Source organism: Phenylobacterium sp. (assembly GCF_035569475.1).
Taxonomy (GTDB): Bacteria; Pseudomonadota; Alphaproteobacteria; order Caulobacterales; family Caulobacteraceae; genus Phenylobacterium.
The window spans coordinates 1-100,861 of the sequence record NZ_DATMNA010000033.1 but is presented as its reverse complement, the minus strand read 5'-3'; the positions used below and the strand labels follow the sequence as shown (position 1 = coordinate 100,861).

The 100,861-nt window shown below is 70.4% G+C and carries 96 protein-coding genes; 49 read left to right on the top strand and 47 right to left on the bottom strand.

Features of this window, described 5'->3' with window-relative positions:
- On the bottom strand, nt 1–830 hold an 830-nt coding region (locus tag VNW53_RS04880), incomplete at its 3' end, for an outer membrane protein (protein WP_325553968.1).
- A gap of 632 nt (nt 831–1,462) precedes the next feature.
- Between VNW53_RS04880 and VNW53_RS04875 the strand changes: the two genes are divergently transcribed.
- From VNW53_RS04875 to VNW53_RS04855, 5 genes are all read left to right on the top strand, one after another.
- Nucleotides 1,463–1,855 (top strand): DUF2946 family protein, encoded by a 393-nt coding sequence (locus VNW53_RS04875; RefSeq protein WP_325553967.1) that lies wholly within the window; start codon nt 1,463–1,465, stop codon nt 1,853–1,855.
- Nucleotides 1,856–1,929: 74 nt separating this feature from the next.
- A complete protein-coding gene (locus tag VNW53_RS04870; RefSeq protein WP_325553966.1) occupies nt 1,930–4,215 on the top strand; it encodes a TonB-dependent receptor in 2,286 nt (761 codons plus the stop codon).
- 60 nt (nt 4,216–4,275) lie between these two features.
- Nucleotides 4,276–5,079, top strand: coding sequence for a DUF1775 domain-containing protein (locus VNW53_RS04865; protein ID WP_325553965.1), 804 nt, complete (start codon nt 4,276–4,278; stop codon nt 5,077–5,079).
- A gap of 106 nt (nt 5,080–5,185) precedes the next feature.
- A complete protein-coding gene (locus tag VNW53_RS04860; protein ID WP_325553964.1) occupies nt 5,186–5,644 on the top strand; it encodes a copper chaperone PCu(A)C in 459 nt (152 codons plus the stop codon).
- Nucleotides 5,645–5,781: 137 nt separating this feature from the next.
- A complete protein-coding gene (locus VNW53_RS04855; protein WP_325553963.1) occupies nt 5,782–7,926 on the top strand; it encodes a M13 family metallopeptidase in 2,145 nt (714 codons plus the stop codon).
- 426 nt (nt 7,927–8,352) lie between these two features.
- Here the strand turns inward: VNW53_RS04855 and hisG are convergent, their stop codons facing one another.
- From hisG to VNW53_RS04825, 6 genes are all read right to left on the bottom strand, one after another.
- Nucleotides 8,353–9,303, bottom strand: a complete 951-nt coding sequence (hisG, locus tag VNW53_RS04850) for an ATP phosphoribosyltransferase (RefSeq protein WP_325553962.1) — start codon at nt 9,301–9,303, stop codon at nt 8,353–8,355.
- Nucleotides 9,300–10,430, bottom strand: a complete 1,131-nt coding sequence (locus tag VNW53_RS04845) for an ATP phosphoribosyltransferase regulatory subunit (RefSeq protein ID WP_325553961.1) — start codon at nt 10,428–10,430, stop codon at nt 9,300–9,302. The genes hisG and VNW53_RS04845 overlap by 4 nt, the downstream gene beginning before the upstream one ends.
- Nucleotides 10,427–11,959 (bottom strand): histidine--tRNA ligase, encoded by a 1,533-nt coding sequence (gene hisS, locus VNW53_RS04840; protein WP_325553960.1) that lies wholly within the window; start codon nt 11,957–11,959, stop codon nt 10,427–10,429. The genes VNW53_RS04845 and hisS overlap by 4 nt, the downstream gene beginning before the upstream one ends.
- Before the next feature lie 258 nt (nt 11,960–12,217).
- A complete protein-coding gene (gene pgi, locus VNW53_RS04835) occupies nt 12,218–13,834 on the bottom strand; it encodes a glucose-6-phosphate isomerase (RefSeq protein ID WP_325553959.1) in 1,617 nt (538 codons plus the stop codon).
- A gap of 25 nt (nt 13,835–13,859) precedes the next feature.
- Nucleotides 13,860–14,477: a redoxin domain-containing protein gene (locus VNW53_RS04830; protein WP_325553958.1), complete on the bottom strand. Its 618-nt coding sequence runs from the start codon at nt 14,475–14,477 to the stop codon at nt 13,860–13,862.
- A gap of 15 nt (nt 14,478–14,492) precedes the next feature.
- Complete coding sequence (locus tag VNW53_RS04825; RefSeq protein ID WP_325553957.1) at nt 14,493–16,586, bottom strand: protein-disulfide reductase DsbD family protein; 2,094 nt, start codon at nt 16,584–16,586, stop codon at nt 14,493–14,495.
- Nucleotides 16,587–16,729: 143 nt separating this feature from the next.
- On the opposite strand from VNW53_RS04825, the gene VNW53_RS04820 reads away from it, so the two are divergent.
- The gene (locus VNW53_RS04820) at nt 16,730–17,122 is read left to right on the top strand and encodes an acyl dehydratase (protein ID WP_325553956.1); all 393 of its coding nucleotides are present in this window, start codon (nt 16,730–16,732) and stop codon (nt 17,120–17,122) included.
- 154 nt (nt 17,123–17,276) lie between these two features.
- Here the strand turns inward: VNW53_RS04820 and VNW53_RS04815 are convergent, their stop codons facing one another.
- Nucleotides 17,277–18,068, bottom strand: coding sequence for a SapC family protein (locus VNW53_RS04815; RefSeq protein WP_325553955.1), 792 nt, complete (start codon nt 18,066–18,068; stop codon nt 17,277–17,279).
- 215 nt (nt 18,069–18,283) lie between these two features.
- Here VNW53_RS04815 and VNW53_RS04810 point away from each other — a divergent pair, with 215 nt between their 5' ends.
- A complete protein-coding gene (locus tag VNW53_RS04810; protein ID WP_325553954.1) occupies nt 18,284–19,159 on the top strand; it encodes a MaoC/PaaZ C-terminal domain-containing protein in 876 nt (291 codons plus the stop codon).
- A 10-nt stretch (nt 19,160–19,169) separates the two neighbouring features.
- Here VNW53_RS04810 and VNW53_RS04805 read toward each other — a convergent pair whose 3' ends face one another.
- From VNW53_RS04805 to VNW53_RS04775, 7 genes are all read right to left on the bottom strand, one after another.
- Nucleotides 19,170–19,700 (bottom strand): GNAT family N-acetyltransferase, encoded by a 531-nt coding sequence (locus VNW53_RS04805; protein WP_325553953.1) that lies wholly within the window; start codon nt 19,698–19,700, stop codon nt 19,170–19,172.
- A 10-nt stretch (nt 19,701–19,710) separates the two neighbouring features.
- On the bottom strand, nt 19,711–20,589 hold the full coding sequence (gene aguB / locus VNW53_RS04800) for an N-carbamoylputrescine amidase (protein ID WP_325553952.1): 879 nt from the start codon (nt 20,587–20,589) through the stop codon (nt 19,711–19,713).
- The gene (locus VNW53_RS04795) at nt 20,589–21,593 is read right to left on the bottom strand and encodes an agmatine deiminase family protein (protein WP_325553951.1); all 1,005 of its coding nucleotides are present in this window, start codon (nt 21,591–21,593) and stop codon (nt 20,589–20,591) included. Before VNW53_RS04795 ends, aguB begins: the two co-directional genes overlap by 1 nt.
- A 163-nt stretch (nt 21,594–21,756) precedes the next feature.
- Nucleotides 21,757–24,291 carry a TonB-dependent receptor gene (locus VNW53_RS04790; protein WP_325553950.1) on the bottom strand — a complete coding sequence of 845 codons (2,535 nt, stop codon included), beginning with the start codon at nt 24,289–24,291 and terminating at the stop codon, nt 21,757–21,759.
- A 430-nt stretch (nt 24,292–24,721) separates the two neighbouring features.
- A complete protein-coding gene (msrA, locus tag VNW53_RS04785; protein ID WP_325553949.1) occupies nt 24,722–25,306 on the bottom strand; it encodes a peptide-methionine (S)-S-oxide reductase MsrA in 585 nt (194 codons plus the stop codon).
- Nucleotides 25,307–25,410: 104 nt separating this feature from the next.
- A complete protein-coding gene (locus VNW53_RS04780; RefSeq protein ID WP_325553948.1) occupies nt 25,411–26,049 on the bottom strand; it encodes a 3-oxoacid CoA-transferase subunit B in 639 nt (212 codons plus the stop codon).
- Entirely contained in the window at nt 26,049–26,768 is a 720-nt protein-coding gene (locus tag VNW53_RS04775) for a CoA transferase subunit A (RefSeq protein ID WP_325553947.1), read from the bottom strand. The genes VNW53_RS04780 and VNW53_RS04775 overlap by 1 nt, the downstream gene beginning before the upstream one ends.
- Before the next feature lie 123 nt (nt 26,769–26,891).
- Between VNW53_RS04775 and VNW53_RS04770 the strand changes: the two genes are divergently transcribed.
- Together VNW53_RS04770 and VNW53_RS04765 are read left to right on the top strand one after the other, a co-directional pair.
- Nucleotides 26,892–28,778 carry a monovalent cation:proton antiporter-2 (CPA2) family protein gene (locus VNW53_RS04770; protein WP_325553946.1) on the top strand — a complete coding sequence of 629 codons (1,887 nt, stop codon included), beginning with the start codon at nt 26,892–26,894 and terminating at the stop codon, nt 28,776–28,778.
- 10 nt (nt 28,779–28,788) lie between these two features.
- Nucleotides 28,789–29,742, top strand: coding sequence for an isopenicillin N synthase family dioxygenase (locus VNW53_RS04765; protein ID WP_325553945.1), 954 nt, complete (start codon nt 28,789–28,791; stop codon nt 29,740–29,742).
- 78 nt (nt 29,743–29,820) lie between these two features.
- On the opposite strand, the gene VNW53_RS04760 is transcribed toward VNW53_RS04765, so the two are convergent.
- The 4 genes from VNW53_RS04760 to VNW53_RS04745 form a co-directional block, all read right to left on the bottom strand.
- Nucleotides 29,821–31,176, bottom strand: coding sequence for a pilus assembly protein (locus VNW53_RS04760; protein WP_325553944.1), 1,356 nt, complete (start codon nt 31,174–31,176; stop codon nt 29,821–29,823).
- Between the two features lie 168 nt (nt 31,177–31,344).
- Nucleotides 31,345–31,974, bottom strand: a complete 630-nt coding sequence (locus tag VNW53_RS04755) for a carbonic anhydrase (RefSeq protein ID WP_325553943.1) — start codon at nt 31,972–31,974, stop codon at nt 31,345–31,347.
- The gene (gene maiA, locus VNW53_RS04750; RefSeq protein ID WP_325553942.1) at nt 31,975–32,619 is read right to left on the bottom strand and encodes a maleylacetoacetate isomerase; all 645 of its coding nucleotides are present in this window, start codon (nt 32,617–32,619) and stop codon (nt 31,975–31,977) included. It lies immediately after the preceding gene.
- 11 nt (nt 32,620–32,630) lie between these two features.
- Nucleotides 32,631–33,311, bottom strand: a complete 681-nt coding sequence (locus VNW53_RS04745) for a fumarylacetoacetate hydrolase family protein (protein ID WP_325553941.1) — start codon at nt 33,309–33,311, stop codon at nt 32,631–32,633.
- Between the two features lie 172 nt (nt 33,312–33,483).
- Between VNW53_RS04745 and VNW53_RS04740 the strand changes: the two genes are divergently transcribed.
- Entirely contained in the window at nt 33,484–34,686 is a 1,203-nt protein-coding gene (locus VNW53_RS04740) for a CaiB/BaiF CoA-transferase family protein (RefSeq protein ID WP_325553940.1), read from the top strand.
- 173 nt (nt 34,687–34,859) lie between these two features.
- On the opposite strand, the gene VNW53_RS04735 is transcribed toward VNW53_RS04740, so the two are convergent.
- Nucleotides 34,860–36,215, bottom strand: a complete 1,356-nt coding sequence (locus VNW53_RS04735; protein WP_325553939.1) for an HWE histidine kinase domain-containing protein — start codon at nt 36,213–36,215, stop codon at nt 34,860–34,862.
- 235 nt (nt 36,216–36,450) lie between these two features.
- Here VNW53_RS04735 and VNW53_RS04730 point away from each other — a divergent pair, with 235 nt between their 5' ends.
- From VNW53_RS04730 to VNW53_RS04720, 3 genes are all read left to right on the top strand, one after another.
- Nucleotides 36,451–36,780: a DUF883 C-terminal domain-containing protein gene (locus VNW53_RS04730; protein WP_325553938.1), complete on the top strand. Its 330-nt coding sequence runs from the start codon at nt 36,451–36,453 to the stop codon at nt 36,778–36,780.
- Nucleotides 36,781–36,805: 25 nt separating this feature from the next.
- Nucleotides 36,806–37,195, top strand: a complete 390-nt coding sequence (locus tag VNW53_RS04725) for a hypothetical protein (RefSeq protein WP_325553937.1) — start codon at nt 36,806–36,808, stop codon at nt 37,193–37,195.
- Between the two features lie 107 nt (nt 37,196–37,302).
- Nucleotides 37,303–37,479, top strand: coding sequence for a DUF1328 domain-containing protein (locus VNW53_RS04720; protein ID WP_324944986.1), 177 nt, complete (start codon nt 37,303–37,305; stop codon nt 37,477–37,479).
- Between the two features lie 55 nt (nt 37,480–37,534).
- Here the strand turns inward: VNW53_RS04720 and VNW53_RS04715 are convergent, their stop codons facing one another.
- From VNW53_RS04715 to VNW53_RS04705, 3 genes are read right to left on the bottom strand one after another with little or no spacing between them, the layout of a single operon-like run.
- Nucleotides 37,535–38,341, bottom strand: coding sequence for a metallophosphoesterase (locus VNW53_RS04715; protein ID WP_325553936.1), 807 nt, complete (start codon nt 38,339–38,341; stop codon nt 37,535–37,537).
- A gap of 3 nt (nt 38,342–38,344) precedes the next feature.
- Nucleotides 38,345–39,214, bottom strand: coding sequence for a diacylglycerol/lipid kinase family protein (locus VNW53_RS04710; RefSeq protein ID WP_325553935.1), 870 nt, complete (start codon nt 39,212–39,214; stop codon nt 38,345–38,347).
- Between the two features lie 10 nt (nt 39,215–39,224).
- Nucleotides 39,225–39,593 carry a hypothetical protein gene (locus VNW53_RS04705; protein WP_325553934.1) on the bottom strand — a complete coding sequence of 123 codons (369 nt, stop codon included), beginning with the start codon at nt 39,591–39,593 and terminating at the stop codon, nt 39,225–39,227.
- A 192-nt stretch (nt 39,594–39,785) separates the two neighbouring features.
- Here VNW53_RS04705 and VNW53_RS04700 point away from each other — a divergent pair, with 192 nt between their 5' ends.
- The 3 genes from VNW53_RS04700 (at nt 39,786) to VNW53_RS04690 (ending at nt 41,100) form a co-directional block, all read left to right on the top strand.
- The gene (locus VNW53_RS04700; protein WP_325553933.1) at nt 39,786–40,250 is read left to right on the top strand and encodes an OmpA family protein; all 465 of its coding nucleotides are present in this window, start codon (nt 39,786–39,788) and stop codon (nt 40,248–40,250) included.
- Nucleotides 40,251–40,600: 350 nt separating this feature from the next.
- Nucleotides 40,601–40,810, top strand: a complete 210-nt coding sequence (locus tag VNW53_RS04695; protein WP_325553932.1) for a hypothetical protein — start codon at nt 40,601–40,603, stop codon at nt 40,808–40,810.
- Nucleotides 40,811–40,821: 11 nt separating this feature from the next.
- Nucleotides 40,822–41,100 (top strand): hypothetical protein, encoded by a 279-nt coding sequence (locus VNW53_RS04690; protein ID WP_325553931.1) that lies wholly within the window; start codon nt 40,822–40,824, stop codon nt 41,098–41,100.
- A 98-nt stretch (nt 41,101–41,198) separates the two neighbouring features.
- Here VNW53_RS04690 and VNW53_RS04685 read toward each other — a convergent pair whose 3' ends face one another.
- Together VNW53_RS04685 and VNW53_RS04680 are read right to left on the bottom strand one after the other, a co-directional pair.
- Complete coding sequence (locus VNW53_RS04685; protein ID WP_325553929.1) at nt 41,199–41,372, bottom strand: DUF1328 domain-containing protein; 174 nt, start codon at nt 41,370–41,372, stop codon at nt 41,199–41,201.
- A gap of 142 nt (nt 41,373–41,514) precedes the next feature.
- Nucleotides 41,515–42,318, bottom strand: a complete 804-nt coding sequence (locus tag VNW53_RS04680) for a response regulator (protein WP_325553928.1) — start codon at nt 42,316–42,318, stop codon at nt 41,515–41,517.
- 236 nt (nt 42,319–42,554) lie between these two features.
- Here VNW53_RS04680 and VNW53_RS04675 point away from each other — a divergent pair, with 236 nt between their 5' ends.
- The 4 genes from VNW53_RS04675 to VNW53_RS04660 are packed head-to-tail and all read left to right on the top strand — an operon-like array spanning nt 42,555 to nt 45,272.
- Complete coding sequence (locus tag VNW53_RS04675) at nt 42,555–42,743, top strand: NepR family anti-sigma factor (protein ID WP_325553927.1); 189 nt, start codon at nt 42,555–42,557, stop codon at nt 42,741–42,743.
- A complete protein-coding gene (locus VNW53_RS04670) occupies nt 42,743–43,348 on the top strand; it encodes a sigma-70 family RNA polymerase sigma factor (RefSeq protein ID WP_325553926.1) in 606 nt (201 codons plus the stop codon). Before VNW53_RS04675 ends, VNW53_RS04670 begins: the two co-directional genes overlap by 1 nt.
- A 19-nt stretch (nt 43,349–43,367) precedes the next feature.
- Complete coding sequence (locus VNW53_RS04665) at nt 43,368–45,092, top strand: sensor histidine kinase (RefSeq protein ID WP_325553925.1); 1,725 nt, start codon at nt 43,368–43,370, stop codon at nt 45,090–45,092.
- A 42-nt stretch (nt 45,093–45,134) separates the two neighbouring features.
- Nucleotides 45,135–45,272, top strand: coding sequence for an entericidin A/B family lipoprotein (locus VNW53_RS04660; protein ID WP_325553924.1), 138 nt, complete (start codon nt 45,135–45,137; stop codon nt 45,270–45,272).
- A 67-nt stretch (nt 45,273–45,339) separates the two neighbouring features.
- On the opposite strand, the gene VNW53_RS04655 is transcribed toward VNW53_RS04660, so the two are convergent.
- Together VNW53_RS04655 and VNW53_RS04650 are read right to left on the bottom strand one after the other, a co-directional pair.
- Nucleotides 45,340–46,149: a protein-glutamate O-methyltransferase CheR gene (locus VNW53_RS04655; RefSeq protein ID WP_325553923.1), complete on the bottom strand. Its 810-nt coding sequence runs from the start codon at nt 46,147–46,149 to the stop codon at nt 45,340–45,342.
- The gene (locus VNW53_RS04650) at nt 46,146–46,511 is read right to left on the bottom strand and encodes a response regulator (RefSeq protein WP_325553969.1); all 366 of its coding nucleotides are present in this window, start codon (nt 46,509–46,511) and stop codon (nt 46,146–46,148) included. Before VNW53_RS04650 ends, VNW53_RS04655 begins: the two co-directional genes overlap by 4 nt.
- 178 nt (nt 46,512–46,689) lie before the next feature.
- On the opposite strand from VNW53_RS04650, the gene VNW53_RS04645 reads away from it, so the two are divergent.
- From VNW53_RS04645 to VNW53_RS04635, 3 genes are all read left to right on the top strand, one after another.
- Nucleotides 46,690–47,604, top strand: a complete 915-nt coding sequence (locus VNW53_RS04645; RefSeq protein WP_325553922.1) for a hypothetical protein — start codon at nt 46,690–46,692, stop codon at nt 47,602–47,604.
- Nucleotides 47,605–48,582 carry a hypothetical protein gene (locus tag VNW53_RS04640; RefSeq protein WP_325553921.1) on the top strand — a complete coding sequence of 326 codons (978 nt, stop codon included), beginning with the start codon at nt 47,605–47,607 and terminating at the stop codon, nt 48,580–48,582.
- A gap of 181 nt (nt 48,583–48,763) precedes the next feature.
- Entirely contained in the window at nt 48,764–49,279 is a 516-nt protein-coding gene (locus VNW53_RS04635) for a hypothetical protein (RefSeq protein ID WP_325553920.1), read from the top strand.
- Between the two features lie 191 nt (nt 49,280–49,470).
- On the opposite strand, the gene chpT is transcribed toward VNW53_RS04635, so the two are convergent.
- Nucleotides 49,471–50,127, bottom strand: coding sequence for a histidine phosphotransferase ChpT (chpT, locus tag VNW53_RS04630; RefSeq protein WP_325553919.1), 657 nt, complete (start codon nt 50,125–50,127; stop codon nt 49,471–49,473).
- A gap of 62 nt (nt 50,128–50,189) precedes the next feature.
- Between chpT and cysQ the strand changes: the two genes are divergently transcribed.
- On the top strand, nt 50,190–50,948 hold the full coding sequence (cysQ, locus tag VNW53_RS04625; protein ID WP_325553918.1) for a 3'(2'),5'-bisphosphate nucleotidase CysQ: 759 nt from the start codon (nt 50,190–50,192) through the stop codon (nt 50,946–50,948).
- Nucleotides 50,949–50,955: 7 nt separating this feature from the next.
- Here the strand turns inward: cysQ and VNW53_RS04620 are convergent, their stop codons facing one another.
- The 3 genes from VNW53_RS04620 to VNW53_RS04610 all read right to left on the bottom strand — a co-directional run bounded on the left by VNW53_RS04620 (nt 50,956) and on the right by VNW53_RS04610 (nt 54,449).
- Nucleotides 50,956–51,195, bottom strand: coding sequence for a hypothetical protein (locus VNW53_RS04620; protein WP_325553917.1), 240 nt, complete (start codon nt 51,193–51,195; stop codon nt 50,956–50,958).
- 84 nt (nt 51,196–51,279) lie between these two features.
- Nucleotides 51,280–51,957: a Fe2+-dependent dioxygenase gene (locus VNW53_RS04615; protein WP_325553916.1), complete on the bottom strand. Its 678-nt coding sequence runs from the start codon at nt 51,955–51,957 to the stop codon at nt 51,280–51,282.
- A gap of 2 nt (nt 51,958–51,959) precedes the next feature.
- Nucleotides 51,960–54,449 (bottom strand): TonB-dependent receptor, encoded by a 2,490-nt coding sequence (locus VNW53_RS04610; RefSeq protein WP_325553915.1) that lies wholly within the window; start codon nt 54,447–54,449, stop codon nt 51,960–51,962.
- Nucleotides 54,450–54,515: 66 nt separating this feature from the next.
- On the opposite strand from VNW53_RS04610, the gene VNW53_RS04605 reads away from it, so the two are divergent.
- From VNW53_RS04605 to VNW53_RS04570, 8 genes are all read left to right on the top strand, one after another.
- A complete protein-coding gene (locus VNW53_RS04605) occupies nt 54,516–55,454 on the top strand; it encodes an enoyl-CoA hydratase/isomerase family protein (RefSeq protein WP_325553914.1) in 939 nt (312 codons plus the stop codon).
- Nucleotides 55,455–55,495: 41 nt separating this feature from the next.
- Entirely contained in the window at nt 55,496–56,686 is a 1,191-nt protein-coding gene (locus VNW53_RS04600; protein ID WP_325553913.1) for an acyl-CoA dehydrogenase, read from the top strand.
- A gap of 87 nt (nt 56,687–56,773) precedes the next feature.
- Nucleotides 56,774–59,137, top strand: a complete 2,364-nt coding sequence (locus VNW53_RS04595) for a PAS domain-containing protein (RefSeq protein ID WP_325553912.1) — start codon at nt 56,774–56,776, stop codon at nt 59,135–59,137.
- 70 nt (nt 59,138–59,207) lie between these two features.
- Complete coding sequence (locus tag VNW53_RS04590; RefSeq protein WP_325553911.1) at nt 59,208–59,585, top strand: c-type cytochrome; 378 nt, start codon at nt 59,208–59,210, stop codon at nt 59,583–59,585.
- Between the two features lie 345 nt (nt 59,586–59,930).
- A complete protein-coding gene (locus VNW53_RS04585; protein WP_325553910.1) occupies nt 59,931–60,389 on the top strand; it encodes a cytochrome c in 459 nt (152 codons plus the stop codon).
- Nucleotides 60,390–60,446: 57 nt separating this feature from the next.
- Complete coding sequence (locus tag VNW53_RS04580) at nt 60,447–61,373, top strand: cytochrome c (RefSeq protein ID WP_325553909.1); 927 nt, start codon at nt 60,447–60,449, stop codon at nt 61,371–61,373.
- A 122-nt stretch (nt 61,374–61,495) separates the two neighbouring features.
- Nucleotides 61,496–61,909, top strand: coding sequence for an endonuclease domain-containing protein (locus VNW53_RS04575; RefSeq protein ID WP_325553908.1), 414 nt, complete (start codon nt 61,496–61,498; stop codon nt 61,907–61,909).
- A 130-nt stretch (nt 61,910–62,039) separates the two neighbouring features.
- Nucleotides 62,040–63,716 carry an MFS transporter gene (locus tag VNW53_RS04570; protein WP_325553907.1) on the top strand — a complete coding sequence of 559 codons (1,677 nt, stop codon included), beginning with the start codon at nt 62,040–62,042 and terminating at the stop codon, nt 63,714–63,716.
- On the opposite strand, the gene VNW53_RS04565 is transcribed toward VNW53_RS04570, so the two are convergent.
- Both VNW53_RS04565 and VNW53_RS04560 read right to left on the bottom strand, forming a co-directional pair.
- Nucleotides 63,713–65,047: a dipeptidase gene (locus VNW53_RS04565; protein ID WP_325553906.1), complete on the bottom strand. Its 1,335-nt coding sequence runs from the start codon at nt 65,045–65,047 to the stop codon at nt 63,713–63,715. The genes VNW53_RS04570 and VNW53_RS04565 overlap by 4 nt on opposite strands.
- Before the next feature lie 61 nt (nt 65,048–65,108).
- The gene (locus VNW53_RS04560; RefSeq protein ID WP_325553905.1) at nt 65,109–65,993 is read right to left on the bottom strand and encodes an NAD(P)-dependent oxidoreductase; all 885 of its coding nucleotides are present in this window, start codon (nt 65,991–65,993) and stop codon (nt 65,109–65,111) included.
- Nucleotides 65,994–66,106: 113 nt separating this feature from the next.
- Here VNW53_RS04560 and VNW53_RS04555 point away from each other — a divergent pair, with 113 nt between their 5' ends.
- The 8 genes from VNW53_RS04555 to VNW53_RS04520 all read left to right on the top strand — a co-directional run bounded on the left by VNW53_RS04555 (nt 66,107) and on the right by VNW53_RS04520 (nt 73,303).
- Nucleotides 66,107–66,583: a (2Fe-2S)-binding protein gene (locus VNW53_RS04555; protein ID WP_325553904.1), complete on the top strand. Its 477-nt coding sequence runs from the start codon at nt 66,107–66,109 to the stop codon at nt 66,581–66,583.
- An 11-nt stretch (nt 66,584–66,594) separates the two neighbouring features.
- Nucleotides 66,595–68,802 carry a xanthine dehydrogenase family protein molybdopterin-binding subunit gene (locus tag VNW53_RS04550; protein WP_325553903.1) on the top strand — a complete coding sequence of 736 codons (2,208 nt, stop codon included), beginning with the start codon at nt 66,595–66,597 and terminating at the stop codon, nt 68,800–68,802.
- Nucleotides 68,803–69,035: 233 nt separating this feature from the next.
- Entirely contained in the window at nt 69,036–70,310 is a 1,275-nt protein-coding gene (locus VNW53_RS04545) for a glutamate-5-semialdehyde dehydrogenase (protein ID WP_325553902.1), read from the top strand.
- Complete coding sequence (locus VNW53_RS04540) at nt 70,276–70,935, top strand: nicotinate-nucleotide adenylyltransferase (RefSeq protein WP_325553901.1); 660 nt, start codon at nt 70,276–70,278, stop codon at nt 70,933–70,935. The genes VNW53_RS04545 and VNW53_RS04540 overlap by 35 nt, the downstream gene beginning before the upstream one ends.
- 68 nt (nt 70,936–71,003) lie before the next feature.
- A complete protein-coding gene (gene rsfS / locus VNW53_RS04535; RefSeq protein ID WP_414693242.1) occupies nt 71,004–71,435 on the top strand; it encodes a ribosome silencing factor in 432 nt (143 codons plus the stop codon).
- 251 nt (nt 71,436–71,686) lie between these two features.
- Entirely contained in the window at nt 71,687–71,908 is a 222-nt protein-coding gene (locus tag VNW53_RS04530; protein ID WP_325553899.1) for a hypothetical protein, read from the top strand.
- Nucleotides 71,909–71,956: 48 nt separating this feature from the next.
- The gene (locus tag VNW53_RS04525; RefSeq protein ID WP_325553898.1) at nt 71,957–72,805 is read left to right on the top strand and encodes a Ku protein; all 849 of its coding nucleotides are present in this window, start codon (nt 71,957–71,959) and stop codon (nt 72,803–72,805) included.
- A gap of 207 nt (nt 72,806–73,012) precedes the next feature.
- Nucleotides 73,013–73,303, top strand: a complete 291-nt coding sequence (locus tag VNW53_RS04520; protein WP_325553897.1) for a DUF1330 domain-containing protein — start codon at nt 73,013–73,015, stop codon at nt 73,301–73,303.
- Between the two features lie 4 nt (nt 73,304–73,307).
- On the opposite strand, the gene VNW53_RS04515 is transcribed toward VNW53_RS04520, so the two are convergent.
- The 6 genes from VNW53_RS04515 to otsB form a co-directional block, all read right to left on the bottom strand.
- Nucleotides 73,308–74,834, bottom strand: coding sequence for a carboxylesterase/lipase family protein (locus VNW53_RS04515; protein WP_325553896.1), 1,527 nt, complete (start codon nt 74,832–74,834; stop codon nt 73,308–73,310).
- Nucleotides 74,835–74,974: 140 nt separating this feature from the next.
- Nucleotides 74,975–75,436 (bottom strand): chemotaxis protein CheW, encoded by a 462-nt coding sequence (locus tag VNW53_RS04510; RefSeq protein ID WP_325553895.1) that lies wholly within the window; start codon nt 75,434–75,436, stop codon nt 74,975–74,977.
- 2 nt (nt 75,437–75,438) lie between these two features.
- Complete coding sequence (locus VNW53_RS04505) at nt 75,439–77,337, bottom strand: methyl-accepting chemotaxis protein (RefSeq protein ID WP_325553894.1); 1,899 nt, start codon at nt 77,335–77,337, stop codon at nt 75,439–75,441.
- Between the two features lie 122 nt (nt 77,338–77,459).
- Entirely contained in the window at nt 77,460–80,129 is a 2,670-nt protein-coding gene (gene ligD, locus VNW53_RS04500; RefSeq protein WP_325553893.1) for a DNA ligase D, read from the bottom strand.
- A gap of 10 nt (nt 80,130–80,139) precedes the next feature.
- On the bottom strand, nt 80,140–81,540 hold the full coding sequence (locus VNW53_RS04495; protein WP_325553892.1) for an alpha,alpha-trehalose-phosphate synthase (UDP-forming): 1,401 nt from the start codon (nt 81,538–81,540) through the stop codon (nt 80,140–80,142).
- Entirely contained in the window at nt 81,537–82,289 is a 753-nt protein-coding gene (otsB, locus tag VNW53_RS04490; protein ID WP_325553891.1) for a trehalose-phosphatase, read from the bottom strand. Before otsB ends, VNW53_RS04495 begins: the two co-directional genes overlap by 4 nt.
- A gap of 149 nt (nt 82,290–82,438) precedes the next feature.
- On the opposite strand from otsB, the gene zwf reads away from it, so the two are divergent.
- Entirely contained in the window at nt 82,439–83,908 is a 1,470-nt protein-coding gene (gene zwf, locus VNW53_RS04485) for a glucose-6-phosphate dehydrogenase (RefSeq protein ID WP_325553890.1), read from the top strand.
- Between the two features lie 119 nt (nt 83,909–84,027).
- On the opposite strand, the gene VNW53_RS04480 is transcribed toward zwf, so the two are convergent.
- The 4 genes from VNW53_RS04480 to VNW53_RS04465 all read right to left on the bottom strand — a co-directional run bounded on the left by VNW53_RS04480 (nt 84,028) and on the right by VNW53_RS04465 (nt 87,593).
- Nucleotides 84,028–84,225: a hypothetical protein gene (locus tag VNW53_RS04480; protein ID WP_325553889.1), complete on the bottom strand. Its 198-nt coding sequence runs from the start codon at nt 84,223–84,225 to the stop codon at nt 84,028–84,030.
- 20 nt (nt 84,226–84,245) lie between these two features.
- Nucleotides 84,246–85,268, bottom strand: a complete 1,023-nt coding sequence (locus VNW53_RS04475) for a sensor histidine kinase (protein ID WP_325553888.1) — start codon at nt 85,266–85,268, stop codon at nt 84,246–84,248.
- A gap of 214 nt (nt 85,269–85,482) precedes the next feature.
- A complete protein-coding gene (locus VNW53_RS04470) occupies nt 85,483–85,683 on the bottom strand; it encodes a hypothetical protein (RefSeq protein WP_325553887.1) in 201 nt (66 codons plus the stop codon).
- A 98-nt stretch (nt 85,684–85,781) separates the two neighbouring features.
- Entirely contained in the window at nt 85,782–87,593 is a 1,812-nt protein-coding gene (locus tag VNW53_RS04465; RefSeq protein WP_325553886.1) for a glycoside hydrolase family 15 protein, read from the bottom strand.
- Between the two features lie 116 nt (nt 87,594–87,709).
- On the opposite strand from VNW53_RS04465, the gene pyk reads away from it, so the two are divergent.
- Nucleotides 87,710–89,131 (top strand): pyruvate kinase, encoded by a 1,422-nt coding sequence (gene pyk, locus VNW53_RS04460; RefSeq protein ID WP_325553885.1) that lies wholly within the window; start codon nt 87,710–87,712, stop codon nt 89,129–89,131.
- 60 nt (nt 89,132–89,191) lie between these two features.
- Here pyk and VNW53_RS04455 read toward each other — a convergent pair whose 3' ends face one another.
- The gene (locus VNW53_RS04455) at nt 89,192–91,330 is read right to left on the bottom strand and encodes a glycogen debranching N-terminal domain-containing protein (RefSeq protein WP_325553884.1); all 2,139 of its coding nucleotides are present in this window, start codon (nt 91,328–91,330) and stop codon (nt 89,192–89,194) included.
- Between the two features lie 8 nt (nt 91,331–91,338).
- Nucleotides 91,339–92,397, bottom strand: coding sequence for a glycosyltransferase family 4 protein (locus tag VNW53_RS04450; RefSeq protein ID WP_325553883.1), 1,059 nt, complete (start codon nt 92,395–92,397; stop codon nt 91,339–91,341).
- 174 nt (nt 92,398–92,571) lie between these two features.
- Here VNW53_RS04450 and pgl point away from each other — a divergent pair, with 174 nt between their 5' ends.
- Genes pgl through VNW53_RS04425 form a run of 5 tightly spaced genes read left to right on the top strand, consistent with a single transcriptional unit; the run spans nt 92,572 to nt 96,917 of the window.
- A complete protein-coding gene (gene pgl / locus VNW53_RS04445) occupies nt 92,572–93,240 on the top strand; it encodes a 6-phosphogluconolactonase (RefSeq protein WP_325553882.1) in 669 nt (222 codons plus the stop codon).
- A gap of 14 nt (nt 93,241–93,254) precedes the next feature.
- Complete coding sequence (gene edd / locus VNW53_RS04440) at nt 93,255–95,066, top strand: phosphogluconate dehydratase (protein WP_325553881.1); 1,812 nt, start codon at nt 93,255–93,257, stop codon at nt 95,064–95,066.
- Nucleotides 95,066–96,034, top strand: coding sequence for a glucokinase (gene glk, locus VNW53_RS04435; RefSeq protein ID WP_325553880.1), 969 nt, complete (start codon nt 95,066–95,068; stop codon nt 96,032–96,034). Before edd ends, glk begins: the two co-directional genes overlap by 1 nt.
- On the top strand, nt 96,031–96,654 hold the full coding sequence (gene eda, locus VNW53_RS04430; RefSeq protein WP_325553879.1) for a bifunctional 4-hydroxy-2-oxoglutarate aldolase/2-dehydro-3-deoxy-phosphogluconate aldolase: 624 nt from the start codon (nt 96,031–96,033) through the stop codon (nt 96,652–96,654). Before glk ends, eda begins: the two co-directional genes overlap by 4 nt.
- Before the next feature lie 5 nt (nt 96,655–96,659).
- Nucleotides 96,660–96,917 (top strand): hypothetical protein, encoded by a 258-nt coding sequence (locus VNW53_RS04425; RefSeq protein ID WP_325553878.1) that lies wholly within the window; start codon nt 96,660–96,662, stop codon nt 96,915–96,917.
- Nucleotides 96,918–97,081: 164 nt separating this feature from the next.
- Here the strand turns inward: VNW53_RS04425 and VNW53_RS04420 are convergent, their stop codons facing one another.
- Together VNW53_RS04420 and VNW53_RS04415 are read right to left on the bottom strand one after the other, a co-directional pair.
- Complete coding sequence (locus VNW53_RS04420) at nt 97,082–97,858, bottom strand: enoyl-CoA hydratase/isomerase family protein (RefSeq protein WP_325553877.1); 777 nt, start codon at nt 97,856–97,858, stop codon at nt 97,082–97,084.
- 14 nt (nt 97,859–97,872) lie between these two features.
- The gene (locus tag VNW53_RS04415) at nt 97,873–99,039 is read right to left on the bottom strand and encodes an acyl-CoA dehydrogenase family protein (RefSeq protein ID WP_325553876.1); all 1,167 of its coding nucleotides are present in this window, start codon (nt 99,037–99,039) and stop codon (nt 97,873–97,875) included.
- Between the two features lie 83 nt (nt 99,040–99,122).
- Here VNW53_RS04415 and VNW53_RS04410 point away from each other — a divergent pair, with 83 nt between their 5' ends.
- Together VNW53_RS04410 and VNW53_RS04405 are read left to right on the top strand one after the other, a co-directional pair.
- Complete coding sequence (locus VNW53_RS04410; RefSeq protein WP_325553875.1) at nt 99,123–100,343, top strand: CoA transferase; 1,221 nt, start codon at nt 99,123–99,125, stop codon at nt 100,341–100,343.
- Nucleotides 100,344–100,437: 94 nt separating this feature from the next.
- Nucleotides 100,438–100,861, top strand: a 424-nt coding sequence (locus tag VNW53_RS04405) for a squalene/phytoene synthase family protein (protein WP_325553874.1), incomplete at its 3' end; no start/stop codon positions are given.

Sequence of the window (100,861 nt, the reverse complement as noted above, 5' to 3'; positions counted from 1 at the left end):
GGCGGCGGCGGGGGAGGCGGCGGCGGCGGGGGAGGCGGCGGCGGCGGCGGGGGAGCCGCGAACGAATACCGCAGACCCAGGGTCACCGAGCTGTCGCGATACTTGCCCTGGAAGGTCCCGGGCTGCAGCGCGTTGGTGCCCACCGAGACGAAGTTCGCCGGCGAGGTGCCGTGGAAACGGTAGGTCAGGTCGACGTTCAGACGATCCGTGGCCTTCCAGGCCGCGCCCGCGATCAACTGATAGGCGAACACCGTCTGGCTGTCGTCGATGTGCAGGTTCTGGATCGCCGGGTTCAGGCCGCTTTGCGGAGTGACCACGCCGGTGACGTTCGAGAACTGACCATCGGTCGTCAGGGCCAGGTGGTTCGCGCCGAGGCCGGCGCCGAAGAACGGATTGATGATCCAATCCGGGCCGATGTCGTAGAGGACATTGGCCATAACGCTCCACGACTCGATCTTGCCGTTCGGAGCGCCGCAGTTCGGGGCGGCGGCGGTGCGCAGCACGCCGGGCGTGCAGAGGCCGATGACGGCCTGGTTGCTGCCGCCCGCAACGCTCTTGATGTCACCGGGACGATAGCCGGCTTCCAGTTCGACGCGCCAGTGGTCGGCGACCTGGTAACCCAGGCGAGCGAAGCCCGTGTAGTCGTCCTTTTGATTGAAGTTCCAGATATAATTCTGCCCGTTGGCGGCAAAATTGCTGGATTCGAGCTTGGTGCCTTCCGGCATGTGGTAGCCGAGATCGACGGCGCCGTACCAACCGGTTTCCGCAGAAGCGGCCGACGCGGCGAACACCGCCGCCAGCGCGGCTCCTGCCAGGAGTTTGAACTTCATAATCAGAGCCCTCTCATTGCCCTAGCGCTGCGGCCTATTGACCCAGCTTTTCTTATAACAAGCCCCGGAGATTAGGTAAGTGTCACCGAAGCCACACTCGAACCTCAATCTCTTGGACCAGCGAGCCTTAACCGGACGCTATACGACTACCGCCGTGGGGATCAACATCGGCTCGCGGCCGATCCACAGCTTCGCCGGAAAACTGGCGCGTCCGGCGCGGTCCCCAGTTCTTTCCGGAGTTGATCTCGATCGACAGGGAGGCGCGCGAAGCCTTAACAGCTCCGCCTTGGACCCCGTCGAACGCTTTGGAATAACTTGTAAATCCGTTTCGTCGCCGCAGACGGGCCGCGGGCATGCCGACAGGGCGCTCGGCCTGCGCCAACCGCTCCCGACTCCCCGCCCAACCGGCGTCATCCACGCCCCCTAAATGACCGGCGCCCCAATGCGCTGACCCTGCAACGCCGACGGCGCCGCTTTGTTCCCGCCAAGAGGCGAACACGGACCAATTTCCGGCGCCTTCCCGGCGCCGTTGGCGCCATAGGATTTGCCCGAAACCCGACAGTAGAAATCGCCTCGATTCGGCAAAGCCGGCCGGGCCTTGAGAAATCGCCGGTTTAGCCTAAGACGACGCCATGCCGCCGGCCCCTCACGCCCCGCACGACCGAAGAGCGATCGTCGCGCTGTTCGTGATGTTCGCACTGATGGTGCAGGCGCTGATCCCGACGTCGGCCATGGCCGCGTCGGGCGACGGCCATGTGACCATCTGCACGGCCGAAGGAACCCAGACTTTCGCGCCTGACGGCAAGCCGGACTCGCCGGCGCACCATCACGGTTCGGCCTGCGCGGACTGCCTGGCCGCCGCCCTGGTCACCGCCACGCCGCCGCCGGCCCTGGACATCCAGCCGGTCGCCTACACGGTGAGCCGGGTCGAGCACGCCACGCCGACCGATCGAATCGTCCCCCGCGCCCGCGCGCCGCCACGCCCGCCCGGCCAGGGCCCGCCCATTTCCCTCCAGACCGCCTGATCCGCCGCGCCGCCTTCGGCCGCGCGAACTGACGTCTGGGCCGCCGAACACACGCGGCTCTCGGGGAACCCACAATGAAACTTCTGCTGCTCGCCGGCGTCTGCGCCCTCGCGACCGCCAACGCCGCCTGCGCCGATGAGGCGCCGGCCAACTCCACCGTCTCGCAGGTGACCGTCACCGCGCCGTCGTCGATCTCCGACCTGCGCGACCTGCCGACCACCACCGAAAGCATCACCGCCGACGAGATCGCCAAGACCATCAACGTCCTCACGCCGGAGGACGTGCTGCGCTACCTGCCGGACGTCCTGATCCGGCAGCGGCACATCGGCGACACCCAGGCGCCGGTCACGACGCGGACCTCCGGCGTCGGGGCCTCGGCCCGCAGCCTGATCTATGTCGACGGCGTGCTGATCTCGGCCCTGATCGGCAACAACAACTCCACCGCCTCGCCGAAGTGGGGCCTGGTCGCTCCGGACGCCATCGAGCGGGTCGACGTGCTCTACGGGCCGTTCGCCGCGCAGTACGCCGGCAATTCCATCGGCAGCGTCATCGCCTTCACGACACGCATGCCGCGCGGCTTCGAAGCGACGGCCGAGGTCCAGGGCGCGGTCCAGTCGTTCTCCAAATACGGCGACGACAAAAGCTACGGCACGGGCCGCTTCGCGGCGGATCTCGGCGACCGGTTCGGCGATCTGGCGTTCCGACTGAGCTACAACCACCTCGACAGCCACGCCCAGCCGCTGACCTACGCCACGGCGCTCGCGCCCGCCACGACCAGCGCCGCCGGGATTCCGGTGACGGGCGCCTTCAGCGATTCCAACCGCACCGGCGCGCCGATCCAGGTGCTGGGCTCCATGGGCATCGAGCACCAGATGCAGGACAACCTGTCGGGGCGCATGACCTGGGACCTGACGCCCGAGATCACCGCGGCCTACACCTTCGGCCTGTTCCACAACGGCGACGACGCCACGGTGAACAGCTACCTGCGCGATGGGAGCGGCCAGCCGGTCTACGCCGGGACGGTCAACATCGGCGGGCGCGCCTACACCCTCGCCAACAGCGCCTTCTCTAACGGGGTCTACAACCTCGAGGAGCTCGAGGTGGCGCAGGGGCTGTCGCTGGCCTCGCACACCGACGGCGTCTTCGACTTCGAGCTGGTGGCGACCAGGTTCGACTATCTGAGGGACCGCCAGCGGATCCCGAGCGGCGCCCTGCCGGCGGCGTTCTCAGGCGGGGCCGGCACGACCACCTCGCTCGATGGCACGGGATGGCACACCCTCGACGCCAAGGGGACCTGGCGGCCGGCCGGCAGCCCCAATGTGGTGACCTTCGGGGCCCACGAGGACGGCTTCAAGCTGAACAATCCGAAGTACGCCCTCACCAACTGGATCGACGGCTCGGCCGGAGCGACCCTGACCTTCAGCCGCGGGCGCACCCAGACGCAGGCGTTCTGGCTGCAGGACGTCTGGTCGCCCACGCCGGAGTTGAAGGCCACGCTGGGCGGGCGCTATGAGCATTGGCGGGCCTATGACGGCCTGAACTTCTCGGTGGCGCCGGCGCTGAACGTCAACCAGCCGTCGCTGAAGAAGGACGCCTTCTCCCCGAAGGCCAGCCTTGCCTACGTCCCGTCGATGGACTGGACCTTCAAGGCCTCGGCCGGCGTGGCCTACCGCTTCCCCACCGTGACCGAGCTCTACCAGGCGATCACCACCGGCGCGCTGCTGTCGGTTCCCAACCCCCGGCTGAAGCCGGAGCGGGCGCTTTCCAGCGAACTGTCGGCGGAGCGCACCTGGGCCGGCGGCAGCCTGCGGGTCTCGCTGTTCGACGAGCGCATCACCAACGCGCTGCTCTCGCAGACCGCGCCGCTGCTTCCCGGTTCGACCAGCCTGTTCAGCTTCGTGCAGAACATCGACCGCACCCACGCCACCGGCGTCGAGGTGGTCGCCGACCAGAGGGACGCCTTGGTGTCCGGCCTCGAGCTCTCCGGCTGGGTGACCTACGTGGAGGCCAAGACGGATCGCGACGCCGCCTTCCCCGCCGCCGTCGGCAAGGACCTGCCGCAGCTGCCCCGACTGCGCGGCGCCGTGGTGGCCACCTATGCCGCGACGCCGAAGCTCGCCCTGACCCTGGCGGCCCGCTACAGCGACCGGTCCTTCGCCACGATCGACAACAGCGACCCCTACGCCAACACCTACCAGGGCTTCGGCGGCTATTTCGTCGCCGACGCCCATGCGCTCTACCGGCTCACGCCGCACCTGCAGGCCGGGCTGGGCGTCGATAACCTGGGCGGACGGTCGTACTTCCTGTTCCACCCCTTCCCGCAACGCACCTTCGTCGCGGACCTGAAGTACACGTTCTGAACCCCCTGCCGCCGCGGCGCGCAGGCGTGCGCCGCGGCGGCGAACCCGGAGCTTTTCCCGATGAAGACCTTCTTGAGGTCGGCCTGCGTGCTAGCGGCGGCGGCCGCATCCGGCGCCGCGACGGCCCATGTGTCCCTGCAACCCGCGACCGCCGTGGCCGGCGCCGAGGAAACCTTGCGCTTCGTCGTCGGCCACGGCTGCGATGGCAAGCCCACGACCGCCTTGCGCGTCGAACTTCCGGCTAGTCTGTCGGCTGTCGAGCCGCCGGCGAAGGACGGCTGGACCGTCTCGCTGGAGCGCCTGGGCGACGGCGGGGTCGCCGTCACCTGGCGCGGCGAGCTTGCGCCGCATCAGGCGGACGGCTTTCCGGTCCACGCCCGGCTGCCCGCCAAGGCGGGGCCGCTGGCCTTCGCCGCGGCCCAGACCTGCGGGGCGACGACGGTGCGCTGGGACGAGGCCACGCCCGCGGGCGGACCGCGTCCCGCCCACCCAGCGCCCAGCCTGACGCTGACGCTTGCGGGTGAGCCGGCCGCCGCCGCGCCGCCGCCGGGCGAGCGCCTTCCGGCGGGGGTTCAGCGACTGCCGGACGGAGGCCTGGCCGATGCGGCCGGCCGGCCGCTCTACACCTTCAACTACGACACCATGGTGGGCATGTCGCACTGCGGGGACGATTGCGCGCGCATGTGGCCGCCGCTCGCCGCGCCCGGGACCGCGCAGGCCTTCGGCGATTGGAGCCTGATCCCTCGCGCCGAGGGCGGCGTGCAGTGGGCGTATCGGGGCAAGCCTCTCTATGCCTACTCGCAGGACCGGCCCGGCGAACCGGCTCGCGGAGCCGAGGCCCCGAACTGGAAGCGGGCAAAGTAGCCGTCTGACCGCCGGGCCGCAGGATCTGGTATCACAGCCGGACCCTGCGGCCCGCGCAGGCGGAGGCGCCCGATGGCGGCCATCATCGTTGCGTAGGGAAGCGCCCATGAAGCAGATGTTCGCCGCCGCCGCCCTCGCCGTCGCCGCGGCCACGCCGCTCACCGCCCTCAGCGCGGGAACAGTGGAGGTCCTGCAGCCCTGGAGCCGGCCCGCCGTCGCCGGGACGACCGGCATCGGCTACATGGTGCTGGCCAACCATGGCCCCGCCGACGCCCTGGAGAAGGTCGAAAGCCCGCTCGCCGCGCGCGTGGAGATGCACTCCTCATCCATGTCCGGCGGGGTCATGACCATGCGGCGGGAAGACCGCGTCCCGGTGCCCGCGGGCGGCCGGACCACCTTCGGCCCGGGCGCCTATCACCTGATGCTGATCGGCCTGACACGGACGCTTAAGGCCGGGGACCAGGCGCCGGCGACGCTCAGCTTCGCCAGCGGCGCCAAGGTCAAGGTCGTCTTCCAGGTGACCGACGGCCGCGCGCCGGCGCCGATGGCCGGCATGGCCCGCTAAGGCCCATCCTGGCCTGCCTCGGGTCAGCCCGGACAGGCCCTGGCGCAGGCGTCCGGTTTCTGACCAAAAAGTAACCCCCGCCCGCGGGCCTGCGAGGGCATGGTCGGGCCACGTCCACCTTCGAGAGCCGTCCCACCATGAAGATCCACTGGCTCGGCGCCGCCGCGGCGGCCGCCCTCCTCGCCGCCGGCTCCACGCTGGCGCATGCGGAAGACACGACGCCCGCGCCGGCGCACGCCAAGGCCAGGCCCAAGGCCAAGGCGAAGGCCAAACCGCCCGCCGCGCCGGCCCCGGCCGCGCCCGCCGGCCCCGCGCCCGACATCGCCAAGGCGCCGCGCATGGGGGCCTGGGGCTTCGACCTGGCCGGCCGGGACCCCGCGACCCCGCCGGGTCAGGATTTCTTCCAGTACGCCAACGGCGGCTATGAAAAGTCCCTGGTGATCCCGGCGGACCGGGCGAGCTTCGGCGCCTTCGACGCCCTGAACGAGCTGTCGCAGAGCCGGCTGCACGCGCTGCTGGACAAGGCCGCGGCGGACGGGTCCGCCACCGGCGAGCAGGCCAAGGTGGGCGCGCTCTACCGCAGCTTCATGGACGAGGCGAAGGTCAGTGCGCTGGGCGCCAAGCCGATGGCCGCCGACCTGGCCGCGATCAAGGCCGAGAAGACCAAGGCAGATGTGGCCCGCGCCATGGGCCGCGCCCAGCATACTTTCGGCGGCTCGCTGTTCGCCGCGGCCGTGCAGGTCGACGGCAAGGACCCCGACCGTTACGCCGTCTACCTGAACCAGGCGGGCCTCGCCCTGCCCGACCGCGATTACTACCTTGAAAAGGGCTTCGCCAAGCAGAAGGCGGCCTACGAAGCCTATGTGGCCAGGATGCTGACCCTGGCGAAGTGGCCGAACGCGGCGGCCAACGCCAAGGCGATCGTGGCGCTGGAGACCGAGATCGCCCGGGACTCCTGGACCCGCGCCGAGCAGCGCGACGACGACAGGATGTACAACGCCTACGAGACGGCCAAGCTGGCGGAGATGGCGCCCGGCTTCGACTGGAGCGCCTTCATGGCCGGCGCGGGCCTGGGCCAGGCGACGCGGGTGGTCGCCCAGGAGAACACCGCCTTCCCGAAGCTGGCCGCGATCTACGCCAGGACGCCGGTCGAGACGCTGAAGGCCTGGCAGGCGTTCAACCTCGTGGACCAGGCCGCGCCCTATCTGTCGCAGGCCTTCGTCGACGCGCGCTTCGATTTCCGCGGCAAGGGCCTGAACGGCCAGCCGGCGCAGCGGCCCCGCTGGAAACGCGGCGTGCAACTGGTCGATGGCCAGATCGGCGAGGCGCTCGGCAAGGTCTATGTCGCCGCCTACTTTCCGCCGGAGAGCAAGGCCAAGATGCTGGCCCTGGTGGGCGACATCCGCACCGCCATGAAGGGCCGGATCGAGCGGCTGGACTGGATGAGCCAGCCCACCAAGACCAAGGCGCTGGAGAAGCTCGCGGCCTTCACCGTCAAGATCGGCTATCCGGACAAGTGGCGCGACTATTCCGGCCTGACGATCAGGGACGACGACCTCTACGGCAACGTCCAGCGCGCCACGACCTTCGACTGGGATTTCCGCGTGGGCCGGCTGGGCGGGCCGGTGGACCGCGCCGAGTGGGGCATGACCCCGCCGACCATCAACGCCTACTACAATCCCAACGGCAACGAGATCGTCTTCCCGGCCGCGATCCTCGCCCCGCCGTTCTTCGATCCCGAGGGCGACATGGCGGTCAACTATGGGGCCATCGGCGGGGTGATCGGCCACGAGACTACCCACGGTTTCGACGACCAGGGCCGCCACTACGACGGCAGCGGCCGCCTCACCGACTGGTGGACGCCGGAAGACGCGGCCAAGTTCCAGGCCGAGACCGTGAAGCTCGGCAAGCAGTACGGCGCCTTCGAGGTGCTGCCCGGCGCCAGGATCAATGGCGACCTGACCATGGGTGAGAACATCGCCGACCTGGGCGGACTGCTGCTGGCGCTGGACGCCTACCATACGTCCCTGCACGGACAGCCGGCCCCGATCGTCGACGGCCTGACCGGCGATCAGCGGGTGTTCCTCGGCTGGGCGCAGGTCTGGCGGGGCAAGACCCGCGACGACGCGCTGCGCCAGCAACTGGTCAGCGATCCGCACTCGCCGGAACGCGCGCGGGTGGACGTGCCGATGCGCAATGTCGACGCCTTCTACGCCGCCTTCGGGCTCAAGCCCGGCGACGCCATGTACGTGGCCCCGGCCGACCGGGTGAGGATCTGGTGAGCTTATCCCGCCCCTCGATGGGGAAGGTGGCCGAGGCGAAGCCGAGGTCGGGTGGGGAAGTCGCGTTCAAGCGCTGACTCAACATTCCGGCCGACACTTCCCCACCCGTCTCGCTGGCGCTCGCCACCCTCCCCAAGATGGGGAGGGATAATTTTGACTCATGCGTCAAAAATGGTTCCGGGCAAAAATTTGGCCCGCTGCGGGGGATAATCGCAGCGGGCCGTTTTTTGAGCAGTCGCTCTTATTAGAGCGGGCGTTTCCTCCCCGAAACGCCGGAGATCGAAGGTCTTGCGCCTTCGTGTCTCTCGCGAAGTGAAGAAACGGCAATTTTTGACCCGAGTCAACGCCTTCAAGGCCATTGCAGGGCACGACAGCATCAGATTTTCGCGAGGCCCGGGAAATATAGGTCTCGTTTTGACGGGATCGTCAAAGAACGCGGTGTTTCAAGGCCGCAAATGGCGGGCACTCGACTTCGAAGACGAAGTCGGGCTGCGAGACGGTCACCGGTCCCAGGCCTGCGGCGGTCAGCGCCGCGGCGGCCTCCGCCGCCCGGCCGGTCTCGACCATGAGGCCGTTCGGCCGGCGCTGGGCGCCCGCGGCGGCGAGACTATCGACGACGGCGGCCTCGGCGGCGCTTCCCGCCGCCGGCCAGATCAGGGTCGCGCTGGTCCGGGCCGCGGCCCGCGCCTCCACCGCCCGCAACAGCCGCTCGGCCGCGGCCAGTTGCAGCGCCTCCCAGCTCACCTTGAGGCTCGCGGCGAGCTGCGCCTGGCTGCGCAGGATCAGGCCATCGGAGAGGATCTTCAGGCCGTTGGCGGCGAGCGTCGCGCCGGTCGTGGTGATGTCGACGATCAGCTCGGCCGCGCCGGAGGCGGGCGCGCCCTCGGTGGCTCCGCCCGATTCGGTGATCCGGTAGTCGACCACCCCGTGGCGGGCGAAGAAGGCGCGGGTCTGGCCCAGGTATTTGGTCGCCACCCGCATGCGCCGCCCGGTGCGCGCCACGAAATCGTGCGCCACCTCCTCCAGGTCGGCCATGGTGTCGACGTCGAGCCAGCTCTTCGGGGCGGCTACGACCAGGTCGGCCCGGCCGAAACCCAGGGGCCGCAGCAGCAACACCCGGCTCTCCAGGTCGCCGCGCTCGCGCAGCAGGTCCTCGCCGGTGACGCCCAGGTGCGCCTCGCCGGCCCCGAGCGCATCGGCGATATCGCCCGCCGACAGCAGGCGCACCTGCGCCCCGGGCAGCCCCTTCAGGCTGGCCAGGTAGCCGCGGGCGCCGCCGCTGACCGACAAGGGAAGGCCGCAGTCGGCCAGCCATTCCTCGACCTGCTCCTTCAGCCGGCCCTTGGACGGGATGGCGATGATCAGCTCACGGCTCATGCCTCGCCTCCGGCAAAGGCCCGCCAGGGCCGCACGACGCAGCCCACGGCCCGTGCGCCGGACGCACCGCCCAGCCGCGCCAGCAGGCCGTCATAGCGCCCGCCCGCAGCCACCGGCCGATCGGCGCCGAGGGCGGCGCTGCGCACCTCGAAGGTCAGGCCGTCGTAGTAGTCGAAGGCGTGCCCCAGGGCCGGCGCGAAACTCATGCGCCCCGGGGGAATGTCGGACAGCGCCGCCAGGCGGGCGTCCCAGTCGTCCAGCGCCGCGTCGAGGCCGGCGCCCCGACCCGCCAGGGACCGGACCTGCTTCAACCCCGCCGACGGGGCCTCGGAGATGGCCATGAAGGCGCGGATGGCGCCGGCCTGGGCGTCCGTCAGGGCCGGAGCGGCGGCGGCCTCGGCCCTGCGCACGAGTCGGGCCGCGATCTCGCCGGCCCCTCGGCCGCCCACCGGCTCCACGCCGGCCAGCGCCCAGACCTCTTCCAGCATGGCCGCGGCCTGCGGCTGCGAGAGGCCGGACAGCATGGCCGCGAGTTGCCCGCCATCGGCCGTCGAAGCCACCGCCTCGCCGGCCCGCGCCAGTTCCGCCTGCAGCAGCCGTGGTCGGCCCGCCACCCGCTTCAGCCGCGCGGCCAAGGCCTCGGGCAGGCCGAGCGATTCGATGAAGGCGGCGAACAGGCCCACGTCGCCCAGCCACAGCGTCAGGTCCTCGCGCCCACCGGCCATGGCGGCGCGCCAGGCGAGGCCCGCGACCTCGGCGTCGGCCGGCGCAGCCGAGCCTCCGGCCGGCGCGAACAGCTCGACCCCGAGCTGCAGGAACTCCTCCGGGCGGTCGCCCTCAGGCTCCGAGCGGAAGGCTGGCCCCTCGTAGATGTAACGTCCGGCGACCGCCCCGCTTTCGATGTGCCGGCGGGCCACCGCGGCGGTGAAGTCGGGCCGCAGGCAGGCTTCTGCGCCGCCCTCCGCCTGGACCACGAACAGCCGAGCGCGCATGGCCTCGCCGGCCAGGTCGAGCAGCAGGCCGAGCGGCTGCAGGATCGGAGCATCCACGGCCTCGGCTCCCGCGGCGGCAAGCGCCGCGCGGATCGCCGCCAGGGCCTCGGGCGGAACCGGCGGCTCGACCCTCACGCCGAACCCTCGCTCTTCGGCGCGTCCACGATGCGGCGCACGGCCGCCACAAGCTCCGCGCGCGGAACCGTCATCTGGCCGGGCCGTTCGGCGCGCCAGGCGGCGTTGTCGGTCACCCCGGACGCCAGCTCGCGACCAAGGTCGAGGTCCTTCAGCGTCACGGTCCCTGCGGCGAACTCGTCGCCGCCGATGATCACCGCGGCGGGCGAGAGCCGGCGATCCGCATACTTCATCTGCGGACGCATGCCCGAGGTCCCCAGATAGACCTCGGCGGCGATCCCCGCGGCCCGCAGCTCGCCGGCCACGGCCATGTAATCGGCCATCCGGTCCTGATCGAGCACCAGCACCACGACCGGCCCGCGCGCGTCGGCCGCCAGGTCGCGCCCCGCCGCCTTCAGCGCCGCCGCCAGGCGGGTCACCCCGAAGGAGAAGCCGGTGGCCGGGGTGCGCTCGCCGGTGAACCGCGCCACCAGGTCGTCATAGCGCCCGCCCCCGCCGATCGAGCCGAACCGCATCGGCTGGCCCTTGTCGTCCGTCGTCTGAAGAAGCAGCTCCGCCTCGAACACCGCGCCCGTGTAATATTCAAGGCCGCGAACGATCGATGAATCGAAATTGGCTCTCGCCGGACTGACACCCATGCCGGTGAGCGCTTGATCGATCTTGGCGAGCTCTTCCAAACCTTCTTCGCCTAAGGCGGACCCTGACAAGACGGATGACATTCGATTGAGTACGGCAGATCGGTCGGCGACAAATTGGATCGGTTGGCCGCCGGCACCGGTGAATTGAAGAGGCGCTCCATCCGCACCGATGAACTTCAGTACGCTATCGATGCCGTGGTGGCTAAGTTCAGCCCCAGTTGTGTACGCTCCGGATTCATCAAGGCGACCCTTACCCAACAGCATACTCACGCCTTCGGGCCCAAGCCGATCAAGTTTGTCGACGGCTCTTAACACCACGAGCTTTTGACGCTCATCCATCACTCCGACGGATGCGAGGAGCCCATCTAGCAGCTTCCTATTGTTGATCTTCACGATCGCCGAGCCGGACGGCAGGCCCGCGGCTTCCAGGCCCGCCACCGCCATGGCGATGATCTCGGCGTCGGCTTCCGGCCGCGCCGAGCCCACGGTGTCGGCGTCGCACTGGACGAACTCGCGGTAGCGGCCGGGGCCCGGCTTCTCGTTGCGCCACACCGGCCCGAAGGCATAGCGGCGGAAGGGCTTTGGCAGGGTCTCCCAGTTCTGGGCCGCGAACCGGGCCAGGGGCGCGGTCAGGTCGTAGCGCAGCGCCATCCACTGCTCGTCGTCGTCCTGTAGCGCGAACACGCCCTCGTTGGGCCGGTCGGCGTCCGGCAGGAACTTGCCGAGCGCGTCGGCGTATTCGAACGCCCCGGTCTCCAGGGCCTCGAAGCCGTAGCGCTCATAGACCTCCGCCACCGCGGCCAGGATCTTCCGCTCGGCGGTCAGGTCACGGGCTCGGCGGTCGACGAAGCCGCGGGGACTGCGGGCTTCGGGTCGGGCGGTATCGGTCATGGGCTCGCGCTTAGCCGTTGCGGGGCGCTCGCTCAAGGAAGGAAGGTTTTCCATCGTCTTGTCCTTGAAGAAGGGAGGCGACGGACGGAGCTGAAGATCGTCGAGCCCCGTCCGCGGATGCGGGGCTCGGAGAGGGTCGCTTCAGGCCAAGCGGTCCCAGGCCGAACCCTGCCGGGTCGGATGGTGGGGATGGCCGTGGTGGTGCGCGAAACCGCTCATGGGGACGCGCCTATAGCCGAGGATCGTGAACAAGGCGAGTCAGCCGCCGAGCCTGGCGATCAGCCGGGTGGTCGACGGATCGTGCTGTCCGGGCGCTCCGCCCTGCAGTTCGCCCAGCACCCGCGTGGCCAGCGTCTTGCCCAGTTCCACGCCCCACTGGTCGAAGCTGTTGATCCCCCAGAGCACGCCTTCGACGAAGGTCTTGTGCTCGTAGAGCGCCAGCAGCGCGCCCAGCCGCTCCGGGTCCAGGCGCTCCAGCAGGATCATCGTCGAGGGCCGGTCGCCGGGGAAGGCGCGTTGCGGCGCGAGGGTCTCGATCTCGGCGGCGCTCACGCCCTTGGCGGCCAGCTCGCCGCGGACGTCAGCCTCGGAGCGGCCCACCATCAGGGCCTCGGCCTGGGCGATGACGTTGGAGTTGAGGATCCGCTGGGCCGCCGGATCGCCCTCGCGGGCCTCGCGCACGGCGATGAAGTCCACCGGGATCACGTCGGAACCCTGGTGGATAAGCTGGAAGAAGGCGTGCTGGACGTTGGTGCCGGCGTCGCCGAATACCGCCGCGGCGGTGGCCTGGGCCACCGGGCGGCCCTGGGCGTCGACCCGCTTGCCGTTGGATTCCATCTCCAACTGCTGCAGGAAGTTCGGCAGCAGGTGCAGACGCTGGGCGTAGGGCACGACGGCGCGGACCGGCCGGCCCATCCCGTTGCGGTTGAAGATGTGGGCCAGCGCCAGCAGCACTGGGGCGTTCGCCGTCAGCGGCGCGGACTGGAAGTGGTTGTCCATCGCCGCGGCGCCGGCCAGCAGGGCCTCGAACACCTGCGGCCCGAGGCCGATCACGCAGGACAGGCCCACCGAGGACCAGACCGAATAGCGGCCGCCCACCCAGTCGCGGAAGCCGAACACCTGGGCGCCCGGCACGCCGAAGGCCTGGGCGGCGTCCGGGGCGGCGGAGACGGCGACCATCTGGATGTCGCCGGCCGGGCCCAGCGTGGCGCGCAGCCAGTCCCGCGCCGCCTGGGCGTTGGTCATGGTCTCCTGGGTGGTGAAGGTCTTGGAGACCACCACCACCAGAGTCTGGGCGGGATCCAGCCCGGCGAGGGCAAAGGTCAGCTCGGCCGGGTCGACGTTGGCCACGAAGCGCAGCTCGATCTGCGGGTCCACGGGCCGCAGGGCCTCCCAGACCAGCCGCGGCCCGAAATCCGAGCCGCCGATGCCGATGTGGACCACGGCGCGGTAAGGCTTGCCCGCCGCGCTCCTCAGGTCCCCGGCGCGGACGCGGTTGGCGAAGTCGGCCATCCGCACGCGCATGGCCTCCACTTCCATCGAGACCGGCACGCTCTGCGCCCGGAAGGCCGCGCCCTTGGGCGCACGCAGCGCCATGTGCAGGGCCGCGCGCTTCTCCGATGCGTTCACCGCCTCGCCGGCGAAGAACCGGCGGCGCGCCCCCTCGACGTCGGCCGCGCGGGCCAGCGCCAGGGCCAGGTCCACGTCGCCCAGCGACCACGGCTGTTTGGAGAGGTCCAGCTCCAGGCCCGCGGCGCTCACCGACAGGCGGTCCAGCCGGCCGGGCTCGGCATCGAACAGCGAGACGATGCGCCGCGCGCCCGCGGCGGCGGCGGCTCGGGTCAGTCGCCCCCAGGCGTCGGTCAGGTCGGACAAGCGTTTCAGCCCCTCGGGTTCCGGCCTAGTCGGCGGAGTTGTACTTCACGCTGCAGCCATAGGGCTGGGACACCGGCGTGGCCACCGGCCGCCCGGCTTTCAGGTCGGCAAGGGCCATGGCCACGTAGGGCTTGGCGCCCTTCAGGCTCTCCGGGTCGGCATAGGGCCGGTCGTCGATGCCGCCCATGTAGGCGATGCGCCCGGCCCGATCGATGACGAACATGTGCGGGGTGTTCTTGGCCCCGTATTCGCGGCCGATCCTACCGGCGCTGTCGAGCAGGATGGCGGTGCCGGCCCAGTGCTGCCGGGCGGCCCAGGCCTGGGCCGTCTTGCCCGTGAAATAGCCCTGCATGTCCGGGGCCGAGGACGAGACGGTGAGCCACACCACGCCGTCGGCCGTCTCCTTCTTCTGCAGGGCCTGCATGGTCCCGGAGCCGTAGTGCTTGCCCACATAGGGACAGCCGGAGTTGGTCCACTCCAGGACCACGGTCTTTCCGGCGAAGTCGGACAGCGAACGCTCGTGGCCCAGGGCGTCCATGGCCTTGAAGGCGGGCGCGGGCTGGCCGAGCTGCGGTTCGGCGAAGGCGGGCGCCGCCAAGCCCAGGCAGGCGACGGCGGCGAGAAGCGTGCGGCGGGCGATCATCGCAGGGCTCCCTGGCTAGTGCGCGTCGGCGGCCTCCACCGCCTTGACCACGATGTCCGGCGTCAGGATCGAGGGCAGGATAGCGCCGTCGCCGCCGCCTGTCCCGTACACCAAGTAGAGCGGCACCCCGGCCCGGCCGTGGCTGGCCAGTTCGGCGGCGATCGCGCCATCGCGCTTCGTCCAATCGGCCTTCAAATAGGCGACCTTATGGCGGGCGAAGGCCTCGGCGACCTGATGGGTGGAGAGCGCCACCTTGTCGTTGACCTGGCAGGAGACGCACCAGGCGGCGGTGTAGTTGACGAACACCGGCCGGCCCTCGGTCCGCAGGGCCGCCAGCCGCTCGGGGCTATAGGGCTCCGGCTTGAGCTCGCCGGCCTTGTCTTGCGGCCAGGCGACGGCGGTCACGGCCAGCGCAGCCACCACGCCCGCCGCGGCGCCGAGGACGAGCGGCCTGCCGCCCTGGGCGGCGCGGCGCTGGGCGAGGCCCGCGAGCCAGGCGGCCAAGCCGATGGCCACCGCGGCGGCGAACAGTTGGGCGAGGGCTTCGGGCCCCGCCTGCTGCGACAGCACCCAGGCGAGCCAGGCGGCCGCGCCGTACATCGGGAAAGCCAGGGCCTTGCGGAAGATCTCCATCCAGGCGCCGGGCCTCGGCAGGCGCGAGAGCACGCCCGGCGCATAGGCCACCAGGACGAAGGGCGCGGCGAACCCCAGGCCCAGCGCCAGGAAGACGGCGAGCGCGGCGACCGGCGTCTGGGTGAGCGCCCAGCCGAGCGCCGGGCCCATGAAGGGCGCCGTGCAGGGCGCGGCGACGACCACGGCCAGCGCGCCGGTGAAGAAGGCGCCCAGGGCTCCGCCGCGGCCGGCCAGGCCCGAGCCTGCGCCCTGCAGCGAGGTCCCCACCTCGAACAGGCCGGAGAGGTTCAGCGCCACCGCCAGCATCAGCAGCGCCAGCACCGCCACCACCGGCGGCGATTGGAGTTGGAAGCCCCAGCCGATGGCCGAGCCCGCCGCCTTCAGCGCGATCAGCGCGCCCGCGAGCGCCAGGAAGGTCAGCACCGCCCCGCCTCCGAAGGCCAGGCCCTGCCGCCGCGCGGCGGCGTTCTCCGCGCCCCCATGGCCCGCCAGGGAAGCCGCCTTCATCGCCAGGATCGGGAACACGCAGGGCATCAGGTTGAGGATCAGCCCGCCGAGAAAGGCGAACAGGGCCGCAGCCGCCAGGCCCAGGTCCGCGCCGCCCGCGCCCCTGGCCGCCGGCGCGCCGAGGCCGGAAGCGCCGGCGGGCGGGACGCCCGGGACGGCCGCCACCTCATAGGCCTTGCCGCCCGCCTCCAGGACCCCGCCCATGCCGGCCGGGGTCCTGCCGCCCTGGAAGCCGTAGCCGGGGGCCAGCGTCAGGGTCAGGCCGTCCGGGCCGCGCTCGATGGCCTGCGGCTTGGCGTGGTCGATGGCCGTGGACTCGAAGGGGAAGAAATAGGCGCCCGCCGCGTCCGAACCCTTCAGCGCCGGCCCGGTGATGGCCAGGGCCACGCCGCCGGGGCGGGCCTGATAGACGGCGTTGAGGCCCGCGGGCTTCGGCGACGCGGCCACCGCGGCCATCACCTCGGCGCCCGCCGCGCCGCCGCCTGCCGTGGGGGTCGCCACGACCGGCAGGGTCAGGCTGAGCGCATCGTCTTCCGGCACGCACACCTCGGCGCAGACCAGCAGCGAGACCTGCGCCTTCAAGGTGACCTTGTCGCCGGGTTTGGCTCCGGCCGGCGCGGTGACCGGAACCGGCAGCAGGACCTCGTCCTCGTAGCCGTAGTTCATCAGCGGGCCGACCGGGATCTTCTTCGGGGCGGGCCAGACGATGTCGCCGGCGCGCCAGCCGGCCGGCAGGTCCCATTTGATCCGCGTGGGCTCGCCGCTGTCGCCCGAGTTGCGCCAGTAGGTGTGCCAGTGGGCCTCGATCTTCTGGCGCAGGGCGACATAGACCGTTTCGCCCGGCGCGACGGCGTCCTTCGAGGCGACGAGCGATGCGGCCACGTGGTGGGTCGTCCCCGGCCCCTGGGCCAGGGTTGTGGTCGGCAGGGCCATCGCCAAAGCCAGGAGCACGCCTGCCAGGAACCGCATCATCGCCTCGTTGCGCACCGTCAATCGGGCGCTATATGGCCCGGCTGGGCCCGTCACGCAAAGCGAGGCTCGACTTGGGCGCCGGGGCCAGCCCATCATCGGCGGACCCCGGCTATCCGAATCGCGTTTTGCAGGACCCGCCCGTGCCAGCTTCCTTCGACGACATCCAGATCGGCCAGGTGGTGTCGCTCGGCGCGGCCGCGGTCGAGGCCGAGGCGCTGCAGAGCTTCATCGGCGCCTTCACCCCCGGCTGGGCCCCTGAACGCGGGGCGCCGGACGCCATGGTCTATGCGATCTGGGCCCGCCTCGACGCGGTGGCCCACACCGACTGGCCGCAGACCAAGCGGCTGGGGGTCGACGCGCTCCGCTGGGTGCGCAACCCGCCGGCCGGCGAGCTGCTGCGCGGGCGCATGACCATCATGGCCAAGGACCCGGTGGGCGACGGCAAGGGCATCGTCATCGCCCAGCACGACCTGCTCGACGAGGCCGGCCGGCTGGTCTTCTCGTGCCTGACGCGGAGCGTCTTCGCCAGGTGAGCATCCCTCCTCTTTAGGGGAGGGTGGCCGAGGCGAAGCCGAGGTCGGGTGGGGGTGTGCGGGCCAAGCTGAGAGCCAGCCGCCTGAACGCGACTGCCCCACCCTGGCCGCTGGCGCGGCCTGTCCCTCCCCTAAAGAGGAGGGATGAGCGGGCTTAGGCGTTGGCGGCTTGCGGCTGCTGCATCTGGCGCGACAGGGTGATCGCCACCAGCCGGTCCCAGCCGAGCAGGGAAACCAGGTGGGCGTGGATCTGCGGCAGGGCGCCGTTGTCGCGCAGCTCTATGTACTTCTCGGTGGGCAGCTTGGAGAGCTTCTCTTCCGATACGCCGAAATAGTCGGCGATCTTCTGCGGCTCGCCGGGCGTGCCGTCCGGGTTCATCGGGTTGTAGGTGGAGGTCTTGGTTTCCAGCAGGTCCAGGTCCTTCAGGATCTGCACGAAGTTGGCGGTGCGCTGCCGCTCCAGCTCGAAGTTGTTGCAGAACTCGATGCAATTCTTGGTGTAGGCGCTGGGCTGGCTGTCGGGCTCGAAGAAAGGCATGTCCCAGCCGCTCTCGACGATGAACTCCGCCGCGCGGTCGATGCACAGCACCATCTGCTTGGCCGCGTCGTCGTTGGCGAAGATGAACGGATAGCGGCGGACGTAGGCCGGGATGTAGACGCCCGGCTCGAACAGGCCGTCGGGACGCACGAAGAGGTTCTCCCCGGCGTTCAGGCCCATGACCGAGATCGGCAGCTTCTCGTCGCCCACGAAGATGATCGGACCTGTCGAGGCTGCGGCGGGAAATTCGCCGACCGTCAGCGGCACGGCGTGGCCGGCCTTCGCGAAGCCGAACGGGCCGTCCATGTTCTTGACGCCCATCTTGCCGTGCATCTCCGGGGAGAGCGGTTCGGGCTGGGAGTAGAAGAGGACGTTGCCGGTGATGCCGGGCTGGGCGGTGGTCGTCATGAAGCGCCTTCGAGGTCGAGGAGAACCGTGGACGGCTGGAAGCGGCCCGCCCGCCGGAAGTCGCCGCTTCTAGCCGATCAGGCCCTGCCCCGCAAATGCGCCCCTCGGGCGCCTGCGCGCGCCCTGCCGGCTTGCGCCCCTCGGGTCCAGGCGCTTTGATCTTCGCCATAGTTCAGCGGCCCTCAGAGCCAGCCCATAAATTCGGAGGAATAGTCGTGCCCATCTATTACCCGGACGTCCTTGAGCAGGGGACCAAGCCCCGCACCTTCACCTATGGCGACAAGGACGTGATGCTCTACGCGCTGGGCGTCGGCCTGGGCGCCGACCCGATGAACGAGACGGAACTGGCCTTCGTCTACGAGAAGGGCCTGAAGGTGGTGCCGACCGCGGCCACGGTGCTGGCCGGGCGGGGCCAGACCGAAGCCCTGCCGACCAAGCCCGGGCACCGGCCCAGCCAGCCCAACTACCTGATGCTGGTGCACGGTGAGCAGAAGGTCGAGCTGCACAAGCCCCTGCCGTCCAGCGGGACCTTCACCACCGAAAGCCGCACCATCGGCGCCTTCGACAAGGGCAAGGACAAGGGCGCGGTGCTGCTGAACGAGACCATCTGGAAGGACGAGGCCGGCGAGCTGGTGGCGACCCTGACGGGCTCCAGCTTCTGCCGCGCGGACGGCGGCTTCGGCGGCCCCTCCGAAGGCCAGCCCGAGCCGCACGAGATCCCCGCGCGCAAGGCCGACCTTTCCGTCGATATCTCGACCCGCGAGGACCAGGCCCTGCTCTACCGCCTGAACGGCGACCGCAATCCGCTGCATTCCGATCCGGAGAGCGCCCGGCGATCGGGCTTCCCGCGGCCGATCCTGCACGGGCTGTGCACCTACGGCATCACCTGCCGCGCCGTACTGCAGGCGATCACCGGCTACGACCCCGACCAGATCCTGTCGCACCAGGCGCGGTTCTCGGCCCCTGTCTTCCCCGGCGACACCATCACCGTCGACCTCTGGAAGGACGGCAAGGTCATCTCCTTCGAGGCCCGCGTCGCAGCCCGCGGCGCGACGGTCATCAAGAACGGCAAGACCGTGCTGCGGTCCTGACGGCGGGGCCTTAGGGCCGCGGCGCGACGTAGACGATGTGCCGGCGCAGGGGATGCTCCGCGGCCAGCAGCGGGTGGTCGAAGTCACGCTCGGCGGCGCGCAGCATGCCCAGCCGCCGCATCACCGCCTGGGAGCGCAGGTTGGCGGTTCCCGTGAAGGCCAGGATCTCGGCGGCGTCGGTGCGGGCGAAGCCGTCGGCGATCACCGCGCGGGCGGCCTCGACCGCATAGCCGGAGCCCCAGGCGTCGGGCGCCAGCGCCCAGCCGATCTCCAGGCCCTGCGGCACGGGCTTGGTGTCCGGCGCGTGGGCCAGGCCGCAGTGGCCGATCAGGCGGCCGTCGGCCTTGCGCTCGATGGCCAGCCGCCCGAGGCCGGTCTCGGCCAGGCTCGCCGTGAAACGCTCCACGCGTTCGTAGGCCTGCTGGCGCGTGAACGGCCCGCCCAGCCAGGGGCCGACCTCAGCGTCGATCATGATGTCGGCGTAGGGTTCGCGATCCGACTCGCGCCAGGCCCGCAGGATCAGGCGCTCGGTCTCGATCACGCCCCTCGCCTCATTGCGGCCGGCCCTGGGTCAGCGCGCCGTAGAGGTCCGGCCGGCGGTCGCGGAAGAAGCCCCAGGCGGCGCGGTGGGTGCTGAGGAAATCGAGGTCGAACTCCGCCACCAGGGCGCCCTCGTCCTCCCGCCCGAAGGCCTGGACCAGGTCGCCGCGATGGTCGGCGACGAAGCTGGAGCCGTAGAAGAGCTGCCCGCCGCCCGGATAGTTCTCCCAGGGCTCGAAGCCGGTGCGGTTGGCGCCCACGACCGGGATCACGTTGGAGACGGCGTGGCCCTGCATCGCCCTGCGCCAGGGCGCGGCGGTGTCCAGGCTGGGATCGTGCGGCTCGGAGCCGATGGCGGTGGGATAGAGCAGCACCTCGGCGCCCATCAGGGCCATGGCGCGGGCGGCCTCCGGATACCACTGGTCCCAGCAGATGCCGACGCCCAGCCGCCCGAAGCGGCTGTCCCAGACCTTGAAGCCGGTGTCGCCGGGGCGGAAGTAGTACTTCTCCATATAGCCCGGTCCGTCGGGGATATGGCTCTTGCGGTAGACGCCCATCAGCGAGCCGTCGGCGTCGGCCATCACCAGGCTGTTGAAATAGTGCGGGCCCTCGCGCTCGAAGATCGAGATCGGCAGCACCACGCCGAGCTCGCCCGCCAGCGGCGCCAGCGCCCTGACGCAAGGGTGCTCGCGCCAGGGATGGGCCGCCTTGAACCAGCGCTCCTCCTGGGCGACGCAGAAGTAGGGCCCCTGGAACAGCTCCGGCGGCAGGATCACCTGGGCGCCGCGGAGCGCCGCCTCGCGGATCAGCTCGGCGGTGCGGGCGATATTGGCGTCGAGGTCCAGGCCGAAGCTCGCCTGCAGGGCCGCCACCTTGATCGTGCGGGTCATCAGGCGGGCTCCTGCTGGCTGATGCAGTGGAACGAGCCGCCGCCGGTGAGGATGGCTTGCGAGGGCAGGCCGATCACCTGGCGTCCGGGGAACAGGTGCTCCAGGGCCTGGACGGCGAAGCGCCCCGCCTGGTCCTCGTAGAGAGGCACGATCACCGCCCCGTTGGCGATCAGGAAGTTCATGTGGCTGGCCGGCGCGGCCTTGCCGTCCGCTCCGTCGATCCAGCCGGGCGAGGGGATGCGCATGACCGTGAGCCTGCGGCCCGTTGCGTCGGTCATGCCGGCCAGCCGCCGGGCCGCGTCGTCATAGGCCTTGGCGTTGGGGTCGCCGCGCCCGAAGGCCACCGGGCAGGCGACGACGCCGGGCGCGACGAACCGCGCCAGGTTGTCCACGTGGCCGTCGGTGTGGTCGTTGGCCAGGCCCTCACCGAGCCACAGCACCTTCCGCGCGCCCAGGGCCTGGGCGAAGGCGGCCTCGGCGGCGGCTTGCGTCCAGCCGGGGTTGCGGTTGGGGTTGAGGACGCACTGGCCCGTGGTCAGCACCGTGCCCTCGCCGTCGTGGTCCACCGCCCCGCCCTCCAGGATGAAGTCGTGGGTGACCCGGGGCGTGGCCGAGGCCGCGGCGATCTGGGCCGCCACCTCGTCGTCGTGCGCCAGGTCGTACTTGCCGCCCCAGCCGTTGAAGCGGAAAGCCAGCGCCCGCGGCCCCGCCGGCCCTTGCGCGAAGATCGGGCCGGTGTCGCGCAGCCAGATGTCGCCGAAGGCGCCCGGAACGATCTCGATCCCGTCGACGCCGCCCAGCAGGGCGCGGGCGTCGGCCTCGCCCGCCGCCGAGCCGGTCATCAGCCGCACCCGCTCGCCGCCCGGGCCGGCCAGCGCCCGCGCCAGGGCCGCGACCTCGGCCTGGGCCGGCGCCAGGTCGTCCTCCCACAGCTCCGCGTGACTGGGGAAACCCAGCCACATGGCCTTGTGCGGCGCCCATTCGGCGGGGACGGTTAAATTCATCCGAGAGCTCGAACCCCCTGAACCAAGGCCCAACGAACCGAGGTGTTGAGAACGCGCGCAGATGGGCCGTGCGGCCCCGGTCGTCAAGCCGCGACCCCGCGCCAAACGAAAGGGGCGGCCCGTCGCCGGGCCGCCCCCTCGATCTCGAACCCGATCCTTGGGCTTAGAACTGCGCGTGCAGGGTGACCGACAGGGTCCGCGGCGCGTTGTAGAAGTAGAAGTAGGGCCTCGCTGAGATCGGCGTGCCGCCGACGGTCAGCGCGGTGGCGTTGGACACCGAGGAGACACGGTAGGGCTGGCGGGTGTTGGTCAGGTTGGCGACGTTGAGCTGCAGATAGGTGTTCTGCGCCCCCCACCAGGTTACCGGCATGCGTGCGTCGAAGTTGACGATCGTGGTGTCGGGCATGCCGATCGTGTTCGTGTCGTCGAGCCAGCGCTTGCCGGTGTACTTCACCGACATGCCGGTATCGATCCAGCCGAAGTCGTAGCGGGCGTTGGCCGAGAAGGTCCGGTCGGGCGTCAGCACCAGCTCCTTGCCTTTGGTCGGCAGGGCCAGGGCCACGGCGCCGGCGGCGGCGACGATCTCGTTGCTCTTCACGTCGCTCTTGGTGAACTCGGCGCTGGCGTAGATCGTGAAGTGCTCGAACGGATGTGCGCCGGCTTCGAGGTCGAGGCCGTAGATCTGCACCTCGCCGATGTTGCGGTCGATCGACAGGGTCGGGTCGTTCGGGTCGAACGACTGCACGATGCGGTTCTTGTAGTCCACGTCCCAGGCGCTGAACGAGGTGGTCAGCAGGGCCGACTGGTAGCGCCAGCCGACCGCGTAGCTGTCCGAGGTCTCGGGCTGCACGATGGCCGTGGTCGACGAGTAGAGGTCGTCGGTCTTCGGCGCGGAGAAGCCCTGGGCGTAGGTCGCGTAGACCAACTGGTCGTCGTTGATGCGGTAGGTGACGCCGGCGTTCGGCAGGACCTTGTTGAAGTTGAAGGTCTGCTGGAACGGGAAGCGGAAGTTCGGGGTCTTGGTCACCGCGTTGAAGGAGATCGCGCCGTTCCGGCCGAACAGCAGGGTCGAGAGCGCGTTGGTGTTCCCCGCCGCGACGCCAGCGTTGTAGGCCGCAAGGACCTGGCTCTGGTCGATGGTGTCGCAATAGGCGCTGGTGCCGTTGAAGGTGTAGCAGAACTGGTTCAGGTCGCGCTTGAAGAAGGGCGCCCGCACGCCGATGTTCACGTGCAGCCTGTCGTCCATGAACTTGCCGATGTAGTTCCCGGCGACCTGGTTCAGCTCGGCGATCGAGTGGCGGTCGCGGCCGCGCATGATGCTGCCGTCAGCGGTGACGATCGGGGTCGAACCCATCATGCCGTTGCCGCCGAAGACCGAGCCCGGCATGCCGGTCATCGGGTCGATGTAACCGTACTCCTGGGTCTGCCGGTGCATCGCGTAGTCGAAGGTGTAGCCGAGCGCGAAGTGGTTGTGCTCGTCCAGATCGTAGAGCAGCGACGTCAGCAGGCCGTAGCGGTGGGTGTTGGTGTTGTTGGGGCTGTAGACATCGACGGTGTCCAGCCTGTCGCCGTCGCCGTTCAGGTCGACGCCCGGCGAGCCGGCCTTGTTGCCCTTCAGGCGCGGGTCGGTTTCGCTGAGCGCGGTCACGCCGCCGCCGTTGGCCAGGGTGTAGAAGAACGACGGGTCGAAGGTGAAGGTCAGCTTGTCGGTCAGCGAGAACTTCGAGGCGCCGCGGATCGTGCCGAAGACCACCGGGTTCGGGTGCGTGGCCCAGAAGTTGCCGTCGTAGCCGCTGGCCCCGGCGCTGCCTTGCAGCTGGCCGGGCGAGATCGCGGGACTTCCCGCGGCGCTGCCCGCCGGCGTGTCGATCTGGCCGTTGACCGCGGTCGGAACGATCCATTGGGTGTTGTAGTCGATGTGGCTTTTGCCGAACTGCGCGAACTGCGCCGGCGACGACGACTGGTAGAAATAGCTGTGCTCGAGGGTATAGCTGGCCGAAAGGCTGATGAAGTCGCTTCCCTTCAGCGGCTGATAGATCCGCGCGTCGAGGCCTTCCTTCATCTCGGTGCCGGATCCGACCCACTTGTCGGAGTTGTCGTAGTTGCCGGCCAGGTAGAAGCGGGTGCCCCAGGGGCCGAACTCGCCGCTTTCGCCCTCGACATAGTAGCGGGTGAAGTTGTTGCTGCCGACGGTGGGCTGGATGATCAGCTGGCGGTCCTTGGTCGGGACCTTGGACACCAGGTCGACGGTGCCGCCGACGGCCGAGGCCGTGGGGCTGTCCACCGAGGTCGCGCCCATGTTGACGGTGATGTGGTCGGTCAGTTCCTCGGTGAGGTATTCGCCCGGGAACACCGCGTAGTTGCCGCTGTCGTTGACCGGCACGCCGTCGATCGTGACGCCGATGTGGGCGCCGTCGAAGCCGTGGATGCGAATGTCGCCGCTGAGGTTACCGGTCGGGTCCTCGGAGGTGTAGTTGACCCCCGGAAGCAGATTGATCAGTTGCGCGAAGTTCTGGCCTGCCGGCTGGCGCTCGAAGAACTGGTGATTGACGATCGACTCGTCCTTGGCCTCCTGGACCTGGGTGATCACACCCGCGACGGTCGGTTGGCCATGGGCGCCGGTGACGACGAGCTCCTGGACCTGGGTGGCGGTCGACTGCGCCAGGGCGTTCGACGCCAGCAGCAGGCCAGTGGCCAAGGCGGTGCTCGCGCACAAGGCGCGATTGAGTTTCAGATGCATAGTACCCCCTCTTAGGATGCCCCGAAGCCGTCACCCCGGACGACTTCGCTGCCTTGATTTAGCCGTATAGCGCGGAAATCGCACCCGTTGGTGACGGTTTTGCTACGGTGGCAGTCGGTCGCGCCAAGAAGCCGCCATCTGTGGCGCCGGCGCCCCTCGTGCGGGCGCCGGGTCGCGGGCGGGATCAGCTCGATGATTGGTCCACGGATTTCGGCGGCGCGGCGGTCGACGGACCTGGACGCGGACGGCCGCGGGGGCTGCGGCGCGTCGCCGGGCTGGGCCGGCTTCGGGCCATCCGGATCTTCCGTACACCTCTCGGGCGCTATCCGGGCGAGCTATCCCGCTCCGACATGGACCTGGGCGGGCGGCGCCTGCCCCAAGTCCGGATCTAGCCGGGGGCCTTCGCCCACACCGCCTTGAGCGTGCGGTCGCGCCGGCAGCCGATGCGGTAGGTCATGTAGGCGACCGGGTTCTTCTCGGCGTAGTGCTGGTGATAGCCCTCGCCCATCCAGAAGGTGGTGGGCCCCAGGATCATGGTCTTGATCGGCAGCCCCAGCTCCTTGCCGACCTCGGCCTTCACCTGCTCTGCGGCGGCCTTTTCGGTGGCGTCCGTGGCGAAGACGGCGGTGCGGTAGGACGGGCCCTGGTCGCAGATCTGGCCGTTGGGGTCGGTCGGGTCGATGTGGTGGAAGAAGGCGTTGACCAGTTGCGGATAGCTGATGACCGCCGGGTCGTAGGTGACCTTGATCGATTCCAGGAAACCTTCGTGGTTCTCGTAGGTCGGGTTCTTGCCCGAACCCCCCGCGTAGCCGACGACCACGTCCTTGATCCCGGGCGTATGCTCGATGTCGTGCTCGGCCGACCAGAAGCAGCCGCCGGCGAAGACCGCGGTCTTCAGGGCGCCCGCGGCGGGCGCGACGTTGGCGAACATCAGGGTCGTGGCGGCGATGGCCGCGAACAGACGGGTCTTCATGGGATCAGCATGCCATTCGTAAGCGCTAGGGTCGCCTGAGTATACGCGATCACGCCGGCATTGGTTACAGGGGCGCTCTTCCCTCCGCGTCACGGGGAGGAAAACTAAGCGACCTCGAACGCCGCCTCGGTCTTGGCCCTGACCTCGTCCGCCGTCACGCCGGGCGCCAGCTCCGTCAGAGTGAGCGGGCCCTTGCCGCGGCTGACGTCGAAGACGCCGAGTTCGGTGATCACCAGGTCGACCACGCCCTGGCCGGTGAGCGGCAGGGAACACGCCTTGACCAGCTTGGGCGCGCCGGACTTCTCGGTGTGTTCCATGACCACGACGACACGCTTCACCCCAGCCACAAGGTCCATGGCGCCGCCCATGCCCTTGACCATCTTGCCCGGCACCATCCAGTTCGCCAGGTCGCCGTTCTGCGCCACCTGCATCGCTCCCAGGATCGACAGGTCGATGTGGCCGCCGCGGATCATGGCGAAGCTGTCGGCCGAGGAGAAATAGGACGACGAGGCGAGCTCGGTGATCGTCTGCTTGCCGGCGTTGATCAGGTCGGGGTCGATCTCGTCGGGATAGGGGAACGGCCCCATGCCCAGCATGCCGTTCTCGCTCTGCAAGGTCACGTGCACGCTGGTCGGGATGTAGTTCGCCACCAGGGTCGGGATGCCGATGCCGAGGTTGACGTAGAAGCCGTCGCGCAGCTCCTGGGCCGCGCGGGCGGCGATCTGTTCGCGGGTCCAGGCCATCAGGCGCCCACCTTCTCTTCGCGCGGCCGGGTGGTCGCCTGTTCGATGCGCTTCCCATAGACCGCGCCCTTGAAGAGGCGGTCCACATAGATGCCCGGGGTGTGGATGTTGTCCTTGTCGAGCTGGCCGGTCTCCACCAGGGCCTCGACCTCGGCGACCGTCACCTTGCCGGCGGTCGCCATCATCGGATTGAAGTTCCGCGCGGTGCGGCGATAGACGAGGTTGCCCTCGTGGTCGCCCTTCCAGGCCTTGACGATGGAGAGGTCGGCGGTGAGGCCGCGCTCCATCACATAGAGTTCGCCGTCGAACTCGCGAACCTCCTTGCCGTTGGCCACCAGAGTGCCGACGCCGGTCTTGGTGAAGAAGGCCGGGATGCCCGCCCCGCCGGCGCGGATGCGCTCCGCGAGCGTGCCCTGCGGGTTGAACTCCAGCTCCAGCTTGCCGGAGAGGTAGAGCTCCGCGAACAGTTTGTTCTCGCCGACGTAGCTGGAGATCATCTTGCGGATCTGCCCGCCGGCCAGGAGGACGCCCAGGCCGAAGTCGTCGACCCCGCAGTTGTTGGAGACCACTGTCAGCTCCTTGACCCCTGTCTCGCGGATCGCCGCGATCAGGTTCTCCGGGATGCCGCAGAGGCCGAAGCCGCCCGCCATGATCGTCATGCCGTCGAAGAGCACGCCCGCAAGGGCGTCGGCGGCGCTGTTCACTGTCTTGCTGGCCATTCCGCCCTGTTACGCCGCAACGCAGCATCTGGAAACGGGCAAGCCGCCCTGACGCTGAAAAAGACTCGTCAAGACCCGCCGGGCCTGCCTCCATGACCGAATCGCCGGCATGGAATCCGCGAGATGAACGGCTACTCCCTCCTGGTCCAGGCGATGGTCTACCTGGCCGCGGGCGTGGTCTCGGTGCCGATCGCCAAGCGGCTCGGCCTGGGCTCGGTGCTGGGCTACCTGATCGCCGGCGTCCTGGTGGGGCCCTTCGCCCTCGACCTGGTGGGCCCAGAAGGCGACATCCTGAATTTCGCCGAGTTCGGCGTCGTGATCCTGCTGTTCCTGATCGGGCTGGAGGTGCGCCCGGCCCTGCTGTGGCGGATGCGCACCGCGATCTTCGGCGTCGGCACGGCGCAGCTCCTGGCCACGGCGGCGCTCGTCGGGGCCGGCTCGCTGGCCTTCGGCCTGGACTGGCGGCTGGGCTTGGCCACCGGCCTGATCCTGGCGCTCTCCTCCACCGCCATCGTCCTGCAGAGCCTCGAGGAGAAGGGGACCCGGCAGGGGCCGGTGGGCGAGGCCTCCTTCGGGGTGCTGCTGTTCCAGGACCTGGCGGTGATTCCGCTCTTCGCCCTCCTGCCGTTGCTGGCGCCCGCGGGCGGCCCGGCGGCGGGCCCGGCGCACGACACGAACCTGGTCGGCGCCCTGCCGATGTGGGCCCGTGTGGCGGCCCAGCTCGCCGCGGTCGCCGCGGTGGCGGTGGGCGGCCGCTACCTGACCCGGCCGATCTTCCGCTTCATCGCCGCCGCGCGCCTGCGCGAGATCTTCACCGCCTCGGCGCTGCTGGCGGTCGTGGCGGTCGCCGCGCTGATGGAGCTGGTGGGCCTGTCACCGGCCCTGGGCGCCTTCCTGGCCGGCGTGGTGCTGGCCGAAAGCGAATTCCGCCGCGAGCTGGAGACCGACATCGAGCCGTTCCGCGGCCTGCTGCTCGGGCTCTTCTTCATCACCGTCGGCGCCGGCCTGGACCTTGGCCTGGTGCTCAAGCATCCCCTGACGATCGCCGCGGCGGTCGGCGGGCTGATCGTGCTGAAGACCGTGGCCATGTACATCTGCGGCCGCCTCTTCCGGACGCCGTCGAGCGTCGCCCTGACCACCGCCGTGGGACTGGCCCAGGGCGGGGAGTTCGCCTTCGTCCTGCTGGGCTTCGCGGTGGGGGTCCATGTGATGGACGCCCAGCTCGCCCGCCTGCTGACCGCCGTGGTCGCCGTCTCCATGGCCGCCACGCCCCTGGTGACCGCCGCCTACGAGAAGCTGGTCCTGACCCGGCTGGAGGAGAGGCCCGAGCCCGAGAACCTGCCCTTCGACGAGGGCGACCCCGACGTGATCGTCGCCGGCTTCGGGCGCTTCGGCCAGATCGCCACCCGCCTGCTGCTGGCCAACAACTTCAAGGTGGTGCTGCTGGAATCCTCCATCGAGCAGATCGAGATCCTTCGCCGCTTCGGCTGGCGGGTGCACTATGGCGACGCGAGCCGCATCGACCTGCTGCGCAGCGCCGGCGCGGACAAGGCCAGGCTCCTGCTGGTGGCCATCGACGATCGGGACAAGGCCGTGGAGATGGTCGCCGCCGCGCGCCAGGCCTTCCCGAAGCTGGCGATCTTCGCCCGGGCGTTCGACCGGCGGCATGCTTACGAGCTGATCAAGACGCCGGGCGTCATAGTCGAGCGCGAGACCTTCGAGAGCGCGCTGAACTACGGCCGCCGCGCGCTGCTGACCCTGGGCTTGAGCGAGCGGCGCGCCAATAGGGCCGCCAGCCTGTTCCGCGAACAGGACAACCTGCTCTGGAAGCAACTGGCGCCGATCGCCGGGGAGGAGGACCGCTACGTCATGGCCACGCGGGATTCCCGCGAGACGACCGAGCGGGTGCTGCGCGCGGAGATGGAGCGCATCGCCGAGGAGGAAGACCGCGAGGACGCGCCTCAGTTGGCGTCGGTCCGACGGCTGGAGGCCGACGAGGAGCGGGTATAGAACCTAGCGGATGAGCCAAGCCCACACCCTGCCGCCCCGCATCGCGCCCGTCTCCTTCGAGGGCTTCGGCCGCGACTTTCCGCATTTCTCCGAGACCCTCGGCGCCTCGTTCGAGCGGTTCGGGTTCGCGGTCATCTCCGATCACGGGATCGCCCAGGCGCGCATCGACGCCGCGCTCGCCGCGGCCAAACGGTTCTTCGCCCTGCCGGAGGCCGACAAGCTCAAGTACAAGCTGCCGGTCGGCGGTCAGCGCGGATACACCCCCTTCGGCGTCGAGACCGCCAAGGGCGAGGTGAACTACGACCTCAAGGAATTCTGGCACGTCGGCCGCGACCTGCCGCCGGGGCATCCGTACCGCAGCCACATGGCCGACAACGTCTGGCCCGACGCCGACGTGGCCGAGTTCCACGAGACCGTGGGCTGGCTCTACGGCGCGCTGGACGCCATGGGCCTCAAGGTGCTGGAGGCGATCGCCGTCTACCTGGGCCTGGACCGCCACTTCTTCGACGGGACCGTCGATTTCGGCAACTCGATCCTGCGCCTGCTGCACTACCCACCCGTGCCGTTCGACGGGCCGCACATCCGCGCCGCCGCGCACGAGGACATCAACGTCATCACCCTGCTGCTGGGCGCGGAGGAGGCGGGGCTCGAGGTGCTGGATCGCGACGGCCAGTGGCTGGCGGTCAATCCGCCGCCGGGCGCCCTGGTGTGCAACATCGGCGACATGCTGCAGCGGCTGACCAACAACCGCCTGCCGTCGACCACCCACCGGGTGGTGAACCCGGCCCCGGAGCGGCGCGGCTTCGCGCGCTACTCGACGCCCTTCTTCCTGCATTTCAACTCGGATTACCTGATCCGGACCCTGCCGAACTGCGTCGATGCGGGCCACCCGGACCGCTACCCGACCCCGATCACGGCGGACGCGTTCCTCCAGGAGCGGCTGCGCGAGATCAAGCTCGCCTGAGGCCAGATCCGAAGACGGCGAAAACGCCAACCGGCTGACCTGGATCAGGTCAGCCGGCGGGCGGTCGTTCGCTCGGATCTAGTGGGAGATCCGCAGCTTGTTCAGGTCTGCGGCGATCGCCTGGAACGCCACCTGCAGCGCCGCGCCGGTGGTCGGCAGGTAGGCGTGGGCGGCGTCGGTGGCGCAGTTGGCGAGGATCGCCTGGGCCTGCGGATCGGCCCCGCCGTGCAGGAAGCCCACGGTGTAGATGATGACGTTGTTCGGCGCCGCCTTCATCGCGCTGCAGAGCGACTGAGCCTGGGTGAAGGAGTCACCGTTGGGCGAGGCGCAGGCGGCGTGCTCGTTCGAGCCGCCGCTGCTCCCGTCGGTGGCCGAGCTGGGGTTCGAGATCGCGCCCTTGCAATAGGCGGTGTTGAAGGCGCCGTCGGTCATCAGGATCACCACCTTCAGCGTGTTCGGCGTGCCGTAGGCCGCCCCTTGGCTGCCGGACGGGAACAGGCCGCCCCAGTTCGGGGAGAGCATGTACCAACCCCACGCCACGCCGATATGGCCCGCGGTCGAGCCGCCCGCCGTCAGGGTGCCGATCATGTTGTGGAGGGTCGTCTTGTTGCTGCTGAGCGGCTGGATGGTGGCGCCGATGCAGGGGTTGTCGGCGGCGGGATAGACCCAACCCACCGGGGCGCCGTTGTAGGAGGCGTCGGTGAAGGCCTGGGCGCCGGTGCGCTCGCTGACGCAACTGCTCACGTTGAACGTAGGCGGCGAGCCGGACGCGGTGGTGAACTTCATCTTCGTGCAGCCCGGAAGGTCGATGCACGGGGCGGCGATGGGCGATGGCGCGGTGATGGGAACGCCCCGCACTGTGGCGGCGTAGGCGCCGACGTTCACGGCGTTCGAATAGGGCACGACGGCGATCTTTGAATAGAAAGGCGTCTGGGTGTTCGAGACGACCAGATCGATGAGCTGGTTGGCCGCCGATTGCAGCGACGAGAGCGGCGAGCCCGCCATCGAGCCGGTGTTGTCGAGCACCATGGCGACTTCGATGTTGTTGCCGTTGCGGGTGACCTCGGAGGACACCTGGACCGGCGAATGGCCCGCCATCGGCGAGAAGGCGCTCAGTTGGACCGCCGCCTGCGCCTGCACCTGGGTGTTGTTGTTCACCAGTGTGAACGACGAGGAGGTCAGGGTCGCGCCCGGGACGAGCTGGAGGTTGGCGGCCAGCGCCTTGCTGCCGATGCTGTTGATCGTGGGATTGTCGGTGGCGCTGGAGCGGGCGGCGTAGAGGGTCGCGGCGTCCAGGGCGTCCTGCAGCTTCCCGTGCTGTTCGTTCGCCTGATAGACGTCGAAGAGCCCCAGCGACATGGGCGCCAGCACCGCGAAGGTGATGGCGAAGGCCACCGCGCTGACCCCTCTCCGGTCGCGCAGGGCGCGCGACACGAATTTCGGGACGAGTCTGGAGAGGTGGAGTTGTCTGAAGGGGTTTCGCATTTGATCACCCGAGTCCGAGTTCAACGGGTGAAAACTGACCCATCAGCGTAAAGGAATCAGTTACGAAGAAGGGTAAATCTTTGATTCAGCAAGAATATGGTGAAGACCTCTGAAGCCCTAAGCCTCAACCCCGTTCTCCAGCCGGTCGAGTTCGGCAGGCCCGCCCACGGTGACGCCCAGGTCGTTCACCAGGCCCGTGGCGATCGAATAGACCCAGCCGTGGACGCAGACCTTCTGGCCGCGCGCCCAGGCGTCCTGGACGAAGACGTCCGAGGCCACGTTCCTCACCTGGCGAATGACGTTGAGCTCGCAGAGCCGGTCGAGCCGCGCGCGCTCCTCGGGGATGGCGTCCAGCTCGTGACGGTGCTCGTGGCGGACCTCGCGGATCGGGTGCAGCCAGTGGTCGACCATGCCGCGGCGCTGGCCGTCCACGGCCGCGGCGATGCCCCCGCAGCCGTAGTGGCCGACCACCAGGACGTGCTCCACCTTGATCACGTCGATGGCGAACTGCAGCACCGACAGGTAGTTGGAGTCCTGCGGCGGGGCCAGGTTGGCGACGTTGCGGTGCACGAACATCTCGCCCGGATCGAGATCGACGATCTCGGTGGCGGGGACCCGGGAGTCGGAGCAGCCGATCCACAGGTATTTCGGCGCCTGCTGGCCTTCCAGCCGCTTGAAGAAGCCGGGATCGGCCGCGATCTTGCGCGCGGCCCAGGCGCGGTTGTTGGCCTTCAGGTCGTCTAGCATCTAGAGCGGGACCGCGTCGGGTTGCTGGTTCGGGTGGGCGGCCTGGAAGGCCGGGTGCGATTGGGCGCGCTCGTTCACCGCGCGGATCGCCGGCCAGGGGCCGAGGTCGAGCTGATAGCGGTTGGCGGAATAGACCTGGGGGATCAGGCAGCAGTCGGCCAGGCTCGGGGTGTCGCCGAAGGCGTAGCCGCCGCCGTACTCGGCGACCATGGGCTCCAGGGCGTCGAAGCCGTCGCGGATCCAGGCCTGGGTCCACTCCAGGATGCCCGCCTGGTCGATCCCCATCTGGTGCAGCTTGCGGCCCACGCGGGTGTTGTTCAGCGGGTGGATATCGCAGGCGACGATCAGGGCCATGGCCCGCACGATCTGGCGGTCCAGCGACGTCGTCGGCAGCAGCGGCGGGTCGGGGTATTCCTCCTCCAGCCATTCGAGGATCGACAGGCTCTGGGTCAGCACCCGGCCGCCGCCGAGGTCGAGAGCGGGGGTGAGCTTCTGGCGATTCACCGCGGCGTACTGGGGCTCGCGCTGCTCGCCCTTGATCAGGTCCAGGGCGGAATAGTCGTAGGCCACGCCCTTCAGGGCCAGGCCGATGCGGACCCGGTAGGGCGCGGTGGCGCGCCAGGCGCTGTAGAGGGTGAAGCTCATCCCACGCGCGCCTAGACGACCTTGAAGCTGAGCTGGCCGACGCCTTCGACCTCGCCGGTGACCACGTCGCCGCGGACCAGGGGGCCGACGCCTTCCGGAGTGCCGGTGTAGATCAGGTCGCCCGCGGCGAGCGTCCAGAGCTTGGAGGCCTCCGAGACGATCTCGGCGGTGGCCCAGATCATGTCGGCGACGACGGCGTCCTGGCGGACCTGGCCGTTGACCGAGAGTGTGATGCGGCCCTGCGGCGGCGCGCCCGTCCAGGGCTTGATCGCCGAGATCGGCGCGGACTGGTCGAAGCCCTTTGAGGCGTCCCAGGGCTGACCCTTGTCCTTCGCGGCGTTCTGCAGGTCTCGCCGGGTCATGTCGACGCCCACGGCGTAGCCCAGGATCAGGTCCAGGGCCCTTTCCACCGGCACGTCGGCGCCGCCGGACTTCAGGGCCACCACCAGCTCGATCTCGTGGTGCAGGTTGGCGGTTTCCGGCGGATAGGCCACGTCGCCACCGGGCGGGACGATGGCGTCGGCCGGTTTGCCGAAGAAGAACGGCGGGTCACGGTCGTCGCCGCCCATCTCGCGCCGGTGGGCGGCGTAGTTGCGGCCCACGCAGAGGATTCGGCGCACGGGGAAGACCGCGTCCTGGCCCTGGATCGGGACGGTGGTCACGGCGGGCGGGTCGAAGAGATACTGGCTCATGGGCAAGCGCCTTACGCCGGGCGACGGCGAGCGTCCACCCCATCCGCAGGACCGTCATTCCCGGGGCTTGTCCCGGGGACGCATACGCGGCATCGCTGCGGGCAAGGCTCCGGCGCCGGTGTCGGTGGATAGCCGGGACAAGCGCCGCCATGACGATCGGGAAGAACAGGAAATGACGACCAGCCAAGGCCCGCTTTCGGACCTCGTCGTGATCGAGATGGGCTCGCTGATCGCGGGGCCCTTCGCCGGCCAGATCCTCGGCGACTTCGGGGCCGAGGTGATCAAGCTGGAGGACCCCAGGGTGGGCGACCCGATGCGCCAGTGGGGCCGCAGCCTGCCGCAGGGCCACTCCCCCTGGTGGCCGGTGATCGGGCGCAACAAGAAGTCGGTGGGCCTGGACCTGCGCAAGCCCGAGGGCCAGGCGATCGCGCGCCGACTGATCGCCGGCGCCGACGTGGTGATCGAGAACTTCCGGCCGGGCGCCATGGAGAAGTGGGGCCTCTCCTACGAGACCCTTTCGGCGGACAACCCCAGGCTGGTGATGGCCCGGGTCTCCGGCTTCGGCCAGACCGGCCCCTATGCCGAGCGCGCCGGCTACGGCCTGATCGGCGAGGCCATGGGCGGCCTGCGTTACGTCACCGGCGAGCCGGACCGGCCGCCGGCGCGGGCCGGCATCTCCATCGGCGACAGCCTGGCGGCGATGCATGCGGTGATGGGGATCACCATGGCCCTGCACGAGCGGACCCGCACCGGCCGCGGCCAGGTGATCGACGCGGCCCTCTACGAGAGCGTGCTGGCGGTGATGGAGAACCTGGTCACCGAGTACGACATCACCGGCTATGTCCGCGAGCGGTCGGGCGCGATCCTGCCCGGCATCGCGCCTTCCAACGCCTATCCCTGCGCCGGCGGAGAGCTGATCCTGATCGGCGGCAACGGCGACACGGTCTACGCCCGCCTCACCGAAGCCATGGGCCGGCCGGACTTGAAGACCGACCCGAAGTTCGTCGACCACGCCAGCCGCGGCGTGAACCAGCAGGAGCTGGACGCCATCGTCGCGGCCTGGACCTCGACCTTCGCCCTGCCCGACCTGCTGGCCCTGCTCGAATCCCGGGGCGTGCCCGCCAGCCGCGTGTTCCGCGCGCCGGACATGCTGGAGGATCCGCAGTTCGCCGCCCGCGAAGCCATCGTCACGACGGAGCATCCGGTGTTCGGCCCGATCCGGATGCAGAACGCCTTTCCGAAGCTCTCGCGCACCCCGGGCTCGGTCCGCTGGCCGGGCCCGGCCCTGGGGCAGCACACCGGCGAAGTGCTGGCCGCCCGCGCGGGGGTCTCGGCGGCGCGGCTGGCCGAGCTGCGCAAGGCCGGGATCGTCTGAAGCCGAAATGCGCCGGTCCGCGACCTCTGCCGCGGACCGCACAAGGGAGTTCCGGTCGCTTGAGTCGGGCGAAGTCCTTTAGGCCGCCGGTCCAGCCCCTGCGATGACACCGCAGGCCCCCCCGGCCACTTGCTTAGCCCGCCCTCGAAGCCGAGCCGAGGCGGCGCCTTGTCTCAGGGGCGGCTTTGGGGGTGCGACCTGTTGACCTGCAGCAGCTCCGCGACCGCCGAGGCCACCTGGGTCACGTCGTAGGGCTTGCGGATCACCGGGGCGTCGAAGCCGCCGGGCGCTCCGCCGGTCTCACCATAGCCGGTGGCGAAGACGAAGGGCACGTTGCGCGCCGCCAGCGCCTCGGCGACCGGGCTCACCGAATGGCCGTTCAGGTTGGCGTCGAGCACCGCGGCGTCGATCGGCTGGCCCAGCAGGGCCAACGCCTCCTCCAACTCGTAGGCCGGGCCGATCACCGTGGCGCCCGCGTCGGAAAGGCCGGTCTCCAGCTCCATGGCCAGCAGCACCGCGTCCTCGACGATCAGCACCCGCGCGCCGCGCAGGTTTGTCGGGCCGGCGACGGTGGTGACGGCCTCGACGACGCGGGCGGCCGGCGCGTCGGGCACGGTTTCCGGACGCGGCGCCACGGCCGCCGCGCCGGCCCGCAGGCGCACGCACACCCCGGCGGGCCGGTAGTCGATGGCCGCCTCGCCGTTCAGCTCGCGCCCGGTCACCTGCTCCAGCAGGGTCGCGCCGAAGCCGCGGCGCACCGGCGGGCTGACGGTCGGGCCGCCGCTCTCGGTCCAGGTGAGCTCGAAGCCGCCGTCCGGCAGCCGGCTCCAGCGCAGGTTGACCCGGCCCGTCTCCACCGAAAGCGCCCCGAACTTCACCGCGTTGGCCGCCAGTTCGTGCAGGCCGAGCGCCAGCGCATTGGCCGCCCGGGGGGTCAGGAACAGCTCCGGGCCGTCCCAGGCGGTCTGGCCGGGCGCCAGCGCCCCGAGCTCGGCGGCGGCCAGGTGGTCGATGGCGGCGCCGCGCCATCGCGCGGCCGTGAGCAGCTCGTTCGCCGAGCCCATGGCCTTCAACCGCCCGCCGAAGTTGGCCAGGAAGGCGTCCAGCGAGGTGGTCCGCTTGGCGGTCTGCTGGGCCAGCGCCAGGACCGTGGCCAGCACGTTCTTCACCCGGTGGTCGAGTTCGGCCAGCAGGGTCTGGCGCTGGTCCTCCTCCAGCTTGCGCGAGGTGACGTCCTCGACGACGCCGGTGACGCTGAGCAGCCGTCCGTCGGGGCCGCGCGCCAGCACGCCCGCCACCCGCAGGCAGACGGTCCGCCCGTCGTCCGGCCGCACATGGCGGAACTCGAATTCATAGGCGCCGTCCGGGCCGCGGCTTTGCTCAGGAGGTATGAAGGGCTCCAGCGCCTGGGTGGTCTTGGCCGGCGCCGGGCCGGGCCGCAGGCCGGTGATCGCGGCCATCCGCGCACTGACCGCGAACAGCCCCGCCGCCGCGTCCCACGCGAATTCTCCGAGGCCCGCCACCGCCACGGCCCGTTCCAGGCGGCGATGCTCCTCGCTATGGCCAAGGTCACCTAAGGTCATAGCCTGAACATAAGGCGGCGGCGGCCGGACCGCGACAGGAACCGTGCTCGGAAGCCGGCGTTTCCGACCGCTGGGGAGGCGGCCTCGCCTTTGCGGCCAAGGCGGGAACCCGCTAGGGTGTCCCACGTTCAGCGTTCCATCGCCCCGCCGCTCGCCGGGGCCAGCCTTCGGAGACGTCCCAATGCCCGCGAACAGCATCGACCATACCGCCGAGGATGCCACGTCCGCGGTCAACGCGGCCGCCGACAAGGCCTCCAAACTCTCCGCCGAGGCGCAACGCTCCTTCGCCGACGCCGCCAAGCGTATCGAGCGCGCCGTCACCGAGGGCATCGAGCAGCTCCGCGCCCAGACGCGCGCTTACAGCGACACCGCCGGCCAGCAGCTTGACGAGGCGCAGCAGTACATGACCGAGCGGGTCCGCGAACGGCCCCTCGCGGCCACCGGCGCCGCGCTCGGCATCGGCGTGCTGATCGGCCTGTTGCTGGCCACGGCTTCCTCGTCGCGCCGCTAGACGCGCACGATTGACGTCCGGGGGCATGATTTTCAGGAAGTTCGTCGGGCTGATCGCCGCCTTCGCCGCCATCGCGGCGGCGGCGGCCATCTGCATGGTCGCGATCGCCTTCGCGATCTATGCGGCCTTGCGCGAGGTCGTCGGGCCGGCCTGGGCCGCTGCGGCCGTCGCCGGCATCGTGGCGTTCATCGCCCTGGTCATCGCCCTCCTGATCACCCGCAAGGTGCGGCCGAAGCCGGTGAAGGGCGACACCCAGAACCTTACCGCCAAGCTGATCGATCTGGCCCGCGAACGCCCGCTGGTGGCGCTGGGCGCCGTCGCCGCCGCCGCCACGGTGGCGTTCAAGAACCCGCGCATCCTCACGGCCATCATCGCCGCGGCTTTCGCGCCGCGGCCGTCGCCGCCGAAACACTGACCCTGCCGGGCTTCGCAAGGCCTTAAGAGAGCAGCGTTCGGAACGCGGCCGAGCTCCAGGCGTTGGTTGGCCGATAGCGCCATAGGCGCGCAAACGGAGGAACCGCAATGCTCGGCTGGGCTCTGACTTTCCTGGTGGTCGCCTTGATCGCAGGCGTACTTGGCTTCACGACGATCGCCGGTGCGGCGATCGGTATCGCCAAGATCGCCTTCTATGTCTTCCTCGTGCTGTTCGTGGTCTCGCTGATCATGAACTTCGTGCGCGGCCGGGGCACGACGCTCTGACGCGACTTGCCGACGACCCGCGCCGTCCGCCTTTGCGCGGCGGCCGGGCTTCGTCCTAAGACCCTGCCGCCGCGTTCGGGCGGCGGCGGTCGAGGGACCAGGTGCGGTTCGCCTCGTAGTGCGATCCGGTCCACCCCATGGCGGCGACGCGGATCGCCGCATCCTCGATTTCCACCACATTGAAGCTGGCCGGCGTCCCGCGTTCGCGGATCGAGAGCGTGCCCGCGCCGACCGCGTAGGTCTTCCCGTCGGCGAACGGATAGGGCCAGGTGAAGGGCGCGTGGATGTGCCCGGAGAGCACCAGGTCGACCCCCGCCTCGGCGAAGTCGCGGGCCGCGGCCTCCCCGCCCCAGACCCGCGCGGTCATCGGGCCGCCGATCATCTCGGTCAGCGGATGGTGGCAGGCGACGATGCGCACGCACGCCGGATGGGAGTCCTCGAACCACTCGACCGCCGCGGCCACCTGGCGCCGCGAGATCTGGCCCTTCGACCAGTTGATCCGCGGCTGCGCGCCGCGCGCGGTGTTGAGGCCGCGCACCGCGAAGCCGCCGCCCAGATGCGCCTGGGCGGCGGCGGGCCCGATCGCATGCTCATAGCGGCGGAACGGCGCGAAGATCCGTTCGGCCCAGGCGAGGTAGGGCGCGTCGTGATTGCCCGGCGTGACCAGCCTGGGCGCCTGGATCTGCTCCAGCCAGGCCGCCGCGCGGTGGAACTCCTCCACCTCGGCGTACCGCGTCAGGTCGCCGGTCACCACCACCAGGTCGAAGCCGCCCGCGTTGACGTAGTCGGTCGCCGCCGCGACGGCCTGGGCGTTCTCGCCGCCGAAGTGGATGTCGGAAATGTGCGCCAGTCGGATGGTCACGGCTCACGCGTCCTTGGGGAGGGCCAGGATGCGGGCCACGCGGGCCACGTAACGCACCTCGGCCAGGGTCTTCAGCTGTACGGTTTCGCCGTCGAGGAGCGCCGGAATGTTGTGCGATCCCCAGACGCGGGCCGCCTTGCAGGGCCTCACCACGACTTCGGGCGAGTCGCGCCAGTCGCCGGTCACCGCGTGGAACCCCAGCCGCAGCAAGTCGGACACGCCGTGCACGTCCAGCGCCGCGGCCTCCAGCGTGTGGGCTTCGTTGTCCAAAGCCCGCGACGTGAGCGGGCAGATGAACACCAGGGCCTCGGCCTTCTCCCGCTCCGCGCCGTCGAGCATGTAGCGCAGCCGGCCCTGAAAGGTGCGCCGCAGGGCGCGACGCGCGCGCAGCCACGCCAGCTTGGGCTTGCCGAAACGGGCGGCCTCGCGAGCTGGCGCCCACAGGGCGGGCGATCCGAGAATGGCGGCCACCAGGAAGCTGTGTCCTGCGATCGAGCCGCCGCCGATCGGCCGCTCGTAGCCGTGCTCGAGGGCCAGGCGCAGCGCCTCGGGCCAGGGACGCACGCCATAGACGGCGTGGGGCAGCATATTCATGGTTCCCCCCGGCAAGGGGGCGATGATCGGCCCCTCGGGGCCGCAGAGCTCGGCCGCCGCGCGGGCCGTTCCGTCGCCGGCCAGCACGACCAGCAGGTCGGGCGCCTTGTCGATGGCGGCGCGCAGGCAGTCGACCACCTCGTTCGGCTCCGGCGTCCAGACGTGATGGGTCAGGCCGAAGTCCGAAAGGATCTTCTCGACCTGGGCGGGCGCGTCGCGGCCCACGCTGCCGGAGGCGACGTTGGCGACCACCTCGACCGTTTTGACCTTCGCCCCCAAAGAATCCCGCCTAGCTCGGAGAACCGGCGGCCTTGGCTTTCGCAGCCTGCCCGGCGTCGCGCAAGGACTGGCCGGCCTGACTGGCGGCGTCACGAACCTGGGGCTCGGCCTTGTTCACCGCGGCCTGCAGGTTCTCGTCGGCCACGCTGCCGCCGCGGCTGAATGAGCCGTTGGCCGCGGCCAGGACCAGCAAGGCCACGCCGCAGACCGCCGCGGCGAAGGTGAGCGTCATGAAGATCGGATGCCGGCGGCGGCTCGCGCGTTCGTCGGCGCGCCCGCGTTCGTAGGCTTCGCGCACATCGGCCTGCACCTCCTTGATGTCGAGGGTGTCGACCGGCCGTGCGATCCTGTCGTCGGTGTCTAGGCGTGCGCCAACCATCGAAGGGCTCCCGTTCAAGGTGCTGTCCCCACCCCAACGGCAGGGCGCGACGCAGGTTCCGGGAAGCCGCCGGCCTGGATGCGGCGCCGCGGACGGAACTGGGGCGCCCGGGCGGCGTTTTGCCCGACAGGGACGGAGAGGGCGGCCGGACTTCTCCGGCCGCCTTTTGTCGTCCTGATGAGGGGCTTTGACATGACGATCCGCGCGACGGCGAACGGCATAGCGATCCTGGGGCTGAGCCTCGCGCTCGGGCTGGGAGGCTGCGCCTCCACGGAGACCGCGCGGGGCCGGATCGTGAAGGCGGCCCCCCGCTGCGCCGACCAGACGGCGCAGATCTATTTCGACAGCTTCTCGGCCGAGCTGACCAAGGAGGGCCGCGCGGTAATCGCCGCCGCGGCCCAGCAGGCCAGGCCCTGCAAGGTCACCGGCGTCGAGGTCCTGGGCCTGGCCGACTCCGTCGGCGGCGCCTCCGACAGCAATCTCGACCTCTCCAAGCGCCGTGCGCAGGCGGTGACCGCCGCGCTCGCCGGCGCCGGCCTGCCGGCCGCCGAGTTCAAGATCACCGCCGTCGGCGAGACCGGCTCGACCACCGCCGACGGCCGCGCCCGGCCGCTGCGCCGGCGCGCCGACATCGTGGTGCACCTGGCGCCCAGCTAACGGCGCCAAAGGAAAGGGCGGATCCCTTCGAAGGACCCGCCCAGTGTGCATCATCGAGAAAAGGGGTGCGGAGACGGCAGACCGGCATGGTCGCCGGTCTCAAGTCGGGGGGGGCGTCGCCGCCTCCGCAAATCTAGAAACTCACAGCCCCCAAATGCGTTCCGGCGGCCGTCCAACTTTTTTCAACTTTTTTCACTATTGAAGACGATGCCCCGCAACTCTTTGTTATTGCATCTTTTTACCTGGAGATACGGCCGGGCGTGGCGGGCGTTCGGGGAACGCTGTCGCGCGGCGGGCGTTTGCCAGACCGACGGGCGCGCCCCGCCCGCGCTTGCAGGGAACACTGCGCCATGCCGTCAGGCCATGCCGTCGGGCGCGGCCCGGTCCTCGTGAAGACGCCGAGTTGGCGCCAGCAGGCGGGACGCCGCCGGCTGGCCGTGGTCTGCGCCGTCCTGGGCCTGGCCCTCGCCAGCGCCGTGATCGGCTCGCTGATCCATCCCGTCCACGCCGTCTCCAGCCGACCGGCCACCGGCCCGTTCAGCTACATCCCCCCTGAGTAAAGGACGCTTCCATGGCCGACACTTCGAGACCCGACGACACACCCCAGCCGGTCCTGGCCGCGACGCCGGCCCGGCAAGGCCGCTTCGGTCGCCACATGTTCTGGGTGCTGGTGGCCGGCACCCTGCTGGCCGCCCTCGGCCTGTTCCTCGCCTGGACCTGGAAGGCGCCCGACCTGTCGCGCGCCGACGCCCAGCGGACCAGCGCCCACGCCGCCGCGGCCCCGGCCTATGACGCGCCGGCGCCGGCGCCCGCCACCCAGCAGAAGGGGCCGAACCCGACCGCGCCCTGAAGCGGCCGCAACCCGCCCAAAACAAAGGCCGCCCACTGCTGGGCGGCCTTTTTCCTTGCGGCTCTGCCCGCCGAAGCGGGGGAGACAAAACGTCGTGGCTAGACCACCGACTGGCCGCGGAAGGCGCGGATGACGAAGCTCGCCACCAACAGCACCAGGAAGACCACGAACAGCACCTTGGCGATGGTGGCCGCCAGGCCCGCGAGGCCCACGAACCCCAGCACCCCGGCGACGATGGCCAGGACGGCGAAAACGAGCGCCCAACCGAGCATTGGCATCTCTCCTCGAACGAAGACGGGCGCCGCGATGGCCGCGGCGCCCTGTCTCAACGTGGAGCCTGTTCGCCCGTTCCGCCGGCCTAGAGCCCTTCCCACTCAGGTTGGCTGACTTGATCCAAGTCAGTCGGGACAGAGTCTAGGCCGCCTGCTTGGACGCCTTGCGCGGGTGGAAGAACAGCGCCTGGCCGATGGCGGCCTTCACCGTCTCCGGCTGGAAGGGCTTGGTGATCAGGAAGGTGGGCTCCGGCCGCTCGCCGGTCAGCAGGCGCTCGGGGAAGGCGGTGATGAAGATCACCGGCACGTTGTAGCGCGCCAGGATGTCCTTCACCGCGTCGATGCCCGACGAGCCGTCGGCGAGCTGGATGTCGGCCAGCACCAGCCCAGGCGTCTTGCGGGCCACCGCGTCCACCGCCTCGGTGCGCGTGGCGGCGATGTCGACCACGGTGTGGCCGAGTTCCTTGACCAGGGCCTCGATGTCGGCGGCGATCACCGGCTCGTCCTCAATGATGAGGACGTCGGTGGCCAGTTCGGCGTCGATCTCGGTCTGGGCCTCGGCGATCAGTTGCTCGACCTCGGCGAAGTCGGAGTCGAGGATCTGGGCGGCCTCGGTGGGGGTGAAGCCCTCAAGGGCGGTGAGCAGGAAGGCCTGGCGCGAACGCGGGGCGATGCGCATAAGCCGGCGCGTGGTGTCGTCGCCGCTCTGGTCGTCGTCCTGCGGCGCGGCTTCCAGTTGGGCGCCGGAGGAGCACCAGATGGCGTGGAATACGTGATAGAGGGCGACGCGGGGCGTCAGGTTGGCCTCCAGCGTGCGTTCGCCCGCCGCCAGCGCCTCAAGCGCGACGCGGACGTAGTGGTCGCCGGTCGTCTGGTCGCCGGTAAGGGCCCGGGCGTAGCGCCGGACGTAGGGCAGATGTGGCGCGAGACGTGCTAGCAGACTCAAGGGCGAACCCCTCCCGTTGGTATTGAACGCTTTGGCCTTAGATGGGGGCACCCGAAGGCGTTCCCCCACAGACCCCATCATGATGCAAAAACGCAACGATGGGGAACTTGTTCCCAAGACCGGGAGTTTTCCGCATCTTGCGCGCCGGGTGCGGGAACCCCAGGCCAAGCGGGGCGTTGATGGGCGACGAGGATTCCACGAGGGGGCGGCCCCCGCGAAAGCGGCACGCCGACAGTATGATCGAAAACATGTCTTCACCGGACCCACGCAAACCTTCCGCCGCGTTGGATGAAGCGCGTCTTCGCCAGCAGGCGATCGGCGTGCGGCTGCGCCAGATGTTCGACGAAGTCGTCAACGAGGACGTCCCGGACGAGTTCCTCGAAATCCTTCGCCGGGCTGACGGCAAGACGGCGGAGAACGGCTGATGTCGGACACCCCCGCGGCCCGTCCTTCGCGTTCCGGTTCGGACGACGAAGGCTTCAAGCGCGAGCTTGTCCAACTCATCCCGCACCTGCGGGCCTTCGCCCGCACCCTCTGCGGCGACCCAGCCGCGGCCGACGACCTGGCGCAGGACGCCATGATGAAGGCCTGGGACGCGCGCGCCAGTTTCCAGATGGGCACCAACATGAAGGCCTGGACCTTCATGATCCTGCGCAACCAGTTCTATTCCGAGAAACGCCGCTCCTGGCGGCAGAGCCAGCTCGACCAGGAGGCCGCCGAGCGGACCCTGGTGGCGGTGGACGATCCGGAGGCGCCGGTGGCGCTGGACGAGCTGCGCCAGGGCCTCGCCATGCTGCCGCCGGAGCAGCGCGAGGCGCTGATCCTGGTGGGCGCCGGCGGGTTCGCCTACGAAGAGGCGGCCGAGATCTGCGCCTGCGCCGTCGGCACGGTGAAGAGCCGCGTCAGCCGGGCGCGCCGGGCCCTCCACGGCATCCTGGAGTCAGGATCCTACGACCGCGACGGCGCGTCGGCGGGGGACGCCATGCGGGCTATCCTGGCAGATGCGGAGCGGCTAAGCACCGTCCGTTGAGGACGGAACTCGGCTCTCCATGACCGGCCTTGCCTGGGGTTCGCTGAGCACGATCAGGGTCCGCCTGACAGCGGCCCTGGCGGCTGCGCTGCTTCCCGTCCTGATCATCGGCGTCGCGCAGTCCGCCATCGCCTTCAACCGCGAGCGCATCGCGCTTCGGCAAAACCTGGGCTTCGCCGCCGAGCGCAGCGCGGCCACGGCGCGCAGCCGCATGGAAGGCGCCGGGATCCTGCTCCAGACGCTGGCGCCCGGGGCCATCGGCTACCAGTGCGCCGACCGCCTGGCGGAGGTGACCCGGCGCATCCCGGGCTACGCCAACCTGGTGCGTTTCGACCGTCGCGGGCGGGTGGCCTGCGCCGCCGCCGACGTGCCCCTCGACCCGCAGCGTACGCTGAAACCCTGGTTCCAGCGCCTGCAGCGCGGCGACCAGTTGGTCATCACCCGCGATCCCGGCGCGACCTCGGCGGCCCAGCCCTCGGTGCTGGCGGCCGTCCGGGCCAGCGCGCCCGACGGGACCTTCGACGGCGCCTTCGCCGCGGTGATCGCGCTGGCCAGCCTCGAGCCGTCGGTGTCGGACCCGACGTTGCCCGCCCACGCCGACGTGGCGCTGGCCGACGCCGGCGGCCGCTACATCAGCGAGACCGACGGCAAGGCCTTCCCCACCCTGCCCGGCGGCTGGCGCGACCAGGTGCGCCTGAACGGGGCGCTGGTGTGGTACGGCGCCGACGCGCGCGGCCAGCGGCGGGTCTACGCCGCCGCCCCGGTGGCGGGCGACGAGGTCTATGTAGTGCTGTCGGCCCAATCGCCGGGCATCTTCTCCTGGGCGCGCCTCAATCCGCTGTCGGGCATCCTCTTCCCGATCATGACCTTCGGCTTGGCACTCGCGGCGGTGCTGCTGGTGACCGACCGGGTGGTGATCCGCTGGATCGCCTATCTGCAGCGCATCGCCGCCCTCTACGCCCGCGGCCGGCTCTCGGTCCGGCCCGTGCAGGCTGAGCAGATGCCGCCGGAGATCCGCGAGCTGGCCGAGACCCTGGAGGACATGGCCGACGCCATCGTCGGGCGCGACGCCTCCCTGCGCGACAACCTCGCCCAGAAGGACGCGCTGATGCGCGAGATCCACCACCGGGTGAAGAACAACCTGCAGGTCATCTCCTCCCTCCTGAACATGCAGCAGCGGGCCCTCACCGACCCGGCGGCGCGCGCGGCCATGTCGGACACCCGCCAGCGGATCACCGCGCTGGCGCTGATCTACCGCGCCCTCTACCAGGGCCCGGACCTGAAACGGGTCGACCTGCGCCCCTTCCTGGAGGAACTCACCGCCCAGCTTGTGGCCGGCGAGATCAACCAGGGCCAGCCGGTGCGCACCGAGCTTTCGGTGGACGCCCTGGTCATCGACCCCGACCGCCTGGCGCCGCTCGCCCTGTTCGCCGTCGAGGCGATCACCAACGCCCAGAAGCACGCCTTCGGCGCCCGCGGCGGGGTGCTGACCCTGGACTTCCGCGTGCGCGGCGAGGAGGCCGAGCTGGCGATCTCCGACGATGGCCAGCCGGCCGACGACGCCCTGTCGCGGTCCGGCGTCGGGCGCACCCTGATGACCGCCTTCGCCCGCCAGCTTCGCGGCCGCGCCGAGGTGACGCGGAACGAGGCCGGCGGCGTGACCGCGCGACTCTTCTTCCCGACCCCCGCCGCCGACCCCCCGCAGGCGGATGCGTCGAAGGAAGGGAACCAAGCGGCAGCATAAGGGTTGTTACGGGACGAGTTTCAAAACCCCCGGAGAGACCCCATGCGCAAGTTCGTCATCTTTGCCGTCCTGGCCGCCAGCTTGGCCACCGCCGCCTGCAACACCGTCGCCGGCGCCGGCAAGGACGTTTCGGCGACCGGCCACGCCGTGACCAACACCGCCGAAGACGCCAAGCACTAGGTCGCCTTCGACCAAGGATCTGAGGAGCCCCGTCGCCCTGCGGCGGGGTTTTCTTTTGCGTGGGGTCTTAAGCTGCGACCCGCGCAGAGACGCCGCGGCCGTGGAAGCCCGGGCGCCCGGCCACGGCGCTGAGGCCCGGCGCGGCCTCGCCCTCGCCCAGCACCAGCCAGCCCCCCGGCGCGAGCGTCCGCTCCAGGGCGCCCAGCACCCGGGCGCGGGCGTCCTCCAGCAGATGGCCCAGCAGGCCGCGGCACAGCACCAGGTCGAACTGGCCCAGGCGGCCCAGATCCTCCATCAGGTTGACGCGCCGCCAGCGCACCATCTGGCGCACCCGCGGCGACAGCGAAAAGCCGTCGTCCAGCCCCTCGAAATGGGTCACCAGCCGGCGTGCGGAGAGGCCGCGCTGCACCTCGAACTGGCTGTAGACGCCGGCCTGGGCCTTCTCCAGCCGCCGCTCGCAAAGGTCCGAAGCGAACACCTCCACGGTCACGCCCGGCGGCGCGGACTCGGCCAGGGCCATGGCCAGGGAATAGACCTCCTGCCCCGTGCCGCACGCCGCCGACCAGAGGCGGATCTTGCCGCCGGCCCGCCGCATGGCCAGGTCCGGCAGCACCTCGCCCACGATCCGCGCGAAGGTCTGCGGCTCACGGAAGAAGGCGGTCTCGGCCGGCGACATGGCCTCGACGGCCCGCCAGGCCAGCCGGTCGTCGTCGCGGTCGCGGATCGCGCAGACCAGGTCGTGGACCGAGGCGAAGCCCTCGCGCCGCGCCACCGGCGCCAGGCGGTTCTCAAGCAGGTAGGCCTTGTCCGGATCGACTCTCAGGCCCGCGCGCTCGGCGCTGAGGCGGGCGATCAGCTCGCGATCCTGCGGGGTCACAGCGCCCCCGCCAAGGCCAGTTTGGAGGCGAGGATGTCGCCGTCGAAGGGCTTCATGATGTACTCGTCGGCGCCGGCGTCCAGCGCCTCGCGCACCCGGTCGAGGTCGCTCTCCACCGAGCAGAACACCACCCGGGGCGCGCCGCCGCCGGCCTCCTGACGCAGGCGGCGCAGGAACTCCAGCCCGTCCATCACCGGCATGTTCCAGTCCAGCAGGACGAGGTCCGGCATCGCGCTCCGGCACCAGGCCAGGGCCTCGGCGCCGTCGCCCGCCTCGGCCACCTCGAAGCCCAGGTCCTCGAGGATCCGGCGCGCGACCTTGCGCACCACCCGACTGTCGTCGATCACCAGGCCCAGCTTCACGCGCGGCGCGTCCTTAACCATGCCCCGTTGTCGCGCCGCGATGGTTAAGGAGGGGTGCAAGACCTCCTTTCAGGAGACCACAAAGCGCGGCCGATCGCCGTTCTTTTCCAGTCGCGCTCGACTGGGCCTCGACGTATCGTCCTGGCCGAACACGCTATGCGACGGGAAGCGCGGCATCATGGGGACGAGGCGGCTGCTGATCGGCCTGGCGGGCCTTGCGCTCAGCGCCCCGGCGCTCGCCAGGGAGACCGAGCCAGCCCTCACGGCGCCCACCGTCAGCGGCGTGACCGTGGACGCGCCGAAGACGGCCGATCCGCTGGTCGATCCGGCCCGCGAGTTCGTTCGCCAGCGCCTGCCGGAGAGCACCTTCTCCGAACAGTACCCGCGCTTCCGCGACGACGTCTGCGTGAAGGTCGTCGGCCTGCCCGACGAGTACGACGCCTTCATCGCCAGGCGAATCGTCGAGATCGCGGGCCAAGTGCATGCGCCGGTCGCCAAGGCCGCCGACTGCACGCCCAATGTTCATGTGATCATCACCGCCGAGCCGCAGGCGCTGCTCAACGACATCGCCAAGCGTAAGGACATCCTGCTGGGGTTCTACTGGAACGAGGCCAACCTGAAGCGCCTGGCCGCGTTCACCCGGCCGGTCGGGGCCTGGTATGTCACGCGGACACGGGGACCGACCGGCGAGAGCCGGCTCGAAATCCACGACCCGACGGACCATCTGAACCCGCGCGTCGGCCGCGCCGGCAGCCGGCTCTCCAACGGCATGAGCACCGAGGTGGTTCACAGCCTGGTCATCGCCGACGCCAACAAGGTCGCGGGCGAGAAGATCGAGGCGGTGGCCGACTACGTCGCCGTCCTCGCCCTGGCCCGCTGGCGGAAGCTCGACCGCTGCAGCGGCATGCCGACCATCCTCAACCTGATGGCCGACGGCTGCGACGCCGACGCCAGACCGGAGGCCGCGACGCCCCAGGACCTTGCCCTGCTGACCGCGCTCTACGCCGTCGAGGCGCGCGAATCCGGCGACCAGCAGCGCTCCACCATCGCCAGCGCCGTGCGCAAGGCGAACGCCGCCGACGGCCGCCGCTAGGTGCGCGCCGCCGCGGTCATCGCAGCCCTGGCGAGCGCCGCGGCGTTCGCGGCCGCCGCGGCGCCGACTCCACAGGCCGGACCCGTCCCCGCCAAGGCGTCGCCGCCGGCCTCGACGGTGAGCGGGATCACCGTCGAGGGCCCCGCGAAACAGGACCCGCTCGTCGACCGCGCCACCGAGTTCGTGCGCCAGCGCCTGCCTGCCAGCCGCTTCGAGCAGTACGCCCGGTTCCGCGATCCGATCTGCGTCAGGGTGGTCGGCCTGCCGGCGGAGTTCGACGCCTTCGTGGCCAGGCGGGTTGTCGAGGTGGCCCGGGAGGTCAAGGCGCCGGTGGCCGAGGCGGCGACCTGCACGCCCAACGTCAACGTGATCTTCTCGCCCCGGCCGCAGGCGCAACTGGCCGATATCGCCAGGCGGCGCGACATCCTGTTCGGCTTCTATTTCCGAGCTGAGTTGAAGAAGCTGATCACCTTCAGCCGGCCGGTCCAGGCCTGGTATCTCACGCGCGCGGTGGGCGCGGACGGGCGAGGCGTGCTCGAGCTCAACGACCCGGCGCCTTGCCAGGGGACCGGCTTGCCGGGCGCGCCGCCCTGCGACCTCAAGGCGCCGCCGCTGACGGGCCGGGCAGGCAGCCGGCTCGGGACAGACATGAGTTCGGAACTGGCGCACAGCCTGATCCTCGCCGACGCCAACCGGGTGGCCGGCGAGAAGATCGAGGCCGTCGCGGACTACATCGCGGTGCTGGCGCTGTCGCGGTGGCAGGGGCTGGAGCGCTGCTCCGGCCTGCCGACGATCCTCAACCTGATGGCCGACGGCTGCGAGGCGGAAGACCGGCCGGAGGCGGCCACGCCTCAGGACCTCGCCCTGTTGACCGGGCTCTATCGGGCCAATGCGAGGGAGGCTGGGACGCTGCAACGGGCGGAGATCGCCGGCGCGATGCGCAAGGCGGGCGAGGATCCCGGCAAGGGGCGGCGCTGAACTTCGGGCCCGGCTTGTCCGGGCCGCCCATGATCTCCGTGCGCGGCGGCTGTTCGCGGCGCGGCCTCGCCTCTTCATCCGACCTCAGGCGATCATGGGTCGCCCGGACAAGCCGGGCGATGACGAATGGAGATGATGTGGGGATAGCCAAGCCGCCAGAGTCGATTTACATATGTAGTTTATGAGCCCGACACCCGACGCGCCGCGGCCCGATCCCGAGCGTTTCGCCCAGCCGATCCGGCTCAGCCGCCGCCGCGGGCCGCTGTTCGCGCGGCTGCAGACCTTGGGCATCGTGGTGCTGCTCACCGCCATCGCCGCCATCCCGATCTCGGTCGGGGTCGGGACCTGGGCGGCGCACCGGGCCAGCCTGCGCGAGTGGGTCGTCAAGGGACCGGCCTGCCCCGTGTCGCGCACGCCCTCGCCGGCGACCCGCGGCGCCAAGCCGCCGGCGCCCTTCGTCTTCCAGGGGATCGGCTTCGCCTACCAGATCGGCGACGCCTTCTGCGCGGTGGTGCCGGTGGAGAATGTCTTCAGCCAAGCCAGCTTCCCGGTCTGCAACTTCGACGCGCCGGCGGCGGTGGAGGTGACGCTCGGCGGCCGCAAGGTCTTGTTCGAGCCCGGCGTCGGCCACTCGGCGACGGTGGCCATCCGCGACGGCAGGGTCAGTTGCGTGATCGGGGCCGGGCTTCGGGACTAGGGTTTGCCGCCCCGAGGCTTCGCGCCAGCGACGACTCCGTTTTTGAACCACCAAGGGCGCCAAGGTCGCCGAGACGCTTTGCCGCCGAAACGTGGCGCCCCTCGCTTCATGAGCCCCTTGGCGACCTTGGTGGTTTAAGATTCTGGCGCTCGCTGGGCGGGCCTCTCAGGACGGTCTTCCCCGGACCATGCTCAAGCCGGGATCGTCGCCGCCAGGGTGACCTTCTCGTCGGCCACCTCGGCGAGGACGCGGCCGCCGGCGTCGGTGACGAACAGGTTTACGTAGCGGGCCTGGACCCAGTGGCCGTGCATCCCCTCGCCCGGCCCGTCGCCCGCGAGGCCCGCCAGCACCTCGGGGCGCAGGCGCGCGCGAGGGCCGGTGGCCTCGACCGCGATGGCGATGGAGCCGCCCTCCTCGACGGCGCGGATCCGCGCCACGCCCCCGGTGGGCAGGGCCGCCCCGGCCATCTGGGCGAGGTTCAGCAGGGTGCGGGCGGCGGGCTTGTTCACCCCGGCCGGCTCGACCTGCCAGTCGAGCTGGGCGCGCATATGGCCGAACACGCCCTGCGCCAGCTTCTCCAGCTCGCGGGCGTCGAAGGTCTCGGCCGAGGCCGAGGCGCCGAAGGCCACGCGGGTGAAGGCCAGCAGGTCCGCGAGCTTGCGCGCCGAGGCGCCGATCAGGCCCATGGCGTCCTCGCGCATGTCCTGCGCCGTCGGGTCTTCCAGCAGATCCAGGCCCGAGACGATGGCGCTCGCCGGGCTGATGAAGTCGTGGCACATCCGCGCGGCCAGGAAGGCGGCGAGCTCGGCCGGTCGAATGGAAGCGGTGGTCGCGGGGGTATCCGTCATGGCGCGGACCTTGGCTTGATTTGAGCCTTTGGAAAACCGCGCCCCGACCCTAATAGGTCGCCATGAACGACATCGGGGCCGAGCTGGCCGACATCTGCGACGCGGCCGCGGCCCTCATCCTGCCCCTCTGGCGCTCCGGCCTAGCGGTGACCCACAAGGCGGACGAGAGCCCGGTCACCGAGGCCGACCGGGCCGGCGAGGCGCTGATCCTCAAGGCCCTGGCCGAACGCTATCCCGATATCCCGGTGATCTCGGAGGAGGACGCCAGCGAGTTCGGCACGCCCGACGCCATCGGCCCGCGGTTCTTCCTGGTCGACCCGCTGGACGGCACCAAGGCCTTCGTGCGCGGCGACCCGCACTTCACGGTCAACATCGGCCTGATCGAGCATGGCCGCCCGGTGGCCGGCGCGGTCGCCGCCCCGCCGTCGGGCGAGGTCTGGTATACGGCGGGCGGCCAGGCGATGAAGCGGCTGAAGGGCGTGGCCGCCAAGCCGGTTCGCGCCCGGCCCTGGCCCCAGGGCGCGGCGCTGGCGCTGACCAGCCACACCATGAAGGTCGAGACCGCCGACAAGCTGGCGGCGGAATATGGCTTCGACCTGCGCGAGCCGATGGACTCCTCGATCAAGCTCTGCCGCATCGCCGAGGGCATGGCCGACATCTATCCGCGCCATGGGCCGACCATGGAGTGGGACACCGCGGCCGGTCATGCGGTGCTGGAGGCGGCGGGCGGGCGGCTGACCACGCCGGAGGGCGGACCTTTCGCCTATGGCAAGGCGCAGGACGGCTTCCGGAACGGCTGGTTCGTGGCGCGCGGCGCCTGAGGCGGGGTCAGACCGCCTTGGGCGGGTTGGGGGCGTCAGCGTCCGGGGTCACAGCCACGTCGGCGGGGGTCGCCGCCGAGGCGTGCGCCGCGGCCGGACCGGCCGTCAGGTCCAGGACATTGGCGGGGCCCAGGATCAGATAGCCGCCGAATCCGGCCAGGAAGGCCAGGGCCGCGAGCGCCAGGAACGGGCCGACCGCGCTCAGCAGCGAGGCGGGGCGGACGGGATGAAAAGCGGCGACGGTCATCAGCTGGCTCCCTGCCGGAGTCTACGGATGGACAACACGGTCAGATGCGTCGGGTTTCCGGGACCTTAATGAATATTTACGGCGTCAGACGTCGGCCCACATGCGCAGCAGGTTGTTGTAGGTTCCGGCCAGGCTGACCAGGGCCGGATCGCCCTGGCCGACCTTGGCGGTCAAGGCCTGGATGGCGTTGTCGAGGTCGTAGAGCAGGCTGCGCTGGGCGTCGGCGCGGACCATCGACTGGGCCCAGAAGACGGCGGCCCAGCGCGAGCCGCGGACGATCGGCGCGACCCGGTGCAGGCTGGTCGCCGGATAGAGGATCATGTCGCCGGCCGGCAGCTTGATCGCTTGCTCGCCATAGGCGTCCTCGACGATCAGCTCGCCCCCCTCGTAATCGCCCGGATCGCTGAGGAAGAGCGTCGCCGAGAGGTCGGTGCGGAAGCGCACGGGGCCGGCGAAGCGGATGGCGTTGTCCACGTGGGTGTCGAAGGCCATGCCCGCGTCGTAGCGGTTGAACAGCGGCGGAAAGACCCTGAGCGGCAGGGCGGCGGAGACGAACTGCGGGTTGCGCCCCAGGACGCCGAGGATCGTCTCGCCGAGCTCGCGCGCGGCGGGCGCGTCCTGCGGGAGCTGCAGGTTGCGCTTGGCCAGCGCCGACTGCTCGCCGGCGGTCGCACGCCCGTCGGCCCAGGTCTGGCCTGCGAGGGTCTCGCGCGCGGCGGCCACCTGCTGGGCCGAAAGGACGCCTGGGACATGCAGCAGCATGGCTAGAAGGTCGCTCCCACCGAGACGATGATCGTGCGGCCCGCCGCGGGGGTGGCCCGCGTGCCGAAGACCTGGCTGTAGTTCAGCCGGTCGGCCAGGTTGTAGCCGTTGACCGCGAACCGGTAGTGGCCGGCGCGATAGCTGACGAAGGCGTCGAGGGTCAGGTTTTCGGGCGCCTCGGCGATCCTCAGCGCGGTCAGGGTCGAGCGGTCCGTGAAGCTGACGCTGCGGGCCGTGTAGCCCAGGAACAGCCGGCTCTGATAGGTGACGTCCCCGCCGACGGACAGGCCGTCGATCCAGCGTGACGCGTCGTAGGTGGTGAAGAGGGTGGCGGCGTTCTTCGGCGTGAAGGTCACCTGTCGGCCGACCGCCACGGTGTTCAGCACCGGCAGGGCGGCGGTGACGCCGGCCGGGCAGACGACGCCGGCGGGCGTCCCCGCGGTCACGGTCGGCACGGCGCAGGTGGCGAAGGACTGTTTGATCCGGTCGTCCAGGTAGGTGTAGCCGGCGCTGATCGTCCAGGCGGAGGTGAGCTTGCCGGTGAGGCCGAGCTCGACGCCCTTCACCTCCTGCCGCTCGCCGGACTGGGCCTGCAGGAAGCCGGTGGCCGGGTCGGTCTGCAACGCATTGTCCTTCCTGATGTCGAAGACCGCGCCGGTGGCCGAAAGCCGCGTGCCGGGCAGGGCGAACTTCACGCCCGCCTCCCAGATCTCGCTGTCCTCGGGCGCCAGGTCCCTGGCGGTGACCGTGAGGTTGGCCGCGGCGCCCACCACCGAGGTCCCCTGCGGCGTCTGCGACCGGCCCCAGGAGAGGTAGAAGGTGCGGTCGGCCGCGGGCTCCCAGACCACGCTGGCCCGCGGGCTCTTCAGCGTCGGCTTCACCTTCAGGTTGGAGGTCGCATTGTTGAAGAAGGTGGAGTCGAGGTCGGCCGTGTAGCGGTCGAGCCGGTAGCTGGCGATCACCGAAAGGGTCTCGGTCAGCCACAGCCGGTCGGTGAGGAAAATCGCGGCGTCGGTCGAGGCGCCGTGGCTCTGCTCGGTCGCCGTCCCCAGGGTGTTGGTGAAGACCGTCGCACCGTTCACGGTCGTCGTGCAGTTCGCGGTCAGCGACGGGCAGGCGATGGTCTGGCCGGGGACGGCGCGGAACACCGCATAGCCCGTCGGGAAATTCGGGTCGGGGTTGACGATCGGGTGCGGGATCGCCGGCCGCGTCGTGAAGCCCGCCGGCAGCAGGTAGGTGAAGAACTGCTTGTCGTTGACCTGGCGCGAAACGTCGACGCCCACGATGGCCTGGTTCTTCCACCGCCCGAGGTCGTCGTCGATCCGCGCCGCGGAGATGTTCTGCAACCCCCAGGCGTCCATCTGGTAGGGGCCCTGGCCGCCGATCCCGCCGAAGGGCTCGGTGGCCGGGTCGCCGTCGAACAGCGCCGTCGTGCAGGCCGCGTTGCACTGGTCCAGCGTCGTGTACTGGAAGTAGCGGCTGTAGACCGCGTAGCGGGTATCCGAGGTGAATGTGACCTTGTCGTTGACCCGGTGGGACAGCCGCACCGTCAGCATGTCGGTGTCGGACCGGTCGATGTCGTTGCGGAAGCCCAGGAAGTTCGAGCGGCTCACCCCCACGCCATATTCGGTGGCCGGACGCGCGATCAGGTCGCCAGGCTTCTGGACGATCACGACGCCGTAGTCAGGCCGCTGGTGGTCGTGCTGGTGCAGGTAGCTGGCGGTGGCCTGGGTGTCCGTCCCCAGGCCCCAGCCGACGGCGAGCGCCGCGCCCCAGCGGTCGGAATAGATCAGGTCGCGGTCGACCACGCCGGTGGAGTTGGCCATCAGGGTCAGGCGCGCGGCGGCCGTGTCGCCGAATTTGCGGTCGATGTCGGCCAGGGCGCGGTAGTAGCGGCCGTCGCCCACGTAGCCGTCGAGGCTGGTGAAGTCGTCGAGCTTGGGGGCCTTGGAGATGGTGTTGATCGCCCCGCCCGTCGTGCCGCGGCCGAACATGGCGCCGGAGGGGCCTTTCAGGACCTGCACCTCCTCGTAGTTGAAGCTGTCGCGGGTGTAGGCGCCGAAGTCGCGCAGGCCGTCCACATAGACGTCGTCCTTGGCGTCGAAGCCGCGGATCTTGAACTGATCGCCCGACAGCGTGCCGCCTTCGCCGATGGCGATGGTGATGCCCGGCACGTTGCGCAGGGCGCCCTCCAGGCTGTTGATCCCCTGCGCCTTGAGCTGCGCCTGGGTGACCACGCTGATGGCCTGCGGGGTGTCCTGCACGGTGGAGGTCAGCACGCTGAGGCCGGTCCCGCGGTCCAGGGCCCTGGCCTCGCCGTTCACGGTGAGGCCGGAGACGGTGGCGGCGTCGGCCGCGTCCGCGGCGCCGGCGGCAAGCTCGGCGGCGTGGGCGGCGCCACAAAGGCCGGCCGCGCCGGCCATGGTGGCCAGGCCCAACCGCACAGGCCGCGCCTTGCGATAGCCCACCACCCCGAACCCGCCGCCACGCATCGAACATCCCGCTGCAATTGCGAGTCGTTCTTAATTAGGTCGTTTCGGCTTTGCAATGAGAATGATTTGCAGAAGCAATATCACGTCTTCTCCCCGCGAAGCGGCGGGAGGTACGATTCGACGGCGCTGCGGATCGGCGCGATGCTGGGGACGGCCGGGGCGGACGGCGGAGGAACGACAGTGGCTTACGAGGCGGGCGACTACGAGACCATCACCCTGGAGCGGCGCGGCCACGTGGGCGTGCTGACCCTGAACCGGCCGGACCGGCTGAACGCCATCAACCGGGCGATGATGGCGGAGGTGACCGCCGCCGTGGCCACGGTGAAGGCCGACGACGCGTTCCGGGCGCTGGTGGTCACCGGCGCGGGCAAGGGCTTCTGCGCGGGCGCCGACCTGATGGGCGTAGGCCAGGCCGTGGCCGGCAATGCGCCGGAGCCCAAGGACCAGTTCGACCGGCTCGACGAGATGGGCTGGGTAGGGCGCTGGGCCGCGATGTGGAGCGGGCTCGACAAGCCGACGATCGGGGCGATCAACGGCGTGGCGGCCGGCGCCGGCATGTCCACGGCCCTGGCCTGCGACGTGCGCATCGGCAGCGAGGCGGCGCGGTTCAAGAGCGTCTTCATCGAGCGTTCGCTCTCGCCCGACTCCGGCCTGTCGTTCTTCCTGCCGCGGATCGTGGGCTATGCGGCGGCGGCCGACATCATCTTCACCAGCCGCGCGGTGGGCGCCGAGGAGGCCAAGTCGCTCGGCCTGCTGAACCGCCTGGCAGGCTCCGCCGAGCTGGTCGACGCGGCGGTCGACTACGCCAACGAGATGACCCGCTGGCCGCCGGTGGCCCTGCGCGTCTCCAAGCGGGTGCTGCAGCACAACACCGAGGCGACCTTGGAGGAGGCCCTGCGCTACGAGAGCGCCGGCCTCTACTACGCCCGCCGGGCGCCCAACGACGTGCAGGAATCCCGCGCCTCGTTCGTGGAAAAGCGGCCGGGCGTCTACACAGGAACCTAATATCCCTTCATAAGGCGCCGCATTCTTTCTGGAGATTTTCCATGCCCCTCGACACGGCCGCCGAACAGAAGACCTTCCGCTGGGACGACCCGCTGGACCTCGCCTCGCGGCTCTCGGAAGAGGAGCGCATGGTCTGGGAGGCGGCGCGCGCCTACGCTCGCGACAAGCTCCTGCCGCGGGTGGTCTCGGCCTATGCCGAGGAGCGGTTCGATCGCGAGATCATGACCGAGATGGGCGAGCTGGGCTTCTTGGGCCCCACGCTGCCGGAAAAGTACGGCTGCGCCGAGGTCAACCACGTGGCCTACGGCCTGATCGCCCGGGAGATCGAGGCGGTCGACAGCGGCTACCGCTCGGCGATGAGCGTGCAGTCCTCGCTGGTGATGTACCCGATCTACGCCTTCGGCTCCGAAGAGCAGCGCATGAAGTACCTGCCCGGCATGGCCAAGGGGACGATCATCGGCTGCTTCGGCCTGACCGAAAGCGATGGCGGCTCCGACCCGGCCTCGATGCGCACCGTGGCGAAGAAGGTCGACGGCGGCTACGTGCTGAACGGGGCCAAGATGTGGATCACCAACGCGCCGGTGAGCGACGTCTGCCTGGTCTGGGCGAAGCTCGACGGGGTGATCCGGGGCTTCCTGGTGGATCGCGGCTCCAAGGGCCTCGAGACGCCGAAGATCATGAACAAGCTCAGCTTGCGCGCCTCGGTGACCGGGGAGATCGCGCTTTCCGACGTCTTCGTGCCCGACGACATGATGCTGCCCAACGTCAGCGGGCTGCGCGGGCCGTTCTCCTGCCTCAACAAGGCGCGCTACGGCATCGCCTGGGGCGCGATGGGCGCGGCGGAATTCTGCCTGCACGCGTCGCGCGAATACACCCAGACCCGCAAGGTGTTCGGCAAGCCGCTGGCCGCGCGCCAGCTTGTGCAGAAGAAGCTCGCCGACATGCAGACCGAGATCGCGCTCGGCTTCGAGGGCGCCCTGGCCCTGGGCCGGCTGATCGACGAGGGCGCCTGGGTCCCGGAGGCCATCAGCCTGATGAAGCGCAACAACTGCGGCAAGGCGCTGGCCATCGCCCGCGAGGCCCGCGACATCCACGGCGGCAACGGCATCTCGGGCGAGTATCACGTGATGCGCCACGCGGCGAACCTCGAGACGGTCAACACCTACGAGGGCGCCCACGACGTCCACGCGCTCATCCTGGGCCGCGCGATCACCGGGGAAAACGCCTTCTAGAGGGCGCGCCGGCCCGCCAACCGCGACCAACGTTACGTTTACGACTGAGCCTTATGGTCGCACCCCTACCTCGGGGGGTGGACGTCCATGGCCGGAAAAAGCGCGTCAAGCGCGGCCGACAAGGCTGAAATGATCGGCTCGCTGTTCGAGTACAGCAGCGACCTCATGCATGTCGTGAGCGCCGACGGCTTCCACAAGCTGGTCAACCCGGCGTGGAAGACCCTGCTCGGCTGGGACGAGGCCGAGGTGGTCGGCCGGCGTGCGATCGACTTCACCCATCCCGACGACCGAGCCGGCGTGATCGAGCGCTTCGTGGGCATGGGTCCCGGCGGGGTGGTCGAGCGCGAGGTCCGCATGCGGGCCAAGGACGGAACCTACCGCTGGTTCTCGGCCCGCACGCAGAAGATGCCGAACGGCGACTTCATCGGCACCCTGCGCGACGCCACGGAAGAGCGCGCCCAGGCCGAAGAGCTGGAGGACACGCGGCGCGCCCGGCGCCTGCTCAGCGAATCGGCCGGCATCGGCACCTGGGTCTTCGAGCCCCTGGAAGGGCGCGTGGAGTGGTCGCGCGACCTGCTCTCCCTGACCAATATCCGCGCCGAGGACATGCGCACGGTGGAGCAGTTCTACGCCGTCGTGCACCCGGCGGACCGGAAGCGCACTCGGACGCTGATGGCCGGGGCGGTGACCAGCGGCGTGGGCGGCAGCCTCGAGCACCGCCTGAAGGTCAACGGCCGTTGGACCTCCTGGCGCTCCACCTTCCGCACCGACCCGCGGCCCGGCGGCGTCTTCGCGCTCAAGGGGATCTCCGAGGACATCACCGAACTGGCCAACGCGCGGGACATCGCCCGCCGCGGCGAGCTGCGGATGAAGCGGACCGAGCGCGAGGCCAAGGTCAACGCCCAGCGCCTGGCCGTGGCGCTCGAGGCCGCAGAGGCCGGGGTCTACGAGATCGACCACGTTTCGAAGACCTTCTGGGCCTCGCCCGAGTTCGTGAAGATCACCGGCCAGGGCGTCGAGGCCAGCTACGAGGAGGCGACCCAACTTCGCTTCCCGGGCTTCCATCCCGACGACCTGGATCATGTGCGCGAGTCCTTCCGCACCCTGCACACCGGCCAGGGCCGCTCCGGCGCCTTCGACGCGCGGATCGTGCGGCCGGACGGCGAGACCCGCTGGATCCGTGTCTCGCACCACCTCAAGGTCGGCAAGGGTGGCCGCTGGCTGAAGGCCGTGGGCCTGATCCAGGACTTCGACGCGCGCAAGCGCCAGGAGCTCGCCCTGCTGGAGGCCCAGCAGGCGGCCGAGGCGGCCGGCGAAGCCAAGTCCGCCTTCCTGGCGAATATGAGCCACGAGATCCGCACCCCGATGAACGGCGTGATGGGGGTCTTGCATCTCCTGAAGGGCGAGAAGCTCACCGAGGAGGGCCGCCACATGCTGGAGGAGGCGCTCTCCTGCGGCCAGATGCTGGCCGAGCTGCTCAACGACGTCATCGACTTCTCGAAGATCGAGGCCGGCCGCCTGGAGCTGACCAACGAGGCGCTTGACCCGCAGAGCCTGCTGGACGGCGTCACCCGCCTGCTGCGGCCGCAGGCCGAGGGCAAGGGCCTGCTTCTGCGCCTCGACTGCGAGCCGAACCTGGGCTGGGTGCGCTCCGACCCGGTGCGCCTGCGCCAGGCCCTGTTCAACCTGATCGGCAACGCGGTGAAGTTCACCGAGCGCGGCTCCGTCACGGTGCGCTGCGGCTCGCCGCGACCCGGCTTCGTGCGCTTCGACGTGATCGACACCGGCGTCGGCATCCCCGCCGCGGCGCAGAGCCGCATCTTCCAGCGGTTCGACCAGGGCGACGCCTCGACCACCCGCAAGTTCGGCGGCTCGGGCCTGGGCCTGGCGATCACCCAGAAGCTGGCCGAGATGATGTCCGGCGCCGTCGGCTTCAGTTCCGAGGAGGGCCTGGGCTCGACCTTCTGGCTGGAGGTCGCCGCCCAGCCCGCCGAGGCGGTGGTCGAGACCTGCGAGAACCTGGACCCGGTCCTGGATGGCCTGCGCGTGCTGGTGGTCGAGGACAACGCCACCAACCGGATGATCGCCACCAAGCTGCTGGAGAGCCTGGGCGCCCAGGTGGCGACCGCGGCGGACGGCTACCTGGGGGTCGAAGCCGCCAGGCATGGCGACTTCCACCTGATCCTGATGGACGTGCAGATGCCGGGGATCGACGGGCTGGAGGCCGCGCGGCGCATCCGCGCCCTGGGCGGGGCCGCCGCCGAGACGCCGATCGTGGCGCTCACCGCCAACGTGCTCGCCCATCAGCGCCGCGCCTATCTCGACGCCGGCATGGACGGGGTGGTCGGCAAGCCGATTTCGCCGGGCGTCCTGCTGCGCGAGATCGCCCGCCTCAGCTCCCCGGCGCCCGAGGGCGAGCTCGAGGCCAAGGCTGCGGCCACCGCAGCCTAGCCGCTTCCACCGGCTCGCATACCGATGCTAAGGCTTCCCCGAGGACACTAGCCTTCGGAGATGACCTGAGATGCGCCTGCGCCGCCCTTCCGCGACCCTCTGTCTGGCGGCGATCGCCGCCGCGGCCGCGACCTCCGCCATGGCCCAGCCGGCCACGCCGCCGGCCGACTTCGCCGTCTGCACCTCCTGCCATGAGATCAAGCCGGGCGGCGTGTCGCTCGGCCCCACCCTGTTCGGGGTGGCCGGCCGCAAGGCCGGCGCGGTCGCCGACTATGACTATTCGCCGGCCCTGAAGGCCTGGGGCATGAGCTGGACGCCGGAAAACCTGACGGCCTTCATCCTCGACCCCGCCAAGACGGTGCCGGGCAACAAGATGGACTATTCGGGCGCCAGCGATGCGGCCACGGCCAAGGCCATCGCCGACTACCTGGCGACCCTGAAGCCCTAGACCCTGTCCCGGCTGACTTGGATCAAGTCAGCCGGGAAAGAACAGGGGCGCCGCCTATATCTGGAGCCCTTCTTCGCCACTCAGGTTGATTCAACCTGAGTGGGAAGGGCTCTAGCCTGGCGGGACGCCCGCAGGGGCCGTCACGTCTTCGAAAAACGGGTACGCCCCAGCGTCGGGGCCTTGCCACTTGTGGCAGGGGCTTGAGCGCGGTAGGTCGTCAGCCGACGGGACTGAAAACTGGGGGGCTATGCTGAAATCGTTGGGCTTCGCCTGACGGGTGCGGCGGCTTCCAGACACTGCAACCTACCCGCCCGCTTTGGCTGCGGGCGCATGCCGGAGCCTGCAATGACGCCTTCTCGAACTGCCCTGTGGGCCACCGCCGCCGGCGCAGTGCTGGCGATCGGGATTTCCTCGCTCGCGCTCTCGGCCGGCAACCCGGTCGAGGAGCGGCAGGCGACGATGAAGCACGTCGGCCAGACCATGAAGGAGTCCGCGGCCTTCACCTCGGCGGCGACGCCCTTCGACGCGGCCAAGGTCAAGACGCTGATGGACGGCCTGGGCGCCGACGCCAAGAAGCTGCACGGCCTCTATCCGGCCGGCAGCGGGGCCGACCCCAAGACGGCGGCCGACCCGAAGGTCTGGGAGAACAAGGCCGACTTCGACAAGCGGCTGGCCGAGATGGGGACCCTGGCCGCCGCGGCGGGCAAGGCGACGAGCGCGGAGAGCTTCAAGCCGGCGTTCGCCGCGGTGGGCGCGAGCTGCAAGTCCTGCCACGACATCTATCGCAAGAAGAAGGCGGCCTGATCCAGCGCCGCGCCGGGGCGCGTCTGACGCTGGACAATCGAAGGATGGAAGACGGCGATGCTTAGGCGCGGTTTGATCGTCGTGGGCGCGCTGGCCGTGGTCGTGGCCATCGCGCTCTGGGTGCTGACGGCGCCCAAGACCCTGCCCGCCTCCGAGCTGACGGCCGGCTATCATCCCGACCTCGCCAACGGGCAGGCCATCTTCACCGCGGGCAACTGCTCGGCCTGCCACATGACGCCAGGCCAGGACGACCGCGCCCAACTGGCCGGCGGGCTGAAGCTGAAGTCGCCCTTCGGGACCTTCGTCACGCCGAACATCTCCAGCGACAAGCAGTTCGGGATCGGCGGCTGGACCGAGGCCCAGTTCGCCAACGCCATGAAGCGCGGGACCGGCCGCCATGGCGAGCACCTCTATCCGGCCTTCCCCTACCCGGCCTACAGCCTGATGAAGACGTCGGACGTGCGCGACCTCTTCGCCTACCTGCAGACGTTGCCGGCCATCGCCAAGCCCACGGCGCCGCACGCGCTGAAATTCCCCTATGGCCTGCGTCCTGAGGTCGGCTTCTGGAAGCTGTTGTTCTTCAAGCCTCATGAGTTCGCGCCCGATCCCAAGCAGTCCGCCGCCTGGAACCGGGGCGCCTATCTCTCAGAGGGCCCGGCGCACTGCGCGGAGTGCCACACCCCGCGCAACGCGCTCGGCGGCATGGAAACGGGCCAGCTCTACGCCGGCGCGCCGAACCTAGAGGCCGGCGGGCGGTTCGCCAACAACATCACGCCCTCCAAGGACGGCATCGGCGACTGGAGCGAGCAGGACATCGCCGACTTCCTGAAGTCGGGTACGGACAAGTGCTTCAACGAGCCGACCGGGATGAAGGACGTGATCGCCTCCACCGGCAAGCTCTCCGACGCCGACGTGACCGCCCTCGCCACCTACATCCACGCCCTGCCGCCCAGGGCCGGCAACGGCAAGAAGAAGACCTGCTAGCTCTCCTCTACCCGCTTCGCGGGGAGAGGGTAGGGTGAGGGGCGGCTCGTAGAGGCGTGATCCGCCGTTGGTCCCGCAATGGCCCTCTGGCGGCGAAGCTTCACCGATCCTACCCTCGCGGCATGGGCAAGATCCGAACGCTCAAAGACAGGACGCCGACGCTGCGCGCCCAAAGGCTGCGTCGGGAGGATACCGAGGCTGAAGCGCGTCTCTGGGGGTCACTCAGGGACCGTCGGCTGGGCGGCTGGAAGTGGCGCCGCCAAGTCCCAAGAGGTCCCTACATCGTCGACTTCCTCTGCGTCGAATCCCGCCTCGTCGTTGAGCTCGACGGCTCTCAACACGCCGACAACCTCGACTACGACGAGCGCCGCACCGCATATCTCGAACGCTCTGGCCTAAGAGTTCTCCGGTTCTGGAACTCCGAGGTGCTCACGAACAGCGACGGGGTCTGCTGGGCGATCCTTGAAGCTTGCGGTGGCGAGCAGCCGGGGTTCGGCGAGACCTCGGGCCCTCGCCTTACCAGCGGGAGAGACTGAGAGGTCCCAGCCGCCCCTCACCCTTCCCTCTCCCCACGCTTCGCGGGGAGAGGCGATAAGTGGCGACTCTTCCACCAGCTTGCGAACGAGTGCTAATCCGTCTCGCACAAGAGCCTGGGGAGACGAGCGTATGGCGGAGATCGCCGCAGACGAAATTGAGACGCCGGCCAACCACGCCTCGCTGCGCACCGTGGTCGCCGCCTCGTCGCTGGGCGCGACCTTCGAGTGGTACGACTTCTTCGTCTTCGGCAGCCTTACCCAGGTGATTTCCAAGACCTTCTTCTCCGGCCTGAACGAGACGGCCGGCTATATCGCCGCGCTCGCCCTGTTCGGCGCGGGCTTCGCCTTCCGGCCGCTCGGGGCGCTGGCGTTCGGGCGGATCGGAGACCTGGTGGGCCGCAAGGGGGCCTTCCTGGTCACCGTGGCCCTGATGGGCGGGGCGACCGTGGCCATCGGGCTTTTGCCCAGCTACGCCACCGCCGGGATCGCGGCGCCGGTCCTGCTGCTGCTCATGCGGATCCTGCAGGGCTTCGCGCTCGGCGGTGAATATGGCGGAGCCGCGATCTATGTGGCCGAGCATGCGCCCAAGGGCGCGCGGGGCCGCTCCACGAGCTGGGTGCAGACGGCGGCCGCCTTCGGCCTGTTCGCGGCCCTGCTGGTGATCCTCCTGACCCGCCTGACCCTGGGCAAGGCGTTCGGCCCCGCCGCCTTCGACGCCTGGGGCTGGCGCATCCCGTTCCTGTTCTCGGCGGGCCTGCTGGCGGTGTCGATCTTCATGCGCATGAAGCTGCAGGAGAGCCCGACCTTCGCCGCCATGAAGGAAGAGGGCGGCCTGTCGGCGGCGCCCTTCGCCGAGGCCTTCGGCCAGTGGAAGAACCTGAAGCTGGTGCTGCTGGCCCTGGTGGCGGTGATGTTCGCGCAAGGCGCGGTCTGGTACACGGCCTTCTTCTACGTGCAGACCTTCATGGAGAAGTTCCTGAAGGTCGAGGCCACCGTCATCAACGGCCTGATGATGGCCATCGTGGCCGCCAGCGCCCCGCTCTACGTCTTCTTCGGCTGGCTGTCGGACAAGTGGGGTCGCAAGGTCGTCATGCTGGGCGGCATGACCCTGATGCTGGTCGCCTACTTCCCCGGCTTCCACATGCTGGCGGGCGCGCTGAACCCGGCGCTGGCGGAGGCGCAAGGCCGCGCGCCGGCCACGGTCATCGCCGACCCGGCCGACTGCTCCCTGCAGTTCGATCCGGTGGGCAAGGCCAGCTTCACCTCCTCCTGCGACATCGCCAAAAGCGTGCTGGCCAACGCCGGGGTCTCCTACGTCAACGAGGCCGGGCAACCGGGACAGCCGGCGATCGTGCGCGTCGGCCTGGCGACCATCCCCTCGCTCGACGCGCGCGGCGCGCCGCCGGACGTGGCGAAGGCGATCAAGGCCAGCGTCGAGGGCAAGATCAAGGAAGGGCTGGCGCGGGCCGGCTACCCGGCCAAGGCCGATCCCAAGCGGATGAACCTGCCCGCCGCCTTTGCGGTGCTGATGGTGTTCGTCGTGGCCTCCACCGCCCTCTTCGGGCCGATCGCGGCCTTCCTGGTGGAGCTGTTCCCGACGCGGATCCGCTACACCGCGCTCTCGCTGCCCTATCACATCGGCACCGGCTGGGTGGGCGGCTTCGTGCCCTTCACCGCCTTCGCCATCGTGGCCTCGGTGGGCGACATCTATTCCGGGCTCTGGTACCCGTTCGTCTTCACCGCCATCGCCTGCGCGACCTGCCTGTTCCTGGTCCCGGAGACCCTTGACCGGCCGCTGGAGGCCTAAGGCTTCGGCGCGCCGTCGAGGTCGGCGAGCGTGGCCTCCGAAGGCTGCGCCGCCTGCAGCCGCCTGGCCGCGGCTTCGGTCTCGCGAAGCGCCCGAAGCACATTTCCGCCGGCGACCTTGCCGAGGTCCTCGTCCGACCAGCCCCGACGGGCCAGTTCGGCCAGCAGCGCCGGATACTTGTCGACGCCCTCGAGCCCCTCCGGCGTGTCGGGAATGCCGTCGAAGTCCGAGCCCAGGCCCACGCAGTCGACGCCGCAGACCTTGCGGATGTGCTCGATGTGGTCGGCGACCTGGACGAGGGTGACGTGCGGCCGCGGATGCGTCCGCTCCCATTCCGCCAGGGCGGCCTTGGCCTTGTCCGGCTGGCCGATATAGAGGCCGCCGTAGGGCGGGGTGTTCTCCCGGGCCTGCTCCGCCGCGCGCTCGGCGTTCCACACGGCCCGCTCATGGCTGACATAGGCCGTGGCGAAGTTGGCCATCACCACCCCATGGTTCCTGGCGACCATTTCCAGCACGTCGTCCGGCACGTTGCGCGGATGCTCGTCCACGGCCCGCGCCCCGGAATGCGAGAAGATCACCGGCGCCTGAGTGATAGCCAAGGTCTGGCGCATCACGTCCGGCGAGACATGGCTCAGGTCGACCAGCATCCCCAGGCGGTTCATCTCGCCGATCACCGCCTTGCCGAAGGGCGTCAGGCCGTGGTGTTTCGGATTGTCGGTCGCCGAGTCCGCGAAGTCGTTGGCCGTGGCGTGGCTGAGCGTCATGTAGCGCGCGCCGAGCGCATAGTAGGCCCGCAGCACGGCGAGCGAATTGTCGATCTGGTGGCCGCCTTCGACTCCGATCAGCGACGCGATACGGCCTTCCTTGTGCAGGCGAACGATGTCGTCCGCCGAATAGGCCATTCCGAGATCCGCCGGATAGCGGGCCGCCAGACGCTTGACCACGTCGATCTGCTCGAGGGTCGTCTGCACCGCCGCCGGGCCGGTGACGGTCACCGGGATCCATACCGACCAGAACTGCCCGCCCACCTGGCCCGCCTTCAGGCGCGGGATGTCGGTCATCAGGCCGCCGGTCGAATCCGAGCCCGGCGCGGCGGGCGCATGGGTAAGGTCGCTCTTCATATCGAAGGCGCCGGTCTTGCCCGCCCAGCGCTCGCGGACTTCCCACGGAAAGTCGTTGTGGCCGTCGATCAGCGGAGTCTTGGCCAGCACCCGGGCCACGCGCGCGTCGATCTGGGCCGCCGTTTGGGCCGGCGGGGTCTGGCTCCAGGCCGGCGACGCCGCCGCCAGGGCCAAGCTCGCCGCCAGGACCGCCGCTGTTGAATTCCGCATGAAATCTCCCCCGCCCGATCCGCCACAATGGGCCCGGCGCGAGCGAGCGCGTCAACAGGGTCTAGCCGGCGATCGGCAGGACCTCGGCGTCGACCCCATGCTCGGCCAGGGCGACCTGCTCGCTGCGCCAGCCCGGGCCCGTGACCAGGCGCGCGACGCGCAGGCCCTGGGCGGCCAGTTCGGCCAGATGCTCGATCGTCTGCGGCCCGGTGCGTTCGGCGTCTCTGCGGGCCAGGGCCAGGATGTCCGGGTGGGCCGCCTCGTCGCAGACCAGCACGTCGGCGGCGGCGAGCGCGCGGGCGGCCTTCAGCGTCAGCAGGTCCGCCGGGCCCCGCGCGTCTATGAACTGCACCAGGCCCGCGCCCGGCTCGTCGCGCGCCAGGGCCTCGCGCAGCAGGGCCGCGGCCCGCGCCTTGTCGCCGAGCATCGCGGCTTCGGCGATGGGTCCGGTGAGCGCCGCGCGCAGGAAGGCGCGGCGGCGGTGCGGCTCGGGGAGCGCGCGGCGCACCTCGGCCTGCATCCCGGCGAGCAGGGCCGCCACATGGCCCGCGCCCTGCGGCACGCGGGCCTCTATGTCGTGCCGCAGCAGGGTCGCCAGCATGGGCGAGGCGCCGCCGGTGCCGATGGCCGCCACCACCTCGCCCCGGTCGATCAGCGCCGGCGTGGTGAAATCGCAGAGCGCCGGGCGGTCGACCACATTGACCGGCACATGGGCCGCGCGCGCCGCGCCGGCCGCGGCCTCGGCGAAGGCGTCGTCGTCGGTGGCGACGAAGGCCAGGGCTGCGCCCTCGTAGGAGCGGGGCTGCAGCGCCGCCTCGCCCTCCAGCCGCCGGATCTCAGCCGGCGAGTCCGCGAACAGCCGCAGCTTCGCCTCGGCGGCCTCGCCGGCGCCGGCCACGACGATGGTCTTGCCGGATAGCGGATAGAAGGCGGGAAAGGCGTGCATGGGCGGGTTCTGAATAACCGAGGCCGCCGTCGCACGCCACGCCGGCCTCATTTACCCCGCAGTCTGAACATTGTTAGGATGCGTCGCGGACTCGCCGGAAGGATCCTGAGACCATGACTGCGACGCTGAACGTGAACGGCAGGGCCGTGCCGGTGGAGGCGAGCCCTGAGACGCCGTTGCTCTGGGTGCTGCGCGACGAGCTCGGCCTGACCGGGACCAAGTACGGCTGCGGCATCGCCCAGTGCGGCGCCTGCACGGTGCTGGCCGACGGCCAGCCGATCCGGTCCTGCTCGACGCCGATCGCCGCCCTGACGACGGCCAAGATCACCACGGTCGAGAGCCTGGGCGGCAACCATCCGCTGCAGGTCGCCTGGGTGAAGAACGACGTGCCGCAGTGCGGCTACTGCCAGTCGGGCCAGCTGATGAGCGCCGCGGCCCTGCTGGCCCAGACGCCCAGGCCCACCGACGCTCAGATCGACGCGGCGATGAGCGGCAACATCTGCCGCTGCGGGACCTACCAGCGGATCCACGCCGCGATCAAGGAAGCCTCTGGGCAGCCGGTCGCCAAGCCTGCCGCAGCCAAGGCCTGAGAGGGACCGCCATGAACCAGCTCCTCCGGAACCTCACAGCCCTCGAACCCGTCCCGACGCGGCGCCAGGCGCTGGGCATCGGCGCGACCCTGGCGGGCGGCGCCCTGCTGATCGGCTGCTCGCCCCAGACCATCGGCAAGGTCATGAGCATCGGCGCGGCCCACGACTTCGGCGCCTTCGGCCCGTTCATCAAGGTCGCCGCCGATGGAACCGTGACCGTGGTTTCAAAGCATATCGAGTTCGGCCAGGGCAGCCACGCGGGCCTGGCCGCCATCGCCGCCGAGGAGATGGACGCCGACTGGGACAAGGTGAAGGTCGAGCAGTCGCCGGCCAACGCCTCGGTCTACGCCAACACCGGCTTCGGCATGCAGGGGACCGGCGGCTCCTCGGCGATCTCCAATAGCTGGATGCAGCTTCGCAACGCCGGCGCGGCGGGCCGCGCGATGTTCGTGCAGGCCGCCGCCGCCGCCTGGAACGCGCCGGCCGGCGAGGTCTCGGTGAAGGACGGCGTCGTCAGCCACGCGGCCAGCGGCAGGCAGGCGCACTTCGGCGAGCTGCTCGCCGCCGCCGGCAAGGTGCCCCCGCCGCAGAGGCCGGCGCTGAAGGACCCCAAGGCCTTCACCCTGATCGGGACCGACCGTGTCCGGCGCAAGGACTCCGCCGTCAAGTCCAGCGGGACCGCCCGCTTCACCCAGGACGTCCGCCTGCCGAACATGCTGACAGCCATGGTGGCGCACCCGCCGAAGTTCGGCGCCAGGGTCGCGAGCTTCGACGCGACCGCCGCGAAGAAGGTCCCGGGCGTGGTGGATGTCTTCCAGATCCCCGGCGGCGTGGCCGTGGTCGCCAAGACCACCTACGCCGCGCGCCAAGGCCGCGACGCCCTGGTGGTGACCTGGGACGAGACCAAGGCCGACAAGCGCGGCTCGGACCAGCTTCGCGCCGAATGGACGGCGCTGGCGAGCAAGCCCCTGCCCACCGGGGCCAGCCTGAAGTGGTATCCCTTCGAGGCGCGCGGCGACGCGGCCCGGGCCGCCTCGGACCCGGCGGCGCTGGAGGTCACCTACGACTTCCCCTTCCTCGCCCACGCCACGATGGAGCCGATGAACTGCGTGGCCGTCGTCGACGGCCATCACGCCAAGCTGATCCACGGCTCGCAGATTCCCACCCTGGACCAGGTCAACACCGCCAAGATCGTGGGAACCCTGCCCGGCGCCGTCGAGATCGAGATCCTGTTCGCCGGCGGCAGCTTCGGCCGGCGCGCCAACTACCAATCCGACTACGTCGCCGAGTGCGTCCACATCGCCAAGCATGTGGGCAAGGGCCGGCCGGTGAAGCTGGTCTGGACCCGCGAGGACGACATGACCGCCGGCTACTACCGCCCGCTGGTCCACCACGCGGTGCGGGTGAGCGTCGACAAGGACGGCTATCCCGCCACCTGGCGCCACCGCATCGTCACCCAGTCGCTGAGCAAGGGCTCGCCCCTGGGCGGCGGCGGCCTGGACCCGACCTCGGTGGAGGGCGCCAAGGGCTCGCCCTACCTGAAGGCCACGCCCGTGGTCGACGGCCAGGCGATCCATCCCGACGCCGCCGTTCCGGTGCTGTGGTGGCGCTCGGTGGGGGCGACCCACACCGCCTTCGCCATGGAGCACACCATCGACCAGCTCGCCCGGAAGGCAGGCAAGGACCCGGTGGACTATCGCCGCGCCCTCTATGCCAAGGCCGGCGCGGACCGGCATCTGGCGGTCCTCAACCTGGCCGCCGCCAAGGCGGGCTGGGAAAGCCCGGCGCCCGCCGGCTGGACGCGCGGCGTGGCCGTGCACGAGAGCTTCGGCTCGGTGGTGGCCCAGGTGGCGGAAGTGAAACTGGTCAACGGCGAGCCGCGCGTCGGCCGGGTGGTCACCGCCATCGACTGCGGCGCCGCCATCGCGCCGGACCAGATCGCCGCCCAGATGGAGGGCGGGACCTGCTACGGCCTGTCGGCCGCCCTGTTCGGCGAAATCACCCTGAAGGACGGGGCCGCGCAGCAACGCAACTTCGACGCCTACCGGGTGCTGCGCCACAACGAGGCCCCGACGGTGGAGACCTACATCGTCCCCTCCGGCGCTCCGCCCAGCGGGGTCGGCGAACCCGGCACGCCGGTGATCGGACCGGCGGTCGCCAATGCGCTCCTGGCCATGGGCCGGCCCCCGACGACCAGCCTGCCGTTCGTGAGAACCTGACTCCTCTCCTCCGGCGAAGCCGAGAGGGAGAGGGTAGGGAGAGGGCCGGCGGCACGCTGTCAGTCTCTTCCGATGGTGCGGCGAAGGCCCTCGACCGATCGTCGGGGCTCCCCCGCCTCGCAAGCCGCGCTCTCCCTACCTCGTCCCTCGCTCGCTCTGCTCGGGAGAGGAGCCGCTTGGGGAGAGGAGTTAAACCCGCTAGGTAAGGCTCAGTCTGAGCAAATGGGGTCCGGATGGACGACGGCGGCGCGAGCTTGCAGGCGCAGATGAGCGCGATGGGGCGAGCGGCCCACGAGGCCGCCGCGGCGCTGCGCCTGTCCGACGCGGCGACCCGCACCCGCGCCCTCGCGGCGATGGCGGAGGCGATCCGCGCCGCCGCCGCCGACATCCTGGCCGCCAACGCCCGCGACGTCGCCGCCGCCCAGGCCGCCGGCCTGACCCCCGCCATGATCGACCGCCTGCTGCTGGACGGGCCCCGCGTCGAGGCCATGGCCGAGGGCGTCGAGACCGTGGCGGCGATCAAGGATCCGCTGGGCGCGGAGATGGACCGCTGGGACCGGCCCAACGGCCTGGACATCGCCCGTGTCCGCACGCCCATCGGGGTCATCGCCATCATCTACGAGAGCCGCCCCAACGTGACCGCCGACGCCGCGGCGCTCTGCGTGCGCTCGGGCAATGCGGCGATCCTGCGAGGCGGTTCGGAGTGCCTGGCCTCAAACCTCGCCATCCACGCGGCCGTCGCCAAGGGGTTGGCCGCCGCCGGCCTGCCGCGGACCTGTGTGCAGGTGGTGGCCACCGCCGACCGTGCGGCCGTGGGCCTGATCCTCGGCGGCCTCGAGGGCGCGGTGAACCTGATCATTCCGCGCGGCGGCAAGAGCCTGGTGGCCCGCGTGCAGGCCGAGGCCCGCGCCCCGGTGCTGGGCCACCTGGAGGGGATCAACCACGTCTTCCTCCACGCCAGCGCCGACCTCGACAAGGCCGTCGCCATCGCCGTGAACGCCAAGATGCGCCGGGTGTCGGTCTGCGGGGCGGCCGAGACCCTGCTGGTCGATTCCGCCGACGCCCAGCGCCTGTTGCCGCCGGTGGCCGAGGCCCTGCGCGCCGCCGGCTGCGAGCTGCGCGGCGATGCGCGGGCCCGCTCGCTGGTCCCCGGCATGGCCGAGGCCAGCGAGGGCGACTGGTCCACTGAATACCTGGCGCCGATCATCAGCGTCGCTGTCGTGGACGGGGTCGAGGGCGCCGCAGCCCACATCGCGGCCCACGGCTCGGCCCACACCGACGCCATCGTTGCCGAGGACGGGGCGGCGGCCGAACGCTTCGTGGCGCTGGTGGATTCGGCCATCGTCCTGGTCAACGCCTCAACCCAGTTCGCTGACGGGGCGGAGTTCGGCTTCGGCGCCGAGATCGGCATCGCCACCGACCGCCTGCACGCCCGCGGTCCGGTGGGCGCGGAGCAACTGACGACCTACAAATATGTGGTCCGCGGGACCGGCCAGACGCGTCCCTGACGGGGGACGCCCGGCCGCGCTCCGGCCCGGATTCCATCTGACGCCCGGAATGCGTGTGGGCCTCTATGGCGGCTCGTTCAACCCTGCGCACGAGGGCCACGCCCACGTGGCCGAGACGGCCAAGCGGCGGCTGAACCTCGATCGGGTGATCTGGCTGGTCTCGCCGCAGAACCCGCTCAAGACCCGCCACGAGACCGCGGACCTCGCCGAACGGATGGCCGGCGCCCGGAGCCTGGCCAAGGGGCCGGGGATGATCGTCTCCGACGTCGAGAGCCGGCTGGGCAGCGCCTACACCATCGACACGGTCCGCGCCCTGAAGCGCCGGTTTCCGGGGGTGAAGTTCGTCTGGATCATGGGCGCCGACAGCCTGGCGAGCTTCCACCGCTGGCGCGGCTGGGTGCAGATCATGCGCGAGACGCCGGTGGCGGTGGTCTCGCGCCCGTGGATCTCGCTGAAGAGCCGGTTTTCGCCCGCCGCCCTGCGCTTCGCGTCCTATCGCCTGCCGTCGACCGCGGCGCTCCGGCTGGCCGACGCCAAGCCGCCCGCCTGGGTGTTCCTGTTCGGCCGGTTCAATTTCCTCAGCTCCACGGCGCTGCGGGAAAGGCTGAAACGGCTCAGGCCCTGATGGGCGGCTGACCAGGGCCCCTGCCCGTGCTAGGGTCCCTCTCGCGAGGATTTCAAAGGAGCACCCCGCTGACCCGTGAAGCTGCGCCCCGTGCGCACGAAGGCCCCAAGCCTTCGGAAGATCCCGCCCGTCCTGTTGGGGACCGCATCCGCGCCCTGGAGGACATGATCCTGAGCCGCCTGGACGACGACAAGGCGCAGGATGTTGTATTCATCGACCTCAAGGGCAAGTCCGCCGTCGCCGACGGTCTGGTGGTCGCCTCCGGGCGTTCGCACCGCCATGTCGGCGCCATGGCCGACCATCTGTTGCGCGCCCTGAAGGACGAAGGCTACGGCCGCGCCCGGGTCGAGGGCCTGCCGCACTGCGACTGGGTGCTGATCGACACCGGCGACGTGATCATCCACCTGTTCCGCCCCGAGGTCCGCAGCTTCTACAACATCGAGAAGATCTGGTCGGTGGACAGCCCCCACCGCACCCAGGCGGCCGGCCAGGTCGTCTAGGCTGACGGCCCAATCAGCTCGTTGTAATTCCACCATTTCTTCTGTCATTCCCGGCCTTGTCCCGGGAAAGACGATCAAGAAGGAAGACCGTTGGGGACCGCGGCGGAACCGGTCGCCCTACCCCGCGGACCGCACAACCCTCGGTTTCGCCGCGTTGGCGGAGCGGGAATTCGGCGGTTTCCGCCCGCCGCCCGGAGACTGAAGCTTAGGTTCGGCAGGCAACCTTATCCGTTTGAATCCGTTAGGGTTGCATGCCCAGGATCATCATCGACTGCCCGACGACCGGCGCGGAGGTCCCCACCGGACACCGCACCCAGGATTTCGCGCTATCCGCGATTGTCGAGCCGCGGTCGTTCCGCTGTCCGGTCTGCCACGAGGTGCACGCGTGGCGTGGCGAGGACGCCCGGGTGGAAGGCGCCGACCGGAACTCCGGGGCGCTGGACGGCGCGATGGAAGCCGCCGGCCCGAACTGAATCCCGGTCGGCCGCGTTTCCTCAACTCCGTTGAAGGGGATCGCGACCATGGCCACTCGTCCGACCTGGCAGGGCTACCTGCGGCTTTCGCTGGTGAGCTGCCCCGTGGCGCTCTACACGGCCACCTCGCGCGGCGGCGAGGTGCATTTCAACATGCTCTCCAAGGCGACGCACAACCGCATCCGGATGATCCCGACCGATCCCGAGACCGGGCCCGTGGAGCGCGCCGATATCGTCAAGGGCTACGAGATCGAGAAGGGCCGCTACGTGGTGGTCACCGGCGAGGAGCTGGAGAACGTCCGGCTGGAGACCACCCGCACCCTCGACATCGAGCGCTTCGTCGATGACGACGACATCGACCGCCTCTACTGGAACGACCCCTATTTCCTGGCCCCCGACGGCGACATCGCCGCCGAGGCCTTCGCCGTGATCCGGGAGGCCATGAAGACGGCCGGGAAGGTGGCGCTCGGCCGCCTGGTCATGCACCAGCGCGAGCGGCTGATGGCCCTGGAGCCGCACGACAAGGGCATCGTCGCCTACACCCTGCGCAACGCCAGCGAGGTGCGCGCCGCCGACGAGATCTTCGCGCACATCAAGGCGGTCAAGCCGCCGGCCCAGATGGTCGACATCGCCGCCAAGATCATCGACCAACTGGAGGGCCCCTTCGACCCCAGCCAGTTCAACGACCGTTACGAGGACGCGCTCAGGGCCCTGATCAAGGAAAAGCAGAAGGGCCACACCGTCGAAGCGCCCGAGGAGCCCAGGGAGGCCGAGGTCATCGACCTGATGGAAGCGCTGAAGCGCAGCCTGGGCCAGACCGGCGGCGAGCGCCGCAAGCCCGCCGCCGCGGCCAAGAAGGCGCCCGCCCGCAAGGCCCCGGCCAAGAAGCGGGCGTAGACCGATCACTCGGTGACGAGCCCGCTTCCTTCTTGATCGTCATTCCCGGGCTTGTCCCGGGAATCCATAGTCGCCGGCGATGCCAACAGATCTCGGGCGCCGCCGCGGCTCTTCTTCACCTCGGAGTCTATGGGTTCCCGGCACAAGGCCGGGAATGACGAAGGAAATATTGGTCGTTAGGCTGCGGCTCCGGTCGAGGAGCGCGCCATGGCGGCCTATGTGGTCAACGAGATCTGGGTCAGCGACCCGGCGACCTTCCAGACCTATGTGGTCCAGGTCCCGCCGACCCTGGAGCCGTTCGGCGGGCGCTATGTCGTGCGCAGCGGCGCGACCGAGGCCATCGAAGGCGAGCCGCCCGGCCGCATCGTCATCCTGGAGTTCCCCGACCGCGCCGCGGCGCTGGCCTGGCGCTCATCGCCGGCCTACGCCGCTATCCTGCCGATCCGCGACGCCAGCTCGACGTCGCGGGTCTATGTGGCGGACGGATATTCGGGCTGACGCACTACTTCGACGCCGTCGGCGACGCCCCGGCGCCGGCCTTCACATTGGCTTCCTGCCAGTCGAGCTGGGCCTTCAGGAAATGGTCGTGCGGCGACGGGCCGTCGGCGCCGAACTCCATGTAGGTCTCGTTGGGCGCGAACTTCGGCCAGGCCGGGCCGCCGGCGCTGTCCGGGGCGCCGCTCTTGATGAAGGCCGCCCAGTAGGCGTTGACGGCCTTGGCCAGCGGCAGGTCGACCTCGGCGAACTGCTGCTTGGGCCCGGCGAAGGCGTACTTGATCTCGGCGGTGTGCGGCGCGCCGTAAGGCAACTGGGCCTTCGCACCCGGGCTCACGTAGGAGAAGTAGTAGGTGTAGACCGGCTGGCCGGTCTTGGATTGGGCGCGGCTGATCGCGCGGTCCGGTTCGGTGATGTACTGGCGCGTGGCCATGTCGTTGACGATCTGGGCCTTGTTGCCGGTCCCCTTGGGATCGAAGGCGGCCAGGGCGGCGGCCTTGCGCGCATCGGGGATGGCGTCCAGCGCCGCGGGCTGCGGCCGGAACAGGCTGGCCTCGTTGGAGTTGCCGCCGATCATCAGCGGGATCTTGGCCTGCTTGCCGGCCGCAAAGCCTTCGTAGATGCCGCCCTGCACATAGCGGCCGTCGAGGATCGGGCCGGCGCGGGAGGTGAAGGGGCCGGTGTAGGGCATGGCGCTGAGCGGCAGCTTGCGCAGCGCCGCGGCGGCCGCGGCGTCCTCGCCGCTGACCCCGGCGGCCGACGCCGCCTTCACGCCCGCGGCCTGGGCGTCGGCCATGGAGGTGGGCTCCAGCCGGCCGAAGCTCGACTCGCCGATCGCCTTCTGGAAGGTCCCGCGCGCGTCGGGCGCCAGCATCAGCTCCAGCACCGAGATGCCGCCCGCGCTCTCGCCGGCGATGGTGACGTTCCGGGGGTCGCCGCCGAACGAGGCGATGTTGGCCTGCACCCACTTCAGCGCCGCGATCTGGTCCATGTAGCCGTAGTTGCCGCAGGGGCCTTCCTTGCAGAGCGCCGGGTGGGCGAACCAGCCCGCGCGGCCCAGGCGATAGCTGACCGAGACGGTGATCACCCCGTCCTTGGCGAACTGGATGCCGTCGGTCTGGGCCCCGAAAGCGCCGGTGGCCGAGCCGATGGTGAAGCCGCCGCCGTGGATCCAGACCAGCACCGGCAGCTTCGCGCCCGGCTTGGCGCCCGCCGGGCGGGTGACGTTCGCGAACAGGCAGTCCTCGGTATATTCGCCCTTCTGGGTCGGCTGGCAGGAGGCGCCGGCCTTGGTCGCGTCGCGCTCCCCGGTCCAGACCGGCGCGGCGGCCGGCGGCTTCCAGCGCAGCTCGCCCACCGGCGGGGCGGCGTAGGGGATGCCCCAGAATTCCTCGACGCCCTCGACGACTGCGCCCTTTAGGGCCCCTTGCTTGAGCTTGACGGTCGGCGCGGCGTCCTGCGCGGCGGCGGCCAGCGGTAGGCTGAGCGCGCTCAGCGCGAGCATGGCGCAGGCCAGTTGGCGGCGAACGATCATCCGTAATCCCCCCTTGTGCTTTGGCCGGTCTCTAGAGCGCGGCTGTTGCGCGATTGTGTCTCGGAAGACCGGTACGGTCGAGGGCGGATGCGCGAACGGCGGCCGCGCCGGGGGGCAAGGCGGCCGCCGCCGGGCCGCCCCTAGGCGGCGAGCGGTTCGCCGTCGGGGATCACGGCCTCCAGGGACAGGAGGGTGACGATCCCGCCCTGGGTGGTGATCACGCCGCGGACGAACTCGTGGACGCGCGGGGCGCCGAGGTCCGGGGCCGGTTGCAGCATGCCCTCGCCCAGGGTGAGGATGTCGCAGACCGCGTCGACCATCAGGCCGACCAGGCGGTCCCCGACCTCGGCGACGATCACCACCGAGGCGGTGTTGGGCTCGCTTTCGCCGAGGCCCAGCCGCGAGCTGAAGTCGACCACCGGCAGGACGGAGCCCCGCAGGTTGATCATCCCCAGCACGTGGGCCGGCGCCTGCGGCAGGCGGGTGGAGGCGCACCAGCCGCGGATCTCGCGCACCGACATGATGTCGATGGCGAACCGCTGGCCGCTGATCTCGACGATGATCAGTTCGTGGCCGGGGCTGACGTCGAGGGCGCCGGCCATGCTCAGAACTCCGACCATTCGGACGGCCGGGCCTGATCTGTGGAGATCATCTGCGCGACCCGCGTCTGGGCGGCGTGGACGGGATGGCGGGGCGCCGGCGCGCCGCGCGACCGCGCCGGCTGGGCGTGGTCGGGGCTCAGCCGGAACTGGCCCATCAGGTCGGAGAGGTTGGTCGCCTCCTGCGACAGGGCGTGGCTGGCGGCGGTGGATTCCTCGACCATGGCGGCGTTCTGCTGGGTGACCTGGTCCATCTGGTTCACCGCGACATTGACCTGGGCCAGGCCCGTGGCCTGCTCCTGGGCGGCGGAGGCGATCTCCTCCACCAGGGCGTTGATGCGGCCGACCTCCTCGACGATCCGCTCCAGCGCCTGGCCGGTCTCGCCGACCAGCTTGACGCCCTGGCCGACCTTGGCCGTGGAGTCGGAGATCAGGGCCTTGATCTCCTTGGCGGCGTCGGCGGAGCGCTGGGCCAGGGCCCGCACCTCGGAGGCCACCACCGCGAAGCCCTTGCCGGCGTCGCCGGCGCGCGCCGCCTCGACGCCCGCGTTGAGCGCCAGGAGGTTGGTCTGGAAGGCGATCTCGTCGATGACGCCGATGATCTGGCTGATCTGCTGGGCCGAGCCCTCGATCTCGCCCATGGCGGTCATGGCCTGGGCGACGACCTGGCCGCCGGTCTCCGCGCCGCTCTTGGCGGAGGAGACCACGTCGCGGGTCTCCTTGGCGCCCTCGGCGGTCTTGCGCACGGTGGCGGTGATCTGCTCGAGCGCCGCGGCGGTCTCCTCCAGGCTCGCCGCCTGCTGTTCGGTGCGCCGCGACAGGTCGTCGGAGGCGACGCTGATTTCATGGCTGCCGGAGTGGATGCCCCCGGCGTTGCCGACGATGACGCCCATGGTCTTTTCCAGCTTGGCCATGGAGCCGTTGAAGTCCTCGCGCAGCTTTTCGTAGGCCGGGGCCAGGTCGTCGTTGACCCGGTAGGTCAGGTCGCCGGCCGACAGCTTCTCCATGGCGGCGCCGAACACCGACACGACGGAGGCCTGCTCGCGAGCGATGGCGGCTTCGCCCGCGGCGCGGCGTTCCTGCTCGGCGCGTTCCTTGGCCTCGACGGCCTCGGCGTCGGCCTTGATCTTGGCGATGGCGCTGTCCTTGAAGACCTGCACCGTGCCGGCCATCTGGCCGAGCTCGTCGTGGCGGTCGGCGCCGGGGATCTCCACCGAGTTGTCGCCGCCGGCCAGCTTGCGCATCGCCTCGGCGATCCGCAACAGGGGCTTGGACACCTGGTTGATCACCACGTGGCTGGCGAAGGCCAGCATGGCCGCGGCGATGGCGGCGATGACGCCCATGATCGTCAGCGCCAGCCTGGCGGCCTTGGCGGCGGCCTCGCCGTCCTGGCGGGCGACGCGCATCTGCAGATCGACGAGGTCGCCGACCGCGCCCGACACCGGATCGATCGCCGGATAGAGGCCGTGGTCGTTGAAGTCCGCCAGGGCCGCGGCGTCCCCGGTGTTCAGGATCGCCACCAGGCGGTCCGTCGCGGCGTCCGCCGCCGGAAAGCCGGCCTCGACCTTCCTGGCCAGCGCCAGCTCGTCGCCGGCCATTTGGGTCTCCCGGTAGCCCTTCCACTGGGTCTTGATCGTCTCGCGGGCCTGGGCGATCTGCTGCAGGGCCTTGGACGCGGTGTAGGAGCCGCCGCGGACCTTGTGGGCGGCGTCGACGATGCTGTCGGCGTAGCTGTCGGCGACCGCCTTCAATTGCTGCATCGGTTCGACGCGGTCGCTGATCACCGACTGCAGGCGGGTCTCGCCGACAGTGGTGGAGATCCAGCCGCTGGCGCCGATGGCGAGCATGCCGACGCCGAGTCCGGCGAGCGAGCCGACCAGGCGCGCCTTGATGGTGAAGTTCATGGTTTCCGTCCCTGAATTCGAGCGGCGAATGGCCGTGGGGACGTGCTTAACGGCCACAGATTACCGTTCTCTAAATTCTGGGAATTCCCGATTCCGCGTGGGAATCGGCCGGCGTCGCGGCGCTATTTCGCCTTCAGCCTGGCGATCGCGGGCGCGAGCGGCTGCTCGGCGTCGCAATAGTCGGCCCAGGCCCTGGTCTTCTTCAGCAGCGCCGGCGCGGTTCGGACCGTGAAGGCCTTGGGATCCAGCCCCGGCTTCACCTGCCGCCAGGTGAGCGGGAAGCTGACCGTCGCACCGGGCCGCGCGCGCGGCGACAGCGGCGCCACCGCCGTCGAGAGGCGGTCGTTGCGCAGGTAGTCGAGGAAGATGCGGCCCACGCGCTTGGCCTTGGCCATGTTGACCACGTAGCGGTCCGGCTGATCGGCCGCCATCGCCAGGCAGAGGTCCTGGGCGAAGGTCTTGGCGGCGGGCCAATCCAGCTTGCCGCTTCCCGGCGTCTTGGCGACGTCCTTCAGCGGCGTGACCACGTGCAGGCCCTTGCCGCCGGTGGTCTTGCAGAAGGCTGCGAGGCCGAGCGCCTCCAGGCGCGCCTTCACCTCAAGGGCGGCCTCGATCACGCGCTCGAACGGGATGGCCTCGTCGGGGTCGAGGTCGAAGACCAGGCGGCCCGGGACCTCGGGTTGGAACGGCTGGCAGTTCCAGGGATGAAACTCGGTGGCGCCCGACTGGGCGAGCGCCGCCAGGGCCTCGATGCGGTCGATCTCCAGGTAGGGCTTGTGATCGCCGAGCACCTTGACCTCGGAGATCAGGGCCGAGGAGCCCTTGCCCACATGGCGCTGGAAGAACCGCTGGTCGCCTTCGATCCCGTCGGGCGTGCGGACGATCGAGCAGGGCCGGCCCTTGATGTGCGGCATCATCCACGGGCCGACGGCCTCCAGGTACTCGGCCAGGTCGCGCTTGGTCACCGGCGCGCCGTCGCCGCCGTCCGGCCACAGGGCCTTGTCGGGATTGGAGAGGGTGACGCCCATGACGATCGGTGGCCCCGGCTTCCTGGCCGGCGCAGCCTTGGCCCTGGGCGCGGGCTGCGCAAGCGCGGCCTTGCCGACCGGCGCAGGCGTGTCGGCCACCACCTCCTCGGCGGGCTTGTCCTCGCGCAGGGCCTTGAACGCCCCCTGACGGACCATGCCGGAGCCCGTGAAACCCGCGAACTCGATCTCGGCCACCAGGTCGGGCGTGGCCCAATGGACGTCGGCGTCCTTGCGCGGCGCGCCCAGCCCGGAAAACGGACTCTTGTCGGTCTCCAGCCTGACGAGCCGGGGTAGCACGCGGGCGACCTTGTCGCGGCCGAAGCCCGTGCCCACACGGCCCACATAGACCAGCCTGTCGCCGCGATGGACGCCGACCAGCAGGGCGCGAAGTCGCCCTGCCTCGCCCGTCCAGCCGCCGATCACCACCTCGTGGCCCGCGCGGCACTTGGACTTGAGCCAACTGTCCTCGCGGCCGGAGCGGTAGGGCGCGTCGAGGCGCTTGGACACGATCCCCTCGAGGGACATGCGGCAGGCCGACTGCAGCACCGCGTCGCCCGCGATCTCGAAATGGTCGACATAGCGGATGCGCTTGGCGGTCTTCGGCCGCGCCTCCAGAAGCGCCTTGAGCCGCGACTTCCGTTCGCCGAGCGGCAGGTTCCGCAGGTCGGCGCCATCGGCGAACAACAGGTCGAAGGCGAAGAAGATCAGGTCGTCCGTCCTGCCGTCCGACAGGGCCGCCTGCAGGGCCGCGAAATCGGGCGCGCCGTGGTCGTCCAGGGCGCAGGCCTCGCCGTCGATCAGACAGGGCGGCAGGCCCTCAGCGTCGGCGGCGATGGCCTTGAACTTGCCCGTCCAGTCAAGGCCGGCGCGGGTCTTCAGCGTGGCGCGGCCGCCTTCGACTCGAAGTTGCAGGCGATAGCCGTCGAACTTGATCTCGTGGCCCCAGCCCTCGCCGTGCGGCGGCCGGTCGACGGACTTCGCCAGTTGGGGCGCCACGAACCCCGGCAGCCCGGCGGCCTTCAGCGCTGGGGGAGCCCGGAGCTTCGGCGGCGCGGCGGCGCGAAGCTGGGCGGCGGTCTCGGCCTGGCCGCCTTTCGACCGCCAGACCCGCTTGGCCGCGGCGCGGGCCTTGCCGGTCATGAAGCGGGTCGGGCCCTTGCCCTTGCCTGCCGCGATCTGGTCCATGGTTCGGCCCGAGGCGACGGATGTGGTCTCGCCCTCCACCAGGGCGTCGCCGTGACCCTCGAGCGCCCAGCCGTCGTGGTGCTTGATCAGCAGCCAGTTGTCATGACGCTCCTTGGGCCGGCGCTTCATGCGCACCAGCACGAAGCCGCCCTTCAGCCGCTCGCCCTCCAGGACGATCTTCAGGTCGCCCTTCTCGAGGCCCCGGCGGGCATCGGTCCCGGGTTCCGGCGCCCAGTAGCCGCGATCCCACAGCATCACCGTGCCGCCGCCGTACTGCCCTGCGGGGATGGTCCCCTCGAAGTCGCCGTAGTCGAGCGGATGGTCCTCGACCTCGACGGCGAGCCTCCGGTCATGCGGATCCATCGACGGGCCCCGGGTCACCGCCCAGGACTTGAAGGTCCCGTCGAGTTCGAGGCGAAAATCGTAATGCAGGCGCGAAGCGGCGTGCTTCTGGACCACGAAGCGGCGGCGCTCGGAAGGCCTGACCGCGTCCTCGCCGCTCGGCTCGGCCGTCCTGGAGAAGTCGCGCATCGCGCGGTAGCGCGCGAGCTTGGTCTTGGCGTCGGGCTTGGCGGCCATCCCGGGTTCCTCAGCTCGCCAGCGCGGCCTGCGGCCACTTCACGCCCGCCAGCGCGCCCACGAAGGCGTCGCGCCAGGCGGTGACGTCCTCGCGCTGCACGTTCTCGAACAGCGCGCTCCAGCGGCGGATGCGTTCGGTCTTGTCCATGCTGATCGCCCGCTTCAGCGCGTCGCCGATCTCCTCGGGGCTGTTGGGGTTGACCAGCAGGGCCTGGCTCATCTGCCGCGCCGCGCCGGCGAAGCGCGACAGGATCAGCACCCCGGGATCGTGGGGATTCTGGGCGGCGACGAACTCCTTGGCGACCAGGTTCATCCCGTCGCGCAGCGGCGTGACCAAGCCCACCCGCGCCGCGCCATAGATCCCCGCCAGCTCGTCGCGGCGGTAGTTCTTGTTCACGTAGCGGAACGGGTTCCAGTCGATGTCGGAGAACTCGCCGTTGATCCGTCCGGAGAGCGCGTCGAGCCGGGCGCGGATCTCCTGGTAGGCCTCGACGCTTTCGCGGCTGACCGGGGCGATCTGCAGCATCAGCACCTCGCGGCGCATGTCGGGATTGTCGATCAGGTACCGCTCGAAGCCGAGGAAGCGCTCCTCGAGGCCCTTGGAGTAGTCCAGCCGGTCGACGCCCACGACCAGGTGACGGAAGACGGTGGCGGCGCTCATCAGATCGCGCATCCGCCGCGCCTTGGGGCTCGTCAGCATCTGGGCGAACTCGGCGGCGTCCAGCCCGATGGGGAAGGCGCCGACCTTCACCGAACGGCCATAGGCCTTCAACCGGCCGGGCTGCGGCTGCGAGCCTCCCGCCTCGGCCAGCACATATTCCTCGAAAGCCTGGCAATATTCGGCGGTCTGGAAGCCCACCAGGTCATAATCGAACATGGCCTGCACCAGTAGGCCGTGGCCCGGCAGGGTGGTGAACACCTGATGCGCCGGCCACGGCACGTGCAGGAAGAAGCCGATCCGGTTGCGGATCCCCAGGGCGCGAAGCTCCCGGCCAAGCGGGATCAGGTGGTAGTCATGAACCCAGATCAGGTCGTCCGGCTGGATCAGCGGCGCGAGCGTCTCGGCGAACCGCTTGTTCACCCGGCTGTAGCCCTCGCCATAGACCCGGTCGTAGGCGGCGAGGTCCGTGCGGTAGTGGAACAGCGGCCACAGCGTCTTGTTGGCGTAGCCGTTGTAGTACTCCTCCAGGTCGATCTCCTCGAGGTCGACGACCGCGGACGTCACCCCGTCCACGGTCTGCATGGATAGCTTGCCGTCGAACTTCTCGGTGGTCTGGCCGCTCCAGCCGAACCACAGGCCGGAATATTCCCGAAGCGCCGCGGCCAGGGCCATGGCCAGGCCGCCCACCGTCTCCTCGCCGGCGCCGCCGGGCGGGTTCACGCGGTTGGAGACGACGATCAGGCGACTCACGACGCAGCCTCCAGCCAGGCGAGCGCGGCGTCCACGTCGGCGAGCCGGAAGCGGGCGCCGGTGGCGCGGTGCGCGCCGACCATCACGCCCATCCCGCCCAGCGCCTGGGCGGCTTCGAAGCCGTCTTCGTCGGTGGTGTCGTCGCCGACGAACACCGGCCGTGCGCCGGCGAAGCACGGCATGACCATGAAGGCTCGCACGCTGTCGCCCTTGCTGGCGCCGGGGGTGCGCAGCTCCTCGACCATGTCGCCGTCCTGCAAGGCGAGGCCCGTCTCGGCGGCCAGCGCGCGGGCCAGGGCCCGCGCCGCCTCGGCCTGGTCCCGCGCGAGCCGAAAATGCAGCGCCACCGACAGCCCGGCCTTTTCCTCGACGATCAGGCCGGTGTCACGCGCCGCGAAAGCGCGCAGGGCCTCGGTCGCGTAGCCCAGGGCCGGGTGCGGGCGGCTCTCGAATACCTGGCCGTCCGGGTCGCGGCGCACCAGGCCGTGCACTGCCGCCACGGCGACGACGCAGCCCTCCAGGATGCGGTCGATGTCAGCGAGCGTGCGGCCGCTGATCACCGCCAGGCGCCCGTCCAGGCTCAGCGCCAGGCGCTCGAGCAGGCTGGTGCGGCGCGGGTCGGGGCGTACATCCTGCGGTCGCGCGGCGATGGGGGCCAGCGTCCCGTCCAGGTCGAGGAACAGCGCCGTTTCCCCAAGCCGGAGCGGCTTGGGCGCGGGCAGTCCGACAATCAGGGTTTGGATGGACATCTCGACACGCGCCCCAGTGTCTGCCGAACGCACAGTGGGGCTGTTCGATCCCGGAAACGGACGGGGAATCCCTTGCCGGCCTTGACGTTCCGTACAGCAATCGACGCTATGCGGCGGTCCTGCTTGAAACGTTCCGGAGATGACGCCCGATGGCCCAGGCCGAACTGCCGCTGGCCGATGCGATCGTGCTGTTTGGCGCAACCGGCGACCTGTCGCGGCGCATGCTCCTGCCGTCGCTCTATTTCCTGGACGCAGACGGCCTGTTGCCGGTGGGCTTCAATATCCTGGCCACCGCGCGGGCCCAGCACAGCCGAGACGAGTTCGTGGACCAGGTGCGCGCGATCCTCGACGCGCGGCCGGAGGCGGTCGACGACGCGGTGTGGGCGCGGTTCTCCGGACGGATCGATTACGTGGCCTGCGACGCCACCACCGCCGATGGCGCGGCCCTGCTGAAACCGCACCTCGACGGGCGCGGCCGGCCGATGTTCTTCCTGGCGATCTCGCCCAGCCTCTACAGCCGGGTCTGCGCGGCGCTCGCGGCCTCGGGCCTGGCCACCGAGGAGAGCCGCATCGTCCTGGAAAAGCCGATCGGCCGCGACCTGGAAAGCTCGCGCCAGGTGAACGAGGCGGTGGGCGCGGTCTTCGCCGAGGACCGGATCTTCCGCATCGACCACTACCTGGGCAAGGAGACGGTGCAGAACCTGATCGCGCTGCGCTTCGCCAACACCCTCTTCGAGCCGCTGTGGAACAACCTGACCATCGACCACGTGCAGATCACCGTGGCCGAGACCGAGGGCGTCGGGGACCGCTGGCCCTACTACGACGAGTACGGCGCGCTGCGCGACATGCTGCAGAACCACATGCTGCAGCTTCTCTGCTTCGTGGCCATGGAGCCGCCCGCCGACATGGACCCGCGCTCGGTGCGCAACGAGAAGGTGAAGGTGCTGCGCAGCTTGCGCCGCTTCACCCGCGCCGACGCCCAGAACGCCTCGGTCCGCGGCCAGTACACCAAGGGCGTGGTGGGCGGCAAAGAGGCGGCCGGCTACGAGACGGAGCGCGGCCAGCCCACCGGCGCCGAAACCTTCGCGGCGCTGCGGGTCGACATCGACAACTGGCGTTGGGCCGGCGTGCCGTTCTTCCTGCGCACCGGCAAGCGCCTGCCCGAGCGGCGCACCCAGATCGTCATCCAGTTCAAACCGGTGCCGCACTCGATCTTCGGCGACGGCGCCCGCGATGACCTGGTCGCCAACCGCCTGGTCATCGACCTGCAGCCCGACGAGGACATTGCGCTGACCCTGATGAACAAGTCGCCGGGGATCAGCCGCGGCGGCATGCGCCTGCAGTCCATGCCGCTCTCGCTCAGCCTGCTTCGGGCCTACGAGGGACCGGGTTCGCGCCGCCGCATCGCCTACGAGCGCCTGCTGCTCGACGTGGTGCACGGCAACAGCACCCTGTTCGTGCGTCGCGACGAGGTGGAGGAAGCCTGGCGCTGGGTCGACGGCGTGGCTGACGCCTGGGCCGAGGCCGGCATGGCGCCCAAGCCCTACGCCGCCGGAAGCTGGGGCCCCTCCGGCGCCTTCGCCCTGATCGAGCGGTCGGAGCGGGCCTGGGTCGACTAGGACGCGAGAGCCCTTCTCGCTCAGGTTGGATCAGCCTGAGCGGAGAAGAAGGGCTCCAGATATAGCCGACGCCCCTGTTCTGTCCCGGCTGACTTGATCCAAGTCAGCCGGGACAGAGTCTAGGCGGACCGCGACTGCTTCAGCTTGCGCACACAGGCTTGCAGCAGTTGCGCGCGTTCGGTGCTGAGGCCGCCGGCCTTGAGCTCCGCCAGCGCGCCTTCCAGGGCTTCTCCCCGGTGACGGACGCCCAGGCTCCAGACCTCGGAGCGGACCTCGGCGTCGCTGGCGCCGCCGGGCAGCCAGGAGAACAGGCTCATACGCGGGCTCCGGGCCGCATCTAGACGGCCGCCGGCAGGGCCGCGGCATGACCGGTCAGCGAGATTGCCGCGTGCGCGACCGATATCCGGGTTCCCGGATCGGTGTCGACCACCTCGACCACGGCGCCGAGTTGCTTGGCCAGGGCCTGGACGATGCTGGTGCCGAGGCCGGCTTTGGCGGGCGTGGACCCGGTGGGCATGCCCACGCCGTCATCGCTGACCGACAGCGTCCACGCGGCGCCGCTGACCTTGTAGGCGACGACGATGCGGCCGCCGCGGGCGCCGGGAAACGCGTGCTTGAGCGCGTTGATGACCAGTTCGGTCACCACGAGCCCCATGCTGACCGAAGCCTCCGGAGCGGCGGAGCCCTCGTCGGCCATCACCTCCAGCGTCAAGGTCTTGCGGTCGTGGATCATCGAAGCCGCGATGCTGCCGCAAAGTTCGGTGAGGTAACCCTTCAGCTCGACGTCGCCGACATTGGACGCCGCCAGTTGGTGCTGTAGCGCCGCGACGGACATCACCCGGCTATGGGCGTCGCGGAGGTAGCCCTTGGTCTCTTCCGACGACACGCGGCGCGCGCTCTGCATCAGCACGCTGGCGATGATCTGGAGGCTGTTGGCGACCCGGTGCTGCAGTTCCTGGAACAGGATCGCCTTTTCGCGCAGCAGGTCGTCCTTGAGGCGCTCGGCCAGGCGCGCGTCGGTGACGTCGGAGACCGCCAGCAGGAGGCGGATGTTGGCCGGGTCGCCATAGTCCAGCATGTGGGCGGTGATCACCAGCCGGCGAGTCGGGCTGCCCTGACGTTGCAGGTCCATCTCGTAGGTGTCGATGTTCGCCGCGCCCGACAGCGTCGCCTTCAGCAACGAGCGAAGCTGGGCCACGTCCCACTCGCCCGCGCCTAGGGCGAACAGGGACCCGCCCGCCAGACGCGCGGAATCCAGCTTGAAGGCGCGCGCGAAGGATTCGCTGGCGGCGATCACCTCCAGGTTCCCGTCGAGCAACAGGATCGGGGCGTACGACGACGCCACAAGCGCCAGCGCCAAGCTGTGAGCCACGACGGGAAGAACGGGTAAATCGTTGGCCATTTAGGCCCCAAGCGCCCGCCGGAGGCTCGCGAAGCGAAAGCCATTCCCGGCGCTAGTATCGAACGGTTGCGTCGAACCCGTCCCGGTCCTCAACGCTTCCAACACCCGACCCTATCACAGGTCGGGGGAAAGGCGGCCGCATATCGCATCGGGCCCTGCGGCATCGTCGGCGCTAGGTGAGAGGAGCCCCTGGCGCGTGGAGGACGGCGGGCTCGGCCGTCGCTTCCACCGAACCGAGGAAGATCGTCCGGACGGCCATTGCGCGCCATTGCGCGGCGAGCCGCATGAACTCCAGTTTCACGGGCTCGCTGACCGCAAGCTCGGCATTGGCCGCACACTGGCCGGCCCGTTCGTGGCATTCGTCGATCGTCATGGGGTAGATGACCTTAGCATCGCCCCATAGAACCCCAAGCTGCATTGCGTTCCCTGACGGCGCGAATTTGCGACCACTTGCCGGCCCGAGGTACAAGGCTAGCGCACGCTCGACCAGGGCCGGGAGAGCAGGGTCGCGCAGTTGATCAGCCCGACCAGGGAATAGGTCTGAGGATAGTTCCCCCACAGCTCCTTGCCGTCGAAGGTGATGTCTTCCGAAAGCAGGCCCGCCTTGGTGCGCCGGCTCAGCATCTCCTCGAACAGCTTGCGCGCCTCGGCCGTGCGGCCGGACAGTTGCAAGGCCTCGATCAGCCAGAAGGTGCAGAAGTTGAAGGCGGTCTTCGGCTCGCCGAAGTCGTCCGGCAGGGCGTAGCGCAGCATGAACTCGCCGCGCCGCAGGCCCTTCTCCACCGCCTCCATGGTGGCGACCATCCGCGGATCGTCCGGCGCCAGGAAGCGCACGTCGACCATCTGCAGGAGGCTCGCGTCCAGCTCGTCGCCGCCGAAGGTCGAGGCATAGCGGCCCAGCCCCGGATTCCAGGCCCGCAGTTCGATGGTCTCGCGGATCTGGGCGGCGCGGCCGTTCCAGAACTCCGCCCGCTCGCCCAGGCCCAACTGCCGCGCGGCGTTGCCCAGCCGGTCGCAGGCCGCCCAGCACATCACCGAGGAGTAGGTGTGCACCGCCTCGCGGCCGCGGAACTCCCACAGGCTCGCGTCCGGCTGGTCGTGCAGCTCGAAGGCGCGCTCGCCGACCCATTCCAGGGCCGTGAAGTCCTCCACCGTCGCCGGACGGATCAGCCGCTCGTCGAAGAAGGCCTGAACGGTGGACAGCACGATCTGGCCGAACACGTCGTACTGCATGTGCTCGTGGGCCTGGTTGCCGACCCGCACGGGCCCCATGCCGCGATAGCCGGGCATGGCCGGGGCGACCCGCTCGGTCAGCACCGGCTCCAGCCCCACGCCATAGACCGGCTGCACCCGGCCGGTCGCCGCCACTTGGTCCACTAGGTTGCGCAGGTAGGCCAGGTAGTTCTCCAGGATGTCCGCCGCGCCCAGCCGGTTCAGGGCCTGGACCACGTAGTAGGCGTCGCGCAGCCAGCAGTACCGGTAGTCCCAGTTGCGGGCGGCCTCGCCCGGCCCCACCGCATGCTCCGGGATCGAGGTGGTCAGGGCCGCGACGATGGCCCCGGTGTCCTCGTGCGTGCAGAGCTTGAGCGTGATCGCCGCCCGGACCACGGCCTGCTGCCACTCCAGCGGCACCGACAGGGTCCGCACCCAGCGCCGCCAATAGTCGGTGGTCTCGCGCAGCATCCGCAGCGTCGTGGTCGTGAGGTCGTCGGGGAAGCCCTCGTCAGGGCCGAGGAACAGCGCGATCGGCTCCTCCAGGCGGAACAGCCGCTCGTCCAGCACATGGCTCACCGGCCCGTCGGTGGTCAGGCGCAGCGTGGTCTCGCCGCCCACGTAGCGGATGTGGTTGGAGCCCATGGTGGTGCCGGCCGGCGCCTCGCCATAGTTCACCATCGGTCGAAGCTTGATGCGGATGCGCGGCGTGCCGGCGACGGGGCGGATCAGGCGTACGAACGCCAGCGGCCGGTAGAGCCGCCCGAACTGGCGGTAACGCGGGCAGAAGTCGATGATTTCCAGCTTGCCGCCGGAGGTATCGGTGATCTCGGTCACCAGGATCGGGGTGTTGCGCCGGTAGGCCTGGACGGTCTCGGCGCGGTTCTCGACCTCGATGCACCACAGGCCGTGGGCGTCGTCCTTTTCCAGGTCCGCGCCGCCCAACAGGGCGCAGAAGAACGGATCGCCGTCGACGCGGGGGGCGCAGGCCCAGACGAAGCGGCCGTGCTCGTCGATGAGCGCGCTGGCCGCGCTGTTGCCGATCGGGAAGAGCTCCAGGCTTTGGCTCAAGCGTCTTCCCCCACGGTCTGCGGCGTCTGCATCATCGGGAGTCCCGGCCTTTTTCACCCACCTCGGGTACTAACGCGCCTTGATCAGCTTGGCTCCGGAAGCCTAAGCCTCACGCCATGATCCGAGCGCGCAGAGCCAGAATCGTCGCGACCCTGGGACCGGCCAGCCGCGGCCTCGACAAGGTGCGCGAACTGGCGCTGGCCGGCGCCGACGTGTTCCGGGTCAACTTCAGCCACGGGGTCCACGCCGACCACGCCGCCACCATCGCCTCGGTGCGCGGGGCCGAAGCCGTGGTGGGCCGCCCGCTGGCGGTGCTGGCCGACCTGCAGGGCCCCAAGATCCGCCTGGGCGAGTTCGCCGATGGGGCGGTGCGCCTGAAGAGCGGCCAGAGCCTGCGCCTGGACCTCAGCGCCGCGCCCGGCGACGCCGCACGCATCGGCGTGCCGCACCCGGAGGTGTTCGCCGCCCTGCGCAAGGGCGCCGCGATCCTGCTCGACGACGGCAAGGTGCGGCTGCGCGTGCTCGACCACGGCCCCGACTTCGCCGATACCGAGGTTGAGGCCGGCGACCACCTCTCCGACCACAAGGGGCTGAACCTTCCGGGCCTGGCGATCCCGATCCCGGCGCTCACCGAGAAGGACCGCGCGGACCTGACCTTCGCGCTCAACGAGGGCGTCGACTGGGTGGCGCTCTCCTTCGTGCAGCGGGCCTCAGACATGGCCGAGCTGCGCAGCCTGGTGCAGGGCCGCGCGAAGGTGTTGGCCAAGATCGAAAAGCCCTCGGCGCTGGAAGCCCTCGACGAGATCCTCGACCTGTCGCAGGCGATCATGGTGGCCCGGGGCGACCTGGGCGTCGAAATGGCCCCGGAGGAGGTGCCGGTCGTCCAGAAGCAACTGGTCCGCGCCGCGCGCCTGCGGGGCATCCCGGTGGTGGTGGCGACCCAGATGCTGGAAAGCATGACCCATTCGCCGACGCCGACCCGGGCGGAGGCCTCCGACGTGGCCGGCGCGGTCTACGAGGGCGCCGACGCCCTGATGCTGTCGGCCGAGAGCGCGGCGGGCGACTATCCCGTCGAGGCGGTGGCGATGATGGACCGCATCATCACCCGCGTGGAGCGAGACCCGCGCTGGCCCGAGCTGATGCGCGCGGAATATCCCGTGGAGGACGCCGACGCCGACGCCCTGGTGGCCGCCGCCCGGCGCGCCGCCGAGGCCGCCTCCACCGCCTGCCTGGTGACCTTCACCACCACCGGCCAGACCGCGCTGCGGCTGGCCCGCGAGCGGCCTTTGCAGGCGACGCTGGCCCTGACGCCCAGCCTCGACACGGCCCGGCGCGCCGCGCTGATCTGGGGCGTGGAGCCGCGGGTGGTGCCGGAACCCTCGGACCCGGAGGACCTGGCCCGCGTGGCCGTCGAGCAGGCGGTGCAGACGGGCCTGGCCGGGCCCGGCCAGCGCATCCTGATCCTGGCGGGCTTCCCCATGGGCTCGCCCGGGGCCGCCAACATCCTGCGCATCGCCCACGCGCCCTTCGCGCGCTAGCCGGGCCACGCACTAAGTCCGCTTCCCGGCCTTGGCCGGGATAGGCGGGGCTTGGGGACGTTAGCGAACGATCAGCCGCCGCCGGTCGCTGGCCTCGACGAAGACCCGCGCGCCGTGGCGCTCGATCGCCAGGTCGACGGCGTGCTCGCCCACCTGCAGGCCGTCGATCCACAGCCGGTCGATGCCGATGGGCAGGCGCGGGTCGTTCACCGTCACCGCGTGCGGCGTCACCTCGAGCCCCAGGCAGGCCTGCAGCATCATGAAGACCGAGCCCGCGGCCCAGGCCTGCGGCAGGCAGGCCACCGGATAGGCCACGGGCGGCTCCCCGGCCCGGCGCGGGAAGCCGCAGAACAGCTCCGGCAGGCGCATCTCAAAGCTGACGGCGGTCTCGAACAGGGCCGCCGTCAGGGCCACCACGCCGTCCCGCTCGCCGTAATGCGACAGGCCGAGCGCGCAGAGCGCGGTGTCGTGCGGCCACACCGAGCCGTTGTGGTAGCTCATCGGATTGAAGCGGGCCTCGCCCAGGGCCAGGGTCCGCACGCCCCAGCCCGGCGCGAAATCGCCCGACAGCAGGCCCTTCGCCACCCGCGCCGCGCGCTCGGGCGACGCCAGCCTGGCGAACAGCAGGTGGCCGGTGTTCGACGCCCGGACGCGGCAGGGCTCGCCCGAGCCGTCGATGGCGATGGCGTAGAGGCCCTTGTCCTCCATCCAGAAGCGGTCCTCGACCGTGGCCCGGATGCGTTCGGCGCGGGCGGCCCAGGCGGCCGCCATCTGCGGCTCGGCCCGCTGGGCGGCCAGCGCCGCCATCGCCCGGTAGGCCGCGAAGGCATAGCCCTGCACCTCGACCAGGGCGATCGGCCCGGTGGCGAAACGGCCATCGGAGTGGAAGACGGAATCCTGGCTGTCCTTCCAGCCCTGATTGGCCAGGCCGCTCTGCCGGCCGCGGGCGTAGTCGATCAGTCCGTCGCCGTCGGTGTCGCCATAGTCCTCGATCCAGCCCATGGCGGCCTCCAGATGGGGCCAGATGGCGTCGATGAACGCGAAGTCGCCGGTCCGCTCGGCATAGGCCCCGGCCAAGGCGACGAACAGCGGCGTGGTGTCGACCCCGCCGTAGTAGCTGCCGAACGGCACCTCTCCGAGCGCCGCCATCTCGCCGCGCCGGGCCTCGTGCATGATCTTGCCCGGAGCGGAGTCGCGGAAGGCCGACACCTCCGTCGCCTGCCGCGACGCGAGGTAGGACAGGACGCCCTTGGCCAGGGACGGGTCCATCCACAGGACCTGCCAGGCGGTGATGATCGCGTCGCGCCCGAAGGTGGTCGAGAACCAGGGGATGCCGGCATAGGGATAGGGCCCGGTGGAAAGCTCGGTGGTGAGCAGCGCCAGGTCCGAGCGCGACTTGGCCATCCAGTCCGAGAACAGCCGCCCGGAGCTGCGCAGCCTCGCCCCGTGCCGGCGGCGGGCGCGCATGGCGAACCGCGCCAGGGCCGCATGGCTGCGGAACCGCTCGCGCGTCGGGGCCGGGCCGGCCTTCAGCCCCACCTCCACATAGAGCTCCAGATGCGATTCCGGCCCCAGCGGGTACATGAACTCGGCGCGGTGCTCGCTGAGCCGGAACGGCGGGTCGGAGAAGCTGATGACGCTCACCCGGTCGACCCCGTCGAGCCCGGTGTAGCGCACCGAAACCGCCCGGCCGTCGATCTCCGCCGGATGCTTGTAGCCGCGCTGCGCGCGCTTCAGGCCTCGCACCTCGAACATGTCGCGGAAGTCGGCGTCGAACTCCACCACCAGGGGGACGATCACCTCGTCGCGGCTGTAGTTGACCATCGAGATGCGCTCGAACAGCCGCTGGTCCGATAGGAACCGCTTGCGCGAGATGTGCAGCACGCCAGGGGGCGCGACCGGCCCACCCGGGAAGGGCAGGCGCTGGTTCGTGGAGTGGGAGGTGAAGTAGACGTTGTCCTGCCCAAGCGCCGCCGACAGCAGCGCCGGCCGTTCCATCCCCAAGGACACGGTGAAGCGCGACAGGATCCGGGTGTCGTCGTGGAACAGGCCGTCGCCCAGGCCCAGCACGTCGCCCAGCGCATCGGCGACCATGAAGACGTCACGGTCCTTCAGCGCATACATCCGATGCGGCACGCGGGGTTCGTTGGTTTCGCCGAGGGCGGCCTGGGTCTCAGGCGCCGGCGCGAGGTCGTCCATCCGCTACCTCATTCGGCGGCGAGGCCGACATCCGCCTCGCTCAACTCCCCAAGCCGACGGTACAGCTCGACGTAGCGACGCGCCATGGCCGTGGCGGAGAAGCGCTGCTCGAAACGCAGCCGGATGGCCCGGCGGTCCAGGTTCTCCAGCCGGCCCACCGCGGCGATGGCCTGCTCGTCCGAGCGCACGATGAAGCCGGTCAGGCCGTCCTCGATCACCTCCGGCACCGAGCCGCAGTCGTAGGCGATCACCGGCGCTCCACAGGCCATGGCCTCGATCATCACCAGGCCGAAGGGCTCCGGCCAGTCGATGGGGAACAGCAGCGCGTCGGCGCCGCCCAGGAAGGCCGACTTCTCCCCGTCGCCGATCTCGCCGATGAACTCGATCAGCGGATGGGCCAGCAGGGGCTCGATCTGCTCTTCGAAATAGGTCCGGTCGGCCGCGTCGACCTTGGCGGCTATCCTCAGGCGGCGGCCGGTGGCGATGGCGATGGCTATCGCCCGGTCCGGCCGTTTCTCCGGCGATATCCGGCCCAGGAAGGCCAGGTAGCCCTCGCCCTTGGCGTGAAAGGCGTAGAGGTCGGCGCGCACCCCGTGCTGCACGGTGGCCGCCCAGTTGGCGAACGGCAGGGGCCGGCGCTGGGCGTCGCTGATCGAGACCAGCGGGAAACGCGGCCAGCGCTGGTAGACGCCGGGCAGGTCCTTCAGGTCGAGGCGGCCGTGCAGGGTCGTCACGGTGCGTCCGTTCCAGGTCTCGAAGAACGGGAACTGGATCAGGTCGGTGTGGAAATGGATCACGTCGAACTGGTCGGCGCGGCGCCGCACCTCGGCCAGCAGCGACAGGTGGGCGGCCAGGTCCGACTTCAGCGGCGCGGGGTCCAGCCGGATCGCCTGGTCGCGGACCGGCGCCAGCCGGGCCTTGGTCACCGCGTCGGCGCTGGAGAACAGGGTCACCTCGTGGCCCAGCTCAACCAGCGCATCCGTCAGGTGGGCGACCACGCGCTCCGTCCCACCGTAGAACCGCGGGGGGACGGCTTCGTAGAGCGGGGCCACCTGGGCGATTTTCATGGCGGACTCCGTCATCAGAGGCTGGGGCGGAGATACGAGAGCGAGCCAAGGCGCCCCCGCAACCCATGGTCTATGTGCGGGAAGCCGGTTGGTTCCCGGATCACCGCGGTTTTTCTGCCGGCCGACGGAATCCCGCGCAGCGGCGGGCGGCGGACTGCGCTATGAGCGGACGGAATGCTCGAGATCTTCCCAGGTTCAGACGCTCTGGCGGACGCGGCGAGCAAGGCCGTGCTGGGGGCGCTCGCCGCGGGGCTCGAGGCGCGAGGCCGGGCCAGCCTGGTGACCACCGGCGGCCGCTCGCCGGGCCCGGTCTACGACCGCCTGGCGCGCGCGCCCATCGACTGGGCCCATGTCGCGGTCACCCTCTCCGACGAACGGCACGTGGACGCCAATTCGCCCAACTCGAACGCCCGCCAGTTGCGCGAGCGGCTGCTGGTGGCCGAAGCGGCCAAGGCGCAGCTCCTGCCGCTTACCGACTACGCCGAGCCGGCGCTGAAGCGGCTCATGCCCTTCGACGCGGTGATGCTGGGGATGGGCGAGGACGGCCATATCGCCTCCCTGATCCCCGGCAGCCCGGTCATGGCCCAGGCCATGCACCCGGACGGCGCGGCGCTCACCGCGGAATCGCCGCAGGGTTTCGGATCGCCGCCGGTGGCGCGGATCACCCTGACGCTGGCGGCGTTGTTGCAGAGCCGGGCCATCTTCCTCTTGATCGCCGGCGAGGCTAAGCGGCAGGTGATCGACCGGGCGCAAGCCGGCGCCGACCTGCCGGTCGGCGCACTCCTGGCGCAGGACCGGGTCCCGATCCGCATCTTCTGGGCGCCGGACGGAACGCCGAATTGAACGAGGACAGCCCCATGCATCCGGTCACGGCGGAAGTCACCGAACGGATCGTCGAGCGCAGCCGCGAGAGCCGCGCCGACTACCTGGCCCGCATCGAGGCGGCGCGGTCGGCCGGGACAGGGCGGGCCAAGCTCTCCTGCGCCAACTGGGCCCACGCCTTCGCCGCCGAGAGCGACGCGGAAAAGCGGACCATGCGCGACCCGACCGCGCCCAACGTCGCCATCGTCAGCGCCTACAACGACATGCTTTCGGCCCACCAGCCGCTGGAGCGCTTTCCGGCGATCATCAAGCAGGCGGCGCGCGAGATGGGCGCGGCGGCCCAGTTCGCCGGCGGCGTCCCGGCCATGTGCGATGGCGTCACCCAGGGCCGGCCGGGCATGGAGCTGTCGCTGTTCTCGCGCGACGTGATCGCCATGGCCACGGCGGTCGCCCTGACCCACGACGCCTTCGACGCGGCGCTGCTGCTGGGTGTCTGCGACAAGATCGTGCCCGGCCTGACCATCGGCGCGCTGGCCTTCGGGCACCTGCCGGTGATCTTCGTCCCCGGCGGGCCGATGACCTCGGGAATCTCCAACGCCCAGAAGGCCAAGGTCCGCGCCCTCTACGCCCAGGGCCAGGCGACGCGCGAGGAGCTGCTGGAGAGCGAGATGGCCGCTTACCACGGCCCCGGCACCTGCACCTTCTACGGCACCGCCAACTCCAACCAGATGATGATGGAGATGATGGGCCTGCACCTGCCGGGTTCGGCCTTCGTGCATCCCAACACCCCGCTCCGCGACGCCCTGGTGGCCGCCGCGCCCAAGCGCGCCATCGAGATCCGCGACGGGACCAACGCCTACACGCCCATGGCCCAGGTTGTGGATGAGAAGAGCCTGGTCAACGCGCTCGCGGGGCTGCTGGCCACCGGCGGGTCGACCAACCACACCCTGCACCTGATCGCCATGGGCCGCGCGGCGGGCGTGCAGTTGACCTGGGAGGACTTCGACGACCTCTCCCGCGTGACCCCGCTCCTGGCGCGCGTCTATCCGAACGGAAGCGAAGACGTGAACGCCTTCCAGGCGGCGGGCGGCATGGCCTTCGTGGTGCGCCAGTTGCTGGACGCGGGCCTCGCCCACGACGACGTCATGACCGTGGCCGGGCCGGGCCTTCGCCGTTATCAGACCGAGCCCTTCCTGGACGGCGGCAAGCTGGTCTGGCGCGAGGGGCGGGCCGCCTCGCTGAACACCGACATCCTGCGGCCCGCGGACAATCCCTTCCAGCCGCACGGCGGCCTTCGCCTGCTGAACGGGCCGCTGGGCCGCGCGGTGATGAAGACCTCGGCGGTGAAGGACGAATACCTGGTGGTCGAGGCGCCGGCGGTGGTGTTCGAGGACCAGGAGGCGCTGCAGGCGGCCTACCATCGCGGGGAGCTCAACAAGGACTTCATCGCCGTGGTCCGCTTCCAGGGGCCCCGCGCCAACGGCATGCCGGAACTGCACAACCTGACCCCGCCGCTGGGCGTCCTGCTGGACAAGGGCTTCAAGGTGGCCTTGGTCACCGATGGCCGCATGTCGGGCGCCTCGGGCAAGGTCCCGGCCGCGATCCACGTGACGCCGGAGGCGGCCGACGGCGGCGGCCTGGCCTATGTCCGCGACGGCGACGTGATCCGCGTCGATGCGCTGAAAGGGACTTTGGAGATCAAGGTGGACGAAGCCGAACTGAGGTCCCGCCCCCGCGCCGCCTGCCCGCCCTCGGGCCCAGGCTACGGGCGCGAGCTGTTCGGCCTGATGCGCCGCGCCGCCTCCACCGCCGACACCGGCGCGTGCAGCCTGTTCGAGGCCGCCTGATGAAGCCTTACTACTCGGGCCTGGTGGGCGACGTCGGCGGAACCAATGCGCGCTTCGCCCTGATCGACGGCGAAGGCCGGGTGCGCAACCTGCACATCTATCCGGCGGCCAAGTACGCCAGCCTGAACGAGATCATCGCCGACTACCTGGAGCGGACCATGGGCCGCAAGCACCCCCCGCGGGCGGTGATCGCGGTGGCCGGGCCGGTGCTGGACGGCGAGATCGAGTTCACCAACCTCGCCTGGCAGGTCTCGGAGGGCGAACTCCTGGCGCAGTTCGAGTTCGAGGCCGTGCGGCTGATCAACGACTTCGCCGCCCAGGCGCTCGCCTGCCCGATCCTGGGCCCCGACGCCCTGAAGCCGCTGGGGCCGGTGATGCGCGGCGACGCCGACGGCCCGATGGTGGTGCTGGGCGCGGGCACCGGCTTCGGAGTCGCGGGCCTGGCGCGCAGCGAACGCGGCGACGTGGAGGTCTCCACCGAAGGCGGCCACGCGGCCTTCGCCCCCTCCGACGACGTGGAGGTGGAGATCTGGAGCCAGTTCCGCGCCCGCCACGGGCGGGTCTCCATCGAGCGCATCCTGTCGGGCCGGGGCCTCTTCGAGCTCTACGGCGTGCTGGCCGGCCTGCGCCAGGCCGAGGCGACGCTGGCTGACGAGAGGGCGGTCTTCGAGGCCGCGACCAAGGGCGATCGGCTGGCGTCCGACACCCTGGACCGGTTCTGCGGGATCCTGGGTTCGGTCGCGGGCGACCTGGCCTTGAGCTTCGGCGCCCGTGGCGGGGTGTTCGTTTCCGGGGGCATCGCGCCGCGCATGGCCGAGCGCCTGGCCACCGGCGACTTCCGCGCCCGCTTCGAGGACAAGGGCCGGCTCAGCCCCTACGTCCGCCAGATCCCGACCTCGCTGGTGGTGCACCCCTACCCGGCGATCCTCGGCGCGGCCCGCGAACTGGGGATGATGGAGCGCCTATGACGCTGGAAAAGATCCTGGGTCTCGCGCCCGTCGTCCCGGTGCTGATCATCGACGATCTCGACGACGCCGTGCCCCTGGGCCGCGCCCTGGTCGCCGGCGGCCTGCCGGTGCTGGAGATCACCCTGCGAACGCCGGTCGCCCTGCAATGCATCGAGCGGATGGCCGGCGAGATCGAGGGCGCGGTGGTGGGCGCCGGCACCGTGCTGACGCCGGCCCTGCGGCTCGCCTGCGCGGAGGCCGGCGCGCAGTTCTGCGTCAGCCCCGGCCTGATCGAGGGCGAGACCGCCGAGGGCGCGGCGCCGCTGCTGCCGGGGATCGCCACGGCCACCGAGCTGATGGCCGGCCTGGCCGCGGGCTTCAGCTTCTTCAAGCTGTTCCCCGCCAACGTGGCCGGCGGGATCGACGCCCTGAAGGCCTTCGCCAGCCCCTTCCAGCAGGCCCGGTTCTGCCCGACGGGCGGGGTCGGCCCCCGGAACGCCGCCGACTACCTGGCCCTGCCCAACGTGGTCTGCGTCGGCGGCAGTTGGGTCGCCCCGGTCGAGGCGGTGAAGGCCGGCGACTGGGACAGGATCACCGACCTGGCCAGGCAGGCCCGCGCCCTGGCGCCCGCCCGCGGCTAGCCGGCATGGCCCAGAGCAACGACCAGCTCCGCTGGGAGATCACCGCCCAGGCCCAGCCCGGCGAGGCCGGATCGGCCGTCGTCAGCGTGGTGGGCAGGAACGCCATGACCCCGGAGCTGGCCTTCGACATGCGGGTCGACTGGCTGCCCGGCGCCGAGGCCGCCGACGTCGAAGGCCGCGCCCTCATCATCCTGTCGCTGCTCTTCAAGGAGCTGGCCGACGAGTGCGAACGCGTGGCCGGCGAGCGCTTCGAGCGGGGTTAGGCCGCCTCTCCCCCGAGCGAAGCGACAGAGGGAGAGGTCGGAGAGGGCGGCGGATTTTTGACGCCGGCGGCCCGATGGCCCTCGCCCCACTGCCGCCAGCGCTCCAAGGCCGAGCCGCCCTCTCCCGACCTCTCCCTCTCGGCTTCGCCGGGGGAGAGGAGAGATTACCGCCCCACGAAGTTCCCCACCCGACGCTCGGCGACGGAGCGGACGCCTTCCTTGTAGTCCTCGGTGTCGCGCAGCCAGCCCTGCTCGGCGGCCTCGATATCGGTCTGGGCGCGGACGGCGGCGGCGAGATCGCCGCGCAGGGTCTTGCGGGTGGCGACCAGGGCGAGCGGCGCGTTTTCGGCGATCTCCCGGGCCAGGCGCAGCGCCGCCGCGCGCAGGTCCTCCAGGGCCACGACCTCGTCAACCAGGCCCCAGGCCAGGCCGTCCTCGGCCTTCACCCGGCGGCCGGTCAGGCACATCAGTTCGGCCTTGGTGGGCCCGATCAGCCGCGGCAGGGTGTGGGTCAGGCCGAAGCCCGGGTGGAAGCCCAGCTTCACGAAGTTGGCCGCGAAGCGCGCGTCGGGCGAGGCGATCCGGAAATCGGCCATCACCGCCAGGCCGAGGCCCGCGCCCACGGCCGCGCCCTGCACGGCCGCCACGATGGGCTTCTTGGCCGAGAACAGCCGCACCGCCTGGTCGTAGAGCGGGTTCACCGCGCCCAGGCCCCCGGCGCTCTCACGGCTCACCAGGTCGGCGCCGGCGCAGAAGTTCTTGCCCGCGGCCTGCAACACCGTGCAGCGCAGCCCGACTTCGCCGTCGATGGCGTCCAGCGCGTCGGCCAAGTCGCGCATCAGATCGACGCTGACGTGGTTATTCGGCGGCTTGTCCAGGGTCACGACCGCCACGTGGCCATCGATCTGGACTGTGATGTGCTCTCCGAATTGGCCGTTCATTCGCGGGTCCCCAGTTACTTTCTTATGCCGAGCAGGTTCCGGGCCACCACCCACTTATGGACTTCGGTGGGGCCGTCATAGATGCGCATGGTGCGAAGCTTGGCCTGCATGAGCGACAGGGGCAGCTCCTTGGTCATGCCCATGGCGCCGAAGGCCTGCATGGCCCGGTCGACGGTCTCATAGGCCATCTCGGTGGCGTACCACTTGATCATCGAGATCTCGTTGCGCACGTCGCGGCCCTGGTCGAGCTTCCAGGCGCAGTCGTAGGTCATCAGCCGCGTGGCGTGGATCTTGGTCGCCGCCTCCGCCACCCAGAACTGCACCGCCTGGCGCTCGGAGAGCGGCAGGCCGAAGGTCTTCCGCTGCGGGGCGTACTCGATGACCATGTCCAGCGCCCGCTGCGCCATGCCCACCGACCAGGCCGCCATCTGGATGCGCCGGGTGCCGAGCCGCAGCTGCATCGGCGCAAAGCCGTTGCCTTCGGTCCCCAGCAGCTTCCAGCCCTCGACCCGGCAGTCCTCCAGCGCGATCTCGTAGGTGTAGGCGCCGCCGATCATCGGGATGCGCCGCAGGACGTTGAAGCCCTTGGTTCCTTTGTCGACCAGGAAGGCGGAGATGCCGCCCCGGGCCCGCTTCTCCTGGTCGGTCACCGCCATCAGGATGGTGAAGTCGGCGTCGGCGGCGCGCGAAATCCAGATCTTCCGGCCGTTGATGACCCAATCGTCTCCGTCCCTCACGGCGCGGGTGGTCATGCCGGCAGGGTCGGAGCCCGCGCCCGGCTCTGAGATCCCGATGGCCGAGACCGTCTCGCCGGCGACGTAGGGCGCCAGGTAGGCGGCGCGCTGCCGATCGTCGACGGTCTGCATCAGCATTCTGAGGTTCGGGCTGTCGGGCGGCAGGGTGTAGGGCGTGACGCAGCGCCCGATCTCCTCCTCCACGCCGACCATGGCGGTCATCGGCAGGTCCGAGCCGCCCACGTCCTGCGGCGCGTCGAGGCCGAACAGGCCGAGCTCGCGGGCCACCTTGTCCAGCCGGGCGTGCTCGTCCGGGGCCAGCCCCAAGCCCTTGCCCTCGGCCTCCCGGGCCAGAACCCCGGCCTCCAGCGGGGCCAGCTCGTCGCGGACGAAGTTGGCCACCAGGTCCTTGAGCATCCGATGCTCTTCGGCGAGTTCGAAATCCATGGCCCCTCCCGTCGCGCGTACGATCTTGTATGAGGGATCATAACGACCCGAAGCGGCGTGGGGAGCAGGAAGTGGCCAGGACGATGAAGTTGGCGAGCAAGGCGACGGGGCCGCTGAGCGGCATCCGCATCCTGGACCTGACCAGCGTGGTCAACGGCGCCTACGCCACGCAGATCCTGGCCGACCAGGGCGCCGACGTGATCAAGCTGGAGGATCCCGGCTCCGGGCGCGGCGGCGGCGGCGACATCATGCGCTGGGCAGGCCATGTGCCCGACCATGCGCCGCGCGACATGGGCCCCATCTTCCTGACCATCAACCGCAACAAGCGCTCCGTGGTCCTGGACCTGAAGACCGACAGCGCCAAACGCGCGATCCGCAAGCTGATCGAGTCGTGCGACGTGTTCGCGGCCTCCGTGCGGTACGAGGGGCTGAAGCGGCTCGGCCTCGGCTATGAGGAGGTCCGGGCGATCAAGCCGGACATCGTCTATGTCCACGCCGCCGGCTACGGCTCCGACGGCCCCTACGCGGGCGAGCCGGCCTACGACGACCTGATCCAGTCGGCCTCAGGCCTGGCCGACGTCCTGCCGCGCACCGACGGGAACGACACGCCGCGAATCCTGCCGACGCTGGTGGCCGACAAGGTCTCGGGCCTGTTCATGGCCCAGGCGGTGACCGCGGCCCTGCTGCACAAGGCGCGCACCGGCGAGGGCCAGTTCGTCGAGGTGCCGATGCTGGAGTGCGTGACCAGCTTCCTGCTGGTCGAGCACCTCTACGACCACACCTTCGACCCGCCGCTGGGCCAGTGGGGCTATCCCCGCGTGGTCAACCCGCACCGCAAGCCGTTCAAGACCGCCGACGGCTACATCGGCCTGCTGCCCTATACGGACCGGCAGTGGGACCAGTTCTTCGAGGTCGCCGGCTGGGGCGACAGCCTGGCCAAGGACCCGCGCTTCGCCGACTACGCCGCCCGCGCCAAGCACACCCACGAACTCTACGGCCTGGTGGAGACGGTGACCGGGACCAAGACCACGGCCGAGTGGCTGGCGCTCTTGAAGCCGCTGTCGATCCCGGTGGTGCGGACCAACCGCCTCGACGACCTGGAGACCGACCCGCACCTGGAGGCCGTCGGCCTCTTCGAGCGCTACGACCATCCCGAGGTGGGCGGCTACAAGCAGATGCGGGCGCCTGTGAAGTTCGCCGGCTCGCCCTCAAACATCCGCCGCCACCCGCCGCGGCTGGGCGAGCACACCGAGGAGGTGCTGGCGGAGTTCGGGATCCAACTGGGGGCAGACGAACCGGCCTGAGCCCCTCGCGTCCGAGCCTCTTCCCATCCGGCGGCGCAGGTCTATTCTGTAGGCAGCGCCGACCGCCAAGAGTCGGACGGAGGATTTCAAAGCCATGCGCATTCTTTCCCTGACCGCCATTTCCGTGACCGCCCTGGCGCTCGCCGCGCCGACCGCCTTCGCCCAGACGCCGGCGCCCTACCACGCCCCCAGGACTTCGTTCGGCCAGCCGGACCTGCAGGGCACCTACACCACCGCCACCATCACGCCCCTGACCCGCGACCCGAAGCTCGGCACGCGCAATGTGCTGACCAAGCAGGAAGCCGACGCTCTCGAGCAGGCCACCCGCGACCAGATCGCCCGCGCCGACGCGCTCTACGAGCAGGGGCAGCGCGCGATCCCGCTGCTGCGCGACGGGCAGCGGGCGATGGCGCTCGCAGCCGCGCTCTACCGCGAGATCCTGCGCCAGATCGAACGCGATGGCTTCGGGCGGCGCAAGGGCCGCGCCGTCGTGCCGGCGTGGCGCACCCAGGAACTGA

Excerpts from the sequence above, each read along its gene's own strand:
- VNW53_RS04555 (WP_325553904.1), top strand. The coding sequence starts at position 66,107 with ATGACTGCGACGCTGAACGTGAACGGCAGGGCCGTGCCGGTGGAGGCG.
- VNW53_RS04645 (WP_325553922.1), top strand. The coding sequence starts at position 46,690 with ATGGGGACGAGGCGGCTGCTGATCGGCCTGGCGGGCCTTGCGCTCAGC.
- VNW53_RS04695 (WP_325553932.1), top strand. The coding sequence starts at position 40,601 with ATGCCGTCAGGCCATGCCGTCGGGCGCGGCCCGGTCCTCGTGAAGACG.
- pgl (WP_325553882.1), top strand. The coding sequence starts at position 92,572 with ATGCTCGAGATCTTCCCAGGTTCAGACGCTCTGGCGGACGCGGCGAGC.
- aguB (WP_325553952.1), bottom strand. The coding sequence starts at position 20,589 with ATGACCCGCACGATCAAGGTGGCGGCCCTGCAGGCGAGCTTCGGCCTG.
- maiA (WP_325553942.1), bottom strand. The coding sequence starts at position 32,619 with ATGAGCTTCACCCTCTACAGCGCCTGGCGCGCCACCGCGCCCTACCGG.
- VNW53_RS04530 (WP_325553899.1), top strand. The coding sequence starts at position 71,687 with ATGCCCAGGATCATCATCGACTGCCCGACGACCGGCGCGGAGGTCCCC.
- glk (WP_325553880.1), top strand. The coding sequence starts at position 95,066 with ATGAAGCCTTACTACTCGGGCCTGGTGGGCGACGTCGGCGGAACCAAT.
- VNW53_RS04720 (WP_324944986.1), top strand. The coding sequence starts at position 37,303 with ATGCTCGGCTGGGCTCTGACTTTCCTGGTGGTCGCCTTGATCGCAGGC.
- VNW53_RS04505 (WP_325553894.1), bottom strand. The coding sequence starts at position 77,337 with ATGAACTTCACCATCAAGGCGCGCCTGGTCGGCTCGCTCGCCGGACTC.
- VNW53_RS04825 (WP_325553957.1), bottom strand. The coding sequence starts at position 16,586 with ATGCGGTTCCTGGCAGGCGTGCTCCTGGCTTTGGCGATGGCCCTGCCG.
- VNW53_RS04665 (WP_325553925.1), top strand. The coding sequence starts at position 43,368 with ATGACCGGCCTTGCCTGGGGTTCGCTGAGCACGATCAGGGTCCGCCTG.
- chpT (WP_325553919.1), bottom strand. The coding sequence starts at position 50,127 with ATGACGGATACCCCCGCGACCACCGCTTCCATTCGACCGGCCGAGCTC.
- VNW53_RS04740 (WP_325553940.1), top strand. The coding sequence starts at position 33,484 with ATGACGACCAGCCAAGGCCCGCTTTCGGACCTCGTCGTGATCGAGATG.
- VNW53_RS04545 (WP_325553902.1), top strand. The coding sequence starts at position 69,036 with ATGGACGACGGCGGCGCGAGCTTGCAGGCGCAGATGAGCGCGATGGGG.
- VNW53_RS04570 (WP_325553907.1), top strand. The coding sequence starts at position 62,040 with ATGGCGGAGATCGCCGCAGACGAAATTGAGACGCCGGCCAACCACGCC.
- VNW53_RS04795 (WP_325553951.1), bottom strand. The coding sequence starts at position 21,593 with ATGAATTTAACCGTCCCCGCCGAATGGGCGCCGCACAAGGCCATGTGG.
- VNW53_RS04470 (WP_325553887.1), bottom strand. The coding sequence starts at position 85,683 with ATGACGATCGACGAATGCCACGAACGGGCCGGCCAGTGTGCGGCCAAT.
- msrA (WP_325553949.1), bottom strand. The coding sequence starts at position 25,306 with ATGAAGACCCGTCTGTTCGCGGCCATCGCCGCCACGACCCTGATGTTC.
- VNW53_RS04595 (WP_325553912.1), top strand. The coding sequence starts at position 56,774 with ATGGCCGGAAAAAGCGCGTCAAGCGCGGCCGACAAGGCTGAAATGATC.
- VNW53_RS04635 (WP_325553920.1), top strand. The coding sequence starts at position 48,764 with ATGAGCCCGACACCCGACGCGCCGCGGCCCGATCCCGAGCGTTTCGCC.
- VNW53_RS04855 (WP_325553963.1), top strand. The coding sequence starts at position 5,782 with ATGAAGATCCACTGGCTCGGCGCCGCCGCGGCGGCCGCCCTCCTCGCC.
- otsB (WP_325553891.1), bottom strand. The coding sequence starts at position 82,289 with ATGTCCATCCAAACCCTGATTGTCGGACTGCCCGCGCCCAAGCCGCTC.
- VNW53_RS04610 (WP_325553915.1), bottom strand. The coding sequence starts at position 54,449 with ATGCGTGGCGGCGGGTTCGGGGTGGTGGGCTATCGCAAGGCGCGGCCT.
- VNW53_RS04450 (WP_325553883.1), bottom strand. The coding sequence starts at position 92,397 with ATGAAAATCGCCCAGGTGGCCCCGCTCTACGAAGCCGTCCCCCCGCGG.
- VNW53_RS04775 (WP_325553947.1), bottom strand. The coding sequence starts at position 26,768 with ATGGCCAGCAAGACAGTGAACAGCGCCGCCGACGCCCTTGCGGGCGTG.
- VNW53_RS04420 (WP_325553877.1), bottom strand. The coding sequence starts at position 97,858 with ATGAACGGCCAATTCGGAGAGCACATCACAGTCCAGATCGATGGCCAC.
- VNW53_RS04755 (WP_325553943.1), bottom strand. The coding sequence starts at position 31,974 with ATGCTAGACGACCTGAAGGCCAACAACCGCGCCTGGGCCGCGCGCAAG.
- VNW53_RS04675 (WP_325553927.1), top strand. The coding sequence starts at position 42,555 with ATGATCGAAAACATGTCTTCACCGGACCCACGCAAACCTTCCGCCGCG.
- VNW53_RS04455 (WP_325553884.1), bottom strand. The coding sequence starts at position 91,330 with ATGGACGACCTCGCGCCGGCGCCTGAGACCCAGGCCGCCCTCGGCGAA.
- cysQ (WP_325553918.1), top strand. The coding sequence starts at position 50,190 with ATGAACGACATCGGGGCCGAGCTGGCCGACATCTGCGACGCGGCCGCG.
- VNW53_RS04415 (WP_325553876.1), bottom strand. The coding sequence starts at position 99,039 with ATGGATTTCGAACTCGCCGAAGAGCATCGGATGCTCAAGGACCTGGTG.
- VNW53_RS04770 (WP_325553946.1), top strand. The coding sequence starts at position 26,892 with ATGAACGGCTACTCCCTCCTGGTCCAGGCGATGGTCTACCTGGCCGCG.
- VNW53_RS04815 (WP_325553955.1), bottom strand. The coding sequence starts at position 18,068 with ATGACGACCACCGCCCAGCCCGGCATCACCGGCAACGTCCTCTTCTAC.
- VNW53_RS04745 (WP_325553941.1), bottom strand. The coding sequence starts at position 33,311 with ATGAGCCAGTATCTCTTCGACCCGCCCGCCGTGACCACCGTCCCGATC.
- VNW53_RS04705 (WP_325553934.1), bottom strand. The coding sequence starts at position 39,593 with ATGGTTGGCGCACGCCTAGACACCGACGACAGGATCGCACGGCCGGTC.
- VNW53_RS04870 (WP_325553966.1), top strand. The coding sequence starts at position 1,930 with ATGAAACTTCTGCTGCTCGCCGGCGTCTGCGCCCTCGCGACCGCCAAC.
- VNW53_RS04700 (WP_325553933.1), top strand. The coding sequence starts at position 39,786 with ATGACGATCCGCGCGACGGCGAACGGCATAGCGATCCTGGGGCTGAGC.
- VNW53_RS04510 (WP_325553895.1), bottom strand. The coding sequence starts at position 75,436 with ATGGCCGGCGCCCTCGACGTCAGCCCCGGCCACGAACTGATCATCGTC.
- VNW53_RS04575 (WP_325553908.1), top strand. The coding sequence starts at position 61,496 with ATGGGCAAGATCCGAACGCTCAAAGACAGGACGCCGACGCTGCGCGCC.
- VNW53_RS04425 (WP_325553878.1), top strand. The coding sequence starts at position 96,660 with ATGGCCCAGAGCAACGACCAGCTCCGCTGGGAGATCACCGCCCAGGCC.
- VNW53_RS04585 (WP_325553910.1), top strand. The coding sequence starts at position 59,931 with ATGACGCCTTCTCGAACTGCCCTGTGGGCCACCGCCGCCGGCGCAGTG.
- VNW53_RS04875 (WP_325553967.1), top strand. The coding sequence starts at position 1,463 with ATGCCGCCGGCCCCTCACGCCCCGCACGACCGAAGAGCGATCGTCGCG.
- VNW53_RS04515 (WP_325553896.1), bottom strand. The coding sequence starts at position 74,834 with ATGATCGTTCGCCGCCAACTGGCCTGCGCCATGCTCGCGCTGAGCGCG.
- hisS (WP_325553960.1), bottom strand. The coding sequence starts at position 11,959 with ATGACCGATACCGCCCGACCCGAAGCCCGCAGTCCCCGCGGCTTCGTC.
- VNW53_RS04520 (WP_325553897.1), top strand. The coding sequence starts at position 73,013 with ATGGCGGCCTATGTGGTCAACGAGATCTGGGTCAGCGACCCGGCGACC.
- VNW53_RS04525 (WP_325553898.1), top strand. The coding sequence starts at position 71,957 with ATGGCCACTCGTCCGACCTGGCAGGGCTACCTGCGGCTTTCGCTGGTG.
- edd (WP_325553881.1), top strand. The coding sequence starts at position 93,255 with ATGCATCCGGTCACGGCGGAAGTCACCGAACGGATCGTCGAGCGCAGC.
- VNW53_RS04860 (WP_325553964.1), top strand. The coding sequence starts at position 5,186 with ATGAAGCAGATGTTCGCCGCCGCCGCCCTCGCCGTCGCCGCGGCCACG.
- VNW53_RS04480 (WP_325553889.1), bottom strand. The coding sequence starts at position 84,225 with ATGAGCCTGTTCTCCTGGCTGCCCGGCGGCGCCAGCGACGCCGAGGTC.
- VNW53_RS04780 (WP_325553948.1), bottom strand. The coding sequence starts at position 26,049 with ATGGCCTGGACCCGCGAACAGATCGCCGCCCGCGCGGCCCAGGAGCTG.
- VNW53_RS04830 (WP_325553958.1), bottom strand. The coding sequence starts at position 14,477 with ATGATCGCCCGCCGCACGCTTCTCGCCGCCGTCGCCTGCCTGGGCTTG.
- VNW53_RS04410 (WP_325553875.1), top strand. The coding sequence starts at position 99,123 with ATGAAGTTGGCGAGCAAGGCGACGGGGCCGCTGAGCGGCATCCGCATC.
- VNW53_RS04685 (WP_325553929.1), bottom strand. The coding sequence starts at position 41,372 with ATGCTCGGTTGGGCGCTCGTTTTCGCCGTCCTGGCCATCGTCGCCGGG.
- VNW53_RS04690 (WP_325553931.1), top strand. The coding sequence starts at position 40,822 with ATGGCCGACACTTCGAGACCCGACGACACACCCCAGCCGGTCCTGGCC.
- VNW53_RS04670 (WP_325553926.1), top strand. The coding sequence starts at position 42,743 with ATGTCGGACACCCCCGCGGCCCGTCCTTCGCGTTCCGGTTCGGACGAC.
- VNW53_RS04565 (WP_325553906.1), bottom strand. The coding sequence starts at position 65,047 with ATGCGGAATTCAACAGCGGCGGTCCTGGCGGCGAGCTTGGCCCTGGCG.
- VNW53_RS04620 (WP_325553917.1), bottom strand. The coding sequence starts at position 51,195 with ATGACCGTCGCCGCTTTTCATCCCGTCCGCCCCGCCTCGCTGCTGAGC.
- VNW53_RS04590 (WP_325553911.1), top strand. The coding sequence starts at position 59,208 with ATGCGCCTGCGCCGCCCTTCCGCGACCCTCTGTCTGGCGGCGATCGCC.
- VNW53_RS04600 (WP_325553913.1), top strand. The coding sequence starts at position 55,496 with ATGCCCCTCGACACGGCCGCCGAACAGAAGACCTTCCGCTGGGACGAC.
- VNW53_RS04660 (WP_325553924.1), top strand. The coding sequence starts at position 45,135 with ATGCGCAAGTTCGTCATCTTTGCCGTCCTGGCCGCCAGCTTGGCCACC.
- ligD (WP_325553893.1), bottom strand. The coding sequence starts at position 80,129 with ATGGCCGCCAAGCCCGACGCCAAGACCAAGCTCGCGCGCTACCGCGCG.
- VNW53_RS04615 (WP_325553916.1), bottom strand. The coding sequence starts at position 51,957 with ATGCTGCTGCATGTCCCAGGCGTCCTTTCGGCCCAGCAGGTGGCCGCC.
- eda (WP_325553879.1), top strand. The coding sequence starts at position 96,031 with ATGACGCTGGAAAAGATCCTGGGTCTCGCGCCCGTCGTCCCGGTGCTG.
- VNW53_RS04560 (WP_325553905.1), bottom strand. The coding sequence starts at position 65,993 with ATGCACGCCTTTCCCGCCTTCTATCCGCTATCCGGCAAGACCATCGTC.
- VNW53_RS04730 (WP_325553938.1), top strand. The coding sequence starts at position 36,451 with ATGCCCGCGAACAGCATCGACCATACCGCCGAGGATGCCACGTCCGCG.
- VNW53_RS04725 (WP_325553937.1), top strand. The coding sequence starts at position 36,806 with ATGATTTTCAGGAAGTTCGTCGGGCTGATCGCCGCCTTCGCCGCCATC.
- VNW53_RS04865 (WP_325553965.1), top strand. The coding sequence starts at position 4,276 with ATGAAGACCTTCTTGAGGTCGGCCTGCGTGCTAGCGGCGGCGGCCGCA.
- VNW53_RS04580 (WP_325553909.1), top strand. The coding sequence starts at position 60,447 with ATGCTTAGGCGCGGTTTGATCGTCGTGGGCGCGCTGGCCGTGGTCGTG.
- hisG (WP_325553962.1), bottom strand. The coding sequence starts at position 9,303 with ATGAGCCGTGAGCTGATCATCGCCATCCCGTCCAAGGGCCGGCTGAAG.
- VNW53_RS04540 (WP_325553901.1), top strand. The coding sequence starts at position 70,276 with ATGTGGTCCGCGGGACCGGCCAGACGCGTCCCTGACGGGGGACGCCCG.
- VNW53_RS04550 (WP_325553903.1), top strand. The coding sequence starts at position 66,595 with ATGAACCAGCTCCTCCGGAACCTCACAGCCCTCGAACCCGTCCCGACG.
- pyk (WP_325553885.1), top strand. The coding sequence starts at position 87,710 with ATGATCCGAGCGCGCAGAGCCAGAATCGTCGCGACCCTGGGACCGGCC.
- VNW53_RS04765 (WP_325553945.1), top strand. The coding sequence starts at position 28,789 with ATGAGCCAAGCCCACACCCTGCCGCCCCGCATCGCGCCCGTCTCCTTC.
- zwf (WP_325553890.1), top strand. The coding sequence starts at position 82,439 with ATGGCCCAGGCCGAACTGCCGCTGGCCGATGCGATCGTGCTGTTTGGC.